Raw genomic sequence first — 110606 nt, 5'->3', positions numbered from 1 at the left:
GGCACGATGATGACCTTGGAGGCGTAGCGCATCATCGCCGCCGCATCCATCGCGCCGACTTCCTTCTGCTCGCCCTCCACCGCTTCGCCACCGCCGGCAGCCGCCATCGGCACGAAGAGGATGTTGCTGATCGGCCGGTTCATGGCCTTGGCCATCAACTGGGTCAGCAGCGTGCCGGCGGCGCCGACCACGATACCGGCGATGATCAGCGCCGGAATGCCCATCACGAAGCCCTCAAAGCCCACGGCCAGGCCGGTGAAAGCGTTGAACAGGGAGATCACTACCGGCATGTCGGCGCCGCCGATCGGCAGCGTGATGACGGTACCCAGCACCAGCGCCAGGATGAAGAACGCGCCGACCAGGGTCGGATCGATCTCCGGAGCGATCACGATGGCCGCGCCGACACCCACCGTCACCAGGGCGAGGAGGATGTTCACCGCATTCTGGGCCGGCAGCCGGAAGGCCTTCTTCATGACGCCCTGCAGCTTGGCCCAGGCGACGACCGAGCCGGAGAAGGACACCGCGCCGATCAGCGCACCGAGGGTTGCCAGCAGGGTCACCACCACACCGTGCATCTCGCCGCGGGCGAACTCCACCGCCGCGATGGCCGCCGCGGCGCCGCCGCCCATGCCGTTGTAGATGGCCACCATCTGCGGCATGTCGGTCATGGCGACCTTCTTGCCCGAGATCCAGGCCAGTGCGCCGCCGACGGCGATGGCGATGATCATCAGCGCGAAGTTGTTCATGCCCGGGGTGAGGAAGGTCACCACGGTGGCGAGCACCATCCCGACACCGGCCCAGACGATGCCTTTACGCGCCGAGACCGGCGAACTCATGCCCTTCAGGCCGAGGATGAAGAGGATCGCGGCGACGAAGTAACTCGCGTCAATCAGCCACTTGATAGCCATCAGTTCTTCTCCTTCGCCTTGAACATGGCGAGCATGCGTTCGGTCACCACGTAACCACCCGCCGCGTTGGCCGCGCCGAGCAGCACGGCAACGAAGCCGATGGCCTGTTCGAGCGGAGTCTCCGCCTGGCCAAGGGCGATCATGCCGCCCACCAGCACCACGCCGTGCACGAAGTTCGAGCCGGACATCAGCGGCGTGTGCAGGATCACCGGCACGCGGGAAATCACCTCGTAGCCGGTGAAGGCGGCGAGCATGAAGATGTAGATTGCAACAAATCCGTCCATGGTCCGTCTCCCGGTCAGAGGCCCAGGGCCTGTTTGACGCCCGCGTGGCGCACTTCGCCCGCGTGGGTCAGACAGGCACCGGCCAGCACTTCGTCGTCCCAATCGAGGGCCAGGGCCCCATCCTTGATGAACGGCGAGATGAAGTTGTAGAGGTTCTTGGCGTACATCTCGGAGGCATGCACCGGCATGCGGCTGGGGATGTGAGTGGGGCCGATGATCAGGGTCTCGCCGACCCACACCTTCTCGCCCGCCACCGTGCCGGCCACATTGCCGCCGGTCTCGGCCGCCATGTCGACGACCACTGAACCGGGCTTCATGCGCGCCACCATGTCGGCACTGATGATCACCGGCGCCTTCTTGCCAGGAATCGCAGCAGTCGTAATCAGCGCATCGCAATCCGCGACGGCCTTGCCGAGCTTGTCGGCCTGCTGGCGCTTTTCGTCGTCGGTGAGCTCGCGGGCATAGCCGCCGGTACCGGCGGCCGAGACACCTGTGTCAACAAACTTTGCACCCAGCGACTCGATCTGCTCCTTGGTTTCCGGTCGCACGTCGTAGCCGGAAACCATCGCGCCCAAGCGCTTGGCGGTGGCGATGGCCTGCAGGCCAGCTACACCGGCGCCGATAACCAGCACCTTGGCCGGGCGGATGGTGCCGGCGGCGTAGGTGAGCATCGGGAAGAACTTCGGCGAATGGTCGGCGGCGATCAGCGCGCACTCGTAGCCCGCCACGGCGGCCTGGCTGGAGAGCACGTCCATGCTCTGTGCACGACTGATACGGGGCAACAGTTCCAAAGCGAAACAGGTGATCTGCTTTTGGCGCAAAAGCTCCACTCGTTCCTTGCTGGACCAGGGTTGTTGCAAACCCACCAGAACCGTGCCGGGTTTCAGCTCGGCCAGCACGTCGAGCCCCAGGGGCTGGACCTGCAGGATGACGTCAGCCTTCTTCAGCACCGACAGTTGATCGCTGGCCAGTTCAGCTTCTCCGTAATCTGCGTCACGGTAGTAAGCCGATGTGCCGGCATCTGCCTGGAGCAGCAAAGCTGCGCCAAGCCCTTGATATTTCTTGGCTACGTCCGGAACCAGCGCAACGCGGCGCTCTCCCGGCGTAAGCTCTTTGGTCACACCGATGACCAGGGGCATGAAAGCTCCTTCGAGGGGTAGTTGGAAATCTGCTATCGTCGTGAGAGGGTTTCACGAACGACCCAAATCTATTGATGAATACCCTAAAAAAAGCCGGTTTTCACCTGAATACTGCATCTAAAAACGGTTATTTGAACCGAATATCGCAAATACGATGCGAAAGTCTAGCAAGAAACGATCCCATCCCACCCGAAAGTTAGGGTTACCCCCAGGTTCACTGGTTCATATCGGCGAAATCAAGACCGAAAAGCCCTCGATTACCCTCATTGAGTTCGATTCCAATGGCTTGATCGAGACACGCTTCGATTCCGTCGATGCATCCCGCCAGTATCAACCCGGCGGCGGCAAACTGTGGCTGAATGTATATGGCCTGCACGACCCGGCCGTGATGGCGGAAATCGGCCGGCGCTTCAAGCTGCATCCACTGGTGCAGGAGGACATCCTCAACACCCACCAGCGTCCCAAGAGCGACGAATACGCAGACTACCTGTACATCGTCGCCCGCTGCTTCGATTTCAATCCGGACAGCCGCAGCCTGAGCTCCGACCAGGTCAGCATCGTGCTCGGCCGTAATTTCGTGCTGACCTTCCAGGAGCGCGCCACCGGCACCTTCGAGGCGGTACGGGAGCGCCTGCGCTCGGAACACGGCGCAATGCGCGCCCACGGCGTCGACTACCTGGCCTACGCGCTGCTGGACACGCTGGTGGACCGCTACTTCGTGATGCTCGACAACCTGACCGACATGGCGGAGGAACTGGAAGATCAGGCCCTGAGCCGTCCGACGCCGGAACTGCTGGCAGAGATCAACCGGGTCAAGCATGAAGCCCTGGTGCTCCGCCGCGCCATCTGGCCCGTGCGCGAAGTGCTCAACACCCTGGGACGGGCCGACAACGGCTTCTTTTCGGGTGATACACGCCTGTATCTAAGGGATATCTATGACCACACGGTGCATGTACTGGAAACGCTGGAATCGGTGCGCGACCTGCTCGCCGACCTGCTGGACATCTACCTGTCCAGCGTCAGCAATCGGCTCAATACCGAGGTGCGCATCCTTACCGTGCTGACCACCCTGTTCATGCCGGCCACGCTGATCGCCGGCATCTTCGGCATGAACTTCCGCGACATGCCCCTGCTCGAGGCGCATGACGGATTCGACATCGCACTGGGGATGATGCTCGGCGTCGCGGCACTGATGGCCGCTTCGTTCTGGCGCAGGAACTGGCTGCGGACGCGCTGACTTCAGCGGGTCCGCTTGTTGTTGTCGACTTCGACGAGTTTGACGATGGCCAGGGAGATGTTGTCGCCACTGCCCCTGGCCCGCTGGCGCGCCAGTTCGATCAGGGCCGAGGCGGCATCACGGGGTGACATGTTGGCCAGGATCAGCCCCGTTTCCTCTTCACCGATGTAAGCCCACAGACCGTCGGAGCACAACAGGAAGGCATCTCCGCCGACAAGCGGCGAGGCATGCCCGAAATCCACCCGCGGCTCCCGCTCCGAGCCCAGGCAGGACAGCAGGACGTTGCGGTTCGGATGCCGCAGCGCCCCTTCGGGATCCAGCCGCCCCTTGCGCACCAGTTCTTCGACCAACGAATGGTCGGTGCTGCGGGTGACCAGCTTGCCGGCCCGGAAGTGATAAAACCGTGAATCCCCGCAATGGGCCCAGTCGGCGCGGTCCGGCTGCATCATGAAGACGACAGCCGTGCTGTGGGGATCCTGCTCGCTGGTAAAGCGGGTGAGCTTGATCACGATGTGCGCTTCATCGACGATGCTGCGCAGCAAATCGGTGGCACTCTCGGAGGCCGGAGCGAAGGCTTCGAAGTTCTGGCGGGCCTTAAGGATGACCTGTTCCGCCGCCATCGCTCCGCCGGAATGTCCTCCCATGCCATCGGCAAGAACCGCCATCAGCGTGCCCTTGCGGGTAGGGTGTGCGAAGACCGCGGCCCGGTCCTGTTGTTCGGTCCGGTCGCCCGTATGCTTGGCCACGCAGGCCTCCGCCTGATAGCGCTTCTTGGCAGACGTGGTTTCGGGCGCCGAAAAGGACGATGGGCTTGGTTTCAACATAAATGGAATAAATCTAGCTGGGAAATCGCCACCGGCTTCTGCGCATTTAGCATTCCGGCAGACCTGCCAGGAATCGGATACGACCTCCAATTCATCAATATTAACCGCTAATTCCAGAAGTGCCGGTTCGCCTTCTTCGCTTTACACAATCTTTCAGACCCCATTCGTGACATTTTCATCACTACCCATCCGATGTTGAACGGGTATTCCACCCCGCGCGCGAAGACGATCAAGACCCGATGAAGGACAGTACAGGCGGCACGTGCCCTGTCCAGATCAGCCCTCAAGAGGAGGAGGCGACACGAAGCCGCCCAGCACGCCCTCCAGCCGGGTTGCCACTGCCAGCAGCGCCTCGTCCTGCCAGCGCCGTCCGACGACCTGGACGCCGACCGGCAGCCCGGCTTCGATACCGAGCGGCAGCGTGACAACCGGACTGCCAGTCAGGGAAAAGGGCGCTGTCCAACCGATGGTGGCTTCCAGATAAGGCAGCTTCCGTCCATCCACCTGGACGGCCGGTGGCTTGGACCAGGCCGGCATCGGCCGCCCGGGATAGGCGACCGTACAGGCGACCGGGCTGAGCAGCGCATCGAAATCCGCCAGAAAACGCTCCAGGCTGGCAATGGCCGCTTCCCGGGCATTCAAGGCACGGTTGTAATCGGCCATATCGAAACGCAGGCCTGCTGCAAATGCACGGCCCAGCGTCTCGGTCCGCGGCAAAAGATGGCGTAAGGCCGGCAACAGCCTACGCTGCCAAGCGGGCATGCCGAGTCCGATCTCGACCCCGCCAATGGCCCCGAAGAGCGTGTGAAGGGCACGCAGATCAAGATCCGGCGGCGCCCTGCGTTCCACGCTATGCCCCGCAGCCTCGAGCTTTCCGACCATGCCCGCCAAGGCAGCCCGGGTTCGCTCGCACAGGGGCAGGCAGCCCTCCTCCCAAAGGACAAGACGCAAAGGATTTTTCGCCAGTGCTGGCAGCTGATCCGGCTGCCACGGCGGCACTTCCATATCGCAACCATCGGGACCGGCGATCAAACCGTAGCCGAGCTGTAGATCGGCAACCGAACGGGCGAGCAGCCCAAAGGACAACATATGCCGCACGCTGCGCTCACCGCGCAGGTGCTCAGGCAGATGAGGAATATGGCCGGTACGCGGGATCCGGTTCTCGGTGGCCTTCAGTCCCGTCACACCGCAGTAAGCTGCGGGAATGCGGATCGAGCCGGCAATGTCACTGCCAAGCTCAAGCAAGGAAAAACCGGCGGCCACGGCCACCGCTGCCCCGCCGGAACTCCCCCCGGGGGTCAGCGTCGGGTCCCAGGGGTTGCGCGTCAGTCCGAACAATGGGCTCCAGCAATGGGGGGCGCCGGCCAGTTCCGGCAGGTTGCTCTTGCCGACGATCACGGCCCCCGCCTCCCGCAGCCTGCCAACCACGCTGGCATCCTTGTCCGGCACATACTCAGCAAGCGGCCGATAGCTGGCGGTAGTGCGCAAACCCTGCGTGGCAAACGAATCCTTGACGGAAATCGGGACGCCCAGCAGCGGCAGACGCTCGCCGGCCGCAATCCGCGCATCCGCCGCCTGTGCGGCCTTGCGCGCACCGGCGGCATCCACGGTGACAAGCGCATTCAGGTGCGGATTGAAACGGGTGACGCGCTCAAGGCACTGCTCCAACAGCTCGGTGGCCGACACGGCACCGGTACGAAGGGCTTCTACCGCAGACGATGCGGTCCAGGGAAAAGCGGGGGCGGGCATGGCGTGCAATCCAGTTGCGAAGACCATAGCCTACCAGCACTGACCCGAACGGCATCAAGCCATCGACATTTTTCGTGCGGCACAACCCAAGGCCGTCAGGCGGCCATCCATCCAAAGGAATCCTCGGTCGGTCCGCTCGGCACGTACTCACAGCCGATCCATCCGCCGTAGCCGAGCCCGCGCAGGTGCTTGAACAGGAAAGGAAAGTTGATCTCGCCGGTACCCGGCTGATGACGCCCCGGATTATCCGCCAGCTGGATGTGGCCGATGCGCGGCAAATGGGTGCCCAGCGTACGGGCCAGATCACCCTCCATGACCTGGGCATGGTAGATGTCGTACTGCAGGAACAGGTTCGGCCGCTCGGCGGCATCCAGCAGGGCCAACGCCGGTGCCGTACGATCGACCAGGAAGCCCTGCGTATCGTGGCTGTTGAGCGGCTCCAGCAGCACTTGGCGCTGCGCCGGGGCCAGCGCATCGGCTGCAAAACGGAGGTTGTCCACCAGCGTGTCACGCAGCACCGCTTCGTCGCTGCCAGGCGGTCTCAGGCCAGCGAGGCAGTTGATGCGCGGGCAGTTCAGCCCCTCCGCGTAGCGCGCCGCTTCGAGCACGCCATCGCGGAACTCGGCAACCCGCGCCGGCAGGCAGGCAATGCCTCGCTCACCGGCCGCCCAATCGCCGGCCGGAAAATTGAACAGCACCACCTCCACGGCGGCCCGCCGGGCGGCATCCGCCACCTCGTCGAGGGGAAAGGCGTAGGGAAAATGGAACTCCACGCCCTTGAAACCACTTTCGGCGGCAGCCGCAAAACGGTCCAGGAAAGGCTTGTCGAGAAACAGGAAAGACAGGTTGGCAGAGAAGCGCAGCATCGGCGTAAGTCTCCAGCAAGTGGAAATTGCGTCCGGACAGGTGCCCCGACGACCGCAAGGACAGCCGCAGAAGCCAAAGCCGGCCGCCTGATGGGTTATCATGCGCGACTTGACCCCAATCATCCAAGCCCCGCCAATGATCCGCAAATTGCTGCGCCGAGTGTTTCGCCGCGCCGCACCTGCCAATGCCCTGCCCGAACCCGCGGTGATCCCCGTCAGTCGTCACGGAGTCCGCCGGGAACAAATCTCTCCTGCTGCCAACAAGGTCTGCGCCGTCCTTCAGGAAAACGGCCACAAGGCCTACGTCGTCGGCGGCGCGGTCCGCGACATCATCGTCGGCCAAACGCCGAAGGATTTCGACGTCGCCACGAGTGCCACGCCCGAGGAAGTCCGCGCGCTTTTCCGCCGCTCACGCATCATCGGCCGCCGCTTCAAGATCGTGCACGTGATGAGCGGCCCGGAAACCATTGAGGTTTCCACCTTCCGTGCGATGCAGGACGCCGAATCTGCCGAAACCGATGAACACGGCCGCGTGCTGCGCGACAATGTGTTCGGCTCGATGGCCGAAGACGCCACCCGCCGCGACTTCACGGTCAATGCGCTGTACTACAACCCCACCGACGAAACGGTGGTGGACTACCACCACGGCGTCGCCGATCTGCAACAGAAGACCCTGCGCATGATCGGCGAACCGCGCGTGCGCTACCGCGAAGATCCGGTGCGCATGCTGCGTGCCGCCCGCCTCGGCGCCAAGCTGGGCCTGACCATCGACCCGGCTGCACGGGCGCCGATCCGCGAGATGGCCAGCCTGCTCGAAAACGTGCCGCCGGCGCGCCTTTTCGACGAGATGCTCAAGCTGCTGATGTCGGGCCACGCGGTCAAGTGCCTGCGCCAGTTGCGCGAGGAGGGCCTGCACCACGGCCTGCTGCCACTGCTCGACGTGATCCTCGAACAACCGATGGGCGAGCGCTTCGTCTGGCTGTCCCTCGAAAACACCGACGAACGGGTCCGCCAGGGCAAGCCCGTGTCGCCCGGTTTCCTGTTCGCCACCCTGCTGTGGCACGAAGTGCTGGCCGAGTGGGAAGCCCACAAGGAAAAGGGTGAGCATTCCCAGCCGGCCCTGTTCGAAGCGATGGATGCGGTCCTCGAACGTCAGTCGGGCAAGCTCGCCATCACCCGGCGCATCGTCGGCGACATCAAGGAAATCTGGGCCCTCCAGCCGCGCTTCGAGAAGCGCGCCGGCAAGACGCCCTATCGCCTCCTCGAACAACCGCGCTATCGGGCCGGTTGGGATTTCCTGCGCCTGCGCGCCCAGTCGGGCGAACTCCCGATGGAGCTGCCAGACTGGTGGGACGCTTTTGCCGACGCCAACCCGGACGCCCGCGAAAACATGCTGGTTCCCGACAAGAGCGGCGCAGCCCGCAAGCGCCGACGTCGCAAGAAGCCGGCGGGCTCCGCACACCCGGCAGAATGAGCGCCGCGGTCGTCACCCGCGCCTACGTGGCGCTCGGCGCCAACCTCGGCGAGCCGGTCAAGCACTTGCGGGCAGCCGTCGACGATCTGGGCACCCTCCCCGGCACCCAGGTTACGGCCCGTTCGTCCCTGTACCGCAGTGCGCCCGTCGGTCTGCTCAATCAGCCAGACTTCATCAACGCCGTAGTAGCGGTGGATACCCCGTTGCCCGCGCTGGAGCTTCTGCGCCAGCTGCTCACCATCGAGGCCCGTCACGGCCGCGTGCGCAGCGTGCCCAACGCACCGCGCACGCTGGACCTGGATCTGCTGCTTTACGGTGAGTTGCAGATGCAGGAAACGGAGCTCACCCTACCCCATCCGCGCATGCACCAGCGTGCCTTCGTGCTGCTGCCTCTGCTGGAAATCGCGCCGGACCTCATCCTGCCGGCGCTCGGCCCCGGCCGTGATTTCCTGCCGGGCGTCGCCGACCAGACCATCTCGCGCAGCGAGCCCCTTTGAATGCCGATCTGGATCCAGACCGCGCTGCTGCTGGCGGCCTCCAACGTCTTCATGACCTTCGCGTGGTACGGCCACCTGAAGAACCTGGCCACCGCGCCGTGGTATGTGGCCGCCTTCATCAGCTGGGGCATAGCCCTCTTCGAGTACCTGCTGCAAGTGCCGGCCAACCGCATCGGCGCACAGGAACTCAACCTCGCCCAATTGAAGATCATGCAGGAGGTGATCACCCTCACGGTGTTCGTTCCCTTTGCCCTGTTCTACATGCAACAGCCCCTCAAGCTTGACTATCTGTGGGCTGCCCTGTGTATCCTAGGGGCCGTTTACTTCATATTCCGGGCCTGAAAGGCGGAGCAAGCCATGCTCGAAAAAGCGCGCTACATCGTTGTCGAAGGCCCCATCGGCGCGGGCAAGACCACCCTCGCCCGGCGGCTTGCCGATCGCCTGAGCGCAGAACTGCTGCTCGAAAACCCGGCCGCCAATCCCTTTCTCGGTCGCTTCTACCAGAACATGGAGCGCTGGGGCCTGCCGACCCAGATCGCCTTCCTGTTCCAGCGCAGTGAACAGCTCACCAGCTTCGATCATGAACACAACCCCCATCGTCGAGTGGTGTCCGACTTCCTGATCGACAAGGATCCGCTGTTTGCCGAGCTGACGCTGGCCGAAGATGAGCTGCACCTGTACCGGCAACTGTACACCCGCCTCAAGCCGACCGTCCGCAAGCCCGATCTGGTGATCTACCTGCAGGCCCAGCCCGAAGTCCTTGTCGAGCGGGTGCGCAAGCGCGGCGTGGAATCCGAGCGCAAGCTCAGCGAACCTTACGTCGAGCGGGTTGCCCAGCGCTACGCCACTTTCTTTCATCACTACGACGCCGCACCGCTGTTCATCGTCAATGCCGAGTCCCTCAATCCGGTGGACAAGGAAGAAGACTTCGAACTGCTGTACTCCCGCCTGCTCGCCATGCGCAGCTACCGGGAATTCTTCGGCTACGCCGGCTGACGTCTACGCCCCAAGCCCGCCTTACGCTTTCTTTGCCGCCGCCTCCCCTCTTGTGCCATGCACAAGATTGGGGTTAACTGCCGCCGCGAGGAGGACCCGCTATGAGCTATCTGCAAGATAACGACAAACCCGTGACCCTTTTCGAGCTCGGCAAGATGCGCGCCGAGGGTCGCAAAATCACCATGCTCACCGGCTACGATGCCAGCTTCGCCGCGCTGCTGGAGCGCAACGGCGTGGACGTCATCCTGATCGGCGACTCCCTCGGCAACGTGCTGCAGGGACAGAAGACCACCCTGCCGGTGACCATGGAGCACATGGTTTATCACACCGAATGCGTGGCCCGCGGCTGCAGCCGCCCACTGATCGTCACCGACCTGCCCTTTGGCAGCTACACCGAAAACCCCGCCCAGGCGATGCGCAACGCGGCCCGCCTGATGGCAGCCGGCGCACAGATGGTCAAGCTCGAAGGTGGCGCCTTCATGGCCGAGACGGTGCGTTTCCTGGTCGAACGGGGTGTCCCGGTGTGTGCGCATATCGGCCTCACCCCTCAGTCCGTCCATCAGCTCGGCGGCTACCGCGTGCAAGGCCGCAGCGAGGAAGCCGCGGCAACCCTCAAGGCCGATGCCCTCGCCCTCGAACAGGCCGGCGCCGCAATGGTCGTGCTCGAAATGGTGCCGGCCGCGCTGGCCGCCGACGTCACCGCCAACCTGAACTCGATGGCCACCATCGGCATCGGCGCCGGCGTGGACTGTCACGGCCAGGTGCTGGTGCTGCACGACCTGCTGGGCGTGTTCCACGGCAAGCGCCCGCGCTTCGCCAAAAATTTCATGGAAGGCGCGGCAAGCATCGACGATGCCGTCAGCCGCTACGTCGCCGACGTCAAGGCGGGCCGCTTTCCCGGCCCTGAACACAGCTACTGAAAGCGTTCAATGCAGACCCATCACACCATTGCCGGCCTGCGCGCGGCCCTTGCCGGGGCCGGGCGCGTCGCCTTCGTTCCTACCATGGGCAACCTCCACGACGGCCACATCGCGTTGATGCGCGAAGCGCGTACGCGGGCTGACGTAGTGGTGGCGAGCATCTTCGTCAATCGCCTGCAGTTCGGGCCCAGCGAGGATTTCGACAAGTATCCGCGCACGTTGGCCGACGACTCGGCACGCCTTGCGGCGGCAGGGGTGAACTTCCTGTTCGCCCCCGACGAAAAGGAAATGTACCCGGCGCCCCAGCATTATCACGTCGAGCCCGACCCGGCCCACGTGAACATCCTGGAAGGCGCGGTACGCCCCGGTCACTTTGGCGGCGTCGCCACGGTGGTCCTGAAACTGTTCAACATCGTCCGGCCCGACGTGGCCTTGTTCGGTAAGAAGGACTACCAGCAGCTGATGGTCCTGCGCAACATGGTGCGCGAACTGGCCCTGCCCATCGAGATCGTCGCTGGCGAAACCATCCGTGCCGACGATGGCCTGGCCCTCTCCTCGCGCAACGGCTACCTGAGCGCCGCCGAGCGGGCCGAGGCCCCGCGTCTGAGCCGCCAGCTGGCGTGGATCCGCGAACGGATTGCCACCGGCGAGCGGGATTTCCTGCGCCTGGAAACCGAGGCCGTCGCCGAGCTCGCCGCCCACGGCTGGCATCCGGACTACATCACGATCCGGCGCCGCAGCGACCTGCAGGCTCCGGGCAAGGGCGATGAAGCGCTGGTAGTGCTCGGCGCCGCAAGACTGGGCGCCACCCGCCTGATCGACAATCTGGAAATCTGACGAAGAAAGGCGGTCTGCAGACCGCCTTTCTTTTTCTACGTTGCCGCGTGGTGGAAACTCGCCGCCACCCGAGCCTCGCCGTGTTCCTCCCGGCACTCGACCTGCCCGAAGGCTTCCGCGAGGGCCAGGCATTGCCGGATGTCCTCGATGAGGAATTCGCGCAGGCTCACCGCCAGACTGAACTCGCTCACTTCAACATGTGCCGTGCAGGCAAGCCGGATCGCCTGCAGAACTGCCGGGTAAACCGGATCCTGCACCAGCAGGCTGGCCAGGCGAGCCTTCAGGTGCGGCACTTGCTGCGCTGGCACCAGCCCTTGGTCGAGCCCCCGGCAGGAGTGCAGGATCTGCTCGCGCACGAGCCGATGCTGCCCCATCGCCTGGGCGGCAAACATCCGCGTCAGCAGGGTTTCCCATTCTTCAGCCAGGCGCTTCTGCTCTGCCTTGCGCTCACGCCAGGTTTGAACGGCAATGACGGTCAGCGCGAATACCCCAAAACCACCAATCAATACGATGAGCATGATGCACCTCAGTCCAACTACACTTACTCCGACGCCTCAAGAGTAAGCAGTGGCCGAAATGGGCAATGCCCAAAAGATCACGGAGCAGCGCGCGCCAGGCTGTTTTTCAGTGCCGCCCGTGAACTGGCTCACGCCCCGGAGAGCCGCTTGCGCTCTTGCGCTCTTCCACCCAAGCTATACACTCTGACTAGCCGGCGGCGCAGGGTCGCAGGCCCCGAGGAGACAACAAAAAGGAGGGAACAAGACAATGGCTGCAACGGTTCAACAGATTCTTCAGACCAAGGGCTCCACCTGCCACTCAGTGACGCCCGACACCACCGTGCTGCAGGCCCTCCACCTGATGGCCGAACACAATGTGAGCGCGGTACTGGTCATGGAAGGCGAGCGGCTGGCGGGCATCTTCACCGAGCGGGACTACGCCCGGAAGGTCGTGCTCAAGGGCCTTGCCTCCAAGGACACCAAGGTCGGCGACCTGATGACGCCCAACGTGCTCACCGTATCCCCCACCCACACGGTGGACGACTGCATGTGCATCATCACCAACAACCACGTGCGCCACCTGCCGGTAGTGGATCACGGCAAGGTGGTCGGCATCGTCAGTATCGGCGACGCGGTGAAGTCGGTGATGGAACAGCAGCAGGTCACCATCAACCATCTTTCCGGCTACATTGCCGGCGATCTGGCCACCTGAAGTCGGACGGCGGGCCGGGAGCGCTCACCGCCTCCTGGCCCGTCCCGCCGCCTGCGGAACGGGTGTCAGGCCCTCTCCGGAAAATGCACCACCACCGCCAGCCCGGCCCCGCCGGCGCGCGGCAGGCCCGCCTCGAGGTCCAGCCGGGCACCGGCAATCTCGACGATGCGCGCCACGATGGACAGACCTAGCCCGCAACCGTCCGCATCGTTGCCGGCCCCCCGTGCGAAGCGGGTCAGCATCTGCCCGCGTAGCGCCAGCGCGATACCCGGCCCGTCGTCGGCGACCCGCAGGGTGGCCGTCTGGGGATCGACTTGCACGAGCACACGGCCGCCTGGCAGGGAATAACGCAGGGCGTTATCCACCAGATTGCGCACCAGCACTTCCAGCCACCAGCGATTGCCCTGGACCACCAGGCCCCCCCCCGGCTCGAGCTCCAGGCTCTGATCCCGACGCAAGGCCTGGGGCGTGAGGATGGAGCACACGGACTCGGCAACCTCCGCCAGGTCCACCGGAACATCCGCCACCCCCTGAGCCTCCGGATCGAGCCGCGCCAGTGTCAACAACTGCTCCACCAGATGAGTCATCCGCTCCACGCCGGACAGAACCTGATCGAGGGCATGGCGGCGACCCGCATCGTCGACCGCGCGGCGCGCCACTTGGGCCTGAATCTTGACGGCCGCGAGAGGCGTGCGCAGCTCATGGGCAGCATCCGCGGTAAAACGACGTTCATGGTCGAGTACTTCCGCCACTCTGGACACCAGTGCATCGAGGGAACTGACCAGCGGCGCGATCTCCTCCGGCAGCGCCCCTTCCACCCGCACCGGCACCAGCCGGCGGGCGTCCAACCCACCCACAGCCGTCGCCACCGCCTGGACCGGCCGCAGGGCCCGGGTCACCACCGCCCAGATCGCGACAGCAATGAGCGGCAGCCCGAACAGGATCGGTAGCAGCAGATGCAAGGCAACCTCGCCAGCCAGGCGATAGCGGGCACTATGGTTCTGACCGACGATCACCCGGTAGGGGCTGTGGCCGTGGTCGACGGTCACAAAGCGCCACAACTCACCATCCAGCTCTCTCTCTTCGAAGCCGGGCTCCCGGGTAACCCGCCATTCCGGCATCTCCGACGAGCGCACCAGCAATTGCCAGTTGCCCTTGTTGTCGTGCATCAAGGCCTGAAAGGCCACCGGCAACTGGTAGGCATGCTGGTGCTCGGCCATTTCCTGGGCTACCTGCGGCGCCTGTCCGGCGGCCACGATGGCCAGCAGGGTTTCCGCCACCTGCATCAGCTGGGCGTCGAAGAGTTCGTCGGCCTCCTCATGGGCAATGCGGAAGGCTACTACCGCCGACAGGCTCCATAAGGCCGCGACGGCGATGATCAGCATGACCACCAGACGGCGGCGCAGGGAATAGACGGGCCGGACTGCCATCACCGGAGAGCCTCGTCCACCATGTAACCCACGCCACGGACGGTGCGGATCAGCTCGCTGCCGAGCTTGCGGCGCAGGTGGTGGATGTGCACCTCCAGCGCGTTGCTTTCCACCGCCTCGCCCCACGCGTAGAGCTGCTCGTCGAGCACCCGGCGGGTCAGCACCCGCCCCGCACCATCGAGCAGCATGCGCAACAGTTCGAATTCCTTGCCGGTCAGCAGTACCGGCTCACCCTTCAGGCTCACTGTACGGGCGGCCGGGTCGAGAACCAGCTCGCCGTGGCGCAGACAGGCGTCGGCGCGCCCCTGGGAGCGCCGGACCAAGGCGCGCAGGCGGGCCGCCAGTTCATCCAGGTCGAAGGGTTTGACCACGTAGTCGTCCGCCCCCTGATCGAGGGCGCGAACCTTGTCCGCCACCTGATCACGGGCCGTCAGCACCAGCACCGGCACGGTATTGCCTGTTGCACGCAGTGTCGTCAGTACGGCAACGCCATCCTTGCGCGGCAGGCCGAGATCGAGCAGAACTGCCGCAAAGCTCTCACTGCCCAATGCCGCCAGGGCCGCCTCCCCGTCGCGGACCCAGTCCACCGCAAAGCCGGCTCCCGTCAGCCCGGCTTTCACGCCATCGCCCAGCAGGCGATCATCTTCAACCAGCAGAACACGCATCGGGGACAGCTCCTTCGCACGACGGCGACATGAGAATGAAAACAGCCGCAGGAAAGGACTCCCCCTTTCCTGCGGCTGGACAGGATCGCACACGGAAGCGCGTCTTTCCGCGATCACATCCCCCTCAGAGGATTCCGTGACCACTCTAATGCGTGCTCCTTAGTAAATCCTTATGGCGTATACCTTTCAGAAACTCAGGCGATAAGAGGCACCGGTCGGGCCCAGCACCCAGTTGCCGGCGCGCACGCCCACATAGGCGCCCACCGCGTCCCAGGCCAGATCCTTCCAGGAGAAACGATTGCAGTCCTGCTGGGAATCGTAGACTTCCTTGGCGACGCCGGGAATCAGCGCCAGGCCGAAGGCCGTCCAGGGATCGGCAGACAATCGCGAGGCACCGACGCCAAGGGCCGCAGATACGCCGAAGTGGGCGGCCTTGTCGCTGCCGCCCCAATCGTCATGGTAGCGGCTGCAGGCCTCGGCAGAGCTGGTCAAGCCAGCAAGGATCATCAAGGTTGCCAGGGTTTTCAAGCTAGACCTCATTGTGCAGTTGAATACCGGCCGCATGATACGGGAGTCCCAACCATCATCAACGGGTTTCAGCTGGCAGCCGAGGGAACCAGGGCCGCGCCCGAACGGACCAACGATTGCCCCCAACCACCACGCAGGGAGATCCTCATGGAATCGCACATCCACAACATCGCCAACCTGTTCGCCCAACTCGGACTGGCCAACGACAGTGCCGCGATCGATGCCTTCATCGCGGCTCATTCGCCACTCCCCCACGACGTGCTACTGACCGAGGCCCCGTTCTGGTCGCCGGCCCAGGCGGCCTTCCTGAAGAGCGAGATTGCCGAAGACGCCGACTGGAGCGCCGTGATCGACACCCTCGACGTCCAGTTGCGCGCAGCAGGCTGACGCTTATTCCTGCAGCAGAAAGCGCCGGGGATCGACGCCCCATTTCTCCGGCGCCTCGGCCGACACGATCCGGTCGGCATTTCCCGGCCGGCGGGACAGATCGAGCATTTCCGGCTTGATATAGCCATTCGAGCGGGTAGAAAAGAAGACCCGCAGCCGGGGCGTCAGCAGGCTGCCCTCGTTCTGCTCGACCACCACCCCGAGCCGCCCGGACTCGAGGCGCACCAGACTGCCCACCGGATAGATGCCGACACAGCGCATGAAAGCCTGCAGCAGTTTCTGGTCAAAGTGGTCGGCGCTCCATTCCCACATCTTGCGCAACGCCTCGGCCGCCGGAAGCCCCTTGTGGTAACAGCGGTCGGCGGTGATCGCATCGTAGACATCGACGATCGCCGCCATCCGCGCCATCGTCGAAATCGCGTCGCCGGACAGCTTGTCCGGATAACCATGGCCATCCAGGCGCTCGTGGTGATGCCGTGTGATATCCAGCGGCACCGGACCGATGCCCGGCGTTTCCAGCAGCACCGCATGGCCATCGCCGGGATGGCGCTTGATCATGTCGAACTCGGCGTCGGTCAGCTGGCCCGGCTTGTTGAGCACGGCGTCCGGCACCCGCATCTTGCCGATATCGTGCAGCAGGCCGCCGATCCCGCCCTGGCGCAGCGCGTCGCCGGACAGTCCGAGGGAGCGGCCGAAGGCGATCATCAGCGTGCACACGCTGACCGAATGCAGGAAGGTGTAATCGTCCTTGTTCTTGATGCCGATCAGGCCGAGCAGCGCCCCACTGTTGCGCAGCACCGAACCCGTTATCGCCTCGACCACCGGCTCCGCATCCTCCAACGACACCGCTCGCCCAAGACGCACATCGCTCATCATCGTGCGCACGACCTTGTGGGCCTGCTCGTGCACCTTGCGCGCCCGCGCCATTTCCTCATGCACCGGCACCCGCAGCACATGATCGTCGGGCATCGCCAGCAAGGCCTGCAACTCCTCCTCGACCGCCGCCTGCACCTCGGTTGCCGCGACGGCGTCCTGGTCGTCCAGGCCGCGATCGGTGTCGATGTAAACGTGCTGGATACCCGCATCGACGATGCGGTGCAGATCCTCACTCTTGAGCATGAACTGGGCACGCCAGAACGGATGGGACATCCAGTCCCCACACAATTCGTGGACGAACATCCCCGGCTTCAGGCGACTAACGGAAATCTTTTTGAGCATTCAAATTAAACAAATTTAACATTTTTACTATTTCAACCACAGATTCTCATAAATGGCTAAAGCCGTCACTTCCCAACTCAGGCATCTCAATGCCGATCGTGATGAATTACATGCTCTCGTGCTGCAAAGCACAAGATATACAAACGCTATAATCCCGACTCCCTAAGCCGCTTACAGTCAATCGTTCATGGACATCATCCTGCTTCTCAAGGCCCTGATCCTCGGCGTGGTCGAAGGCCTCACCGAGTTTCTGCCGATCTCCAGCACTGGTCACCTGATTCTGGCCGGCGATCTGCTCGACTTCAATGACGACCGGGGCAAGCTGTTTGAAATCGTCATCCAGTCCGGTGCGATCCTCGCCGTGGTGTGGGAGTTCCGTGAGCGCATCATCAGCACCTTTGCGGGCCTCGGTCGCCAGCGTGAAGCCAACCGGCTGGTCCTCAACCTGTTCATCGCCTTCCTGCCGTTGGCCATTCTCGGGCTGGCCTTCGGCAAGAAGATCAAGGCCGTGCTGTTCGCCCCGCTGCCGGTAGCCACAGCCTTTATTGTCGGCGCCTTCGTGATCCTGTGGGCCGAGCGCCGCAACCACCGCATCCGCATCGAGACCGTCGATGAAATGCGCCCCCTCGATGCGCTCAAGATGGGAATTGCACAAGCCTTTGCGCTGATTCCCGGCACCTCCCGCTCCGGCTCAACGATCATCGGCGGCATGCTGTTCGGCCTGTCCCGCAAGGCCGCTACCGAATTTTCCTTTTTCCTGGCCATCCCAACCCTCGGCGTCGCCACGGCATACGAACTCTACAAGGAACGGGCCTTGCTCAATGCCGACGACATCGGCATGTGGATCGTCGGCTTCATCGCGGCTTTCGTCTCGGCCTTCTTCTGTGTGCGCTGGCTGCTGCGCTACATATCCAGCCACGACTTCGTACCCTTCGCGTGGTATCGCATCGCCTTCGGCATCATCGTGCTGGCCACCTGGCACTTCGGTCTCGTGGAATGGACGGCCCACTAAAGCATCTCCCCGCGGCAGTTCCTGCCTGGGGGACTACCGGCAGCTTTGCGACGGGCGGGCATTGGCACGAACTCCACGACACCCGCCGCGCCCGTACGCTGCCCCTCAAGCTGTATCTACCCGAGGGAGCCAAGCCCCTCGGACTGATCCTGTTCTCCCACGGACTCGGCGGCTCCCGCGAGGGGGGCGCCGACTGGCTGGAGCATTGGTGCAGCCACGGCTTCGCAGCGCTTGCCGTGCAGCACCCCGGCAGCGACGCGAGCCTGCTGCGCAACAATTCTCCCCTTGGCCTGCGCCATGCCCTGAAGGCGGCGATGAACCCGGAAGAACTCGCCCACCGCGCTGAGGACATCCGTTTCGTCCTCTCCCGCATCGGCCGCGATCCTGCGCTGGCCGCCCTCGCCGACGTCCAGGCCATCGGCCTGTCGGGACACTCCTTCGGCGCCGTCACCGTGCAGTTGCTGGCCGGCGAGCGCCGCCCTCAGCATCTGTCCGTCACCCTCGATCCTCGCGTGCGGGCGGTCCTCGCCTTCAGCCCTTCGGCCCGCTTTTCGGACCAGGGCCCCAGCCTCGACCACCGTTTCGGCGGCATCCACCTGCCCTTCTTCAGCATCACCGGCAGCCGCGACGACGGCATGGGCCTGTCCGACATCACGGCGGCCAACCGCGAACTGCCCTACCGCCACATGCCCCCCGGCGACAAATACCTGCTGGTCTTCGCCGGCGGCAACCACCTGGATTTCGCAGGTCAGGCCAGCGCGGCCGAGGGCGCCGTCTTCCGCCTCCGCCGCGCGCCGGCCCCCTTCCACACCGCACTGCTGGCCGCGTCCACGGCGTTCTGGCAGGCTTTCCTGGCGAGGAACGATGGCGCGCGGCACTGGCTCACGGCCACCCTGCCCAAGCACTTGCGCAGCGAAGACCGCTTCGAATTCAAATGATCATCTATCTTCACGGCTTCTGTTCCGGCCCCCAATCCTGGAAAGCCCGCAGCCTGCGGGACCGCATGACCGAGCATGGCCTCGCTGACGCCTTCTGGTGCGAGCAGCTGCCCGTATCGGCCCGCGACGCCATTGCGCTGGCCGAAGCCCGGATCGCCCGCTGCGCCAGTGCACCAACCTTGGTCGGCAGCTCCCTCGGCGGCTACTACGCGACCCATCTGGCGGAAAAGCACGGCCTGCAGGCGGTGCTGATCAATCCGGCGGTCATCGCCCCGCTGTCCCTATCGGCCTACCTGGGGCCGCAGACGCACATGTATTCCGGGGAGACCTTCGATTTCACCCAAGCCCACATCGACGAACTGCAGGCCATCGAAGTCCCTGTGATCACGCGCCCGGAACGCTACTGGCTGCTGGTGGAAACCGGTGACCAGGTCCTCGACTACCGCCACGCGGTAACCCGCTATGCCGGCAGCCGCCAGACGGTGCTGGAGGGCGGCGATCACAGTTTCACGCGCTGGGACGACTACCTGGACCCGATCCTGCGTTTCGCCGGGCTGCTGGCATGACCGGAAACTTCGACGCCCGCCGTTTCAAGGCCCTCGAACGCAGCGGCTTCAACCGCATCGCAGGCCGCTACGCCAACGGTGCGCCGCTACGGGCAAGCCTGCAGCAGGCGCTGCTCGAGCTGGCCGTGCTGCGCCCCGGCGAACACGTTCTTGATCTGGCCGCCGGGCCGGGCCTGCTGGCCCGTGACGCCGCACGGCTCGTCGCTCCCGACGGCTGGGTGCTGGCCAGCGACATTGCCGAGGGCATGCTCGCCGAAGGCCTGCGCCGCGCCGCCGATGAGGGCCTTTCCGATCTGATCGCCGCCGCCTGCGACGCGGAGCACCTGAGCTTTGCCGACCACAGCTTCGACGTGACGCTGCTTGGCCTCGGCCTGTTCATCTTCCCGGAACCGGCGCGGGCCCTGGCGGAAATCCGGCGGGTGTTGAAACCCGGCGGACGCCTGACCCTGTCCGTGTGGGGGCCGCGCCAGCACGTGCCGCTGATCGGCTGCGCCCAGGACTGCATCGCCCGCCTGCTGCCCGCGCCAAAGGTGGCGCGCCCGTCAGTGTTCCGCTTTGGCGATCCCGACGCGCTGAACGCCCTGCTGGACCAGGCCGGCTTCTGCGACATCCGCATCGAGTCCTGCCCCGTCACCTGCCACTTCAACGACCCGGCTGCTTACTGGCAGGCCTTCCTCGACCTGGCCGGTGGCGCCGCTGAAGCCCTGTCGCGGCTACCCGACGAAACCCAGCGCCAGTTGCAGGAAGCCGTTACCGACGAACTCACGCCCTACCGCAACGCCGACGGCTACACACTGGAAAGCACCGTCCTCATCGCCAGCAGCCACAGCTAAGTTTCGTCCGGACTCCCCTTCACCACGCCGAAACGCGCCAGCGTGCGCTCCCGCGCCTGGGCGTGATCCACGATGGGAGCCGGATAGTCCTTGCCGATCACGCAGCCGGCCAGCTGCTGGTCGATCGGCGGCATCGTCCATGGCGCATGGATGAACTTGGCCGGCACCTTGGCCAGTTCCGGCAGGTAGCGGCGGATGAAGGCCCCGTCGGAATCGAACCTCTCCGACTGAGTCACCGGGTTGAAGATGCGGAACCAGGGTTGCGCATCACAACCAGTGGACGCCGCCCACTGCCAGCCGCCGTTGTTGGCGGCCAGGTCGAAGTCATTGAGATGCTCGGCGAAGAAGGCCTCGCCATGCCGCCAGTCGATGCCCAGGTCTTTGGTCAGGAAGGACGCGACGATCATCCGCAGGCGGTTGTGCATGAAGCCGCTGTGCAGGATCTGCCGTATTGCCGCATCGACGATCGGATAGCCGGTGCGCCCCTCGCGCCAGGCCGCCAGCCACGCCGGCTTGTCGTCCCAGCGTACCTGGTCGTACTCTGGCCGGAAACTGGCCTTCACCACATGCGGGTGATGCCACAGGATCTGAAAGTAGAAATCCCGCCAGATCAGCTCCGACAACCAGGTCTCCGCCCCCTCGCCACCGAGCTCCAACGCCGCCCGCGCCAGCTCGCGGATCGACACCGTACCGAAACGCAAATGCACCGACAGGTAGGACACGCCCTTCTGGGCCGGAAAATCGCGCTTCGCCTTGTAACGGCCAATACGTTTCAGAAAGTCGTCGAACAGGCGCCGCCCGCCGCTCATCCCGGGCGTGATTCCCAGCTCGCTCAGATTGGTCTCCTCGAAACCCAGATCTGCAAGGCCCGGCGTCGCCTCTTCGGCCGACAGCGGCGCAAGTCGCGCCATGTATTTCTCGACCGGATACGACTTGAGGTGGAATGGCGTCAGCGCCTTCAACCACGCCCGCTTGTATGGCGTAAACACCGAGAACGGCGAATTACCCTGGGTCAGCACCTCGCTCTTTTCGAAGATCACCTGGTCCTTGAAATCGGCAAAGCCGATGTCGAGCACGCGCAGGCGCTCCGCCACCTCCGCATCACGCGCCAGCGCAGCCGGCTCGTAATCCCGGTTGGCGTAAACCGCGCTCACACCGAGGGAAGCTGCCAGTGACGGAATCGCCTCTCTAGCCAGCCCATGCCGGACGATCAGGCCACCGCCACAGGCGCGCAACGCGTTATCCAGCTCGACGACGCTGGCGTGGATGAAGTCCACGCGCCGATCGCACCGGCCTGGAAGAGAGTCGAGGATTTCTGTATCGAAGACGAAGGCGCAGAAGACCTGGTCGTGATGCTTCAGCGCGTGATAGAGCGCCGCGTGGTCAAAGTCGCGCAGATCGCGGCGGAACCAGACGAGGGCAGAAGGCATGGACGGAACTCGAAGCAAAGGATGCACGGAGGCCGAAGCATGCCTCAAATTTGCCGCCATAATCTCCCCACATCCCCGACCTCGGCTTAAAATACGCCTGTGACTACGACGACCATCAACCTCACCGACCATTTCCTGATCGCCATGCCCGCCATGGCCGATCCGAACTTCACGCGCACGCTCACCTACATTGCCGAGCACAACGAAAACGGCGCAATGGGGGTGATCGTCAACCGCCCGACCGACATGCGGCTCGCAACCCTGTTCGAACGCATCGACATCCCGTTCGAGCAGCCGGACTTCGCCGACCTGCCGGTCTATTTCGGCGGCCCCGTGCAGTCCGACCGCGGCTTTGTGCTGCATCGCCCGGCCGGCACATGGCATTCGACACTGAAGGTCAGCGACGACATCGGGCTGACCAGCTCCCGCGACGTACTGCAGTCCCTGGCTGCCGACGGCAGACCCGCCGAAGTGCTGGTGGCCCTCGGTTACGCCGGCTGGTCTGCCGGCCAGCTCGAACACGAACTGGCGCAAAACGCCTGGCTCACCGTGCCGGCCGATCTGGGCATCGTCTTCGACCTGCCCCCCGAGGAACGCCTGGCTGCCGCCATGCAGCTGCTCGGCATCGATTTCGCCCAACTGTCCGACACCGCCGGTCACGCGTGAGCACCGTTCTCTGCTTTGATTTCGGCCTCGCGCGCATCGGGGTGGCAGTGGGAGAGACGGAAACCGGCCACGCCCACCCGCTCACTGCGATCGCCGAGGAAGCCAACGCCGCCCGCTTTGCTGCCATCGAAAAACTGCTGGCCGAGTGGAAACCCGCGTCCCTGGTGGTCGGCCTGCCGACCCATCTGGACGGCTCCGAGCACGCCATGACGGCCCGCTGCCGCCGCTTCGCCAACCAGCTCCATGGCCGCTACAGCCTGCCCGTGGCCCTGGTGGACGAACGCCTGTCCTCCGCCGAAGCGGAAGAACTCCTGTCCGAAGCCGGCCACCACGGCTGGCGCAAGCAAAAGCCGCGACTGGATTCCGCAGCCGCCCAGATCATCCTGCTCCAGTACTTCGAAAGTGCCAAACATGCAGCTTCCTGAAGCCGAACAGCTCATCGGCGCGCTGGCCGAATCGATGCGCCCCCACGTCTCCCCCGCCACCTGCCTGGTCGGCATCCACACCGGCGGCGTGTGGCTGGCCGAGCGACTGCACGCGCTGCTGGGCCTGTCCCAACCGCTGGGCAGCATCGACGTGAGCTTCTACCGGGACGACTACGCTGCCAAGGGCCTGCACCCACAGCCCCAGGGCTCCAAGATCCCCTTCGACGTGGAAGGCACCCACATCGTCATCGTCGACGACGTGCTGTATACCGGCCGCACCACCCGCGCGGCCCTCAACGAACTGTTCGACTACGGCCGCCCGTCCCGCGTGGACCTGGCCGTGCTCATCGATCGCGGCGGGCGCGAGCTGCCCATCGCCGCGAGCTTTTGTGCCCTGACCCTGCCGGAGCCCTTGCCGACCGGGCAAAACCTCCAACTTGAGCGCGACGACTCCGGCGCCCTCACCATGAGGCTGATCCATGCGTAATCCCCAACTCAACAAGCACGGCGAGCTGCAGCACCTGCTGACCCTCGATGGCCTGCCCCGCGGCATCATCACCCAGATCCTCGATACCGCCGCCCCGTTCACCGAGGTGGCCGAGCGCGAGGTCAAGAAGCTCCCGCTCTTGCGCGGCAAGAGCGTCTTCAATCTGTTCTTCGAGAACAGCACGCGCACCCGCACCACCTTCGAGATCGCTGCCAAGCGCCTGTCCGCCGACGTCATCAACCTCAACGTGTCCACCTCGTCCACCAAAAAGGGCGAGACCCTGCTCGACACCGTGGACAACCTCTGTGCGATGCAGGCCGACATGTTCGTCGTACGCCACGAATCCAGCGGCGCGCCCTACCTGATCGCCCAGCACCTGGAGAACACCGGCCGCGACCACATCCACGTGGTCAATGCCGGCGACGGCCGCCACGCGCACCCGACCCAGGGCCTGCTGGACATGTACACGATCCGGCACTACAAGAAGGAATTCCACAACCTCACCGTCGCCATCGTCGGCGACGTGCTGCATTCCCGCGTCGCCCGCTCGCAGATTGCCGCGCTGACCACCCTCGGGGTGCCCGAAGTGCGCGTCATCGGCCCCAAGACCCTGCTCCCCACCGAGGTGGAGAAGATGGGCGTGCGCGTCTTCCACAGCATGGAAGAAGGCCTCAAGGGCGTGGACGTGGTGATGATGCTGCGCCTGCAGAACGAACGCATGAACGGCGCCCTGCTGCCCAGCCCGCAGGAATTCTTCAAGGTCTGGGGCCTCACCGCCGAGAAGCTGGCGCTGGCCAAGCCCGACGCCATCGTGATGCACCCGGGCCCGATGAACCGCGGCGTCGAGATCGACTCCGCCGTCGCCGACGGCGGCCAGGCCGTGATCCTGCCCCAGGTCACCTTCGGCATCGCGGTCCGCATGGCCGTGATGAGCATGCTCGGCAGCCACTGAACCGGATTTCCACGATGACCATCCATATCAAGAATGGCCGCCTGATCGATCCGGCCAACAAGATCGACGCCCTTCACGACCTTTTCATCGCCGACGGCAAGATCGCCGGCGTGGGCACCGCGCCTGAAGGTTTCGCTGCCGCCAAGACCATCGACGCCAGCGGCTACGTGGTCGCCCCTGGCCTCATCGACCTGGCCGCCCGTCTGCGTGAGCCTGGCTTCGAATACAAGGCCACGCTGGAATCCGAGATGGACGCCGCGATGGCCGGCGGCATCACCAGCCTGGCCATTCCGCCCGACACCGATCCGGTACTGGACGAACCCGGCCTCGTCGAGATGCTGTGCTACCGGGCCAAGAAGCTCAACCGCGCCCACGTTTACCCTATCGGCGCGCTGACCATCGGCCTCAAGGGCGAACAGCTGTCCGAAATGGCCGAGCTGGTGGAAGCCGGCTGCGTGGCCTTCAGCCAGGCCAACACGCCCATCCTCGACACCCGCGTGCTGGCCCGCGCCATGCAGTACGCCGCCACCTTCGGCTTCCGCGTGTGGCTGCAGCCACTGGACCCCTACCTGTCCAAGGGCGGCGTTGCCCATGACGGCGAGGTCGCGTCCCGCCTGGGCCTGCCGGGCATTCCGGCCAGCGCCGAGATCGTTGCGCTGTACACCTACCTGCGCCTGGCCCGCCAGACCGGCGCCCGCCTGCACATCACCCGCGTATCCTGTGCCGAGAGCCTCGACCTGATCGAAAAAGCCCGCACCGACGGCGTGGATGTGACCTGCGACGTGGCCGCCCACCACCTGCATCTGAGTGACCTGGACATCGGCTACTTCAACCCGCACTGCCACGTGGTGCCGCCGTTCCGCGGCCAGCGCGACCGCCTCGCGCTGTCCAAAGCGCTGGCCGACGGCCGCATCAACGCGATCTGCTCGGACCACACGCCGGTGGACGACGACGCCAAGCAGACGCCGTTCAGCGAATCCGAGCCTGGCACCACCGGCCTCGAACTGCTGCTGCCGCTGACCCTCAAGTGGGCGCAGGAACACCAGCTGCCGCTGATCGATGCAGTCGCCCGCATCACCTCTGAAGCCGCGAAGATTGCCGGTATCGCCAAGGGCGGCCACCTGTCGGTCGGCGCCCGTGCCGACGTGTGCATATTCGACGCCGACGCCCACCAGCTGATCACCCGCAGCATGCTCAAGAGCCAGGGCAAGAACACCCCCTTCCTCGGCCTCGAACTGCCCGGCAAGGTGCGCTACACCTTCGTCGAAGGTACGCTGATGTACGACGCCGGCCAATACAGCCGGAGCTGACACAGCCCAGGCTCCAACGAATAACGGCGCCCGCGGGCGCCGTTATTCGTTTTCAAAGCCGGGATCGCAGCTACTTCAACTCGCCACGCAAGGCCTTCTCGATCGCCCGCACTGCCTCCTGGTCGTCCGCCGGCACCGTAATCCCGTCCTGCTCCGCTGGGGCGTCGTCGAACTGCACCGGCTCGTCGCCCGGCATGCCGTCGGTCGGTACGATGATCTCGATCCGCTCGGTATCGACCTTGTCGTGTTTCTCCAGCCCCATCGTCACCAACTGCGGGAAGAGGATGACCAGCGCCACCATGAGGATCTGGATCACCACGAAGGGCACGGCCCCCCAGTAGATCTGTGCGGTCCTGATCGACGGCGGCGCGACCGACCGCAGGAAGAACAACGCGAAACCGAAAGGCGGATGCATGAACGAGGTCTGCATATTCACCCCCAGCAGCACGCCGAACCAGATCAGGTCGATGCCTAGCTTCTCGGCCACCGGCGCCAGCAGCGGCACGATGATGAAGGACAGCTCGAAGAAGTCGAGGAAGAAGGCCAGCACGAAGATCAGCAGGTTCACCGCGATCAGGAAGCCGACCTGTCCGCCCGGCAGCGCAGTGAGCAGGTGCTCGACCCACAGGTGGCCCTCCACCCCATAAAAGGTCAGGGAGAACACCCGCGCGCCGATCAGGATGAAGACCACGAAGGTGGTCAGCTTGGCGGTGCTCTCCATCGCCTGGCGCAACAACGGCAAGGCTAAACGGCGCCGCAGCACGGCCAGCACCAGCGCACCGAAAGCCCCCATCGCGCCGCCCTCGGTCGGCGTGGCGACGCCCAGGAAGATCGTGCCGAGCACCAGAAAGATCAGCAGCAAGGGCGGCACCAGCGTCGTCAGTACCCGCAGCAGCAGGCGTGTGCCGTGCAGGGTGCGCGCCTCTGCCGGCAGGGCCGGCGCGTAGCTGGGGCGGAAGATCGCCACCAGCGCCACATAGGCCGCATAAAAGGCCGTCAGCAACAGCCCCGGAATCAGCGCCCCCTGGTACATGTCCCCCACCGGGCGGCCGAGCTGGTCGGCCATCACGATCAGCACCAGGGAAGGCGGGATGATCTGCGCCAGCGTGCCCGACGCGGCGATCACGCCGGACGCGAGGCGCTCGTCGTAGCCGTAGCGCATCATGATCGGCAGGGAGATCAGCCCCATCGAGATCACGGAGGCCGCCACCACGCCAGTCGTCGCGGCGAGGATCGCACCGACGAAGATCACCGCGAAAGCCAGCCCACCGCGTACCGGCCCGAACAGCTGGCCGATGGTGTCGAGCAAATCCTCGGCCATGCCCGAGCGCTCGAGAATCAGGCCCATGAAGGTGAAGAACGGGATCGCCAGCAAGGTGTCGTTGGACATCACCCCGAAGATCCGATCCGGCAAAGCCTGGAACAGGGACGGCGTGAGCAGCCCGAGTTCGATCCCCAGCAAGCCGAAGACAATCCCGTTGGCGGCCAACGCAAAGGCTACGGGGTAGCCGAACAGCAGGAACACTATCAGCGCCCCGAACATCAGCGGCGCCATGTTGGCAGCGATGAATGCCATCAGCGCGGCCCCCCACGCTGCGCCTCGATGACCCGCACCAGCTCACTCTCGGGCGTGGCCGCCGGCGACTTGGCGTTCGGATCACCAATCAGCCCTTGCAAAAAGGCCACCCGCTTGATGAGCTCGGAGATGCCTTGCAGCACCAGCAGCGCAAAGCCTGCCGGTACCAGCGCCCGCACTGGCCACACCAGCAGCCCGCCGGCATTCGACGAATGCTCGCCCACCCTGTAGGACTCCACGAAGATCGGCCATGACAGATAGAGCACCGCCACGGCCATCGGCGCCATGAAGAATACGGTCCCGACGATGTCGATCCACGCCTGTGCCCGCGGCGCAAAGCGTCCGGCCACCACGTCGATGCGCACGTGCTCGTTCTTCAGCAAGGTATAGCCCGAGCACAGCAGGAAGATCGCCGAGAACAGATACCACTGAATCTCCAGCAGGCCATTTGAGCTGAAGTTGAACAGGTAGCGCACGAAGGCATTGCCCGCGCTGATGAGGGTAACGACCAGCACCAGCCAGGTCGCCGCCTTGCCGACGCGTTCGGTGAGGGCATCGATCAGGCGTGAAATCTTGAGCAGGGCGTGCACGTCCCGCATCTCCTTTAATGTGTGGAAAGCATGCCCCGCAGAGCGCTGCCCGTGTTCTTTGACCCAGGATTATCGGCCAGATTGGCGCCGCGCTCACGCTCCGGCCGCATGCCACCCACGCCCGACCCGACCAGTGTGCGGCGCAACACCCCGCCATCACGTGAGATACTCGGGTTTCCGTTCACCCTCTCCCGCACTGCAGCAATGTCTACACGTATCTGCCTGGTCCGCCACGGCGAGACGCCCTGGAACACCGAGCGCCGCCTGCAAGGCCACATCGACATCCCCCTCAACGATCACGGCCTGATCCAGGCCAAGGCCACCGCGGCCAGCCTGGCCGGCGAGCGCTTCGACGCCGCCTACAGCTCCGACCTCACCCGGGCCCGCCAGACCGCCGAGGCCGTCACCACCCGCAACGGTCTTCAACTGACCCTCGACAGTGGCCTGCGCGAACGACACTACGGCATCTTCCAGGCTCTGACCTACGACGAAGCCCGCGAGCGCTTTCCCGCCGAATACCACCGTTTCGAAACCCGCGATCCCGACTTCGCCTTCCCCGAAGGCGGCGAGAGCCTGCGGGAGTTCGCCCGTCGTATCCACGACAAACTGGCTGCCATCGCCCATGCCCACCGAGGCGGCACGGTGCTGGTCGTCACCCACGGCGGAGTGCTCGACATCGCCCACCGCCTGGCTGCTGGCAAACCGCTGGAAACCCCGCGGGACTTCACGATCCTCAACGCCGCCCTCAACTGGATCGGCCACGACGGTGACAACTGGTCGCTGATCTCCTGGGGCGAGCAGCGCCACCTGGACAGTGCGCTGGACGAGCTCAACAACGCCTGAGTTAGCACTTCATCATCCGGAAACCCTAAAGTTTCCCGGGGCTCCGCCGATGCCTCGGACGAGCACGCAGCCCGTCCGGGGTGCGAACCGGCAGGAGTCCCGTCATGCTGAAATTCAACCGCCAGTCCCTTGTCCACCAGCTGTCCCTCGCCGCGGCGCTGGTCAGTCTGGTCGTTTTCGGTGCCCTGATCGCCTTCACGACCTATTTCGCCGAGGATGCGGCGCTGGCCAAGACCGAGGACGAACTCACCCACCAGGTGACGGGCATTGTCCGCATGCTCGAACTGAGCCACGGCAACGCGATCGCCCATGCAGGCCGGGGTGCCAGCCGTCTCAAGACGGCCCTCGGCACACTGCGCATCGGCCCGGAAACCACCAAGGCTGGCAGCTACGAGGTGCCGGTGGTGCACACCGGCGAGCGCAGCCTCAACGGCAACATTGCGCTACTGGAATCCCTGCGCCAGCAGATCGACGCCGACCCCGCCCTGCTGCTGCGCTCCGGTGACGACTTCGTGCGCGCCGCCACGCTACTGAAGAACAAGGACGGCAGCAGCGCCGAAGGCAGCACCCTGCCCCGCAACAGCAAGGAAAGCACCGCCCTGCTCGCAGGCAAGAGCTATGCCGGCGTCGTCAAGCGCAACGGCAAGTACTTCATCTCGGCGATCGAACCGCTGACCGACAGCACCGGCAAGGTCGTCGGCGCGCTGTCCACCCGGGTGGATATCAGCGGCGACATGGATCGCCTGTTCAAGGCCCTCGCCGAGATCAAGTCCGGCAGCACGGGCTACGCCTATGTGCTGGCCCCCTCCGACGAAACGGCCAAGAGCGAACTGGTCTATCACCCCATCCTCGGCGGCCGGCAGATCGGCGAGATCAACAACCCGGCCCTGACCCGCATCATCGACGAGCAGATCCGGCGCAAGCAAGGCGCGATGACCTACAAATGGTCGCGCACTCCAGGGGGCCCGGAGACCGACCCCAAGATGGTCGTCTTCGAGACGGCGCCGTCCTGGGGGTGGATCGTCGCCACCGGCAGCTTCATCGACGAGTTCACCGTCGAAGCCCGCCGGCTGCGCAACACCCTGATCGCGCTGTGCATCGGCGGTGCCATCCTGCTGGCGGTGGTGTTGTACTTCATCACCCGCAACCGCCTGGCGCCGATCCACCAAGTACTCGAAGCAACCCGGCGCATCGGCCACGGCGACCTGACCGTGCGCTTTCCCGAGGCGCCGGCCGACAGCCGCAACGAACTGGACCTGATCGCCCGCTCCCTCGATACCACGACACGTCAGATCGGCACCCTGATCGGTGACGTGATGCGCACCGGCAATGCCGTCCGCGATGCCGCCCGCGCCGTACGTCAGGGCTCCAACGAGGTGGTGAGCAGCACCGCAGCCCAGAGCGAGGCCGCGGCAGGCCTCGCCACGGCCATCGAGGAACTGGCGGTCAGCGTCACCCACGTCTCCGACAGCGCCGCCGTCGCCCGCGACATGACCCAGCAGGCCCAGGTCCATGCGGACGAAGGGAGCAGCCGGGTGCGCAGCGTCATCGACGGCATGGGGCGGATCGCCGGCGAGATCGACGAGGCCGCGGTAGCGGTCCGCCAGTTGTCCGAACGCTCGGCACAGATTTCCAACATCGGCAAACTGATCAACGAAATCGCCGAACAGACCAACCTGCTCGCCCTCAACGCCGCCATCGAGGCAGCCCGTGCCGGCGAGAGCGGTCGCGGTTTCGCGGTAGTAGCCGACGAAGTGCGCAAGCTGGCCGAACGCACCGCCAACTCGACCCGTGAGATCTCGGCCACCGTGACCGAAGTGCAGAGCGAAGCCCAGCGGGTCGTCACGATGATCCAGGGCGTCACCAACGGCGTGCGCGACGGCGTCGGCCTCGCCACCGAATCCGGCGCCATGCTCGAGACCATCCGCAGCGAGAGCGTGCGCACCACCGCCGCTGTCAACGACATCGCCGATACCACACGCGCCCAGAGCACCTCCAGCCAGGACGTGGCCCACGGCGTCGAACGCATCGCACAGATGGCCGCACAGAACAACCAGATCACCCGCCGCACCCACGAGCAGACGACGACCCTTGAACAGCTGGTCGCCGACCTCGAAACCAAGGTCGGCCACTTCCGCGTCTGAGGCCCTGCATCGCTTTTACGAGCACGGCAGCTTTCGGCAAGCCCGAGGTGCCGTGTTAAACTCCGTTTTTGACTCAAGTCCACCTGGATCGCCATGTTTTCCAAGCAAAATACCCTCGCCAAGGTCGACCCCGAACTCTGGCAGGCCATTGAGGCCGAAAACCGCCGTCAGGAAGATCACATCGAACTGATCGCCTCCGAGAACTACGTCAGTGCAGCTGTCATGGAAGCCCAGGGCTCCCAGCTCACCAACAAGTACGCGGAAGGTTATCCAGGCAAGCGTTACTACGGTGGCTGTGAGCACGTGGACGTGGCCGAGCAGCTGGCCATCGACCGCCTGAAGGCCCTGTTCGGCGCCGAAGCCGCCAACGTCCAGCCGAACTCCGGCTCCCAGGCCAACCAGGCCGTCCTGATGGCCTTCGCCAAGCCCGGCGACACCATCATGGGCATGAGCCTCGCCGAAGGCGGCCACCTGACCCACGGCATGCCGCTGAACATGTCCGGCAAGTGGTTCAACGTGGTGGCCTATGGCCTCGACGCCAAGGAAGAGATCGATTACGACAAGATGGAAGCGCTGGCCCGCGAGCACAAGCCGCGCATCATCATCGCCGGCGCCTCCGCCTACGCGCTGCGCATCGACTTCGAGCGCTTCGCCAAGATCGCCAAGGAAATCGGCGCCATCTTCTGGGTGGACATGGCCCACTACGCCGGCCTGATCGCCGCCGGCTACTACCCGAACCCGGTTCCCCATGCCGACGTGGTGACCTCCACCACCCACAAGACCCTCCGCGGCCCCCGCGGCGGCATCATCCTGATGAAGGCCGAGCACGAGAAGGCGATCAACTCCGCCATCTTCCCGGGCCTGCAGGGCGGCCCGCTGATGCACGTCATCGCCGCCAAGGCCGTTGCCTTCAAGGAAGCCGCCAGCCCCGAGTTCAAGCAGTACCAGGAACAGGTCATCGCCAACGCCCGCGTGATGGCCCGCGTCCTCGGTGAAGAACGCGGCCTGCGCATCATCTCCGGCCGTACCGAAAGCCACGTGTTCCTGGTGGACCTCCAGTCCAAGAACATCACCGGCAAGGAAGCCGAAGCCGTCCTCGGCAGCGCCCACATCACCGTCAACAAGAACTCGATCCCCAACGATCCGCAGAAGCCCTTCGTCACCTCCGGCATCCGCATCGGCTCGCCGGCGATGACCACCCGCGGCTTCACCGAGATCGAAGCCGAGCGCATCGCCCACCTGATTGCCGACGTGCTCGACAATCCGAAGGACGAAGCCACCATCGAGAACGTGCGCGCCAAGGTTTCCGAGCTGTGCCGCAAGTTCCCGGTGTACGGCGCCTAAGCTGCACCAGCGACAGGGACGCGCATTAGCCCATGCATTGCCCCTTCTGCGGCGCCGACAATACGCAGGTCACCGACACCCGTGAGAACGAGGACGGTGACACCGTACGGCGCCGCCGTCGCTGCCTGTCCTGTGATAAACGCTTCACCACCTACGAACGCATCGACCTCAAGATGCCGCAGGTGGTCAAGAAGAACGGCAGCCGTGCCGACTTCAACCGCGACAAGCTTCTCGGCAGCCTGAAGCTGGCGCTGCGCAAGCGGCCCGTCACCGCCGAGAACGTCGAAGCTGCTGTCGACCGCATCGAGGCCAAGCTCCTGTCCTCCGGCGAACGCGAGATCGCCTCCGAGCGCATTGGCGAACTGGTAATGCGCGAACTCAAGAAGCTCGACAAGGTCGCCTACATCCGCTTTGCATCGGTCTACCGCGCCTTTGCCGACGTGGACGAATTCTCGGAAGTCATCCGCGAAGTCACCTCCCGGCCCCGTGGCCGCCCCCCCAAGGTTTCCTGAAGGTTCCACCGCCATGAGCGCCACCGCCGACGACTACCGGTGGATGGCCCGCGCCCTCAAGCTGGCCGAGCGCGGACTGTTCACGACCACCCCGAATCCCCGCGTCGGCTGCGTCATCGTGCGTGATGGCGCGATCGTTGGCGAAGGCTGGCACCTTCGCGCCGGCGAGCCCCACGCGGAAGTGCACGCCCTCGCGATGGCCGGCGAAAAAGCCCGTGGCGCCACCGCCTACGTAACGCTGGAACCCTGCTCCCACCACGGTCGCACCCCCCCATGCGCCGACGCGCTGGTCAAGGCCGGCGTAGCCCGCGTCGCGGTGGCGATGGAAGATCCGAATCCCCTTGTTGGCGGGCGTGGAATGGCACGCCTGCACGACGCCGGCGTCGCAACCACCACCGGCGTGCAGGAAAACGAAGCCCGCGAACTTAACATCGGTTTCATCTCCCGCATGACCCGCGGCCGCCCGTGGCTGCGCCTGAAAGCCGCTGCCACGCTGGACGGCAAGACCGCCCTGAACAACGGCGTCTCCCAGTGGATTACCGGCGACGACGCGCGCCGCGACGCGCATCGCTGGCGCGCCCGCTCCTGCGCGGTGCTCACCGGCATCGGCACCGTCCGCGACGACGATCCGCAACTCAACGTCCGTGCCATTCCCACCGAGCGCCAGCCCCTGCGCATCGTCGTAGACGCACGCCTGGAAACACCGCTCAACGCCAGGATCCTCGACGGCGGCCGCGTGCTGGTGGCCGGCGCCGTCCAGGATTCCGAACGTATCGCCGCGCTGCAGCGCCGCGGCGCGGATGTGCTGATCCTGCCCAACAACGGCGGCAAGGTGGATCTGCCTGCCCTGATGACCGAACTCGGCCGACGCGGCATCAACGAAGTCCTGGCCGAAAGCGGCTTCAAGCTCAACGGCTCGTTATTGCGCGAAGGCTGTGTGGACGAGCTGATTCTCTACCTCGCGCCGGCCCTCGTCGGCGACGAGGCCCGCGGCCTCTTCAATCTGCCCACGCTGGACAATCTGGCGGACAAGCGACAACTGGCCTTCCGCGACGTCCGTCAGGTCGGCCAAGATCTGCGGATCATCGCTCGCCCCTGCTGAAACGGCCCTCAGACATACCCGGGATCCCGGGAGCCGCCCCTGATCGGGAACGGTCAACGCGCGCCTGCGCCGGGCGTTAAGTTCCTATATCCGCCACACCACCGCCACCATGAAGTCTGCGCACCTGATCGGCTCCGTCGCCCTTGTCTGCTTCGCGGCGTCCGCCGGCGCAGAAACCGCCCTCGTCCTCAACTCCGGGGATGAGAACGTCAGTCTGATCGATACCCGCAACTACAAGGAAACCGGCCGCACGCCGGCCTGCAAGGAACCCCATCACCTGATGGCGACACCGGACGACAGCGCGGTGATCGTCGCCTGTGCGATCTCCAACGAACTGGTCTTCTTCGACCCCCGCACGGGGCAGGAGCAGAAGCGCGTCAAGAACATCTCCGACCCCTACCAGCTCGGCTTCTCGCCGGACAAGAAGTGGTTCGTCGCCAACTCCCTGCGCCTGGACCGGGTCGATCTCTACAAGGCCGCTGACTTCTCCCTGGTCGCGCGGGTTCCGGCAGCCAAGACCCCATCACACATGGCCTTCGACAAGGCCAGCCATTACGTCTTCATCACGCTGCAGGAATCCGACGAGATCCTCGCCATCGATCTCAGGACCCAGCAACCGGCCTGGAAGATCAGTGTCGGCCCGACTCCGGCCGGCATTTACATGACGCCCGACGACAAGTACCTGCTGGTCGCGATCATGGGCGCCGACTACGTGGAGGTCATCGACTGGCAGGCGCGCAAGTCCGTCAAGAAGATCACCACCGACAAGGCGGCGCACAACTTCCTGGCCCGCGGCGACGGGCGCCACGTCTTCGTGTCGAACCGCAGCATGAAGGGCAGCATCTCCCTGGTGGACACGCAAACCCTCAGCGAGATCGAACAATACGACGTGCCCGGCGGCCCCGACGACATGGAGCTCCGCGCCGACGGCAAGGAGTTGTGGGCCACCGCGCGCTTCGCCCGCAAAGTGCAGGTACTGGATCTGCAGCAGAAGACGGTATCGCGCTCCATTCCCGTCGGGCGCTCGCCCCATGGCGTGTTCTTCCTGAAGCACGCTGCGAGACAGTGATGCGTGCACCACGCTCCCTGCTGCTGCCCCTCGCGCTGTGCACGGCACCGCTGGCAAGCTACGCCACCGCCGGAGAGCCGGCCTGCAAGGGAACGGTGTACCTCACGTTGGACACCGGCAACATGCGCCACGCCGAGGCCATTGCCGAAATCCTGCACAAGCACCACGTGAAGGCGACCTTCTTCGTCGCCCAGGAAAAGACCAGCCGCGGCGACATGGCCCTCGACGCGTCCTGGGCCGCATACTGGAAGGCCCGCGTAGCGGAAGGGCACGCCTTCGGCAGCCATACCTGGCGTCATGGCGCCTTCCGGCAGGACCTGGACGACGGTCGGGTGAGCTACCAGTTGATGGACGGAACCCGCGAGAGACTGGACTCCGCGCAGATCTGCGCGGAAGTGAAACAGTCCGACCTGCGCTTCGCCGAACTCACCGGCCGCCACCTCGATCCGATCTGGCGCGCGCCCGGCGGTCACACGACGCCCCTCGCGCTGAAGGCCGCCAGGCAATGCGGCTATCGCCACGTGGGCTGGTCACCGGCGGGCTTCCTCGGCGATGAACTACCGTCGCGCACCTATCCCAATGAGACGCTACTCAAACGGGCACTCGCCAACATCAGGGACGGGGATGTGCTGCTCGCCCACCTCGGCATCTGGTCACGCCAGGATCCCTTCGCGCCAATGCTGGATCCATTGATCGCCGGACTCAAGGTGCGGGGCTTCTGCTTCGCAACGGTGGCTGGTACGCCATGATGGACTGGCTCGGCGAGCTCTTCATCAGTACCCAGGGCTGGCTCTTCGATACCCTGGTACAACCGCTGCTGTTCGCAATCGGCCTGGCGAGCTATGCGGAAATGGGCTTCGACGGCATCGAGTTCGTCCTGCTCGGCGTCGTCGAACTCGGCGCGGCCTTCGTGCTGCTGCGTCCATTGGAAGCCATGTGGCCGGCGGAGAAGTGGGCCGAACGACATGCCGTCCGGGTGGACGTGCTCTACGCGCTCCTCAATCGCCTGGGCGTCATACCGCTGGCAGTCTTCTTGTTGCTTGCCCCGGGCTTCAGCGAGTTGGAAGGCTGGCTGCGCTTCCATGACGTCATTCCGCATCAGCTGGAGGACTGGCTGCCGGCCCTCGACCATCATCCGCTGGCCAGCTTCCTGATCTACCTGGTGATTCTCGATTTCGCCGAATACTGGCGCCACCGCCTGTCGCACACCTGGCGCTGGTGGTGGGCCCTGCACGGCATCCATCACTCCCAGCGGCAGATGTCCTTCTGGACCGACTCGCGCAATCACCTGCTTGACGATCTCATCGCCGGTTTCTGGTTCGCCTGCCTGTCCCTGCTGATCGGCGTTCCACCCGGCCACTTCCTGGGCCTGCTGGTTGCCCTGCGGCTGGTGGAGAACCTTTCCCACACCAACACCCGCCTCACCTTCGGCCGTATCGGAGAAAGACTGATCGTCGGCCCACGCTACCACCGCTGGCATCATGCACTGGACCTGCCTGCCAATCCGCGTTTCCGCTACGGCTGCAACTTCGCGATCCTGCTGCCGGTGTGGGACATCCTGTTCGGCACCCTGTACCTGCGGGACGATATCCCGCCGACCGGCATCCACGAAAAGACTCCGGCGGAATTCGCCGCCCGCAACGCATTCTGGGCACAGCAGAAATTCGGCCTGCAGCAATTTGCCAAAGCCTTGTTCAGGCGGAACGACGCCTCGCGTTCAACGTGAAGCGCACACCGCGCAGGCCGGATCCCGCCCCAGGCGGATCGTCCGCCAGTCCATCGCCAGCGCATCGAGCAGCAACAAACGGCCGGTCAGGGTTTCACCACAGCCGACGAGTAGCTTGAGCGCCTCCGCCGCCTGCACCGCACCGACGATGCCGGTAATCGGCGCGAACACGCCCATCACCGCACAGCGCACCTCCTCCACGTCCTCACCTTCCGGAAACAGGCAGTGGTAACAGGGACTGTCGTCCGCGCGCAGGTCGAACACCGACACCTGGCCATCGAAACGCACCGCCGCGCCTGACACCAGCGGTTTGCGATGCGCCACGCAGGCCCGGTTGATGGCGTGCCGGGTGGCGAAGTTGTCGGAGCAGTCGAGCACCACATCGGCCGCAGCGATCTCCGCCTCGAGCTCGCCATCCTCCAGCCGCCGGCCAATGGGCAGGACGCGGGCTTCCGGGTTCAAGCGCGCCAGCGTGTCGCGGCCAGACTCCACCTTGAGCCGCCCGACCCCTTCCTGGCTGTGCAGGATCTGCCGCTGCAGGTTGGTCAGATCGACCGTGTCGCCATCCGCCAGCACCAGCGTCCCGACCCCTGCCGCGGCCAGGTACATGGCAGCCGGCGAACCCAGCCCGCCGGCGCCAACGATCAGCACACGGGCGGCAACAATGGCATCCTGCCCTTCGATACCGATCTGGGGGAGCAGGATGTGGCGCGAATAGCGCAGGAGCTGTTCGTCGTTCATGGTGGAATCGAAAGATAAAACGGACACTCCAGGCAGCAAGCCCGGAGTCTCGGAGACTATTTGAAATCGCGCAGCTCGGGCGGCGTATCGTCGTGATCGCCGTGCGGATGGGCCGCATAGGCGTGGATGTAAACCTCGTGGGACTGCTTGATGAGCCGTTCCGGAGAGCGCAGGTTATGTACCTGAGTCTCTTCCACGTAATAGACCAATGCCCTATGCAGGCGGACCAGCAAGGGGCGGTCGAGATGAAAGCCCGCGTCGGACAGTGCATTTTCAAGGCGCTCGAGCGTGTAATCGAGCACGTTGTATTGCACGGTCAGCGACAGGGCGTCTCGCCCGGCCGCAACCTTCACCCCCTCCAGGTCGGCAAGCGAACGGCGCGCCTGTTCGACCTGACCGGGCGGAAGAGCCTTGAAACGAATCTCCCGGCTCTTGGCGATCCCCGCCCCCGCGTGATGCGCCGGACTACCATGCTTCCGTCCGGCCAGCTTGTACGCAGTCTCGCGTCGCACGATAGAACCTCCGGCACGATGGTTACTTGCCGTTATTCTGGAGGATCTGCAGCCCCTTGAGCAAATTCACCGCCTGGGCCAGTTGATAGTCGTCCTTGCCGGCGAGCTCGAACGGCGGCTTCAGATCGTCGTCATCCTTCTGCTTGTCCTTGTCACGCCCCTTGGCTGGCGCATCCTTCTTCGGCGCAGCCGGAACCTCCGTCTTGACAACCTCCGGCTCCTTGCCATTGGAGAGGTGGCGCTCAAGATCGGCCTCCCGCAGGTGCTCACGGGACGAACCACCCGGCGTTTCCTCCACGACGATGTCCGGCACGATGCCCTTGGCCTGGATAGAACGACCGCTGGGCGTGAAGTAACGCGCAGTGGTCAGCTTGATCGCCGCATTGCTGTTGAGTGGGAGAATGGTCTGCACCGAACCCTTGCCAAAGCTCTGGGTGCCCATCACCACCGCACGCTTGTGGTCCTGCAACGCACCCGCCACGATCTCGGACGCCGACGCGGAGCCGCCATTGACCAGCACCACCATCGGCACGCTCTTGATCAAAGCCGGCACGCTCTTGATGTAATCCTCGCGGGAACCACGCAGATAATCTTCCGGCACGGCCAGATACTTTCGCTTGGCATCGTCGGCGCGGCCGTCGGTGGACACCACCAGAGCCTGCGGCGGCAGGAAAGCAGCGGACACACCGATGGCACTGTTGAGGAGCCCGCCCGGATCGTTGCGCAGATCGAGCACCAGGCCCTTCAGATTGCCCTGCTTCACCAGCCTGTCGAGATGCTGTGCCAGGGATGCCGCGGTCTGCTCCTGGAACTGCACGACACGCACGTAGCCGTAACCCGGCTCTACCAGCTTGGACTTGACGCTCTGGACCTTGATGACCTCACGCGTCAGCGTCACCACGATGGGCTTGGCCTCGCCCTTGCGCGCAATGGTGAGGACGATATTGGTCTTGGGCTTGCCACGCATGCGCTTGACCGCGTCGTTGAGCGACATGCCCTTCACCGACGTATCGTCGAGCTTGATGATCAGGTCGCCGGCCTTGATCCCGGCACGAAAGGCGGGCGTGTCCTCGATCGGCGAGATCACCTTGACGAAACCATCCTCGGACCCCACCTCGATGCCGAGGCCACCGAACTCGCCCTGGGTCCCGACCTGCAGATCCTTGAAGGCTTCCGCGTCCAGGTAGGACGAATGCGGATCGAGATTGGACAGCATGCCGCTGATCGCATAGGTGATCAGCTTCTTGTCCTCCACCGGTTCCACGTAGCCCTGCTTGATGGCGTTGAAGACATCCGCCAGATTGCGCAACTCCTCGACCGGCAGCGGCGCGAGAGCGGCCTTGTCCGCATTCGCCGAGAAATTGAGGCTGATGAGAATCCCGGCACACAACCCCGTGAATACCAGGCCGGCTTGCTGCAGTTTGCTGCGCATAAAGTCTCCGTCAGGCGCGGGGAATCCCCGTTCAAACGCCATCCATTCCCGCGAACAGGCTGTTCTACGTATCGAGATGAGTATAAACCGGAAAGGTTCCCGGGCAGCGCAAGCCGCCCTGCAGGGTCTCGATTCCCGACCGCCCGCACTGTGATGCGAAAAAGTGCTATTTTATAATATTAGGTGTGTAAAACCTTCGACTTCGTGAAAACCAACGCCATCGACCTCATCGCCAAACAGGAGCACATCGAAACGGCCGCCCGGGCCCTCAAGGCGATCTCCCATCCCTTGCGCCTCAAGATTCTTTGCGTGATCGGCGGCGAAGAGGTTTGCGTACAGGACATCGTGGAAGCCGTCGGCACCTCCCAGAGCAACATTTCCCAGCATCTCGCCATCCTCCGGGACAAGGACGTACTGCTGACCCGCAAGGACGCCAATCGCGTTTACTACCGGGTCGGGGATCCGCGCACCCTGCAGCTGATCGCGATGATGCGCGAAGTCTTCTGCGGCGACGACGCAGAATAAAACCGTTCAATCCATCCCAACCGGAGCCTTTCAGTGGAATTCCTCCAGCACAACTGGTACTGGGCTGCGCTCGCTCTCGTCAGCGGCAGCCTCCTTCTCGCCACATCCCTGCGGGGTGGCCGCGGCGGCATTTCGCCGGCCCAGGCCACCCACCTGATCAACCGCGAAGACGCGATCGTGATCGATGTCCGCGAAGCGGCCGAGTACGCCGGCGGCCACCTGCTCAATGCCCGCCACATTCCCCTCGCCGATCTGCCCAACCGCCTGGCTGACCTCGAGAAATTCAAGGACAAGCCTGTTATCCTCAATTGCCAGACCGGCGGCCGCTCGTCGTCGGCTTGTGACGTTCTGCGCAAGGCCGGCTTCAGCCGGGTGCACAACCTTGAAGGCGGCCTTGCCGCGTGGTCCGAAGCCGGCATGCCGGTCAGCAAGAAGAAGAAATAACGCCATGCAACCGAAGATCCTGATGTATGCCACCGCCGTGTGCCCCTACTGCGTCCGCGCCGAAGGCCTGCTGCGCCGCAAGGGTGTGACCGAAATCGAAAAGGTCCGCATCGACCTCGACCCCGTCCGCCGCGACGAGATGATGGAGCGCACCGGCCGGCGGACCGTGCCTCAAATCTACATCGGCGACTATCACGTGGGCGGCTGTGACGAGCTGTTCGCCCTTGATCACGAGGGCAGGCTCGATCCCCTGCTGCAAGGCGAGCCCGGCTGAACTTTGCAGCAGCCATCCGTACAACCCATTTCACAACCGGAAAAAATCAACATGTCCGACACCTCGCAACAACCCGTCTTCTCCATCGAAAAGCTCTACGTCAAGGATCTGTCGCTGGAAGTGCCGAACGCACCGCAGATCTTCCTCGAGCGCGAGAACCCCCAGATCAACGTCCAGCTGCGCACCGAAAGCAACGCCGTGGATGAGGGCATTTTCGAGGTCGCCCTGACCGTCACCGTGACCGCCCAGCTGCCCGAGGACAAGACCGTGTTTCTGGTTGAAGTGGCCCAGGCCGGCATCTTCCAGATCCGCAACGTGCCGGTGGAAGACCTGGAGCCGATCACCATGATCGGCTGCGCCAACATCCTCTTCCCGTACGCCCGCGAAGCGGTGTCCGACGCCGTTTCCCGCGCTGGCTTCCAGCCCGTGATCCTGGCCCCGGTGAACTTCGAAGCCCTGTTCCAGCAGAACCGCGAGCAGGCTGCCCAGCAATCCGGCACCGACGTTCCCATCCAGTAATGATGCTGCGGCGCCTCATCACCGCGGCGCTGCTCGGCCTGCCCCTCGCCCTCGCGGCGGCGCAGGCCGGCGCCTCGGACTTCCGCTCCCTCGCCGAGCCGGCCATCCTCTACGATGCACCGTCGAAGCAGGGCAAACCCTTGTTCGTCATCCAGCGCTACACCCCGGTCGAAGCTGTCGTCAATATCGATCGCTGGGTCAAGGTGCGCGAACCGGCCGGCAGCATGCTGTGGCTGGAGCGTCGCCAGCTGTCCGACAAGCGTACAGTCATTGTCACCGCAGCCCGCGCAGACATCCGGCAGAAGCCTGATGGCGCAGCCACGCTCGCCTTCGAAGCCGTCAAGGACGTGGTCCTCGAACTTGCCGACAAACCGGCCGACGGCTGGGTCAAGGTCAAGCATCGGGACGGCACCGTCGGTTTCATCCGCGCCAATCAAGTCTGGGGACTCTGAGCGCCATGCGCATAGCCGTATTCGGAGCCGGTGCCTGGGGCACTGCCCTCGCCCTCGCCTTCGCCCGCAACCACGATGTCGTCCTGTGGAGCCGCGAGCCCGCCGAGATCGCCGCCATGCGCAGCGACGGCGAGAACCGCCGCTACCTTCCGGGCATTCCACTCCCCACCAGCCTTCAGTTGTCGGACGATCTACAAGGGGCCGCGCAAGCCGACCTGCATCTGGTGGTCACACCACTCGCCGGCCTCCGTCCGACCGCCCGTGCACTGCAGGTGGCCGCGCCCAACACGCCCTTACTGTGGGCCTGCAAGGGCCTCGAAGCAGGCACCGCCAAGCTGCCGCACCAGATCGTCGCAGAGGAGTTGGGCGCAAATGCCGCCTGCGGCGTTCTTACCGGCCCGAGCTTCGCCGCCGAAGTAGCCCAAGGCCTGCCCGCCGCCGTCACCATCGCGGCCAGCGACATCGAATTCGCCCGTTACTGGGTCCAAGCGCTGCACAACAACCGTCTACGCCTGTACGCCAACGACGACGTCGTTGGTGCCGAAGTGGGTGGCGCAGTCAAGAACGTAATGGCCATCGCCGCCGGGGTGGCCGACGGCATGGGCTTCGGCCTCAACGCACGGGCCGCTTTGATCACCCGCGGTCTGGCTGAGATCACCCGCCTGGGCATCGCCCTCGGCGGCCGTCGCGACACCTTCATGGGCCTCGCCGGGCTTGGCGATCTCGTACTGACCTGTACCGGCGATCTGTCGCGCAACCGCCGCGTCGGCCTGCTACTGGCCGAAGGCAAGAGCCTGCCTGACATCCTGGCGGCACTCGGGCATGTGGCCGAAGGGGTGAGCACGACCCGCGAGGTTGCTGCGCTGTCCGACCGCCTCGGCGTGGACATGCCAATCACCCACGCGGTCGATCAAGTTCTGCGCGGTACGCTGTCGGCACGTGACGCGGTCGAGCAACTGCTCGCCCGCGATCCCAAGCAAGAGTAGATCGCAAAACTGCCGGCGTGCTCAGGCGCCGCCGGCAAACCCCGTCTGGCGCCAGGCCTCATAGACCACCACGGCTGCCGCATTGGAAAGATTCAGGCTACGGTTGCCGGGGCGCATCGGAATCCGCAGACGACGATCGTCGGTGAATTCCGCATGCAACTCCGGCGGCAACCCGCGAGACTCCGAGCCGAAGACGAACACATCTTCCTCCTCGAAGGGTACGTTCGCGTAGTTGCGGCCGCCGTGGGAAGTCAGCGCGAAAAAGCGCCGCCCCGCCAGCGCAGCCTTGCAGGCCAGCCAGTCCTCATGCACCGTCACCACGGCCATGTCCCGATAATCGAGGCCGGCGCGGATCAGCTGCTTTTCTTCGAGCGTGAAGCCGAGGGGTTTGACGAGGTGCAGACGGGCGCCGGAGTTGGCACACATGCGCATGATGTTGCCGGTATTCGGGGGAATCTCCGGCTGATGAAGGACGACATGGAACATGGGCGCGGATTGTGCACGCCCGACGCGGACCGATCAACCCGGCGGCGGGGTGCGTGCCAACACCCGGTTCTCCACGCTGAGGGCGCCGACGCCTTTCAGCGTTCGTGCCAGTTCGGCCAGCGTCGCACCCGTGGTCATCACATCATCCACCACCACCGCGCGCAGCCCTTCGACCCGGGTCGTCACGCGAAACGCACCGCGCACATTGGTAACCCTGTCCTTCCACGGCAAACCGGCCTGGGGCGCGGTGTTCACGTCGCGCTCGATGCCATCGCAGACGAAGGGAATACCCCATCGCCGCGCCAGCACACGCCCGAGTTCAGCCGCCTGATTGAAACCCCGGCTACGCAGGCGGGACGCATGCAGTGGCAGCGGCACGACAAGATCCGCCTCCGGAACCGCGGCAGCAGCCATCCGGTCCACGAACAGTCGCGTGATCGCCAGCCGGTGGCCATACTTCAGCGCGTGCACCAGACGGTCCACGGGGAAACCGTAATCGAGAGCCGCCACGGTCCGTTCGAAGGGAGGCGGCTCGCGCAGGCAACTGCCACAGGTCAGCCCGTCCGGAACCGGCAAGGCGCAACACGGGCAGCGGAGCAGGTCTGCGCCGGGCAACCCGGCTGCGCAAACCGGGCACAGCACCTCGCTTCCGCTCGGCGCGCCACAGGCGAAGCATTGCTGCGGGAAAAGGATGTTCGCCCCGACCTCCAGCCAGGCCCGCCATCCAAGCACTTGATTTGACAAGTCCAGACCCCTTCAGGGAAACTAAAAGGCTTCGTAATTTTGAATTACAGCCAAAAAAAGGGTGCATGACAATGACCGCCACCGTCGCCCACGCAGAGAGCGCTCCTTCCAACGCCACCACCACGCCCGCGCGCAAGCGCTGGAGCGTCGCCGAGGTCGAGGCCCTGTTCGCCCTGCCTTTCAATGATCTGGTCTTCCGCGCCCAACAGGTGCACCGGGAGAACTTCGAGCCCAACGCCGTCCAGCGCTCCACGCTGCTGTCGATCAAGACCGGCGGCTGCTCCGAGGACTGCGGCTACTGCTCCCAGTCGTCCCGCTACGACACCGGCCTCGAGAAGGAGTCCCTGCTGCCGCTGGGCGAAGTGCTCGAGAACGCTCGCGCAGCCAAGGCCAAGGGTGCATCCCGCTTCTGCATGGGTGCCGCCTGGCGCGGCCCGAAGGAAAAGGACCTTGCTCCGGTGCTGGACATGGTCCGCGAGGTCAAGAAGCTGGGCCTCGAAACCTGCGTCACCCTCGGCATGCTGAAGGACGGTCAGGCCGAACAGCTGAAGGACGCCGGCCTCGACTACTACAACCACAACATCGACACTTCGCCGGAGTTCTACGGCCAGATCATCACCACGCACACGCTGCAGGATCGCCTCGACACCCTCGACAAGGTGCGCGACGCCGGTATCAACGTGTGCTGCGGCGGTATCGTCGGCCTTGGCGAAACCAAGAAGAGCCGCGCTGCGCTGATCGCCGAGCTGGCCAACATGAACCCGCCGCCGGACTCCGTGCCCATCAACAACCTGGTACAGGTGGAAGGCACGCCACTCGGCAACAACGAAGCCATCGACCCCTTCGATTTCGTACGCATGATCGCCGCCGCGCGCATCACCATGCCCAAGAGCTACGTGCGCCTGTCAGCCGGCCGCCAGGAACTCGGCGACGCGGTGCAGGCCCTGTGCTTCATGGCCGGCGCCAACTCGATCTTCTACGGCGAGCGTCTGCTGACCACGGAGAATCCGGACGCCGATGCCGACGACAAACTGTTCGCCCGTCTCGGCCTGAAGTCCTTCTAAGCGACCGCCCATCCATGACCATGCCGGACTTCCAGCTCGACCCGCGCCTCGTGCGGCGCCGGGCCGAGCGGGCGGCAACCGGCTACGCCAGCGTCGACGCGCTGGCCCGGGAGATCTCCCGGCGCATGGCCGAGCGCCTCGACTACATCCGCATCGAACCGAAGCGCATCCTCGACCTGGGCTGCGGCCCGGGTGCCGACCTGCCGGGCTTCGTCACGCGCTATCCCGATGTTCCGCGCGTGGCAGTGGATGTCGCCCCGGCGATGCTCGCCCAGGCCCGCGGCGAACGTGGCCTGCTCAAGCGCATCATGCGTCTCGGCAAGCCCGCTGATCCCGACTTCGTCTGCGCCGATGCCACAGCACTGCCGCTGACCCGCGGCTGCGTGTCGCTGGCCTGGTCCAACCTGATGTTGCAATGGCTGCACGACCCGCTGCCGGCACTCAAGGAGATCCACCGGGTGCTGGAGGTCGGCGGCATGCTGATGTTCGCCACCCTCGGCCCGGACACCCTCAAGGAACTGCGCGCCGCCCTGCCGCCGTCGGACGCCGAGCACCTGCACCGCTTCATCGACATGCACGACCTGGGCGACGCCCTCGTTGGCGCCGGCTTCTCCGATCCGGTAATGGACATGGAGATGCTCACCGTCACCTACACCAATCTGGACGACCTGTTCCGCGACCTGCGCGTCAGCGGTTCGAACAACGCCGCGGTCACCCGTCCGCACGGTTTGGTCGGCAAGCGCCACTGGGCAAGCCTGCGCGCCAACTACGAAAAGCTGCGCCGGGACGGCCGCCTGCCGGCCACCGTCGAAGTCGTCTACGGCCACGCATGGAAGGCCGCCCCAAAGGTCGCCGACGACGGCCGCGCGATCATCCGTTTCGAGCGCAAGTCAGCTTGAGCATGCACCCAGTCTGGTTGTTCGACCTCGACAACACGCTGCACAACGCCAGTCCGCACATCTTCCCGCACATCAACCGGAGCATGACGGCCTACCTCATGCGCCAGCTTGATCTGGACGAGGCGGCAGCCAACCGGCTGCGCGTGGATTACTGGCGCCGCTACGGCGCCACCCTCACCGGCCTGATGCGCCACCACGCCACCGACCCACGGCATTTCCTGCACGACACCCACCAGTTTCCCGACCTGCCGCGGATGGTCGTCTTCGACAACGCACTGCGCCACCTGCTGCGCCGCCTGCCGGGCAAGAAGATCGTCTTTTCCAACGGCCCACGACACTACGCCGAGGCCGTGCTCAACATCATGGGCATCCGCCACCTGCTGGCCGACGTGTATGCGGTCGAGCAGATGCGCTATCACCCCAAGCCCAAGCGACGCGGCTTCCTGCATCTGCTCAAGGATCACCGCCTCAACCCGGCCCGCTGCATCCTCGTCGAGGACAGCGCCGAAAACCTGCGCACCGCCAAGCGCCTCGGCATGCGCACGGTATGGATCAGCCGCAGCCTGCGCCAGCCTGATTACGTGGATATCCAGCTGACCAGCGTGCTCGGACTGATGCGCCATACGATGAGATCCGGCGCTTCGGGGTAAAATGCCAGATTCCGCTACTCACACAGCGAGTCCGTCATGTCCTTCTCCCAGACCGAAAACCTGAACATCGCGGCCTTCGACCGCATGCCTTCCCCCGAGGAAATCACCGCCCGCGTGCCGCTCACCGACAAGGCCGCGAAGGTGGTCCTTGAGGGCCGCCAGACCCTGCAGGCCATTCTCGACCGCAAGGATCCGCGGGTTTTCGTCGTCGTCGGCCCCTGCTCCATCCATGATCCGATTGCCGGCCTTGACTACGCCCGCCGCCTCAAGAAGCTCGCCGACGAAGTCTCCGACACTCTGGTGCTGGTGATGCGGGTCTATTTCGAGAAGCCGCGCACCTCCACCGGCTGGAAGGGTTACATCAACGACCCCCACATGGATGACTCCTTCCGCATCGACGAAGGCATGGAAAAGGCCCGCCGCTTCCTTCTCGACGTGAATGAAGCCGGGCTGCCCGCCGGCACCGAAGCGCTGGATCCCATCGCACCCCAGTACTACGGCGATCTGATCGCCTGGACCGCCATCGGCGCCCGCACCTCCGAGTCCCAGACCCACCGTGAAATGGCCTCCGGCCTGTCTACCCCGGTCGGCTTCAAGAACGGCACCGACGGCTCCCTGGACGCCGCGGTCAACGGCATCCTGTCGGCTTCGCATCCGCACAGTTTCCTTGGCATCAACGGCCAGGGCCAGTCCTCGATCATCCGTACCCGCGGCAACCCCTACGGCCACGTGGTGCTGCGTGGCGGCGGTGGGCGCCCGAATTACGACACCGTATCGGTCTCCCTCGCCGAAAAGGCCCTGGTCAAGGCCAAGCTGCCGGCCAATATCGTCATCGACTGCTCCCACGCCAACTCGTGGAAAAACCCCGACTACCAGCCACTGGTGATGCGCGACGTCGCCCACCAGATCCGCGAAGGCAACCGCTCCATCGTCGGTCTGATGATCGAGAGCAACATCGAGGCCGGCAACCAGTCCATCCCCGCCAACCTCAGTGAGCTGCGCTACGGCTGCTCGGTGACGGACGCCTGCGTGGACTGGAGCACCACCGAAGAGATGATCCGCAATACCCGCGACATCCTTCGGGACGCCCTGGCCCAACGGAGCGCCGTCCAATGAATCTCGTCGTACAGGGACCGCAGGTCGAAACCCGCGCCCTGAAGGATCTGGCCGCCCTGACGGCATCCGAAGGCATCGGCCGCATCAGCAATACCGCATTCAGGCTGATCGGCGCCACACCGCACCAAGAAGTGGCCGGTTACTGCGAACAGCATGCGCTGGATTACGCCTTCGTACCCGAGAGCCAGCGTCTGGCCGATTACCGCCTGTTCGTCACCGACATGGACTCGACGCTGATCACCATCGAGTGCATCGACGAAATCGCGGATATGCAGGGCCTCAAGCAGGAAGTCGCCGAGATCACCGAAGCCGCCATGCGCGGAGAACTGGACTTTTGCGAATCCCTGACCCGTCGCGTCGCGCTACTTGCCGGCCTGCCCGAGTCGGCGCTGGAACGCGTGTTCACCGAGCGCCTCAAACTCACCCCCGGCGCAGAAACGCTGATTGCCGGCCTCAAGCAGGCCGGCATCGTCACGGTGCTCGTATCCGGCGGCTTCACCTATTTCACGGACCGCCTGCAGCAGCAACTGGGCTTCGACCATGCGGTGGCCAACGAACTGGAAGTCGTCGATGGACGGCTGACCGGACGGGTCAAAGGTGAGATCGTAGACGGCAATGTCAAGCGGCGGACCCTGCTGCAGATCTGCGAGCAACGAGGATTCACCGCCGACCGCGCCATTGCGGCGGGCGACGGCGCCAACGATCTACCGATGCTCACGGAAGCGGGCGTCGGCATTGCTTATCACGCAAAACCGGTCGTCAGGGCGAAGGCCACCTACGCGCTGAACCACAGCGGCCTAGACGGCATCCTGAACCTGTTTGCCTGATGGCGAATTAGTGCGACTGGCACGAGCGCGTCGTTGCAGAAAGCCGAAGGGCCCTTCAACAGAGGCAGGCCGACCGGTGCAACCAACCTCTCGCGCGGCCTCCTGAACGTTGCTGCTCGCGACCAGTGCGGAACCGATACTAGCGATGGTTTGTCATTAACTCCGTGCAGCAATGCACATGCTGCAGGGCACAACTTAATGTATGTCGAAAATCTTTACACTGACTGAACCATTGGGTATAGTTATTTGATGCCTATCAAAAAGACGATACTCGGCTTTTTTGTAGCGATCGCGTGTTCCGGCGCGGTCCTTGCGTCGGAGCCCTCCAATTCTGCCAACGACGAAGCCCTTCCGGCTTCCATGTTCGAACGCTACACTGACTCGATCCGCAATCTGGTCGACCGTAGCCTGAACTTCCTTGGCGTTCCCTACCGTTTCGGCGGTACCAGCCCCCTCACCGGATTCGACTGCAGCGGCTTTGTCGGCAAGGTATTCGCCGACGCCCTGGGTTTCGGCATGCCGCGCACGGCCGCCGAAATGTCCCAGATGGGCGAGCAGGTCAAGTTTGCGGAGCTGAAGCCGGGCGACCTGGTGTTCTTCAACACCATGCGCCGCGCCTTCTCCCACGTCGGCATCTACCTCGGCAACTACCAGTTCGTGCACGCCCCCTCTACAGGTGGCGTGGTCCGCGTCGAGGACATGCGCCTCGACTACTGGGCAGCCCGCTACGATGGAGCCCGCCGGGTGCTGCCCAACGGCCAGTCGCGCCAGCCGCAATCCAACTGATCGCGCAATCCGGCCGGGTGCATAGTTCCACCGAACGCATTCCCGCCCACCCCTGATATCCTGTCCGGATCCGGTTCGTACCGCACCTGATCCGACATGATTCCCTGGCTCGGCACCAAACCCGTCTTTCCTCCGGCGTCCCGCGCCCTGCACCGCCCCAACGGCCTGCTGGCAGCGGGCGGAGCGCTCACCCCGGAATGGCTGCTGGCCGCCTACCGGCGCGGCATCTTCCCCTGGTTCAACGACGGCGAGCCGATCCTGTGGTGGAGCCCCGATCCGCGCATGGTGGTTTTCCCGAACCGGGTCCGGCTGCCCCGCTCCCTGCGTAAAACACTGCGCAATGCCGCCTACGAGGTTCGTCTCGACCATGACTTCCCGGCGGTCATCCGTGCCTGTGCCGCACCGCGCGAGCCGGGCGGCGGCACCTGGATCACACCTGAAATCCAGGACGCCTACATCCGCATGCACGAACTCGGCTACGCCCACTCGGTCGAAACCTACATGAATGGAGAACTCGCGGGCGGACTGTACGGCATGGCACTCGGACACGCCTTCTACGGCGAATCCATGTTCAGCTGGCGTACCGACGCCTCGAAGATCGCCTTCGCGCACCTGGCCCGCTTCCTTGAGCAACAGGAATTTCGCGTGCTAGATTGTCAGATGACCACCTCCCACCTGGCCTCCCTGGGCGGACAGGAGATCCCGCGGTCGGCCTTCGTCGAGCTGCTCGACGAGGCCACACAGGAAGGCCTGCCCCCCGCGCGCTGGCCGCAGAACGGAGCCCAAGGCCCCTGGACGTAGCCCCATGCTGAAGGACTATCCCTACTCGCTACTGCAGTTTTATGCGACGGCGCCCTACGCGTGCTCCTACCTGCCGGACCGCCAGGCCCGTTCCCAGGTCGCCACCCCCAGCCACCTGATCGACACACCGCTCTACAGCGAGCTGGTGCATACCGGCTTTCGCCGCAGCGGCATCTTCACCTATCGCCCTTACTGCGACGCCTGCCGCTCGTGCGTTCCGGTGCGCATTCCGGTGGCCGGTTTTACGCCCAATCGCAGCCAGCGCCGCGCCTGGGCGGCCCACGCCAGCCTGCTCCCCCGCGAGATGCCGCTGGAATTCATCGAGGAGCACTACGCCCTCTACCAACGCTACCAGGCCACGCGCCACGCGGGCGGCGGCATGGACCAGGACAACCGCGAACAGTACGCCCATTTCCTGCTGCAGAGCCATGTGGACAGCCGTCTGCTCGAATTCCGCGAGAACGGTATCCTGCGCATGGTCAGTGTCATCGACTGCCTGACCGACGGACTATCCAGCGTCTACACCTTCTACGATCCGGACCAGGCCAGCGGCAGCCTCGGCACCTTCGGCATCCTGTGGCAGATCGAGGTGTGCCGCCAGCTCAAGCTCCCCTACCTCTACCTTGGCTACTGGATCAGGGACAGCCGCAAGATGGCCTACAAGGCGCGCTTCCGCCCGATCCAGGGACGTGTCGGCGGACAATGGCAAACCCTCACCGACGCCGATCTCGACAAACTCGACTGAGAACCCCCAATGCACTTCTTGCTGCGTACCGCCATTGCGGTGCCCCTGCTTGCCTGCGGCACCCTTGCCATGGCAATACCTACCCTCGAGGATTTCCAGAACACCCCCCACCGGGATTGGCTGACCGTCTCCGGCGCCTCCCACCACTTCCAGCCCGACCGCCGTGACTGGCGCGAATTCAATCCAGGCGCCGGCTTCGAGCGGGCCTTCACCGGCACCCCGTGGGTCGCCACCGCCGGCTACTTCCGCAACAGCTACGACCGCAACACCTTCTATGCCGGTGCCCGCTGGATGCCCCTGCAGGCCGGCCCGTTCCGCTTCGGTGCCTTCGGCCTGGTGGGCAGCGGCTATCCGTCGCCGGTGCTGGTCATCCCAACCATCTCGGCGGAATTCGGTCGCGTCGGCGCCAACCTGGTCGCCCTGCCCAACTTGCCCGGCTACAGTGGCTACCTCGGCCTGCAATTCCGCCTGGCCCTCGACTGAAACCCGAAACAGGGTTTAGAAACAGCACTTTGCCGCGCTGCGGTAGAATGCGGGATGCTCTACGAACTCGCACGCCCCATTTTCTTCTCCCTCGACGCGGAGACCGCCCACGAAACCGCCCTCGCCGGCCTGAACCTCGCCGGCCGCCTGCTGCCGGCCGGTAAGCCGCTGCCCGCCAGGCCGGTGGAGGTCATGGGCCTGCACTTCCCGAACCGCATCGGCATGGCCGCCGGCCTCGACAAGAACGGCGAGATCATCGACGGCCTGGCCCGCATGGGCTTCGGCTTCATCGAGATCGGCACCATCACTCCGCGCGCGCAGCCCGGCAACCCCAAGCCGCGCATGTTCCGCCTGCCCGAGGTGAGGGGCATCATCAACCGGATGGGTTTCAACAACCACGGTATCGATGCACTGATCGGCAATGTGGAAGCCGCCAAGTTCAAGGGCATCCTCGGCATCAACATCGGCAAGAACGCCGATACGCCGATCGAGCGCGCCGCCGACGACTACCTGATCGGCCTCGACAAGGCCTACCCGCTGGCGAGCTACATCACCGTCAACATCTCCTCGCCCAACACCAAGAACCTGCGCCAGCTGCAGGGCGAATCGGAACTCGACGCACTGCTCGGCCAGCTCAAGGCGCGCCAGGCCCAGCTGGCCGACAAGCACGGCCGCTACGTGCCGATCACCCTCAAGATCGCCCCGGACCTGGACGACAGCCAGATCGTCAACATCGCCGACGCGCTGCGCCGCCACCGCATCGACGCGGTGATCGCCACCAACACCACGCTGGCCCGCGACAAGGTCCAGGGCATCCGCTACGGCGACCAGCAGGGCGGCCTGTCCGGCGCGCCGCTGTTCGAGGCCTCCACAGCCGTCGTCGCGGCCCTCGCCAAGGCGCTGCAGGATGAACTCCCGATCATCGCTGCCGGCGGCGTCTTCGATGGCCGCCAGGCCCGCGCCAAGCTGGAGGCTGGCGCCAAGCTCGTGCAGATCTACAGCGGCCTCATCTACCGCGGCCCTGCCCTGGTACGCGAAGCGGTCGAGGAGACCAAGGACTTCGTCTGAAATCACACGCTGGCCGCAGCGAGCTTGAGTGCGACACGGCCAGCGCGGGATAATCCCAACTTATCGTCACTCCGATACCGACAGCCATGAGCAGCTACCTTTTCGTGATCCTCGGCGCGGTTCTGGTGAATAACGTCGTCCTCGTCCGCATCCTCGGCCTGTGCCCCTTCATGGGCGTGTCGAAGAAGCTGGACGCCGCGATGGGCATGGGGGCCGCCACCACCTTCGTGCTGACCCTCGGCTGCGGCACCAGCTACCTCATCGACCACTACGTGCTGATCCCGGCCGGCGTCGAATACCTGCGCACGCTGGCATTCATCGTCATCATCGCCGCCATCGTGCAGGTCACCGAGCTGGTCATCCAGAAGACCAGCCCGGTCATGTACCAGGTACTGGGCATCTACCTGCCGCTGATCACCACCAACTGCGCGGTGCTCGGCGTGCCGCTGCTCAACGTGTCGCTGCGCCACGACCTGGTCGAGTCCCTGCTGTTCGGCTTCGGCAGCTCGGTCGGCTTCTCCCTGGCGCTGGTGTTGTTCGCCGGCATCCGCGAGCGCCTCGACGGCGCCGACGTCCCCGCGCCCTTCAAGGGCACGGCCATCGCGATGGTCACCGGCGGCCTGATGAGCTTGGCCTTCATGGGCTTCGCCGGCCTCGACAAGTACCGCTAACCCCCAGCCATTCCGCTCCCGGCCCCGCCATGCTCACCGCCCTTCTCGTGATGACCGCCGTCGCCCTGGTGCTCGGGGCGCTGCTCGGCTACGCCTCGCTCAAGTTCAAGGTCGAAGGCGACCCGCTGGTCGAAAAGATCGACGCCATCCTGCCGCAGACCCAGTGCGGCCAGTGCGGCTTTCCCGGCTGCCGGCCCTACGCCACCGCCATCGCCTCCGGCGAGGCGGAGATCAACCAATGTCCGCCGGGCGGCGAGGAAGGCATCCGCAAGCTCGCCGACCTGCTGGGCCGCGAGTTCAAGGCCCTGTCCGAAGAACACGGCGTCGAAAAGCCCAAATCCGTCGCAGTGATCGACGAGAACACCTGCATCGGCTGCACCCTGTGCATCCAGGCCTGCCCGGTGGATGCCATCGTCGGCGCGGCCAAGCAGTTGCACACCGTGGTTGCTGGCGAATGCACCGGCTGCGAGTTGTGCATCGCCCCGTGTCCGGTGGACTGCATCACCATGGCGCCCATCGTCGAAAACATCGATACGTGGAAGTGGCGCTACCCGGTCATCCAGATCAAGCAGGCCGCCTGATGCTGCGCAAACTCTTCAAGTTCCACGGTGGCGTCAAGCCGCAGACCAACAAGGTCCAATCCACGACCCAGCCGATTGCACCGGTGCCGCTACCGGAGCGGCTGGTGATCCCGCTGCACCAGGCGGTCGGCGGCCATCCGCGCCCGCTGGTGGCGCCTGGTGACAAGGTCTTCAAGGGCCAGCGCATCGGCGGTGCCGACGGCAGCCTGTCGTCCGCCGTGCATGCCTCCACGTCCGGCATCGTGCGTGACGTGGCCCCGGCGCTGATGCCTCACACCTCGGGCCTCACCACGCTATCGGTGGTCATCGAACCCGACGGCGAAGACCGCTGGGGCGAGCTGGACAAGGTCAATTACCGCACAACGCCCCCCGACGAACTGCGCGACTTCCTGCGTGACGCCGGCGTCGTCGGCCTCGGCGGCGCAGTCTTCCCAAGCTATGCCAAGCTCAAGCCCGGCAAGGAAGGCCGCCTCAAGACGCTGGTCATCAACGGCGCCGAGTGCGAGCCCTTCATCACCTGCGACGACCTCCTGATGCGCGAGCGCGCCGCCGACATGCTGAAGGGCATCGTCGCCATGCGCCACATGCTGCAGGCCGAAGAAGTGCTGATCGGCATCGAGGACAACAAACCGGAAGCCGTCGCCGCCGTGCAGACCGCCATCGCCGCCAGCGGCCAGACGGGCATCGAAGCCGTCGCCATCCCGACCCGCTACCCGGCCGGCGGCGCCAAGCAGCTGATCCGTGTGCTCACCGGTATCGAGGTGCCCCATGGCCGTCGCTCCACCGATTTTGGCGTTCAGTGCTTCAACGTCGGCACGGCCTACAGCATTTTCGAAGCGCTGGAATTCGGCCGCCCACTGATCTCCCGCGTCGTCACCGTGGCCGGCAACGTGGACCTGCCGCGCAACTACGAAGTCCTCATCGGCACACCGATGGATCACGTGGTGCGCCTGTCCGGCGCCCGTGCCGACACCGACCGCTACATCATGGGCGGCCCGATGATGGGCGTGCGCCTGCCGGCCTTCGACGTGCCGGTGGTCAAGGCCACCAACTGCATCCTGGTCGGCAGCCCGGCCCTGTTCCCGCCGCCGCCGCCCGAGATGCCGTGCATCCGCTGCGGCGAATGCGCCAAGGCCTGCCCGGCGGATCTCGCCCCCTTCGAGATGTACTGGTTCTCGCGCTCGAAGAACTTCGGCAAGGCCCAGGAATACCACCTTTTCGACTGCATCGAATGCGGCTGCTGCAGCTTCGTCTGCCCGTCCCACATTCCGTTGGTGGACTACTTCCGCTTCTCGAAGAGCGAGATCTGGGCGCGCGAGCGCGACAAGTCCTCCTCCGATGCCGCCCGCGACCGCTTCGAGTTCAAGAACTTCCGCCAGGAACGGGAAAAGCAGGAGAAGGCCGAGAAGCTCGCCGCCAAGGCCGCCGCGACGCGCGAGAAGGTCGCCGCCGACAGCCAGGCCGGTACGGCCAACCCTGCCGCGGAAGCGCCCGACACAGCCAAACCAACCGCCCCGTCCGCCGAAGACACCAAGCGCGCGCTGATCGCCGCCGCGATGGAGAAGGCCCGCCAGCAAAAAGCCCAGGTCGCTCCGAAGAACACCGAACAGCTCAGCGCCGAAACCCAGGCCGACATCGACGCCATCGAAGCCCGCCGGGCCGTCTCTGCAGCCACGCCCCCGACTCCGGACGCCTGATCCAGGCCACGCACACCGATGATCAATTCCCCCTTCGTCCGCAAAGCGGCCAGTGTCCAGCAAGTCATGCTGCAGGTGCTGCTGGCCCTCGTGCCCGGCATCGCCGCCTACGTATGGTTCTTCGGCGCCGGCATCCTGGTGCAGCTCGCCCTCGCCTCCGCCGCTGCGCTGGCCGGCGAGGCCGCCATGCTGGCGATCCGCGGCAAGCCCAAGGCCCTGTTCCTCGGCGACCTGTCGGCCATCGTCACGGCCTGGCTGATCGCCCTCACCTTCCCGCCCATCGTGCCCTGGTGGCTCACCGTCACCGCCACGCTGCTGGCCATCGTGGTCGTCAAGCAGCTCTACGGCGGCCTCGGTCAGAACCCCTTCAACCCGGCGATGGCGGCGTTCTGCCTGATGATCGTCGCCTACCCGGCACTGATGTCCCAGTGGCCGGCCGCCGGCCAGCTGGATTTCTCCAGCCAGCTGCAGCTGATCTTCGGCGGTGCCCGCCAGGTGGACGCCATCACCGGCGCGACCCCCCTCGACGCACTGCGCACCGCGCTACGCGCCGCGGCCAATCCCGACTCCCAGCTCCACGGCCTGCGCGCCGCCCAGCTGATGGACGGCCCGGCCTACGGCATGCTCGGCGGCAAGGGCGGCGAATGGGTCACCCTTGGCTTCCTGCTCGGCGGCCTGTGGCTGCTGCAGCGGCGCATCATCACTTGGCACATCCCGGGCGCCTTCTGCCTGGCGCTGGCCGCCTCGGCCGGCCTGCTGTGGGCGGTCCGCCCCGAAGGCTTCGCCTCGCCGGTCTTCCATCTGGCCTCCGGCGGCGCCATGCTGGGCGCCTTCTTCATCCTCACCGACCCGGTGTCCGGCGCCACCACGCCCCGTGGCAAACTGCTGTTCGCCGCCGGCGCCGGCGTGCTGACCTTCGTGATCCGCGCCTTCGGCGCCTACCCGGACGGAGTCGCCTTCGCCACGCTGCTGATGAACCTGTGCGTGCCGCTGATCGACATGAACACCCAGGCCCCGGTCTTCGGCCACAAGAAGGATTGAGCATGAGCCAGCCGACCATCCTGGGCCTGTCTACCCGCACAGCCGGCGTGATGATGGCCTTCACGGCCGCCTTCACGGCGTTGATGGCCTTCACCTACGAAGCCACCCACGAGCAGATCGCCGCCTCCGCCAACGAAGAGAAGATGAGGCTGGTCACCGAAGTGCTGGCGACCGACGCCTACGACAACGCGCTGCTGGACGACTACTTACAGCTCGGCCCGACCCGCGAGCTGGGCCTCGACCACGGCGGCCGCGTCTATCGCGCCCGCAAGGCCGGCGCCCCCGCCGGGCTGCTGCTCGAAGCCACCGCACCGGACGGCTACAGCGGCAACATCGAGCTGATCGTCGCAATCCGCCCGGATGGCACCGTCAACGGCGTACGCGTTGTAGCCCACCGGGAAACCCCCGGCCTCGGCGACTACATCGACCCGAAGAAGGACAAGGACAAGAAGTCCCCGTGGATCGGCCAGTTCGCCGGCCTGAGCCCCGCCGTGCAGCCCCTCGATGCCTGGAAGGTGAAGAAGGACGGCGGCCAGATCAACAGCCATGCCGGCGCCACCATCAGCGCCCGCGCGGTGACCAACGCCGTCGCCCGCGCTGCCCGCTATGCCGCCGCCAACCGGGACCGCCTGTTCGGCGCGGCCACCGGCGCATCCCTCTGACAAGGAGCGACAACCATGGACTTACGTGTCTATCGCGACATCGCCTGGAACGGCTGGTGGAAACAGAACCCCGGCGTCGTGCAGATCCTCGGCATGTGCCCGACGCTGGCCATCACCACCAACATCGTCAACGCCGTCAGCCTGGGCCTCGCCACCGTGCTGGTGATGGCCATGTCCAACCTGGCCTCCTCGCTGCTGCGCAACTTCATCCCCTACGAGATCCGCATCCCGGTGTTCATCCTGATCATCGCCGCGCTGACCACCGTGGTGGACCTGGCGATGAACGCCTACCTGCACGCCCTGTACCTGGTGCTCGGCATCTTCATCCCGCTGATCGTCACCAACTGCATCGTGCTGGCCCGCATCGAGGCCTTCGCCGCCAAGAACGAGCCACTGGCCTCCACGCTGGACGGTGCCGCGATGGGCCTCGGCGCGACGATGGTGCTCACCGTGCTCGGCGCAATGCGAGAGCTGATCGGCAACGGCACCCTGTTCTCGGGCATCGAGATGGTCATCCCCGGCGCCCATGAGATCCAGGTCTTCGGCGGTGACTACCCGGGCTTCCTGACCTTCATCCTGCCGCCCGGCGCCTTCTTCGCACTGGGCTGTCTGATCGCCGGCCGCAACTGGCTGGAAGCCCGCCGCCAAGCCCGCGCACGCAGCAATCCACCGGCCCCGCAGGCACCCGCCACCGCCGAACCCACATCCGCCGAGCCCGCCTGATGCCCGACATGCGCCTGGCCGCTGTGGCCGAAGCCTTCCGCCGCCTGCGCGAAGCCAACCCGAACCCAACCACCGAGCTCGAATATTCGACGCCTTACCAGCTGCTGGTGGCGGTGGTGCTGTCCGCCCAGGCCACCGACAAGGGCGTCAACATCGCCACCCGCAAGCTCTTCGCGCTGGCCCCGACGCCGGAGGCCATGGCCGACCTGGGCGAGGAAGGCATCGCCGAGCAGATCAAGACCATCGGGCTGTTCCGCAACAAGGCCAAGAACACCCTGGCCCTGTCCCGTCAGCTGCTGGAGCGCCACGCCGGCGAGGTGCCCAACGACCGGGAGGCGCTGGAAGCCCTGCCTGGCGTCGGCCGCAAGACCGCCAACGTAGTCCTCAACACCATCTTCGGCGAGCCGACGATGGCCGTGGACACCCACATTTTCCGCCTCTCCAACCGCACCGGCCTGGCCCCCGGCAAGGATGTGCTGGAAGTGGAAAAGCGCCTGCTGCGCCGCATCCCCAAGGAATACATGCGCGATGCCCATCACTGGCTGATCCTCCACGGCCGCTATGTGTGCGTGGCGCGCAAGCCCAAGTGTGGCGAGTGCATCATTCGCGACCTGTGCCTGTACCGGGACAAGACGGACTGAGCGATCAAAGCCCCGCTCCGCCAGTAGTCCTGCCGCGTGGCAACACGTGATACCTGATACATCCAATAAAACCTCACAGCCCCCCAACGACCATGTTCGATCCTTCCCGCGACCAGGCCCGCCAGTTTTTCGTCAGCGCCTGGAGCAAGCACAAGAACCGTGAAGTCCTGACCCAGCTCGAGATCATCGCTGCCGACCTGGTGGCCCATCACCCCGAGTACCACGCACTGCTGGAAGATCCGGACGCGGTGATGAAGGACTTCAGCCCGGAGGACGGGCAGGTCAACCCCTTCCTGCACCTGTCCCTGCACCTGGCGATCGAGGAGCAGCTGTCGATCAACCAGCCGCCGGGCATCCGCGAAGCCTTCGAGCAGTGCCAGGCCCGCCACGGCGACCGCCACGCGGCGCTGCACGACGTGCTCGAATGCCTCGGCGAGACCATCTGGCAGGCCCAGCGCAACAAGGCACCGCTGGATGGCCGCGCCTACGTGGACGCGGTACGCCAGCGCGCGAGCCGCTGACGAGCGGCGGGCGGAGACGGAAAGAAGAAGATCGATAGCAGAAATCTTTCCTTCGGTATCCACGCAAAGAGCTCAATACCCCTGTGGGGGCGAATTCATTCGCCCCCACAGGCCTCACCAGAGACCACGCCGGAAGCCGGGCGCCTTCACTCCGCCCAGCGCAAGCATTGGCGGCGCACGAGTTCGGGCAGCAGTGGATCCGCGCTGTAGTGTTCCCGCAGCCACATCGCATCGTTCGTACGAGTGGCTGCGTCGTTGGCCAGGGCGGCGCAGGCAACCTGGGTACCCAACACGGCGGCGTGGGGGCCGATGCGGTTCACCAGCGCGACGATCGCGTCGCCCAGCACACGACGCTCACCGCTCTCAGGATCCACCCACACGCCTTCGTAGCCGAAGCGGCAGGCCTGAAAGCGATTGAAGGCATACACGAGGTAGTCGTCCTCGGCTGGCACAAAAGGCTTGTCCACCATCAGCCAGCGGGCGATGGTCTGGATCAGCGCAGCAAGGCGCGCCGCCCGCTCGACGCAGAGCGGTGTGTCCAGCACGCGGACCTCTATCGTCCCGTACTCCGGTTTCGGACGGATGTCCCAGTAGAAATCTTTCATGCTCTCGACGACCCCGGTACGTGCCATCTTGGCAAAGTAGCCCTCGAAATCGGACCAGTTCAGCACGAAGGGGGCGCGGCCCGACAAAGGGAAGGCGAAGATCGAGTTGAGCCGGGCCGAGTCGAAGCCGGTATCGTGGCCCTGCACGAAGGGCGATGACGCCGACAGGGCAATCAGGTGCGGAATGAAGCGGGACATGCCGTGCAGCAGCAACAAGGCCTCGTCGGGCCCGGGGCAGCCGATGTGCACATGCTGGCCGAAGACCGTGAATTGCTTGGCCAAGTAGCCGTAGAGATCGCTCAGGTGCTGATAACGCGCACTGTCCGAGATCTGGCGCTCCCCCCATAGCTGGAAGGGATGCGCCCCACCGCCGCAGATGCCGATATCGAGCCGGCGGGCGCCTTCCAGCAAGCCGTCCCGCAGGGCGGTCAGCTGCTCCAGCACATCGGTGTAGCCCGTGCATATTCCGGTGGCGATCTCGATCATGCTCGACGTGATTTCGGGCTTCACGTCACCGACAAAGCCCTGCTGCTCAAGCACCCGCAACAGATCGGGCGCAGCGGCGACCAAGTCGAAATCATGGGTGCCCACCAGCTGGAGCTCCAGCTCGACCCCCAGGGTCAGGGCGCGGGATGTGGAAAAGGGCTCAAGCGGCACGATGGACGTCCTTTCGGATGCTGGTTTCGCCGCAATGGCGCAAGGCCCACTGGGTCGCGATGGGGCCGGCGATCTCCATGACCGTTGCTGCTCCGGCCAGGGCCGCCGCCACATGCCGGCCCAGATCGGGAAATGCCGAATACAGGCTCGCCGTCAACAGGAAGGCCGTGCCCGACATGGGCAGGAGTGCGACGCCCAATGCCATCGACTGGCCCATGGACAGCCCGGCGAGCCGTCCGAACAACACGCTCCCACCAATCTTCGCGGCAGCACGCAACACCACCACCGTCACCCCCACAAGGCCACCGCCGACGATCAGGCGCCAGTCGGCAGCCATCCCGTTCACCACGAAAAGCAGGACCACCAGCGCTCCGCCCGCCGTTCCGAAATGGCGCGGCCACAGGCAGGGCCGCAGATCCCGGCTGCGCAGCACCATGCCGGCCAGCAGCGGCACCAGGATCGGCGACGCGCCGGCGAGGCGGACCAGCACCAGCGTCAGGAACAGGAGGCCGATCAGCAGCAATACGCTGTTCTCGTTAGCCAGATCGAGGCGCCGTCGTGCAATGCCGACAGCGGCTGCCAGCAGCAGCGCCAGCACGAAGGTGCTCACGAAGTAACGCAACGGCGCCTGCAATGCCTGCAGCACCTGCTGCCCATGCGCCTGCCCCATGAGGGCGAGCAGCACCTGCACGGCGAGCACTGCGTAGATCGTGTTGAGGGCCGACAACATCAGCAGACGCTCGGTGACCTGGCCGCGGGCATTCAGCTCGGACGCCACGCGCATCACCACCGCCGGCGAACTCACCATGCACACGGCGGCCACGGCGATCGAGCTGCCCACGCCGAGCCCGAGGTAGTGGCCGATACTGAACACCATCACGAAGGTCAGCCCGGCCTCGGCCAGGCTGGTCGCAATCAGCCACGGGTTGTCACGCAGCCAGTGCAGGTGCACCCGGCTGCCGAGTTCGAACAACAGGACCGCCATCGCCACCTCGAGGCCATGGCGAAAACCCTCCGACAAGGCCAGCCCGCTGGCGTCGAAGTTACTCGCCGACGCAAAAAGGCCAACCAGGGTATAGCCGACGATGCGCGGCCAGCGCAGCAGGCGGAACACCGCCTCGCCTGCCAATGGAGCAATCACCAGCAACATGGCCAGCCAGAAGCTGGTGTCGAGGGGAGCAATCCAACCGGGGAGAAAGGAAAGATCGGGCGCCATGCAATCTCCTTCTGGACGATCACACGGCCGGCATCAGATGCAGGCGCGGACCGTCGAAGAACGGCGAGTCATGAATCCTCGCGCCAGCCTTCAATCCTGCACTGGCGCGGGGGGCGTTCTTCGTAGAGGCAGTGCGACGCGGTAAGTTCCGGTTTCTTTGGCCCGAAATGGGCGGCACGGGTACGTCATCGACGCCGCGCCAGTGCCGCCGGCAAGGCTTGGCCTATTCGTGGCGCAGGGCCTCGATGGGGTCGAGGCGGGCCGCCCGGCGCGCCGGCACATAGCCGAACAGCACACCGATGGCCGCCGAGAAACCGAAGGACAACAGGTTGATGCCCGGATTGAAGAGATAGGGCACGTGCATCAGCGCCGCGCCACCGATCGATGCCAGCGTGGCCAGCACGATGCCGACGATGCCGCCGAGGGAAGCCAGCGCCACCGCCTCGATCAGGAACTGCAGCAGCACCTCCCGCTCCAGCGCGCCGATGGCCAGGCGGATGCCGATCTCGCGGGTCCGCTCGGTGACCGACACCAGCATGATGTTCATGATGCCGATGCCGCCCACCAGCAGGCTCACCGCCGCCACTGCGCCGAGCAGGCCGGTCATCACCTTGGTGGTGCCGGACAGGGTCTCGGCGATCTGGCGGGTGTCCATCACCGCGAAGTCGTCGTTGTCGCCCAGGCCGATGTGGCGGCGCTCGCGCATCAGCCAGGTCACCTGCTCCTTGGCGGTATCCATGGACGCATCGTCGCGCACCGACACCATCAGCGTCGCCACGTCCACCGAGCCGGTGAGGCGGCGCTGCACCGTGCGCAGCGGCATCACCACCAGGTCGTCCTGGTCGTTGCCCATCGTGGACTGGCCCTTGGACGCCAGCAGGCCGATCACCTCGCAGGAGAACTGCTTGACGCGGATCTGCTGGCCGACCGGATCCTGTCCGCCGAACAGTTCGCGACGGATGGTGTCGCCGATCACGCACACCGCTGCACCGGCGCGCTCCTCCGCCTCGTTGAAGATCCGCCCGCCGGCGATCTGCCACTTGCCAGTTGCAAACCAGTCGCGGCTGGTGCCGGTGACGCCGGACGACCAGTTGCGCGACATCGCCACCAGGGTGACGCTCTTGCTGCTCACCGGCACCACCGCCGCCAGCCCGCTGACCTGGTTGCGCAGGGCTTCAACGTCGGCCACCTTGAACTGGGCGGCGCCGGCAGAGTCCCGCCCCGGGCCGAGGTGCTGACCGGGGCGGATGATCAGCAGGTTGCTGCCCAGGCTGGCGATCTGGTCCGACACCGCCTGGGTCGCGCCGTTGCCGAGGGTGACCATGGTGATCACCGCCGACACGCCGATGACGATGCCGAGGATGGTCAGGAAGGAGCGCATCAGGTTGCGGCGGATCTCCCGCAAGGCGAGCAGCAGCGCATTCCAGATCATTGCGCCCCCTCCTCTGCGGGCGACGCCGCTTTGCGCGTGTCGCTGGCGATGCGCCCATCGACGAGCCGCACGATGCGGTGCGCGTACTCGGCCATGTCGGGCTCGTGGGTGACCATCAGAACGGTGATTCCCTGGTCCCGGTTGAGGCCGGCCAGCAGGTCCATGATCTCCCGGCTGCGCTCGGTGTCGAGGTTGCCGGTGGGCTCGTCGGCGAGCAGCAGGGACGGCCCGGTGACCAGCGCGCGGGCGATCGCCACGCGCTGCTGCTGGCCGCCGGACAGCTCGGCCGGCGTGTGGTGCTCCCAGCCCGACAGGCCGACCGAGGCCAGTGCCGCGCGTGCCAGTTCGTGACGCCGGGCCACCGGCTCGCCGCGATAGAGCAGCGGCAACTCCACGTTCTCCTGGGCCGAGGTGCGTGCCAGCAGGTTGAAACCCTGGAAGACAAAGCCCAGCGCGTGGCGACGCAGCATCGCCCGCTGGTCGCGGTTGAGGCTCTCCACCGCCAGGCCGCGGAAGCGGTAGCTACCGCCGGTGGGCGTATCGAGGCAACCGAGGATGTTCATCAGCGATGATTTCCCTGAACCGCTGGGCCCCATGATGGCGACGAAATCGCCCTCCTCGATCTCCAGGTCCACACCACGCAGCGCCTGAAAAGCCGCAGCTCCGCTGCCGAAGCTGCGGGTGACCCCAGTGAGGACGATCAGCGGTTCGCTCATTTTTTCGCCGCCAGGGCTTCGGTGATCACCTCGGCGCCGGGCGGCAGCGCCGCGTCCCCATCCACCGGACGAACCTCGGAAACCTGGCCGTTGCTGCCCAGCACGCTCACCTTCACGGCCAGCGGCTGACCATCCTTCAGCACCCACAGGGTCTGGGTGCCGTCCTTGGCGGCCGCGTCCGACGCGGCTTTGGGTGGCGCCGCCGGCGGGCGGGGGGTCAGGCTGGCCAGCAGGCTGCGCTTCTGGGCTTCCCGCTGGACCGGCGGCGAGAAGCGCAGCGCGGTGTTGGGTACCAGCAGGACGTCTTGCCGGCGCGCGGTGGTGATCTCGGCGGTGGCGGTCATGCCCGGGCGCAGCATCAGCTCGTCGTTCTTCACGGCCAGGATGGTCAGGTAGGACACCACCTGGTCCTTGGTCTGGGAGCCCCAGCCGACCCGCGTTACCGTCGCCGGGAAGTTCTGCCCCGGCCAGGCATCCACGTGGAAGCGCGCGTCCTGCCCCTCCTTCACCTTGCCCACGTCGGCCTCGTCTACATCCACTTGCAGCTCCATGCGGCGCAAGTCCTCGGCCAGCGTGAACAGCACCGGCGCGGTCATCGCCGCCGCTACGGTCTGGCCCGGCTCGACCTTGCGGGTCAGCACGATGCCGTCGATCGGCGAATGGATGGTCGCCTTCGACAGGCTGATCTCGTAGGTACTGAGCAGCGCCTTGGCCGACGCCACCGCGGCTTCGGCGGCCTTCTGGTCGGCCACGGCGCGCAGCGCAGCAGCCTCGCCGCTGTCCAGCTCGGCCTTCGACGGCACCTTGCCGCCGGACAGGCGCGCCACTTCGCGCAGGCGGGCCAGGCTGGCGGCGGTTTCTGCCACCGTCGCCTGGGCCTGGCGCACCTTTGCCTCGGCCGCCGCCAGGTCGGCCTTCGACTGGCGCACCTGGTCCTTGAGCTTGGAGGTGTCGAGGCGGGCAATCACCTGCCCCTTTTTCACGTGGTCGTTCACGTCCACCAGCACCGTTTCGATGATGCCGGACAGCTCGCTGCCGACATCCACCGAGTTGGTCGGCTGCAGATTGCCGGTGGCCGACACGTTGATGACCAGTTCGCCCTTGCGGACCGGCTGGGTGCGGTAATGGGGGCCGTCGTCGCCCCCCGTGCCGAGCAGGGCAAAACCGGCGGCCAACGCCAGTACGGCCATGGCGCCACCGATCAGCAGGCGGCGAAGGCCGCCGAAGCGGCCCTGAGCGCTCTTCAGCACAAGTTCGCGGAGGGCGTCCGCGGACGGGGATTCAGGCTTGTTCATGCGTCGTTTCCGGATTGGGGAGCGGCCTCGGCGCGGTCGGCGGACCAGCCGCCACCGAGGGCCTTGTAGAGCTGGATCAGCGCCGTCACGCGCTCGGCCTCCGCCGAGGCCAGGCTGTCCTCGATGCTGAGCAGGCTGCGCTCGGTCGTCAGCACGGTCTGGAAGTCGATCAGACCGGAGGCGTACTGGTGGCGCGCCAGCAGCGCCGCATTGCGGGCCGCCTCGGCGGCGCTGGCCAGGGCCTCGCGCCGCTGGCGGCTGTTGGCCAGGGCGACAAGGGCGTTCTGGACGTCCTCCAGCGCGGTCAGCACGGTCTTCTCGTAAGCCGCCAGCTGCTGTTCGCGCACCGCGTCCTGTACCTCGACCTGGGCGCGCAGGCGGCCAGCGTCGAACAGTGGTCCACTGACCGCGGCGGCCAGCGAGCGAGCCACCTGCCCGCCGCCGCTGAAAGTGGATAAGCCGAGGGCCTGCAGGCCAATCGAGCCGGACAGGCTGAAGGACGGATACCGCGCCGCCTCCGCCTGCCCGACGCGGGCTGTCTCGGCCGCCAGGCGCCGCTCGGCGGCGCGCACATCGGGGCGCTGGCGCAGCACCTCGGCGGGGATCAGCAGGCCGGTGGCCTCTGGCAGTTTCGGCAGCAGTCCGCTGCGGGCGCCCTCCGCCACGACCAGCCGCTGGTGCAGGCTGCCCGGCGTGCGTCCGGTGAGCAGCGCCAGGCGGTGCTCGGCCTCGGCGCGGCCGGTGTCGAGGGTTGGAATCGCCGCGCGGGTGCTTTCCCGGTTGCTGCGCGCCTGTTCCACGTCCAGGCTGCCAACCAACCCGGCCTGGGCACGCCAGTCGGTGATCTGCAGGGTTTCGGACTGGCTGGCCAGGTTGTCGCGGGCAATCGCCAGGCGCGCCTGGAAGGCCCGCAGCTCGATGTAGTTGAGGGCCACTTCGGCGGTCAGGCTCACCTGGGTGGCGTGCAGGTCGGCCAGGCCCGCCTCGAGATCGGCCTCGGCGGCCTCCAGCGCCCGGCGGGTGCCGCCGAAGACGTCCGGCTCCCAGGCCGCGTCGAAGCCAGCCTCATAGAGTGATCGCGTGGCGCCGAGGGCGGTGCTGCGGCTCCCCCCTGCCGAGGCATTGACGGTGGGAAAGCGCCTGGCCGAGGCCAGGTCGCGGCTGGCCCGGGCAGCACGCAGCGCGGCACGGGCGCTCCTCAAGTCCGGGTTGGACTGCAGCGCCTCGTCCACCAGAGCACTCAGTTGCGGGTCAGCCAACTGGGACCACCAGCGGGCCAGGGCTTGCGGGTCGGCCGGCCGCATACCCTCCACGGGTACGGATTGCCAGGTGGCCGGCACATCGGGCCGGGGGGCCCGGTAGTCCGGGCCGACGCTAGCGCAGGCGGCCAGCAAGCACGCCAGCACCACCGGCAAGCGGCGTAGGGGTTCGATCGACATAAGGAGGAACGGAAGGGCTGCACACGCTGTGCAGCAACCGGCCGATCATTGCCTTTCTGCGGGTAAGCCGCGGTTAGGCCACCGTAAAGCTGCGTTAAGGAAGCCACCCGGCGTGGATTCCACCCCACAAATGTAAAGCGGGCCACACGGGCCCGCTTTGATCGAACGCATATTCCGGGGGCCGCGGCCCCGCAGGATCAAACCACCACGGTCTGGGCCTGGCCTTCGGCGCGGGCTTCGATGGTGCCCAGCTCGTACACCGTCTCGCCGGTGGCACGCAGTTGCTCGGCGGCCGCTGCCGCATCTTCCTTGGCAACGATGACGACCATGCCGATGCCGCAGTTGAAGACGCGGTACATCTCCTGGGCATCCACGTTGCCAGCCTGCTGCAGCCACTGGAACAGCGGCGGCAGGGTCCAGGCATCCTTCTTGAGGACGGCGGTGAGATTGTCGGCCAGCACGCGCGGCACGTTGTCGAGCAGGCCGCCGCCAGTAATGTGGGCCAGGCCCTTGACCAGGCCATCACGCTTTTCCATCAGCGCCAGCAGGGACTTCACGTAGAGCCGGGTCGGCTCCATGATCACGTCCTTCAGCTTGCGGCCGTGGAAATCGGCTTCCAGATCGGGCTTGCTGACCTCGATGATCTTGCGGATCAGGGAGTAGCCGTTGGAGTGGGCGCCGCTGGAAGCCAGGCCCAGCACCACGTCGCCCGGACGGATCGTGGAGCCGTCGATGATCTTGGACTTGTCGACGGCGCCGACCGCGAAGCCGGCCAGGTCGTACTCGCCGTCCGGGTACATGCTCGGCATCTCGGCGGTTTCGCCACCGATCAGCGCACAGCCGGACAGCTCACAGCCGCGGGCGATGCCCTCGACGACGGTGGCGGCGGTGTCCACGTGCAGCTTGCCGCAGGCGAAGTAGTCGAGGAAGAACAGCGGCTCGGCACCCTGCACGAGAATGTCATTGACGCTCATCGCGACCAGATCCTGGCCAACGGTGTCGTGCTTGTTGAGCTGGAAGGCGAGCTTGAGCTTGGTTCCGACGCCGTCGGTGCCGGACACCAGCACCGGCTCCTTGAACTTCTTGGAGATCTCGAACAGGGCGCCGAAACCGCCGATGCCGCCCAGCACTTCCGGGCGCATGGTGCGCTTGGCAAAGGGCTTGATACGGTCGACCAGGGCATCGCCGGCATCGATATCCACACCGGCATCGCGATAAGTAAGGGAGCTCATGGGTTCTGTGATCTTCTTTCAAGAAAATTGCGGGGCCGCCCGCCAGGTACCCGGCACCGCAGGAATACGCTCTTCGGGTTGAGCGCCCCGCCGCGACCGGCTACATTACGGGCCTTGCGGCGCAAAAGACCGGGTCCACCGCCCTGCGCACGCAAATAAACCCGAATTTTAGCCGAAATGTCGCCCGACCGCCCCTTTCAGGTGCGTTCCCGCGAGAGCGCCCCGTGAAGCAACTCACTCTCGATCTGCACTCCGACACCCCTCCGCTACTGGAGAACTACGTCGCCGCGGCCAATGCCGACCTGCTCGCCTCGCTCTACGAGGCGGTTCCCATGTCGGACGTGCCCCAGCACCTGTTCCTGTGGGGCGACCCCGGCAGCGGACGCAGCCACCTGCTGCGCAGTGTCGTCAGCGCCGCAGCCCAGGCCGGCCGACCGGCCTGTTACCTGCGCGCGGGGGACGTCGGCAACTATCTGCCCGAAGCCCCCGGCCTGCTGCTGGCCATCGACGACGTGGAGGCCCTTGGCCCGGAGGCCCAGATCGCCCTGTTCCGCGCCTTCAACGCCTCCCGTGGTCTGCGCATGACGTTGATCACCAGCGGCTGCGCGGCCCCCCTGCACCTGCATCTGCGCGAAGACCTGCGCACCCGCATCGGCCAGTGCCTGGTCTTCGAGGTCAAGGCCCTCACCGACGAGGACCGTCACGCCATTCTGGAGGCGCAGGCGTCCACCCGTGGGCTTCGCCTCGAACCGGAAATCGTGCAATACCTGCTGCGCCACGGCCGCCGCGACCTGGCCAGCCTGCTGCGCACCCTCGACGCCCTCGACGCGGCCTCGCTGGAACGCAAGCGCCCGATCACCCTCCCCCTGCTGCGGGAAATCCTGCAGCGGGACAGCACACTATAAGAATCTTCCTGAACAGAGCCCCCGATGGAACTCGTACTCTTCGACCTGGACAACACCCTGCTCGCCGGCGACTCGGACTTTGAGTGGGCCCAATACCTGATTTCCCGCGGCGTGCTCGACAAGGAAGTCTACGAAGCTCGCAACCAGACGTTCTTCGACCAGTACAAGGCCGGCACGCTGGACATCTTCGAGTTCCTCGACTTCCAGCTGAAGCCGCTGGCCCGCCACAGCCGCGAGCAGCTAGACGCCTGGCATCAGGAGTTCATGGACACCCGCATCCGGCCGATGATGACACCCCAGTCGGTGGCGCTGGTCAACAAGCATCTCGACGCCGGTGCCGTCGTCGCCATCGTGACGGCAACCAACAGCTTCGTAACGGGCCCGATCGCCCGCGCCTTCCGCATCCCGCACCTGGTCGCCACCATCCCGGCCCAGGAGAATGGCGCCTTCACCGGCAAGCCGCGCGGCACGCCGGCCTTCAAGGGGGGCAAGATCGAACGGGTAGAGGCCTGGCTGGAAAGCCTCGGCCTGTGCTGGGGCAGCTTCCAGCGCAGCTGGTTCTACAGCGACTCCCACAATGACCTGCCGTTGCTGGGCAAGGTCTCCGATCCGGTGGCAGTCGATCCGGACGACACGCTGCGCGCCCACGCCACCACCCTCGGCTGGCCGGTAATCAGCCTGCGGGGTTAGTTCGGGCAGTGCCCGCGCCGACGTTCACAGGCCGTTGGCGCGGAACCATTCCAGCATGCGTCCCCAGCCGTTGGACGCATCTACAGCCCTGAAGCTGGGCCGGTAGTCGGCGTGGAAAGCGTGGCCGGCCTCGGGATAAACCACGATCTCGGCCCGTTTGCCGGCCTCCGCCAGCCCCCCGCGCATCGCCTCCACATCCTCTACTGGAATGCTCGGGTCCTTCCCGCCATACAGGCCCAGCACCGGTGCCTGCAGAGCCCGGGCGAGATCCACGGGATGGTGCGGCGTCATCGGGCTGGAGGAACCCTTCAGACGGCCATACCAGGCAACCGCCGCCTTCAGCCGGGGGTTGTACGCCGCATACAGCCAGGCGATCCGCCCTCCCCAGCAGAACCCGGTCAGGCCCAGACGCCCCGGATCTCCACCGTTCGCCGCCGCCCACGCGGCGCAGGCATCCAGATCGCTCAGCACCTGGGCGTCCGCCACCTCCGCAACGATGTCCGACATCAGTTCCTGGACAGTGGGCATGCCCATCGGGTCGCCATGACGCTGGAACAGATTGGGTGCGATCGCCTGATAGCCCTGGCGGGCCAGGCGCCGGCAGGTGTCGCGGATGTACTCGTGGACACCGAAGATCTCCTGCACCACCAGCACCGTAGGAAAAGGCCCCTTCCCGGCAGGCTGGACCCAATAAGCACGTACGGCCACCTTGTCGCTGCCACGGATGTGGATATCGCCGGCCACGAGGCCATCGGACGAGGTCTGAATCACAGACTGTCCGCTGCGCGGGCGGACAGCCAGCGCATAGCCCGCCGCCAGCGCATCGTTCACGAAGACTTGGCGGCTGAGGGGAAGTCCCGGCACCGGGCAGTCGAAATCGGAATCCTCGACCAGCATCCAATTCACCTTACACATGGACAAGGCGGCAAGGATACCCCAAGGACGGGCCGGAACAGAACGCGCCAGCCCCCGTATCAGGCCGGGCTCACCCCCAGGCCACCATCCTGCCCACACGGGTACCGGCAGCGCGTTCGAACCAGTTCCCGGCCTCCCGTCCCGTACGCCGGGAAAAACCCGGACTCTCCCGCCGTAGCGCAGGCCGGCCCAGATGCTGGCGCGCAAAGATCTCCATCAGTGTCACCTGCTTGCCATGGACATGGATCATTCCCGCATCCGACAGCTCCCGGAAGATACGTGACAGGGTTTCCGGGGTGAAACCGAGACGTGCGGCCAGCACATGCTTCGGAATCTCCAGCTCCAGTTCGATCTGGCCGGTGCCACACCCGCCCTCCGCCGCCAGGCGGGCCAGATAGTCCACGACCTTGGCTGTGCCACTCTGGAAACAGTCTGCGGCAATATCCCGCTCGATGGACGACTGACGCTCGGCCATTGCGCTCAGCATGCGGCGGGCCACATCGGGCTCCTGCTCCATGGCCCGGAATACACCGTCCCGCCCGACCGCCAGCAGGACGACCGGCGTCACCGTTTCCACGGTGGACACACAGGCAGCATCGCCAAACAGTTCCGCTACGCCGAAGACCTTGCGCGGAGTCAGGATGTCGATGACCTTCTCGCCTCCCTCCGGCGACGACACCGCCGTCTTCAGATGGCCGGACATCACGTAGAACATGCCACGGGGCCGGTCGCCAGCGGCGTAGATGATTCGTCCCTTGGGCAGACTGAGCACTTGCGATGCCCGCGCCACCTCGCCCACAACGGAAGGAGGCAGCCCACGGAACAAGGAAATCTCACCCAGAACCAGGCTCAGATCGTCAAAACTGGTATGCATCGCTCACCTCGCAGATCTCATGTCGGGGTCGCCGGAAAAATGATCGCGCCCCGTTGATATGGAGTGCAGTCTAGAAGTCAAAACCGGCCCGAAGTTTGATTTAGATCAGAGTTGCCAACCCAGTACAAACGCGTAAATTACCTCCAAAGAGGTAATGGAAAAATAGACAAAAATCACTGGCACGCCATTGTTTTTTATATGATTTGATCACCATATCGGGCAGCCCTGCCGGTTTTCTGGGAAAGCCTGCCGACACCATTTCCTACTACCATTTTCCATGGCCCGCCCGAAGCCGGCAGTCGCGCCGGAGGGCTGTGCGGACGCACAATCGCGGCTGCAGACATGTTCAGGAGTCACCGCTTTGAATCTCGCTCGTTCTGCCGCAGGCCCCGGCCCGGCGAGCGCCCCGTCGGTCGTCCGCCGCCTGGGTATCTGGATCGCCGCCATTGCCTGTCTCGCCGCCGTGTCGATCCTTGCCTCGATCACCGTGGCCGAGTTGTCGTCCGGCGAAGCCCGGGCGATCAATCTGGCGGGGTCGCTACGCATGCAGTCCTACGTCGTCGGCGCTGCCGCCGGTCGCCGCGACGATCCGACGCAGCTTGCCGCCACCCTCGCCGAGTTCGATACCCGCTACCGCAGCACCGGTCTGATCCGGGTGATCCCGTCCCGACCCGACGATCCGGTGCGGCGCGCTTACGTCACGGTGGGTGACACCTGGCAACAGCGCTTCCGCCCGGTGGCTGAGCGGTCCGCCGTCGGCCGCGCCAGCGACCGGGAAGTACAGTCGGCCACCGAGGACATCGTCGGGCAGATCGACCGCCTGGTCGCCCTCGTCGAAGAAGGTCTGGAAGCCAAACTCCAGCTCCTGCGCATCGTGCAGGGCATCTCTCTGATCCTGCTGCTGATCGTCGGGGCCAGCGCGGTGTTCCAGCTGAAACGGCACGTCGTGCAACCGCTGGGACATCTGCTGACCTCGGCCCGCATCGTCCGCCGCGGCGACTTCGGCGTGCGGGTGCCGCAACGGGAGCCCGACGAACTGGGACAGCTCGGCGAGGCCTTCAACTACATGGTGGAGGACCTTTCCCAACTCTACGCACAGCTCGAAAGCCGGGTACAGGAAAAGACCGAGGAACTGGCCCTCAGCAACCAGTCGCTCCGTCTGCTGTACCGCACCACCCGCGCCCTGTCCGAAAAGACCGCCACCCGAGAAACGCTGCTGCAGGTCCTGCAGGAGGTCGATGAAGTCATCGGCATCCGTGCTGTCGCCCTGTGCCTGAAAAAAGCCGAGTACGTGGATATCGTGCCGGCCGACGACACCACGGCGCTGCCGGCGCTGGAGGCTCTGCTCCAGAGCACCGGCAGCGAGGCCGACGGACAGGTCCGTACATTTGAAAACGTCGCGGGGAACCTGCCGCTGATCTCGGTCCCCCTTTTCGACGGCACCGTAAGCCACGGCGCCATGCTGCTGGCCCAGCCCGCAAGCCAGACCCTCGCCGCGTGGCAGATCGAGTTGCTGGAAACAGTCGGCCGTCACGTGGGCGCCGCCCTGGCAACCAGCCAGCGCAACGAGGAGCAGCACCGCCTGGCGCTGCTGGACGAGCGCTCGGTGATCGCCCGGGAGCTGCACGACTCCCTCGCCCAGTCCCTCTCCTACCTGAAGATCCAGGTCACCCGGCTGCAGACCATGCTCGGCCGCGCCCCGACCCCGGAGCCTGTCCATGAGGTGGTGCGCGAACTGCGCGACGGCCTCAGCGAGGCCTATCGGCAACTGCGCGAACTGCTCACCACCTTCCGTCTACGCATCGATGGTCGCGGCCTGCCGGCAGCCATCGACGACGCCGTGCGCGATTTTCACCGACGGACCGGTCTTACGCCGGTGCTCGACAACCGCCTGGGCGGCATCGCCCTGCCCCCGAGCCGGGAGATCCACGTTCTGCAGATCATCCGTGAAGCCCTTTCCAACATCGAACGCCACGCCGGCGCTGCGCACGTCCACGTCTGCCTGGAAAACGCAGCCGGCGGGCTGCTGCGCGTCAGCATCGACGACGACGGGGTCGGCTTCGACCCGCAGGCCATGCCCCTGCACCGCTACGGCCTGGTGATCATGCGCGACCGCGCCCAGAGCCTGGACGGCGAGATTGCCGTCAGCCCCCGGGATGGCGGCGGCACCCATGTCGAACTGCGCTTCCCCGCCACACCTCCGATCAACGAACACCAGGCGCCCACCCAAGGAAAGCTGCCATGACAACACCCGCCCTCAGCTCCGTCATCATCATCGACGACCATCCCCTGTTCCGCAAAGGCGTTTCCCAGCTGATCGCCCTCAACAACGAACTGCACCTCATTGGCGAAGCCTCCAGCGGCGAGGAAGGCCTCGAACTGGCCCGGGCCCTCGAGCCCGACCTGATCCTGCTCGACCTCAACATGAAGGGCATGAACGGGATCGAAACCCTGAAGGCCCTGCGCGATGCCGATCTGGCCGCGCGCATCCTGATCCTGACCGTCTCGGACGCCGCCGACGACTTGGTGGCGGCAATACGCGCCGGCGCCGACGGCTACCTGCTGAAGGACATGGAGCCGGAGGAACTCCTCGCCCAGATCGTCGAGGCCCAGCGCGGCCGCATCGTCATCAGCCCCAGCCTCAACGGACTGCTCGCCCGCTCCCTGCGCGAAGAAGCCCAGGCCGCGGAGCGCAGCGTCGCACCGCTGACCGAGAGGGAAAAGGACATTCTCGGCTGCCTGGCCAGCGGCCTGTCCAACAAACTGATAGCCCGCGATCTCAACATCGCGGAAGGCACCGTCAAGGTGCATATCAAGAATCTGCTGAAGAAGCTCAAATTCCGCTCCCGTCTCGAGGCCGCCGTGTGGGCCATCGACCAGAATCTGCGCTCCTGAAAGTACCTGCAACAGTAAGAAATACGCCCGCTATTCCTGCCCCCGTCCATCAGAATCTGTACGCCCGATACAACACCATAACGGGCTGCGCGGCTTGGAAAGACCAGGGGGCACAAGTCCAACCCGCACGCTCAGCACCACATTCTGTAACCGCTCCACGGGCTGGGCGCAGTGGAATTTCAGCTGGACGCGGGGCAAGGCTGGCAGGCGAACGGACATCCGACACCGGACGTTCAACCCCAACCCCCAACGCCACGGAACAGGGTCAGTCCGCTGTGCGGTAAACCAACACCTTCAATGCGCGCTCATCGGAAATGTCAGCGAACGAGGCAGGGTTGGCCAGCCTCCCCTCGAAATGCAACTGGGGCGCGACCTCCTGCATCCACTCTTGCAGAAAGGCGACGCCGAGTTTCGGCGAATTCAGGCACAGCAGCGCATGCCCGCCTGGAGCCAGCAGCTCCGGCAGACGCCGCATCAGCCGCACGTAGTCCTTCTCAGCGACGAAACTGCCCTTCTGATAGCTGGGCGGGTCCAGGACGATCAAATCGTACGGGCCGCCACGGGTAATCTTGCCCCACGAGCTGAAGATGTCATGGGGAAGGAAGCGCGCACCTTCCGTAAGCCCGTTGAGCAGGTGATTGCGCTTGCCGATCGCCAGGGCGCCATCACTCATGTCCACATTCGTCACGTCCCGTGCCCCAGCCTGCAAAGCCACGACGGAAAAAGCACAGGTGTAGGCGAACAGGTTGAGCACCTTCATCCCTGGACGTGCGGCCACGTGTTCGCGAACCCATCGCCGCCCCTCGGCCATGTCCAGAAAGAAGCCATGGTTGAGCCCCTTCAGCAGATGGACGCGAAAGCGCGCGCCCTTCTCCTCCACGACGTGGGGATCCGGAACACTACCTGCCATCAACCGGGTCTCGGCTCGCGCCTCGAAACGATATTGGTAGACCCAGTTCAGCGGCAGCTCCGGATGCACCTCGGCCCAACGGCGGGACAAGGCCGCGTGGACGGCCTCCAGCTCGGCCTCGGATGCGGGCAGGAAACTGGTCAGCACCCATACCGGCGGATAGACATCCAGCGTCCAGTGCTCACAGCCCGGGAACAGCCCACCCCGCCCGTGGAACACACGCCCGGCGTCCGCCGGCATGGTGATTTCCGCAATGGCATCGAGCAGTGCTTGCATAAGGATCGGACCTGAAATTTGAAGGACGCACACAATTCGCGAGCCCTTCGCCAGGCCTTCACGCAAAGAAACCCGATGCTTGCCCACGAGGCGCCCGCAGAAAAGCAAAAAGCCCTGAAAATCAGGGCTTTTTGCTTGAACCATGGCGGAAAGGGAGGGATTCGAACCCTCGATACGGAGAACCGTATACCGGATTTCGAGTCCGGCGCATTCGACCACTCTGCCACCTTTCCGCTCGAAGGCCGCGATTATATAACACTTCGCGGGAAAAGCCAGCTATTCGGCGATTTTTGTTTGCTCAGCGGTGAATTCCTCATAAGCCCGCACCGCCTCCGCCGCATACATGAGGTTCGGACCGCCCCCCATGTAGGTGCAGATGGCCAGTGTTTCCATCAATTGCTCCCGAGTCACGCCAAGCCGGATCAGCGCCTTGACGTGGAAAGCGATACAGCCATCACAGCGCGCCGCGACGCCGATCGCCAGCGCGATGAGTTCCTTCTGCAGCGCACTCAACGCGCCAGCTCTCATCGACTCCTTGGCCAACGTGTTGAAGGCACTCATGGCTTCCGGAATCTCGGAACGCAACGTTGCGAGCCCCTTGGAGAGATCGCCCGTGATCTGAACAAACGATTTACCGCCCACGATCAGCCTCTAAATTTAGAAAATTAATGTTTTCTAATATACAGCTTGGACGGTAATTTGAAAACCGGGCGGACTCTCGCCCGCCCGGCTCATGAAGTTACAGCGTGGCAGGCAGCACCGTCACGCCCCCCATGTACGGCTGCAACACCGCCGGGATACGCACCGAACCGTCGGCCTGCTGGTAGTTCTCGAGGATCGCCACCAACGTGCGCCCAACAGCCAGACCGGAACCGTTGAGGGTTGCCAGGGTCTCGTTCTTGCCTTGCGCGTTCTTGAAGCGGGCCTGCATGCGACGGGCCTGGAAGCTCTCGAAACACGAGCAGGACGAGATCTCGCGGTAGGTGTTCTGCGCCGGCAGCCACACTTCCAGGTCGTAAGTCTTGGCCGCGCCGAAGCCCATGTCGCCAGTGCACAGCACGATCTTGCGGTACGGCAGCTCGAGCTTCTGCAGGATCGTCTCGGCATGGCCGGTGAGCTCCTCCAGCGCCGCCCAGGCGTTTTCGGGCTTTTCGATGCGGACGAGTTCGACCTTGTCGAACTGGTGCTGGCGGATCATGCCGCGGGTGTCCCGGCCATAGCTGCCGGCTTCGGAACGGAAGCACGGCGTGTGGCAGACGAACTTCAATGGCAGCGCATCGGCCGGCACGATCTCGTCGCGGACTATGTTGGTCACCGGCACTTCGGCGGTCGGGATCAGGTAGAACTTGCTGCCGTCGGCCTTCGGCACCGCGAAAAGGTCTTCCTCGAACTTGGGCAACTGGCCGGTGCCGTACATGCTGTCCGCGTTGACCAGGTAAGGTGCATAGAGCTCGGTGTAGCCATGCTCGCCGGTATGGGTGTCCAGCATGAACTGGGCCAACGCCCGGTGCAGACGGGCCAGGCCGCCCTTCATGAGCGTGAAACGGGCGCCGGAAATCTTCACCGCGGTCTCGAAATCCAGCCCCCCCAGGCGGGCGCCGATGTCCACGTGATCGCGCACTTCGAAATCGAAGCCCGGCACCGTACCCCAGCGGCTCACCTCCACGTTGTCTTCCTCTGAGCGGCCCACCGGCACACTCTCATGGGGCAGGTTGGGCAGCCCCGCGATGAAGGCGTTGAAACGCTCAAGCAACTCGGCAAGGGCAGCCTCATTGGCTTTCAACTCGTCACCGATGCCCGCCACCTCGGCCAGCACGGCAGAGGCGTCCTCGCCCTTGCTCTTCAACTGGCCAACCTGTTTGGACAGGGCATTGCGGCGGGCCTGAAGTTCCTGGGTGCGGGTCTGGCGCTCCTTGCGCTCATCCTCGAGGGCCTGGAAGGCGGCTACGTCGAGCGTCGTTCCACGCGTCGCCAAACGCTCTGCAACAAAGTCCAGGCGGGTACGCAGCAATTGCACATCAAGCATGGGAATCCCTATTCAAATCAGAAGCTAGCAGGTCTGGACGTCAGATTCGGAAATTGCCGAACACGACTTCCGGTTTTCAGTTATATTGCAGCGCACCATCAGCGACGCTGCCCGAGACACCAGAAACAATAGAAATCAAGAAGTTAATAGCTCGCTTCGAGTCAAAGTTTTCTTGATTTAACGAACTCAACGGTCACAATTAAAGAAAAGGCGTCCATAGACGGCGCTGTTTTCCTGCGACCAAATCCATTGAAGGAGACACCAATGTTGTCCATCCGCGACTGCCTGGATTACTGCGACCTGACCGACGAAGACGTTGCCATCATCGCCGAACATCACGACATTCCCGAGGCAGCGGCCGCCCAGATTGCCTGCGGCTTGGTTCAGACCCCCGAAGGGACGTTGATGCTGACCCAGTTCATGCGCGATCTGGTGGACGAAGCCGAGGAAAGCGGCGATCGTACCCGCGCCCAGCGTTTCCGCGCAGCCCGCGATCGCTTCATGGCGAGCCATCCCGTCTCGCACTAAGCCTTACCGTCGCCTGCGCGGGCCGCATAGTCCCGATCCAGTTCGCGCAGGCGGGCCAGTTTTTCGGCAATCTTCGCCTCCATGCCCCGCTCGACCGGCACATACCAGCCCGGCTTCGCCATCCCTTCCGGAAAGTAGCTCTCTCCCGCTGCATAGGCACCCGGCTCGTCGTGGGCGTAGCGGTAGGCCTTGCCGTAACCCAGCTCCTTCATGAGCTTGGTGGGCGCGTTACGCAGGTGGATCGGTACCGGGCGGGACACATCGTCGGCCACGAACTTTCGCGCCGCATTATACGCCTTGTATACCGCGTTCGATTTGGCTGCGCAGGCCAGGAAAACCGCTGCCTGAGCCAGCGCCAGCTCTCCTTCCGGAGAGCCCAGCCGTTCATACGTGGAGCAGGCGTTCAGGCAGATTTCCAGCGCCCGCGGATCCGCCAGGCCGATGTCCTCGATGGCCATGCGCACCAGACGCCGCCCCATGTAGAGCGGCTCGGCACCGCCATCGAGCATCCGGCACAGCCAGTACAGTGCCGCATCGGGATCGGAGCCGCGCACCGACTTGTGCAGCGCCGAGATCTGATCGTAGAAAGCTTCGCCACCCTTGTCGAAACGACGCAGGTTGCGGGACAGGGCTTCGTCGATGAAGGCCGGCGTGACGGGATTGACGTCGGCCGTCGTGGCCGCCGTATGCACCTGTTCGAGCAGATTGAGCATGCGCCGCGCGTCGCCATCAGCAAAACCGGTCAGGCGGTCGCGGGCATCGTCCTCGAAAACCAGCTCTGGGCAGGCGAAGGCACGCGCCCGCGCGAAAAGCTCAGCCAGTTCCCCGGCACTCAAGGGCTGCAGCACATAAACCGCGGCCCGCGACAGCAGCGCCGAATTCACCTCGAAGGACGGATTCTCGGTCGTCGCGCCCACCAGCGTGACCAACCCCTGTTCCACGAAAGGCAGGAAAGCATCCTGCTGGGCCTTGTTGAAACGGTCACTAAAGCACTGGACTTTGTTATGAAATAACGACTTACGACGATTTTTAACAGACTTTTCGGCACAAATTTCTTGAACGCGGCACAAATTTGGCACAAACTTTTTTCTTTGTGCCGATCTGGCTTTCAGCAGTCGGCGGCCGCACACTTTTGCAGCCACATCACACGTAGGGGTTAGCATGTCCGTCTATACCGTTGAGTATTCCCGCAAGAACCCAGAGACCAAGCGGAACATCACAGTAGTCAAATACCGTGCCCAGGTAAAGCACAACGGCAAGGCTCATACCAAGCTGTTTGATACCGAGCGAGAAGCCAAGGATTGGGAAGCTCAGAAGGAAAAAGAGCTATCGGGCATGGCCACGGTAGAGAACCTGATCGCCGAAGCGAACAAGATCACCATGAGAATGCTCTTGGCAGAGCACTTCAAGCAACACCTGTCCAAACAAAGCCCCAACTCCTACAAGACCAATCAAAATCGCAGTCTAAGGGCCATTCCTGAGTTCAAGATTCCCTACGAGCTGATTCACAAGCGGATCAACAAGTACAAGTACAGCAAGACGATTGTTCAGGCAATTATCGAGCAAACCCGAAATGATTCCTTTGACTACATGAAGGACGGAATTCCGTTTGGCGATTTTTTCGTTGAGACAGTAGATATGCAGCTCATCATTGCCTATATCAAGGCAAGAAAGGTGAAGGCAAACACCCTACTTCGTGAGCTTTCTACAATTTCGGGGGCTTTCACCCACGCCTATAAATACTTCACTGAATTTGAAGATGGCCTTGAAAACCCCGTCAAGAAACTTCCCAGAAACGAGAAGCCCAAGCCAGACAACAGTAGAAGAACCATCATCAATGAAGAACAAACATTGAAGATTGCAGAATACCTACAAATGAAGGCCAACCAAGAGCCCTACTATTGCTTCATCCAGTGCATCTACTCAGGCTGCCGCCGTGTTGAGTGTCTTTCAATGGAATGGGAAAACATTGACTGGAAAAATCAGACCGTCTTGATCCCGAAGACAAAAAACGGAAAGCCCCGTGACATCCCCATTGAGCCATCTTTCCTTGAATACCTAAACGACCGAAGGAAAGAAAAAGGCAAAGTCTTCAAGCTTACCTACTTCAACATGCGCGCTTATTGGGTTGAAGCAACAAAACAACTTGGCTACTACGATAATGAAAGAGAACGGCTTTACTTCCATGACACGAGAAGGACCGCCATCACGAACAATCTGCGTCAAGCCGAAGGCAACAACTTCAAGCTTGCCAAGGTCTTCGGGTTGAAGACGACCGAGATTGAAAAACAGAAAGTTGCCATTGACCAAGACCTGTCAGGCATCATCCGCAAGCTACAAAACGGCGAGAAGCTGACACCCAAGGAAATCAGCTTGCTGGCTGGTCACAGCAGCACCAATGTGACCAATGACACCTACAATGCCGACCGCTAAAAATAGCAGCAGACAAGGGACCACGGTTTGGAACCGTGGTCTCAAAGATCACAGCACCCCTGTCCGTTCAAACATTTTCTTCAGGTAAGCCGGCCCACCTTCGTCCATGAAGAGCACATTCCGTTCTTCCAGTTCCTGTTGCTTGCAGGTCACATTCAGCAAGTCACCAAAGGCTGTCCCAGACAGAATGAAGGCGTTGAGTGTCAGCTTGGGATCGCCCAGCTTGTCCTGAAGAACTTTGACTTCCTTATATAGACCCAACTTGGGATCGGTCAGGTTCATCTGCCGAATACCCTTCGGATCAATGAAGTTCAGGCACTGCTGGCCCGTTTCTTCATCTACCAGCCATAGCAGGTAGTCGGGATAGAAATTTCCCGCCAAGGCAAAGCCCAGCCCTTTGGCTTTGGTATCGGCATTGCGCAGCAAATAAAGACTGCGCTTACCAATGATCTGTTGCCCCAAGGGCGACTGGTAAAAAGCTTCCAGGTCCCGCACAAACTGGATTTCGCTGGGTGCATCAAAAGCAAGGGGACGCATTTTTAGCGGAACCGCGCCTTCAATGGCGAACAGGGGGTAATACAGATGGCTGTCAAAACAGATCGCCACCATCTGACCCGCATTCCACTGACTCGCTTCGCCCAGCTTGCCATCCCGCACCAACGCTTGGAGCTGCTTCAGTTTCTTCTCGTAGGCTTCACCGTCTTCGGTGTCTTCAATCTCAAACTGATAAACCTTGAGCAGCGTATCGTCGTCCTCCTTGACGGTCACGATGTCGTAGAACTGCCCTTCATACGCGGACTTCAAAGACTTGTAGAACCTGTCGGTGTAGTCCTGAAGCAGACGGATCAGAATTTCTTCCTGTTTGAGAATATCGGCAAAGCCACGAATGCTCAGTTCAGATTTCGGGATGAACAACGTGTACCAGTCATGATGGTTCAGGCAAAAATCCATCAGGCGAGCCCGGTCTAGTCGCAGGTTGCTCCAGCTTCGCAGTTGCTTGAACTCTTGCACCGCAAGGTAGATGCGATCAAAGTCAAACAGTGCCATGGTTTCACTGGCAATCTTGCCCATGTGCCGAATATTGCCTTCAGGGCCGGCCCCGCCCTTGTCCTGACTGGCCAGTGCTTCCAGCTTGGGATACAAGTCCAAGGTAATGTGGGCTTCCTTGATCTTGCCCGCAAACTCAGCAGGCACTTCGTAGAGCCACGGATAAACGGTGCGCTTGAATCCCTTGATCTGGTTGTCCTTGTAGCCGTCCTTCAGCGACAGGGTTTTGAGCTTGCTCTTCGGCAGATTGGGCCGAGTCTCAAAATCCAGTTCAATGATTTCATCGGTCGGGGTGATCCCTTCTTCTTTCAGGTATTCCTTGAAGGCGGCCATGTAGCCTGCATTCACACCAAAAATATTTAAGGTTTCCAAGCGTTCAAGGTGGGCCCCTTTAGGCCGTTGGGCTGGTGTGCTGCGCTTGAGAGAGTAATCCCGCCCTTTCAGACGAACACCACGACCGAACAACTGGATGATCTGTGAGCCTTCGCCCTTCCCCATGTTCAGCAGGCCCATGGTGGAAACCCGCCAACTGCTCCAGCCTTCAGTGAATTTGCGGGAGCCAATCAGCACATGCAACTCACTGTCCTTGTTGTTCAGTGTGCCGAACACCGACCCGCCGAAGTCATCCGCTTCCGTGTCAAACAACGCCAGGTTTTCTGGCTTTTCGGCTTCCTTGAAAAAGCCAGCATCGTCACCGATGTTGATCAAGCCGAACGGCTCCGACTCACCCACCCGAAGCACCAGTTCGCTCTTGCTGTTTTTGAGATTGACCACCTTCAGCCGTTGCTTGGCATCAGCATTGAACAAGAGCTTCAGGATGCCGTTGTACACATCATCCGCACTAAACGCCATCAACGGGGTGAAACGGTCATGGAAAATATTGCGACCCTTACCGTCCAGCAAGCGTGCCGTGTTAGCCAGCAAATCCTTCAGCCACAGCTTGGTTTTGGCTTCATCGTTCAGGAACCCCGCAAAGAAACGCAACACATTCAGGATGTCCGAATCTTCACCCGACACCGTATTGCCGACGAACACCCACAAGGGCTTTTCAATGTTGAAATCGGTCAGCTTGTCGCGGTTCGCACCCCACAGGTATTGCTGCTGGTAGAAGCTCAACAGGCAGGCCGTGAAGTATTGACGGGCAATGTCTTCTTGGCTGAAGTCTTCATCCTTCAGGTTAAGGATGAGCGATTCCTTGCCATAGCCATCTTCGTAGAAAAACTTGTAGGAATAGTCAAACAGAATGCCCTTGGCGTACACCTCACGAGTTGCCAAGGTGCGAGCCCGCCGTTTTTCTTCCGTGGTCAGGGTCAAAGACTGCTTCTGCGACTCATCCAGCTTCTTCAGGTTCGTGGTTTCAAAGAGAACTTTCGCCTTCTTTTTCATCAACTCGGCTTCGGCCTTCTGAACCGTAAAACCCTTGGCGACAGCCTGACCGAAGGTGGCGGAATACTCAAAGGCAAAACCACCACGAACCAGCGTTTCACGGCGAGACATCCAGGCCCCTGCTGCCGTGCCCGTGCCACGGTGGCCTTCATCCACCAGCACCAGGTTTTTGCCTTCAAAGGCTTCAACGGCAACGGTCTTGTCGCCCATTTCGTCGCCCAGCTTGTTGATGTCAATAATCTCAATCGTGCCCTTGAAGACACCACTGCGATTCTTGTCAAACATGCGGCTGAAGCCAAAACCCGACAAGTTCAGTTCAGCCAAGTGCTGGCGAGACAAGCCTTCATTCGGCGTGAGCAGAATGATTTTGTCTGGGTAGGTATCCTTGCCGTTCTGGAAGTAGTGCAGGTACTGGCGAATATTCACATGCAGCAGCAGGGTCTTGCCGCTGCCCGTGGCATTCCAGAAGGCCAGCTTGTTCAGCTCGTCAGCATTGAACGGCTGAAAGCGGTTATCCGCATCGGCTTGCTTGTTGTAGGCTTTCAGTTGCTCGTTCAGGCCATCCAGCAAGGCTTGGGGCTTGTTGAAATACCAGTCCAGATAAATCTCTGTGAAGAGCAGAGACAGATACTGGAAATACTTCATGTTGAGAACAGTGCCCTCAAGCTTGTTGCGCCGTTCGGTGATGGCGTTCCAGTGCTGGACAATGTTCAGGTCATAGCGACGAAACTCTTGATCACTGAACCGATCCACTTCAAACAGGTTCTGGGTCAGCTCATGAAAGAAGCCGGTTTGCCCGTCATCATCTATGCCTTCATGCCGATCTTCACCCAGACGAATTTTCAGACCGGCAAGACTGCCACCCTTGAAGAAGCCCAACAACCACTGGTTAAGAACAAGCTGTTTGTGAAAGCTGGCCATGGTCAAGCTTCCGTGTTGAACATGCGGGACATGAACTCAGGTTCAATCTGGCGAATCTTCAGGGTTTTGGTGATACCCCCTTCGGCTTCTGTGCTGGTGAAGACTGCCGGAATGTTGTGATCACCATTGATGTAGACGACATCAAATTCACTGTCAGCAGGGTTGATTGCCAGCTTGTCGCACAAGCGGTTCAGCTCGTCATACGAGAGCTTTTCAACATCCCGCCACAGCACCAGAGCTTTTTCACCAGACGGAAGCACACCAGTAACGGCGACAAACCCCCGGTCAATTTGCATATCTACATGCTTGACCCGCAGACCAATCAAGTAGTTGAAGGTTTCCACCAGGTCAATGGTTCGCTCTTCATAGGCCCCCGCAGAATCCACCGTTACCTTCAGCTTGCAGTCAAAGGGCTTCTTGAATTTATCCACTGATAGCAAAGAGCCACGACTTTCAATATCCAGCATGTAACGCAAAAGGTAGTCTTCCTTCGCCTCTGACGGCATGGAGTCAAGAAGACTTTGCTGGGATTTAGAACGAGTCAAATGAAGATTGTTCAGCGTATCTTCATAGCTTTCAAGTTTGATGAATTTGAAAAAATGAGAAATCCCAGAATTTATTGCCGTAGCCTTCCCATCCTTCCAGTCAGAAGAATAAACAATCTTTTGAATACGAGGTTTTGTTACAGTGTCAAAATATTCGCCTTGCTCAACAACAATATATTTTCTATGGCCACCATCTTCGCGATTGAGACTAAGGACGGCATGAGCCGTCGTCGCAGAACCGCCGAAATAATCCAGAACCACTTCTGAATTTTGTATATTCAAGACCCGCAAATTATCTACTACAAGATTAATGCTTTTTGGAAAATCAAAGTCTTTAGCTTTGAACAAATCTTTCAAAACTTTAGTTCCACTTTCACTGGCTGAATACTCTGAACCATCCCACCATGTTCCCGGCAGAGCACCATCTTGATTAGGTCTGTATTTCTTTTGAAGCTCAATGCTTCCATCGTTGTCACGTATAACCTTCAAATCATGAAGTTCCCCACGAAGTCTTTTTGCAGAACACGTCCAGACTTTCTCGTTTCCATCTTGATCGATAGGCCAAACTGCAACTTCACCAAGAACGGGTTGTTACAAAACATCCCATCCTTCAGTCTCTAGGTTAAGAGACATTTCAGGAACACGAACTTCATCTCCTTTTACAAAAACCGGATAAAAAGACTTCTTCCTGTCTTCTCTATTTGAGTCTGTTCCAGATTTTCGAAAATTTGACCAGGAATAAATACCCTTTTCATCTGAGTACGGATAACGATCAGCCTTTGACCCCTTTCTTGAAAGTCGACCAAGCACGGGCTTTTCTGCACGCGACCAAAAGACAGCATACTCATGATTAGCAGAGAATCCAGAGAGTGTCGGACGCCCTTGAGGCTTACTTCTAACAACAGCAGTGCCACTATGATTGAAACCTAAGTTTCCACTCATTATTGAAAACTGATGGTGATATTCAAAGTCATCAATGGCGACACAAACAAGACTACCATCCTCAAGAAGTGGCATCGCCATAGACATTCGATCACCAAAAAGACTAGCCCAAGATGAATGTTGGTAACCATTCTTATAAACAATTGGCGAAGCATCGGTATTGTATGGCGGATCTATATACACACCTTTAATGCCATTACGATATTTATCTTGCAGAACATTTAATGCCTGAAAGTTATCACTATGCATCAAAAGTCCATCTAGCTCACAATCCAAATCTTGTATTTCGCTTAACAAAGACTTTTTGAATTCACCATCAAATACCGACGTATCCACCATCAGGAATTGATGCGATTTAAGGTAATCAACAGAACCAACACTGGAATCACTCAGAAGATCTTTCTTTTCAGAATCAAGCATTCCCAATAGCGACCACTGCTCCCACTGCTTCTTGTTAGCCACAACATCTGGATAAAGACTCTCTGGAATGCGATCAAGAGTAATGCAGTAATTCGTGCTAACCACAAACTTCTTCTTCAACCAAAGTTTCTTCTGGAAGTCTTCCAGTTGTGCAAGAAAGGTGATCAGGTCTAACGCAATGGCACGAAGGGTCTGGATCAGGCGAAGTGATTTCTCAATGTCAGAAAACTTCTCTGCCGACTGCACATCATCAAGATGCATGACTTCATTCTTGATGTAGAAGTCCAGTTCGCGACGAAGGAAGCCACCCAAGTCTTTATGAATGAAGTAGTCGGCTGAATTCTTCGTGGTGTAGCTGGTCAGACACTTTTCCAACAATGTCCGTTGCGGGTTTTTCTCTGTCGGTTCCCTTCGGCTGAGATCCAGCCAACGCGCTTGAACGGCAGGATCGGCAAGAATGGCATCCACAGCCTTGGACACCAGAACATCCTGCTTACTGCCCTTGGGCATGGCCTTGTAATCAAAGCGAATCACCAGCTCGTTGCCGACTTCTTCAATCGGCAAATACTCTTGCTCATACTCATCGCCGTTCTCATCCAGAAGGGTTCTGGTGTGCCGGTCAATCAGGACAAAAAGGCGTTCCTTGTCATTGTCCTTGCGGTTGTCTTTGGCGGTATCTGCCGCCACCAAGCGGAACTTGACGGTACGACCATCATCCAGCTTGAAGCCATAGTTGGAGAAGTTCTCACCGCTCTTGGTGTAATACTGATCTTTGTTCGCCCAGTGCAACACCACTTCTTCCCCGGCATAGGGAATGGCATAGGTATCGCCCTTGTAGCGCCGCTGGCTGATGAAGTCGCCCTTGTCGTAGTAGCGGGAAAAGAAGGTCAGCAAATGGGTGAAAACGGCATTCTCATGTTCTGCCCCACCTGAACCAAGGTCAGCAATCTTCTGCCGCAATTCCTTCACCTTCGGCACATTGTCAGGGTCCATGCCGTCAGCCCGATACTGGGCTTCCTTGTCCTTCAGCTCTTTTTGCAAGGCTTCTAGGTTGCCAGCACCAGAGGCAGCAAGGCTTTCAACGACTTTTGCTTTCAGTCCGTTCTCAAGGTAGTCATTGATCTCACCCACACGGGCATTGAGAATCCGATAGACACCAAAGTCCAGCTCAGGACGGTCAATTTGAAAAATCTCTTTTAGCTTGCGAACCAGGTCGTCGTATTTGCTCATGTTCTCACTCGTTCAATCATTTTTAGACCACTGCCCACTCTAGGGAGAACAGGGTCTTGGATTCGGTTTTTTGGGTCAGACGTTTTTCCAGCGACTCAATCAGGGCATCCCGCTTTTCAATGATGTCGTCTTCCACCTGAAAGATTTCCTGTCGCTGTCGGCGCTGCTGCTTTTCCAGCTTTTGGATACGTTGCTGTATCTCGTGCTGTTCGTCCAGGTTTGTAGCCAGCCTAGCCTGCCGCTGTGCAATCTTGATCTGCTCTTTGGTGTCTCGCAGGGCTTTTTCAGCCGCCAGAACCAAGTCATCAGCCCATTTTTCCAGCTTCTCACGGGCTTCATTGAAGTGCTTGTTGTTCGCTTCCAGCGACTGACTGACGGTGGCTTTGGCATGGCGCTGTGACTCTGCCGCGAGTCTCGTCACCACCGAGTCAGGGATTGTCGTCGGAACGGCGCTGTCAGCCATGCAGTTGAACAACTTTTCGCAGGTTTCTTGCTCAAGGGGTGAGCCATCGGCATCCAAGGCGGAGAACAACAAATATTCTTCCCGCTCGTAGCTGTCTATCGCCAAGGCTGTCAGGGTCAGGTAGCCCCGCTTGCCCCGCAGAGACTCCACCAGGTGCAGGCGGGTTGGGTGCTGGCTGACATTGAAAACCACCTTGGCAACGGGGGTGTCCAATGCTTTGGCCTGATCAATCACATACTCGCCCAGCGGATGCGACAGTCGGTACAGGTAAGTGCCGTAGTCGGGATCATCCTTCTCTATGGACTTGGGCCCTGACTTGGAAATCAGGTGATAGCGACCCGCAGGGATGCTTTGCGCAGGTGGCTTTGCAATATCAAAAGCAAGGTTTTCGTCATCAAACCGTGCTTGGTCACGGAGCATGAACTGAGTGACTGACCAAAAGCGTTTGCTGAATTTATCTAGCTGGGCCTTGGTGTCGGACAACTGAACCCGCAACCGCTCATGGACATCTTCGTCAAAATTCTCAAGCAGCATCTTTCGGGTATCGCTCATCCTTGCTTGGATGCGCTCGTCCATTTCAGCTTGCAGGGTTTTGAAGGCAGTCTCGATTTCTTCTGGGGTTCGGCATTCCTGGTAGATGGTCAGGATGCGCTTCTCAAAATCCACCCCTGATTCAATGCTACCCAGCACTTCATCGGAAGCCCCGAACACCCCGTTGAACAGGTTGAATTTTTCGGTCAGCAGTTCCAGCACACGGCGATCTGCCTGGTTGCGCTCGTTCAGAAAGTTGATAACGACCACATCATGCTTTTGGCCATAGCGGTGGCATCGGCCAATCCGCTGTTCAACCCGCTGGGGATTCCAAGGCAAGTCATAGTTGATGACCAAGGAACAGAACTGGATATTCACCCCTTCCGCCGCCGCTTCGGTGGCGATCAAGATGGTGCCCTTGTCCCTGAAATGCTCAATCAGGGCCGTCCGAATATCAATGTCACGAGAGCCAGCAATCCGCCCCGTGCCTTGGTTGGCCATCAGCCACTTCTCATAGATGGCGGTAGCTTCAGGACTGTTGTTCGTGCCACTGAACAAAACCACTTGCCCGGCATAGCCGTTCGCTTCAAGGTAGTCCTTCAGGTAAAACTGTGTCCTGCGGGATTCGGTGAAGATCAGTGCCTTCTTCTGTGCCCCCGTCACCGCCATCTGCTGAAAACCAATATCCAAGGCCGACAACAGGCTTCGGGTTTTGGTGTCGGTGCCGATACTGCGTGCCAGCGCAGCCAACTCACCTAGCAGGCGAATTTCTTCATTGAGCTGCTTGCGATCTATGTCTTGTGGCTGGGTGTCACCGTCTTCTTCAAGGTCATCCAGTTCCAGGATCTCGTCCAGCAGATCGCCTTCAATGTCTTCGTCGGTAATCAGTGACTCGGCGAAATCGGGGTCATCCTGCACTTTTTCATCCCGCAACGCTTCCAGCCGGACCTTCATGGTTTCCAAGGTGCCTGCAACTGCCAATGACGAAGAAGCCAGCAGTTTGCGAAGAATCAGTTCGGTCAGGTGCCGTTGCCGATGCGGGATGGCGTAGCTGTTGGGACGGGTCAGAAACTCACCGACTGCTTCATACAGCCGGTGCTCATCGTCCGTAGGGCTGAAGGGCCGAGTGATTGCCTTTCGCTCTGTGTAGCGGATGTATTCAGTGACCTGATTGCGAAGGGTGCGCCGGCAAAACCCCGACAGCCGTTCCCGCAAACCGTCCAAGTCGCCCCCTGCCGATACATACTGACTGCGGAAGGCATTCACATCACCAAAGATGTGGTCATCTATGAGCGTGGCCAGTCCGTACAGCTCAAGCAGGGAGTTTTGCAATGGTGTTGCCGTTAGCAGCAGCTTGCGACAATCTTCCGTAGCCCACCGAAGACCTTGACCAATCTTGTTGCTCTCACGGTAGGCATTGCGTAATTTGTGGGCTTCATCAATGACCGCCAGATCCCACTGGATCGCCTTGAGCTCATCCCGAATCTTGTGAGCATAGTTGTAGGACAAGACGACAATGGCCTTCTGATTCAGCGGTGACTTGCCTTGTTTCAGAAAATCACGGGAAGTCTTGGCATCCAGCACCACGGCGGGCAAGTTGAATTTTTCTTCCAGCTCAAGCGCCCATTGCTTGCGCAACGAAGCTGGACAAATGACCAGCAGACGGCGACGCCGCTCAGACCAATACTGGCAAAGGACGATCCCTGCTTCAATGGTTTTACCCAAACCGACTTCATCAGCCAGTAGCACTCCCTTGGAGAGTGGCGACTTCAAGGCGAACAAAGCTGCTTCAATCTGATGGGGGTTCAAGTCGACACTGGCGTCAAACAAGGACTGAGACAGACGACCAACATCATTGGGAGCATGCCGTCTGGTCAGCTCGTGAGCAAAATACTTGGCATGGAAGGATGTGATCATGGCCCTGAACTATCTAGTTATATGTTCAACAAGGGGACACTGCCCCCCAGGAACCGGGCTCGTCAGCATCCGATGCAACGGCACCCTAGCATTCTAAGCCACTACCCCTTGTCATAGACAGTCTTGACAAGGCTATCTTCATCAAAACAAAGGGCAAAGAACACAAGAACAACATGACGTAACTACATATGTGAAAGATGAAAGCAGTCTTCTTACAAAGACTTTGAGCAATGTCTAGCGAGCATTGACGCAGCCACACTTGATGCTATGATCCATACAGATCAACGAAACACCTGATGAGCTTCGTTGAATCAAATGCTTCAACAACTTTGAAAGGTAAAGAGATGACTTTCCCAAAACAGGCTGAACTAGCGGAACTAGGAAAAAGAGTTTCCGATGGCTTGAGCAAAGAAGAATTAGAAAAGCTTGTTTCACTAACCGCAGAAAAATCCGAATGGGAAGCCAATCAGATCAAGAAGGTTAAAGATATTGTCACATTGATCCAAACGGAAAAGGTTTCATTGGTCTCATTGATTGAAAATCAAGCTTACACAAAAAATGACCTAAAATTAGCAGCAACCCGTTTTGGTATCATAAAACCTGACCAAACCGGTGATGTCGACACAACCCAAAGTGACGACAGCGGGAAAACCAGAAAGCAGAAAACAGGCTCTGTCGTTTTCACCTTTGAATCGGTTAGTGGTTTGCGTTCTGCCCTGATTCGCCAAGATAGCAATCTCCCCCAGACTCCCAATGAGAGCCACCTAGCTTTCTTTATGAAACCGGGCAGTACCAAAGAGAAGCTGATGAAGCTCCAAGAAAAAAATGCCCAAAATGCAGAGTTTTTGGATTCAGATAAAGGCAAAAAACTTATCAATGATTGGGTGAATTGGTTCGACACAAAAGTGAAGAAATACGTGGAAAATCATCCAGAAAAAGTTCCCGCCAAAGCTTGATCTAAATTGATTTCACCCCAGCCCACTTCGGTGGGCTTTTTTACGCGAGTAACCCATATGCACGGACGACCGAGCAAACTGGATCAATCAGGCATTTATGCCAGCCCGAACACTGCCCTTGGACAAGAGATCGCCCGTGCTTTGGTTGAGCAAGGCGAATTCTATTTTTCCAACAGCCAACAAATTCTGGATGCCTTTGGGCAAGCCTTTGAACGAGCAGACACGCAGCAAGCCATAGACAACATCCTGAGCTTCACCAAACAACTCAAGGAACTGGGTTGCCACATGCGGGAGTTTGGCTATCGGGTGATTGACGACAGCCAAGGTAAATACGCCCTGACCTACACGGTTGAGAGCTACCAATACGAGAACGATCCGCTATGGGTCAATGAAGTTTTCACCTTGGACATGCCGTTGATCATGCTCATCAACGTGTTCGCCAGTCACTGGAATGCTTGCTATGAGAAGGTGCCTATGCAGGACATCATCACTGTAGCGAAGGGCAATTAGCAGACAGGCAACAATCAGTTGCTCTCAGGTCCATGTACGGATTTCCAACGTGCTTCAAATGGACTGAAAGCCACTTTTCTTTTTCTCAAGGCATCATCTATCTCTGATGCTCGTCGTTTCAACATGTTCAGCACATACGCCTGAATGCCTTCATTGAAGACATCAGCGATGGTGCCGTAGCACAGCCCCACCAGCAGCCATTCAAGACGCAGCACCAGACTTGAACCGCTTGCCATACAGATATGCCATAGGGCCAGTGCAGCCAGAATCTGGTCGTCTATAGACTGAACTTCCAGCACCGTATCCGGTTCATCCTGTTCATTGAGATCACGATAATGCTCATTGATACGCGTCAGCCAGACTGGATGCAAGGACATCTGAACTTTGCCTAAATCAGGAATTTCGCCCACCTTCAAACGATAAGCTGGGGCGATCAGTGCATCCATGACTGCCTGAACCTGCGTCTCAATCCCTTCGTCAAGGCCGCTGCCAAGGGGAACGGTTATTGCCAGGTAGTCCCGGCAGGTATTCAAGTCTCCATCAAGAATTTTCCAGACCGGCTCACCGTTCAAGCCCAGGTCATACACGGCTTGCGAGCCTGGCAGTAACTTGTCGAACACGCCCAGGGTGATCTCCCTTGGACTGCTTTCACCCTTTTCATAGTGTCTGGCAGCCATCTGACTCGCTGAGTCTTTTTCTAGATCGCAGAGCGAATCCCCTTGCTCATCTAGCCAAGCCTGGAGCGAACGGGCAAGCGGCACCTGATCCAAAACATTCCCCAGCACCGCTTTTTGCCACTCGACCCACTGGAAATGCTCAAGTTGGCTACCAATGGCACGTTCAACCACATGGAAAAACCAAGTCTGGACTCGCAGGCGCTCCAGATCGGAATTTTTAGAAAACCGAGCAGATGAGCGGCTTTGACTGGTAGGTGAAGCACGACGGGCCTTCTTGAAAGTCTGTGGCTTGTCGTCGCTTCTATTTTCCTTACTCAGGGTTGAAGGCTGCAACTGAACAAGCGTAGCACCTAACACACTATGGTCACTCATGTCAAATTCCGAACTGGTTTTTGCACAAAGAGATCATTTTATCCCTTTGGTTTGTAATAGACATACTTTAACAACAAACGAAAGGAAACAAAATGAAAACAATAATAGATGCAATCAAAAACAAGCAAATGCTTGTTGTTGTTTACAAAGGATTACCACGAATCATTGAACCACACATTGTCGGCACCGCAGCAAATGGCAACGAGTATGTTCGTGGATTTCAAACAGGAGGAACAAGCTGCACTGATGGTTATGGCTGGAAGATCATGAACACTGAAAAGATTCAGATGGTTTCATTGCTTCCCAACCAGTTCTTCCCCGATGCACGAAAAGACTTTACCAGGAATGATCCACTTATTACCACTGTGTATGCAACCGTATAAACCAAAAAACAAATTACCAAAAAAAGGAGAAACGATGAAAAACAAGAATCAACTCGGCAAGGCACTCAACAAAGGTATGAGCAATTTAAGCAACAACCAAATCAAGGGCTCAATCCTTACCAGCTTTATGGTCTATCAGGAGTGCATTTTACATGAGCGTGAAACCCCAGAAAGCCCTTGGTTTCACTTCCTTGACCTAGTGGCGCTTATGTGGGGCTACTACGGTGATCTTGACTTGCACATTGACAAGATGGAAGAGCGATTGACAGCCGTTGTAGAGAGCTTCAAGTCTCGCTCAGATATTGAAACCTTTGTGCAGTCTGTGGGGGACTACAAAGAACAATACGACGAGCATGTACGTCAAATTCGTGAAAACTACAATTGCATTAACAACTAAACAAGTGGGAAAGGAAACAACAATGGAAAACGCCAAATTATTTTACAGCACCAAACCACGTGAATTCGTTGCCGACGCTTATGCATCACAGATCAAGTCAGATGTATGGGAAAAGCTATCTAAAGGGTTTGAATGCAAAACCATAGCCGAGTTCTACAAGGAATGTTCTCCCGAAGAACTAGAAGAAGTCACGCAATGGAATCATACCGTCTTTGGTAAGGCGCTTTGTGATGAAGTTGATCAAGCGATTGACATTGCTCTAAGTATCGAAGAGACCGAAATAAGCAATGTAAATTGGTTCGCAATAATCGAATCATCCTGGTCTGGGCAGTTGATGGCAGTTTTATTTTTAGACGACCCAGACCACAAGAAAACTAAGCATCGCCGTGAGATGCTTAAAAACAGAATCTATTACTAATTAAGAAAGGAAACACAATGACCCAATCCAAGAAGCTTCACATTCTAACCACAACCATCTTACGTACTGCGAAAGCCATCCAGAATGAAACCGATGAAGTGGCATTGAAATTTCTGCACAGTGTTCAAGATGTCGCACTCGCAGATTTCTTAAATACTGTACAGCACATGAACGAACAGAAATAACTACCCCAGGCACTTGGGGAAATACTGGGGAAATTACCCCAGGCGATTTGGAAACTTGGGCAAAACAGGAGAAATATGCGATGAAAAATTTACACCTGAAGACCAAAACTGTGATTTTTACCCCAGGCTCCCCAGGGCTTCCCCAGGCGCTTGGGGAGGGCAAAAGCCAGTATTCATGGGGCTTTGCAAGGTTTTCCCCAGATACCCCATCCTTTTTCAAGTTAACAAGAAAAAGTGGATATATATAGCTTTTATACCCTGCTGTATCGACTTTGAAAAAGCCTGGGGTGTCTGGGGAATCCGGGAAAATCCGACGATTTCATTGACAACATTCTCAATCTTGACAATCAGAAATAAATTGTTATGTACAGATAAACCACAGGAGACATCAAATGATCAAAGAATCCAAAAAACACAACTTCTTCAATGTCGTCATTGACGACAAGCTAATGAAGGATATTCGTGAGCTACGACAAGCTGGCGTTAACTGGCAAGCACTGACTCGCAACTTTCTTCAAGGCAAAGCAGAAGAATTTAGAAACAACGAAACATTCACCATGAAGTAAAAAGAAAAAAATGCGACTCGCCAAAGTCGCATCCATAAAAAAAACAAACAACAAGAAAGGTTCCTTATGACTCTAATCAAAAGAAAGGTAAATGTCAATTACCAAAGCATTCTAAACAATGACGAAACTTACAATGCTTGTTCATCTATCAAAGACAAGCAACTTATGCTTCAATACTGCAACGAATTTTCTAATTACTTCTTCATTGAAGATATGGGTGGAAAGTCTGTGATCATCTCGCCCATCCTTCAAAGGCGTTCAATTACCAACAACGACCGTAGTGAAACCTTTGTCAATGACTTTACTTACTCCTATTTTTCACAAAATGAGTTCCGCAAGTCAAAGATCAAGTCACACTTCAAGATCGACAAGCAGTATCAAAAAACCACTTACTCAGAGAAGGTCTGGTTTGCGGACTACTGGCTTGAAACCCGTAGTGACATCTGTACCAGCTACAAGCGCACGGTATTTGACCCTAACCCAAAGTTTGACGATCCGAACGTGTTCAATTTCTGGACGGGGTTTGTGGAGCCCATCAAGGGGGATGTAACCCCTTTTCTGAACCACATTGACAATCTGATTGAAGGCACAGCAGAGCAGAAAGCCCATATCATCAAGTTGATCGGTTTCACTGTGAAGTATCCCCATATCCGAACCGATACAACGATCATCCTTCAGGGTAAGCAGGGTTCAGGCAAGACCACTCTTTCCGAGACCCTACGTGCGATGTGCCCCAGCCATACGGCAGTTGTGGATAATCTGGACGAGCTTTTGACTGGCTTCAACCACGAGTATCACCACACCAAGTATTTTCTGCACGAAGAATCCATTTTCTCCGGCGACAAGAAGACCAACGAGCTGATCAAGCCTTTGATCACCGGTATCACACGCAAGAGCCGAATCAAGAACGTCACATCCGTGGAAATCCAGAATTATTCATTCCACATTTTCACCAGCAATAACGACAACCCAGTCCGTATCGAAGACAGTGACCGTCGCCACAATGCCTTCACCTGCAGCAACAAGTTGATCGGCTACAAGTCATACTTCAAAACCTACTATGACTGGCTCAACAACGGCGGCGCCAACGCTTTGGTGCATTTCTTCCAGAACGAAGTGGATTACACCCATTTCGAGCCCACGATTTCCATTGAAACGGACGCCAAGAACTTGATCAAGGCGCAGAACCTTGACCCTGTGGAAAGCTTCATCTTCAACATTCTGGCCGGGGCGATTGATCCGATCCCCGAAGACAAACGCTATCAAGCCGAGAAGATGGAAGACCAGGAGCTCAACATTCCCCGCCGCGAACTCTTTGAACACTTCCAGTCCTTCCACAATACGGCAGGCCGAAATATCAAGGGCTTCAACCAGCAGAGTTTCAACGCCAAGGTGCAGCAGATTTTTCAGTTCCCAGACAGCTATGCCGAATGGAAGAACAAGGCGATTGGACGCTACTTCAAGTTTCCGAAGCTTGCCGAAGCCCGTAAGCGCTTTGCCCAGCATATCAAGGTCAGTGATTTCTTCAGTCTGACCCGACCAGGCGCGAACGAAACAGACCAGACCACTCCCCCAGAGTCCGATTTGCTTACCTTGGTAACACAACCATCCATGCCATTACCAGAAAAGGACAAAAAGGTATTGGAAGCGCTCAATATCAAACCGATTTCATTCACCATGCCCGTGAAGGTGGAAGAGCCTGTCGTTCAGCCCCCAGCCGATCAAGCAGAGCCCAACACTCCGAGCATCAGCAAGGCATACAACGAGTGCGATCCCTTCGCCGACGAGTTCTACGACGATCCATTAGTCTGGAAGGTTCCAAGCCAGGAATCCGAACACTGCTGGACAGACGATATTTTGGACAAAGACTGTGCCGCACCACCATTGAAGAAGAAGTTGGCCTTCTGGAAAGAAAGCACAACCCACTAAGCTCAAGAGACTCTTCGGAGTCTCTTTTGCATGGTGTTCATCGGCGATCTACCAATTCCCGTAGTTCCTTACCTGCCTTGAAGTGCGGAACGAACTTCCCTGCTACGGCAACCTTTTCGCCCGTTTTGGGGTTTCTCGCCGTGCGAGCAGGCCGATAGTTCAAGGAAAACGAGCCGAAGCCACGGATTTCAACGCGATTTCCCGCCTTCAGACTATCGGCAATCGCAGTGAGAATTTCACTAACACAGCTATCGGCATCTTTCAGGACAAGTTGTGGAAAGCGCTCAGCCAAACGAGCAATGAGTTCGGATCTGGTCATGGAGAAATTTTACTGAACAACAAGATTTCAACAAAGCATCTTCCAACGTTTGATTTACTGAAAACAAAGACGATGACAACTTCCTTAAATTCAAAGAAATAAAATCAATTTAAGCATAAAAATTGACTTGATTTACTATTGATTTTTTCTTTGTTTTTTTGTAAATCAAATAGACAAACAAAAAAGAAAGAAAAGACATGAAGAAAAAAGTTGTGATTGTGGCATCCGATGCAGGCAACATTGGCAAGACGCTCGTAGCATCCGTGATTCTTGAAACATTGAGAATGACCGAGAAGGTCGATGGTTATGTCTGTGACCGTAACTTTCAAGGCTTGTATGAACGATATGGGCAGAAGAACAGTAACGGTGCATTGAAGCCATTGCATTTGCAAGACCCATCCCAAGGAGTTGCCTTTCTGGACATTGCTAACCCTGATGAAAAATCTAAAGTAGCTAGTAGTCTTGGGACTGACTCCAACTACCTTGTTTTCGATTTGCCAGCCAATGCCACGCACCAACTGGCAACTTGCATGGGTAGCCCACAGGATTTCATCGACTTTTTGGACTTCGCCGACGCCGAAGTGATCTTCGTTTGCCCTATCAAGGATCAGAAAAGCATTACTTCCTACAAGAGCTTGAGAGAAACCTTCCCCAACGGGGCAAAGTTCATCCTTGCTATCAACGTGGGGTTCATAAAAGCCACCGAGAACAATGCCCAATCTCTCATTGATGGCTTACTTAAACAGTTCGGACATGAACCCCATTTCATCCTTGAGCAGACTTTGAGCCCAAGAATCTTTGACTTGCTCAAAAACAATACCCTACGAGAGGTTTTCACCCCTAGATCGGAACGCAAACAGACAGACGGCTCTTACTTCCCTGGCGATGGTGACTATCTGGCGCAAGACAGGGGCGACCAGTTCATCATGAACAGGTTCATTCCCAGTGTCAGCCAAGCTGTGGAAGGACTTTTCTTGAACGGGTGAATTTGGCATCCTAGAAAGCCACCCCCAGAAAACCAAAAGGTAATCTTAATGATCAGTTTGCGGCAGCAGTTGGTAGAAACCGTTCTGGCTTGGGAACGAGCCTACGGGAATGCACCATCGATTACTTCTGCCTTGTCAGAATATGATGCCGCTCATTTAGTTGGGTGCCCCACGGAAGAATACTCTTCTGTGATGCAGGGAATGACTGCTGTCCAGAAGGGACATGACTTCATATTTCAGGGTAAGAAGTATCAGGTTAAGGGGAATCGACCCAGTGGCAAGCCAGGAAGCTTCGTGACCTTGGTTCCCAAAGCCAAAAACTACGACTGGGATTTTTTGATCTGGATACTCTACAACACAGAATACGAAATCCAAGAAGCATGGCTTTGGGAAGTCACCGACTACAAGGCAGCCTTTGATACAGTCAAACGGCTGTCACCTGCACACTATCGACAGGGTAAGCGGATAGCATAATCGACTGGTTCATAATCGGATACCGGCAATTTCACCTTCTTCATCCTGCGCCCCTTCATAGCCAGTTTCGTAGAACCCCCCCTTCAACCACACATAGAGTGGTGCCCAAAAGGACTTTTCATAGATGAGATTCAGTGCATCACGAACAGTCACGGGGAGTTCATGACCGACATAACGAAACAACACATGGTTCCAGTGCAACTCATTTCGATAGTCTTCTACTTCTTCTTCGGTCGCCGGCTCACCTTCATCTTCGCAAGCTTTCCGAAAGGAAGCCAACAAATCCTTTTCGCAAAATGCTAGTGCCTGCTGATCTTCGATGAAGATGTTCGCGGGGTCAAAACTCCCCGCATCCTTCATGTCGAAGGCGACGATGAGACCTGATAGGTAAGCCTTTTCTGTTTGTGCAGTTATTTCTGCTGACTCAGCCACTTTGTGCCAGTTAGGTAGCCCAATGCCTTTGGCAACCTGTTCCAGTGCTTCGTGGTGCGGAATTCCCGCTGATTTTTTCAAATCACGAGCCTTTTGCTTGAGTTGGCTCAGTGTCTTGGAAGTGACGATATAGCTGTTTGCCATTTGAGATCTCCAACATGGAACACGGTGCCCACTGCCGACCCCATGAAATGGAATCTCAAAATATGCGGAGTGCTGATCGTCCTATTCGGGTTTGCCAAGGTGGGCAGCAGGCTTCGATCCAGCCAGTAGAAATTCTACCCCAGCAAGCAAATTTCATAAATACTTCTGCGACTGCATCGATGAAGTGGCGACTGGATTTTTCAACCACCTTGGCAACCTACTCCCTTGGGGTCAAGTGGCACCCCTGCCAAGTTCATTAACCGACGCACCTTGCTCAAGTCCAGCCAGAGATCGCCGATACTGGCACTGATTTTCTTGAAGCCAGCATACACCGTGCGATCAAACGAGTTCAGACCGTGGGTATCAGCCAAGCAATAGAGCCAACGCCACACATTTTCCCAGTGAGTATCCCAGTCTTCTGCGACTTTGGGACGACGAGCACCAGGCATCACCAGCTCAGTCCAGTTCGGTTCATCCCCTAACCAGGAAGGATCGAGCCAATCGTGATCATCGCTTCCTGATGCGCCCTCCGTCACCGATTGGGTGGGGGGGACTGCTGGATTTTTTACTGTTGCCTTCGCTGACTGAGTGACCGTCACAGGATTTCTGTTTTTCTTTCGCTCGTCCCTGACCAGTTTCATGTAGCGGCTGACCATCGCTGGATTGACCGTGCTGAATCCGACTTGGTTGAGTAGCAAGGCAAGTTCTTGATGACACACCTTGCCGACCTTCTTCCATGCCGGAAATAGACGAGCGTTCCAGTCATCGTAGTTTTCCCTGAACACATCAATCAAACGTGTCTTGTTGGTTGTCGCAACAGCTTCCTGTTCTGCTTGCACGACAGCATTGTTCAAAATAGCTTGAATCTCCATGACCTTATCCTTTGCTCTTGTCTAGTCATGAAGTAATAAATTTTTGTCACAAAATCAAGTGATATTGTCTGTTTGTTGTCAGAGCATTGTCTTTTCTTTGTTTTTTGCTTGTTAGCCTTTGTTCCAAGCTTGTCTTGTCAATGATTGTTCGTTGTCGTGCATTGTCTTCGCTTGTCTACCTTTGTCTTTTTCTTTGTCGCTCTCTCTGTTTTTTACCGTTTTGCAGTTCATAAGCACCTATCACATTAAAATGTATCTTGATGCGTTAAGTGCCTTCGAGACAGTCAAAACGACCTTATAGAACATTTTCGTTCCACTTGTCAGATTAAACCTTGACTTTGCAACTTCGTTTGTTACCTTGAATCAAAAATGGAGAACAAATGAAAGAACACTCACGTATGGATGGCATCAAGGTTTTTGAAGATGATGCGAAGCTTCTTGACCTTGTGATGAAAGATCACCAGACAAAAAACAAAAGCGAAGCTTGGCGAATCGCCCTTCGTGAATACGAAAAGAACAGGGATCAGTCAGACGCCTTCGATGACTTGAAGGATGAGTTGATTGCGGTAAAAAACGAAATTGCCAAGCTCAGTTCAGGGATTGAAGACTTGTACTTTATCGTTCAGAGCATGAACATGGAGTAGCCGTCATGATGTTGCGTAACTATGCTTCCATGACCAATCTGGAGTATCACGAGAAGCAACTGAACTACAACAGCACGTCGTTATTGGCTTCGATTGCCGAGCAGTTTCCCGACGAGCAATCTCATGACTTGAATGATCCCCGATTTGCCGAGTTTCTGGCCGGCAATCCCTACAACCCAAAGCTATTGGGCGATCTGGCGCAAAGCTTGGGACTGGACGGTAAATTTCTCAGCCCTGAGCTATGGAAGGACTTGTCCAACGGCTGGTGTCCCGTGTCCGAATCATCGGCGTTGTTCAGCCAGGCACAGGACACCCCAAGGGGAAAAATGGTGCAGTTCAGGAAGACGGCCACCCCGATCAATCCTGACGGGAGCTATCGTTACCCAGCCAAGGGCGAGCAAAAGAACCGACTGGGAACGGAGTTCATCTTTTGCTTTGGCGAACGACTTTCAACGGCGATGGCGTTACTGGCCACCGAAGACCCCAGCATTGAAAAACGCTTCAGCCAGCTTTGCAACGATGTTTTCAGGCAGGCTGTTGTCCCTGAAATGCTCAATCTGGCCCGTATCCGCAAAGGTCAGGATGGCACCGACTACCAGTGTGCTGCCGAAATCTTGGGTATCCCCTTCTTTCATATTGACTCACGCTCAGAGAGTCCCTTTCTGCACTTCCACTTTGATCTGCTGAATGTTGCCCGTGGTTACGACGGCAAGCTCTACAGCCTATGCACGGATGAGATCGGAGCGAATGCTTCAGCACTGGACGCCATTTTCATGCGCCACATGAAGGAAGGTCTGGAACGAGAATTCGGCTTTGTCTTCGATCCCGTCAAGCACGATGAAGACGTAGCCAACGAGTTTCTTCAGGAGCAGGAACGAAAAACGGTTTCCTTTGACTTGCCCGAATCCTTGATCCCTGCCCAGGTCTGTGACTGGCGATCCACTCGCGAACAAGAGATACAGAAGGTGTTGAAAGCTTCGGGGAAATCTGGCTACCAGGCTGAAGAGCTCGCCCGTCTGACGTCCCGTGACGAGAAAACCAACAAGTCACCGGTTCAACTGAAAGCCGTCTGGCATCAGGAATTTCAGCGCATGGGCTGGACACCGACCCAGTTCAAGCAGGAATTATCCCGTGTCAAAGCAACCCACAAACCCCAGCCGCCGCTGACGGCCGAAGTCATGGAAGAGACCTTTCTTCGCCATCACAAAGATGTGGCGATGACAGAGAGCCAATATCTGGCCCACATCCAGAAACAACTGTTGCCCAGCATGAGCGGCGAGCAAGCCGAACGAGAAGCCACCCGAATTTTTGAACAGGATTGCGTGCTGTCCATGAGCAAGGCGCAGATGGACTACTTCAAGCCCTTATTGGACGGCACGATCACCGATCCCAACCACCGTCAGTCCATGCAACTGCGATTCATGCGCGAAGCCCGTTTTCTGCACCGATCCACGATTGCCAAGGACACCTATATCTCATCCAGCCTGAAGGCACGTGAGCAGGAACAGGGGTTCAGGTTTGACCGTGATCAGGTGGCCCGTTTCATTCTGGACTATGAGCGTCAGCAGTCCGGCCCCGACCGAAAATTCAAATTTGCACTCGGCCAGCGTGAAGCCGTGCAGATGATCCTGACCGAACCAGGGGCTGTTTGTAATGTGGCTGGCAGAGCCGGTGCCGGTAAATCCACCTTGTTGAAGGCGGCCCGTGAGTTCTATGTGGCCCATGGCTTCAAGGTCTTCGGGACTTCGACCAGTTCAACAGCAAGCAAGGGTCTGGCCGAATCCACAGGCATGGGGTCAAACGATTTCCACAACACCACCAAACTGATACGTCTGCTGGACGAAGGGAAGTTGAAGCTGGATCGTCAGTCCGTTCTCTTCTGGGACGAAGCAGGGATGGCCGACACCAACACCTTCTACCGTGTGATCCAGCATATTAATAATGCAGGGGCGAAGCTGGTTCTAGTTGGTGAACGTGAGCAGCTCCAAAGCGTGGGATTTGGCTCAAATTTTTCCCAGCTTAATAAGGATTTCGTCACGACCCCGGTTCGAGAAATCAACCGACAGGTGGATCAGTGGCAACGCGAGATGGTGGAAGACTTCGCCAGTGGCCGAGCCCATCAGGCAATTCGTACCCTTTACGAAAACGGCAAGGTCATCATCACCCCGTCTGACGAGCAACGTCTTGCCCAGATCGTCAATGACTACCTATCGGCGAGTAGCCCGGCCAAGGACAAAATCATCTTGGCCACCACCAACGACGACATTGAACGCATCAATCTGGCAGTGCGATCCCAGCTCAAGCAATCGGGACAATTGCCAGAGCAAGAAGTCGTGGTTCAGTGCAAGGATAAGCAGGAACGAGCATTTGCCATGGGTGATCGTGTGGTTTTCACCAAAAACCAGAAGTCCGACGATGCCGACACCCAGCAACTCAACAACAGCGATACGGGGGAAGTCAGTGAGATTTTCTTGAGCAAACTCACCGGCCAGCCGAAAGCGATCAAGCTCAAGATGGATGACGGCAGGGAAACCGTGCTGGATCTCGGAAAATCCCATGCCCTACGCCATGCCTACGCAGTCACAGTGCATAAAAGTCAGGGGCAGACCAAAAACCAGTCGTTCTACTTCGTATCCAGCAACACCAACAGCCTGCACCATGCCTATGTCGCCTGTTCTCGCCACCGTCACGAATTGAAGCTGTATCTCAGCGAAGACATGGTCAGCCGCATGGAAAGCAAGCTGGACGGCAAAGCCCCCACGGCATCCATGAAACAAGTTGCCCAGTGGATTGCCCGTGAAAAAAATCTGGACCTATCCAGTGAAACCTTGGAGTCCTTCACCGAGACCCGAAGCTTTCTGGACCAGCACTGGAAAGCGACGACCGGACATGCCCCCCATCCCTTGGATCGCCTGACCAGTATTGTGGAAGCGATGGCGAAGACCAATTTCAAGAAGACCAGCCATGACTACGAAATCTTGGATGGCAAAGCCCGAAACACCTACGAAGCCTTGAAGATGGCACGAGTTGAGCAAATTCGTCACGCCAAAACCCAGCCCCCTACGATTCCCGAAGCTGTGAAAGCCCAATTAGTGCAGCACAACCTTCAGGCCCAACAATCAGCCCGGTTGAAGCAACTTGCTATGCACCAGGCACAACAGCAGACACGATCCACGATGCACAGATAATAAAAAGGAGAACCGCATGATCATCAGCCCCACACTCAAAGCACTCGCCAAATCCGAAGAAGCACACGAACTCAGTAGCGACATCATCTGCCGAACTTGCGCCAACGCCATCTGGCGAGAAGGACGTATCCGTCGTGTCGGGCAACCGAGCAGTGACATTCTGCAATGTTATTGCCCCATCTTCTTCAGCGTGACCTGGGCGACACAGGAACCCCTTGAACTCACCCAGTGCGATGGATTCAAGGGGAATCTCGAATGAGTTTGGCCATCAAATCGCCTTGCACCTGACCACCAAATATTGTTGTTATGACCGGCATCGTTCAGGCAGGGAACGGCCAGAAGCAGACATTCGTTTTGCTATTTATATTCTATTGAGCCTAAATCCGGAGAATGGAGAATCAAATCTGCAAGGCTTGCCACCGGACCGCTTAACGAAGTTTCTGAGCGATGTACGAGATAAAGATCTTTGTAAACATCTTCTTCAATCGGAATTGCATGTAACCATCCGCTTGCCTGTTCATGCTTGACCGCGCTTTCCATCACAAGCGAGATTCCTAGCCCTGCGTGGACCGCGTGTTTGACCGCCTCGGTGCTACCTAACTGCATACCCACTGTGAACTCTGCCGAGTCGGCACCGGCATATTGTTGTAGTAGGCGCCCAGTTCCGGTAGCCGCTTCGCCTCCAAGCAAGTTCTGGGATTTTAACCACTTAAGTGGAATGGTCGACTCGGCAGCCCAAGGATGGCCGGGGCGAACAATGACAACCATCCTCTCGCGCCGCCATACTGTTGAGACGAACCCAGGACGTGAGTCCCACCACTCCATTACCGCTACATCCACTTCAAGCGTTTCCAGCAAAGCGGCAATCTCGATATTTTTGCCGATCCTCACATCGATCTTGTTTGCTAATTTATCTTGGAGCGCCTTGATATAGGGTTGTAAAAGATAAATGCCGATATTGGAGCTTGCACCAACGACCAGGCTTTTATTGTGGAGGGCTGCCGTAGCCTTATGGCTAGTACGGAGCAATTGTTCCGCATAGGGGAAAAAAATCTTTCCCTCCAATGTCAGGCTTTGCGGCATTGTTGCGCGGTCAATCAGCCGGGCCTGCAAAGACTGCTCCAGCCGCTTGATATGCTGCGTTACTGTTGGCTGGGACAATCCAGTTTGCTTCGCCGCTTCGCGAAAGCCCCCGCATTTGACGACGGCAATGAACGTCGCCACACGCTCCAGATCTATCACGCCGCCTTTACTCCCGGATACGGCTGATTAATCGCGCCCATCGGTTCTTCACCAGCGAGTGCCTGGATGATGTTCATCGCTGCCTGCCGCTCGATTTCAAGCCGAACTTCCTTGACCGCCGATCCCAAATGCGGCGTAAAAAACGTTTGTGCCGTATTGTCGAGCAGCGCCTTGGGGATAGCCTGCGGGCGATCAGCGCGTATCCATTCTTCCATCTCGAAGACATCGGCTGCATATCCAGCTAGTTTTCCAGACGCCAGTGCTGCTATCACCGCATTCTCATCCACGACCGAGCCGCGACATGCATTGATCAGGTAGCTACCGGTTTTCATCTTGGCCAACGCGGTGGCATCGATCAGATGCAGTGTCTCTGCGGCCATCGGAACCATCGGCACGACATAATCACATTTTTCGAGCAGTTCATCGAGCGTGACGCGCTGTACGTGCCAAGCCTTTTCTTGTTCGGCATTGAGCGGAATCGGATCGCAATACAAGAGATTCATTTCAAAGCCAGCCAAGCGCTGGGCGATTGCACGGCCGACCGCCCCCATACCAATGATGCCAAGCGTTTTTCCTGTCAAACCAGAGCCATATAGTGTCGGCCGCCAGCCTTGGAAGTGTCCGCTACGGATTTGCCTATCGCCTTCCAGCATATGCCTTGTCAAACCGAGAAGAAGGCCGATAGTCAGTTCAGCGGTCGGGATCGTAAGCAAATCCGGCACAATCGTAAGCCATACACCGTGGCGTGTGCAGGCGTTGACATCGAAGTTATCATAGCCTTTAAGCGCGGCGCCGATGACACGCAGCTTTGGACATTCCTCGAGAAACGCGCTGTCGATGCTGTCCGGCATGAAAGCCATGAGTGCATCCGCATCTTTGGCTCGCGCAATTACCTCAGAACGCGGCAAGGTTTCCCGTGTGGTGTTGGGGATAACATCGGCGCTAGCGGACAACAATTCGATGATTTCCGGGTGCACCCAGTGGGTGAGGACGACTTTGGGCTTCATAAAAACCTTTGTAAGCTTTGGGAGTTATTTGAACTTGCGACGCAGGAAGGAGCTGAAGGCGTCGACGAGGGTAACCATGCCTAAAATAACCAGCAAAATAGCCGAGACATCCTGGTATTGCATGATGCGCAGAGAGCCCATCAGCTCGAACCCGATTCCACCGGCGCCGACCATGCCCATCACGGTCGAAGCACGGAAGTTGTATTCCCATCGATAGATCGCGGTATCGGCCATTTGCGGAAGCACTTGGGGAAAGATCCCATGAAAAATCACCTGCAATGGCGTGCAGCCCGCTGCATGCGCGGCTTCTACCGGTGCCGGATCGGCATGTTCGATCGATTCCGAAAAAAATTTGGCGATCATGCCAACCGAATGTAAGCCTAGGGCTAAAACACCCGGCAATGCGCCGAAGCCAACGGCTGCCACGAACAGGATGCCCATGATCAGTTCGGGTATCGATCGCAAAGCGTTTAACATGCCGCGTGTGGCTTGATACACGAGTGGATGAGGGCTAGTATTCCGCGCGGCGAGCACTCCTAAGGGAATGGATAGCAATACCGCGATTGCCGTGCCGGCGATACTCATGGCCAAGGTATCCAGTACCGGTTTGACCCAGGTGCCAGCCTGCGAGAAGTTCGGTGGGAACATCTCGCCGGCAATTTTTACCAGGCTTGGCATGCCATCCTTCAATCGCTCGGCATCAAATAGGCCGACGTAATACCAGCAACCGATCACAATCGCCAGCACAACGGCAAACTGCAGTATCGTGCGGTTCCATACGCGCTGGCGCTCGGCCAGAATCAAACCAAAATCAGCTTGCATGCTGTCGCTCACTTAGAACTTCGACAGATCGAGCTTGAGCAGTGTGCCAAGGCTGCGCACCACGTCATAGTCTTTGTCGCTGATCGGGCCGAAACCATCGGCTTTGAAAGGTTTCAGGACTTCCGGATCTTTGAGATTCAAGAAGGCTGCACGGATCTTTTCCTTCAGTTCCGGCTTCAGATTGCTGCGCATGGTCCACGGGTATTGCGGATATGGCTTCGATTCGGCAAGAACTTTTACTTTGTTGGGATCGACCAGTCCGCGCTGAACCAGGGATTCAAAAATCGGCTTACTCAAGCCGCCAGCCTGCGCGTGACCGTTTTGCACGGCCATGGCCACCGCGTCATGCGCACCGGCAAAGTGTTCGCGATAGTTTTCGCCGGCTTTCAAACCGTTTTCCGCCAATATCGACTTCGGAATCAAATGGCTGGAGGTGGATGCCTTATCACCGTAAGCGACATTCTTGTTGACGATATCACTGATTTTGGCGATGCCGGCGCCAGTATTGGCGATCAATACGGACTGGTAGGTAGTGCTACCCTTTTGCTTCATCGCTGCGAATGGCTCGATGTCGCTCTTTTGCTTAGCCAGCACATACGACAAGGGGCCAAAATATGCCATGTCGATACGGCCGTGACGCATGGCTTCGATCATTGACGAGTAATCAGTGGTAACCACCAGCTCAATTTTCTTTCCCAGCTCTTTTTCCAGATAGATTTCGAGCGGCTTGTTGTTTTTAATTACGGTCGATGCGTTTTCGTCCGGCAGTAGCGCAACTTTGAGCGTTTCTGGATCGGGATTGGATGATGCATGGCCAATGCTGCAGACGGCGGCAAGCAAGACAGACATTAATGCGGATGCGAGTTTTTTCATAATCAATCCTTTACGGTAGCAAGTTGCATGGGAAATGAAGTATCGATAAGCCGTTCCTCTCGAGCGTCTTGTGGAACGCTCAAAGAAGAACGGGGTACTTGTTCATACAGCGTGTCGTAACTGGCTTGATCCAAAGTCTGCGGTGCGGCATCAAAAATGACTCGGCCATGGGACAGGCCAATAATACGGTCGGCATAACGTTGAGCGAGGTCTACCTGATGCAGGCTGACGACCGCCGAAATCCCGTCCTCTTTACAAATGCGGTGCAGCAGACTTAGCACTCGCTCTGCAGTAGCAGGATCGAGGCTGGCTACCGGTTCATCAGCCAACACCAGTTTAGGTTGCTGAGCCAGAGCCCGGGCAATACCGATGCGTTGCTGCTGGCCGCCGCTCAATGCGTCGACACGGCTTAAGGCTTTGTGCAATAAGCCGACTCGGTCCAGACTTTGCAGGCATATGGATTGATCCTTCGCCGGGAGGGGGAATAGACTGCGTAATGCCGTGTGGTAGCCCATTCGGCCCATCGAAACGTTTTGCAAAGCCGTCAGTCGGCCAATCAATTGATGCTGTTGAAACACCATGCCAGTCTGTCGGCGATGCATGCGCAATGCACGCGAGTTCGCCAAATTTCCTAAGCCGGCGACAATGGTGGTGCCGCGCTGCGACGCATGCAGCGAATTAATACAGCGAAGTAGCGTGGATTTTCCAGCGCCGGAAGATCCGAGCAATACGGTGAACTGTCCCTGATGGAGTTTGAGAGTGGTGGGATACAGTGCAATCGCATCACCATAACTGACTGAGACATTCTGTAGTTCGATCATGACACCTCCGGCAGATTTGAATTCGTAATCAAAAATGATGACCTGATTACGAATCTGAATTGCAGCGATGGTAATGTCGTGATATGACACCCTGATGACTCGTTGATGTCATTTTTGTGACATGGTCGCGGGTGCCTGTGAGGGAAATAAGTTGTGCTATCTATGCCAAATATAGACGTCTGCTATGGGTCGGTTAGAGTCGCTCAGGTTGAAGCGATTAGGTGGTCATCAGAGAGCGATTTCGCAGATTCAAGGGAATGAACGACTTGACCGAGGACTCACAATCTCGATCACCCCCTGGGGAAGTCCTGGGGAAAATTCAGCTTTAGCCGGGGATATTTCCCCATGGCCTGGGGTAATTTTTGACCAGCACGGGGAAGATCATGTGTCCCCAGCGGAAAAACTGAAGCATTTTCCCAACATTTACCCCAGCTTCCCCAGAGCTTCCCCAAGCGCCTGGGGAAGCTCAAAGCCCCTGTTTATGCTGGTTCCGAAGGATTTCCCCAGATACCCCATTCTTTTCTTAATCAAGAAAAAAATGGGTATATAGATGGATTCCATACACCGTTGTGTCGACTTTGAAAAAGCCTGGGGTATCTGGGGAAGTTGGGAAAGTTGAAGTAACAATTTTTCTTTAAACTTTTGATTGTTAGCTTGCTTTCTCTGATTATTTTTGTAGCTTGTACAAAAAGAAGAAGAGAAGATCATGGAGCACAAACAAGAAGATTTGACAGAAGAAGATTCAGTCTTCATCCCCACCGAGATCATGGGGGATTACAAGTACAGAAATCAATCGTACATCAACCCCCCAAATCCATGGTGGGCAGAACATAGTTACAAGCTGAAATTCATCATTCCAGTCTTGTTGTATATCTTGTTTTATGCAGCGTTTCTCTTTCTTGAATTCATGGCTTGAGAGTTCAGAATGACTATCAAAAGAGAGAACAAAGCAAAGTGGATGTTACCTGGCGATCAGCAGCCCTTGGACACCACCATCCAGACGGTTCATGTCGGTTCAGCCATGTTCATGGGGCTTTTCGTCACCGTGATTGTTACCAGCCTTGTGCTGTTGTTGTCATGGGCCAACTATCCCTTCTTTCCTGCACCACCCAGCGAGCGACCACCGATTTTTCATGTGCAGGCGTTCTGGCAAGTCCTTGCTGGACTCGTCTCCAAGCTCTTTCAGGGGGAAGTTTTTCACTACTACCATGCTTATCTACACCGTCTGAACCAGATCGGTTTGGGCGATTACCTTGTCTATCGTTGGCTGATGGCAATGGTTGTCGGTGTGGCTTGTGGTGGCTGGATCTTCTGGAAATCGCTCAACCCCGTGGGGGGTGTTCGCCATATCAGGGGCAAGGAACTGCTGGAAGGAAAAATCGCCTACCGTACCTTGAAACGCGAATTCGGCTTTCTTTGCCGCAACGGGAAAGGTTCAGGCTTGGTGATCGGCGCCGACCAGGAATTTAATCCCACCAACCCGAAGCATTACAGCCCCCAGCATCTGAAGCCAGGCCGATTCATTGAGAAGCCAGAAACCCTTCGTCGTTCGCACGCGCTCTATATTGGTGGAACGGGGCGCGGCAAGACCCAGCTCATCTACTTTCTGGAAGTAGCTCAGGTCTATCAACGTATTCGCAACGGCGAAGCCCTCAAATTATTGATCGCCGACACCCCAAAATCGGACTACTGCAAGTATTTCCACAGTAGCCACATCATCAAAATTGCGCCGCATGAAGAAGGTGGGGTTTGCTGGAACATCGCGGAAGACTTACGCAACCCGTTGGTGGCCAATGCTTTCTGGAAGGGAAAAATCCCCGTTGAAGAGAGCAACGAGATTTGGTCACTGGCTGCCGTAGCCGTCTGTACAGGGGCAACCAAGGTGTTACAGATTTTGGCACCGAAGGCATGGAACTATGGCATGTTGGCCCATCTGCTCACCAGGAACGGCGAAGCCTTGTCCCTGATCATTGGCGAGCACTATCCTGAAGCCCGACAGGTCTTGAATTCAGCCAAGGACACCTTGGCCAGTGTCATGTTCAATCTGGGCACCTACACGGCTGACATCATTCAGTTGGGACGAATTCACGACTGTTACGACAGCAAGACCCCGGTCTATCAAGCGACAGCCAGAGCCTTACGTTCTTCGGCTTATCTGAGCTTTGTCACCCAGGATATGGTCAATGATCAATTGAGCGATGAGAACGAAACCATCCGTTTGAAGAAGACCTGCTACTTCAAGGGGGTTTGCCTACATCTCAAGCGAAAACAGCCAAACTGGCAATGGAAGGACTTTGCCGAGTTCATCAAACAACCGATTGACGAGCAGAACCAGCGCATTTTTCCGTATCTGAGCGGCAATGAGAAAGCGGCGCTAATGAAACCGGCGTTCATGGATGGCTGGAAAAGCTTGTGTGCCACTATCGTTCAGTATGCTGACGAATGGGACAAGGCAGAAAGCATCAAAAAGCTGTCAATACGTGCTTGGATCATGAGCGAGAAGCCGAAGCGAAAAGTGCTCATTTTGAAGCCGTCCGAGAGTTTTCCCACGCTGACCGAAGGACTGATCAAGGGCATTCTCTACTTCGCTAACACCGTCATTCTGGGTGACTTGACCGACAGCCGTAGCCGCCGCTTCCACATACTGATCGATGAATTCCAGTCTTACGGCAACATTGAAGCCTTCACCGCACCTGCTTTATCGTTGTATCGCTCAAGGCATCCCCTTACACACAATTCACCCCTGATCCATTTTCCTTGCCTGGCGCATGCCTTCGACAAAGACGGCCAGCTGCTGGAGACCGAGCCAGATTGTCTTGGCGCCGGGCTCACCATCATGTCGGCGGGCCAGGAAGCCTCCACGCTGGGCGATCAGGCGCAAGACGGTGTTCAGCGCGGGCACGGCTGTCGGGATGGGCTTCTTGTTCAGGATAAAGGCGGCCCGCCACTCATCGGCTTCGAACGCCATGTCGGCGGGTAAATCGGGCAGGCTCCGACCCAGGCGCATCAGGCGGTTGATCCGCCAGGCGATCACCATGTAAAGCGCCAGCGCACTTTGCAGGCGACGCGTGTCGGCCAGTTGCAGGCGCTCGACCCGGCAGCCTTCCTTGAGCACCAGGAAGAACAGTTCGATCTCCCAGCGGGCGCGATACCAGTCGA

Annotated in this window: 115 protein-coding genes, 1 tRNA gene and 2 pseudogenes; 71 read left to right on the top strand and 47 right to left on the bottom strand. The window is 60.6% G+C overall.

Annotated features, from left to right (window positions below; all coding sequences use genetic code 11):
- The 3 genes from B4920_RS17410 to B4920_RS17400 form a co-directional block, all read right to left on the bottom strand.
- A partial coding sequence (locus B4920_RS17410) for an NAD(P)(+) transhydrogenase (Re/Si-specific) subunit beta (protein WP_079435887.1) occupies positions 1-908 on the bottom strand: 908 nt, incomplete at its 3' end.
- Complete coding sequence (locus B4920_RS17405; RefSeq protein ID WP_079435886.1) at positions 908-1192, bottom strand: NAD(P) transhydrogenase subunit alpha; 285 nt, start codon at positions 1190-1192, stop codon at positions 908-910. The genes B4920_RS17405 and B4920_RS17410, both read right to left, overlap by 1 nt.
- A gap of 14 nt (positions 1193-1206) precedes the next feature.
- Positions 1207-2331, bottom strand: coding sequence for an NAD(P) transhydrogenase subunit alpha (locus B4920_RS17400; RefSeq protein ID WP_079435885.1), 1125 nt, complete (start codon positions 2329-2331; stop codon positions 1207-1209).
- A gap of 154 nt (positions 2332-2485) precedes the next feature.
- Between B4920_RS17400 and corA the strand changes: the two genes are divergently transcribed.
- On the top strand, positions 2486-3568 hold the full coding sequence (gene corA / locus B4920_RS17395) for a magnesium/cobalt transporter CorA (protein WP_079435884.1): 1083 nt from the start codon (positions 2486-2488) through the stop codon (positions 3566-3568).
- A 2-nt stretch (positions 3569-3570) separates the two neighbouring features.
- Here corA and B4920_RS17390 read toward each other — a convergent pair whose 3' ends face one another.
- The 3 genes from B4920_RS17390 to otnI form a co-directional block, all read right to left on the bottom strand.
- Positions 3571-4392, bottom strand: coding sequence for a PP2C family serine/threonine-protein phosphatase (locus tag B4920_RS17390; protein ID WP_079435883.1), 822 nt, complete (start codon positions 4390-4392; stop codon positions 3571-3573).
- 276 nt (positions 4393-4668) lie between these two features.
- Entirely contained in the window at positions 4669-6141 is a 1473-nt protein-coding gene (locus B4920_RS17385) for an amidase (protein ID WP_079435882.1), read from the bottom strand.
- Between the two features lie 95 nt (positions 6142-6236).
- Positions 6237-7007: a 2-oxo-tetronate isomerase gene (otnI, locus tag B4920_RS17380; protein WP_079435881.1), complete on the bottom strand. Its 771-nt coding sequence runs from the start codon at positions 7005-7007 to the stop codon at positions 6237-6239.
- Between the two features lie 136 nt (positions 7008-7143).
- On the opposite strand from otnI, the gene pcnB reads away from it, so the two are divergent.
- The 6 genes from pcnB (at position 7144) to panC (ending at position 11731) form a co-directional block, all read left to right on the top strand.
- Positions 7144-8481, top strand: coding sequence for a polynucleotide adenylyltransferase PcnB (gene pcnB, locus B4920_RS17375; RefSeq protein WP_079435894.1), 1338 nt, complete (start codon positions 7144-7146; stop codon positions 8479-8481).
- A complete protein-coding gene (gene folK / locus B4920_RS17370; protein WP_079435880.1) occupies positions 8478-8978 on the top strand; it encodes a 2-amino-4-hydroxy-6-hydroxymethyldihydropteridine diphosphokinase in 501 nt (166 codons plus the stop codon). The genes pcnB and folK overlap by 4 nt, the downstream gene beginning before the upstream one ends.
- Positions 8979-9320 (top strand): DMT family protein, encoded by a 342-nt coding sequence (locus B4920_RS17365; protein WP_079435879.1) that lies wholly within the window; start codon positions 8979-8981, stop codon positions 9318-9320. It begins immediately after the preceding gene.
- A gap of 15 nt (positions 9321-9335) precedes the next feature.
- Positions 9336-9974, top strand: coding sequence for a deoxynucleoside kinase (locus B4920_RS17360; RefSeq protein ID WP_079435878.1), 639 nt, complete (start codon positions 9336-9338; stop codon positions 9972-9974).
- 101 nt (positions 9975-10075) lie between these two features.
- Positions 10076-10894 carry a 3-methyl-2-oxobutanoate hydroxymethyltransferase gene (gene panB / locus B4920_RS17355; protein ID WP_079435877.1) on the top strand — a complete coding sequence of 273 codons (819 nt, stop codon included), beginning with the start codon at positions 10076-10078 and terminating at the stop codon, positions 10892-10894.
- 9 nt (positions 10895-10903) lie between these two features.
- Complete coding sequence (gene panC, locus B4920_RS17350) at positions 10904-11731, top strand: pantoate--beta-alanine ligase (protein ID WP_079435876.1); 828 nt, start codon at positions 10904-10906, stop codon at positions 11729-11731.
- 35 nt (positions 11732-11766) lie between these two features.
- Here panC and B4920_RS17345 read toward each other — a convergent pair whose 3' ends face one another.
- The gene (locus B4920_RS17345) at positions 11767-12249 is read right to left on the bottom strand and encodes a hypothetical protein (RefSeq protein ID WP_079435875.1); all 483 of its coding nucleotides are present in this window, start codon (positions 12247-12249) and stop codon (positions 11767-11769) included.
- Between the two features lie 247 nt (positions 12250-12496).
- Here B4920_RS17345 and B4920_RS17340 point away from each other — a divergent pair, with 247 nt between their 5' ends.
- A complete protein-coding gene (locus tag B4920_RS17340) occupies positions 12497-12940 on the top strand; it encodes a CBS domain-containing protein (protein WP_079435874.1) in 444 nt (147 codons plus the stop codon).
- A 65-nt stretch (positions 12941-13005) separates the two neighbouring features.
- Here B4920_RS17340 and B4920_RS30855 read toward each other — a convergent pair whose 3' ends face one another.
- From B4920_RS30855 to B4920_RS17325, 3 genes are all read right to left on the bottom strand, one after another.
- Positions 13006-14370 (bottom strand): ATP-binding protein, encoded by a 1365-nt coding sequence (locus tag B4920_RS30855; RefSeq protein WP_079435873.1) that lies wholly within the window; start codon positions 14368-14370, stop codon positions 13006-13008.
- Positions 14370-15035: a response regulator gene (locus tag B4920_RS17330; RefSeq protein WP_079435872.1), complete on the bottom strand. Its 666-nt coding sequence runs from the start codon at positions 15033-15035 to the stop codon at positions 14370-14372. The genes B4920_RS30855 and B4920_RS17330 overlap by 1 nt, the downstream gene beginning before the upstream one ends.
- A 186-nt stretch (positions 15036-15221) precedes the next feature.
- Complete coding sequence (locus B4920_RS17325; protein ID WP_139379543.1) at positions 15222-15563, bottom strand: hypothetical protein; 342 nt, start codon at positions 15561-15563, stop codon at positions 15222-15224.
- Positions 15564-15710: 147 nt separating this feature from the next.
- Between B4920_RS17325 and B4920_RS17320 the strand changes: the two genes are divergently transcribed.
- Positions 15711-15950 (top strand): DUF2789 domain-containing protein, encoded by a 240-nt coding sequence (locus tag B4920_RS17320; RefSeq protein WP_079435870.1) that lies wholly within the window; start codon positions 15711-15713, stop codon positions 15948-15950.
- A 3-nt stretch (positions 15951-15953) separates the two neighbouring features.
- On the opposite strand, the gene B4920_RS17315 is transcribed toward B4920_RS17320, so the two are convergent.
- Positions 15954-17168 (bottom strand): HD-GYP domain-containing protein, encoded by a 1215-nt coding sequence (locus B4920_RS17315; RefSeq protein WP_079435869.1) that lies wholly within the window; start codon positions 17166-17168, stop codon positions 15954-15956.
- Between the two features lie 187 nt (positions 17169-17355).
- Between B4920_RS17315 and B4920_RS17310 the strand changes: the two genes are divergently transcribed.
- The 4 genes from B4920_RS17310 to B4920_RS17295 are packed head-to-tail and all read left to right on the top strand — an operon-like array spanning position 17356 to position 20517.
- A complete protein-coding gene (locus B4920_RS17310) occupies positions 17356-18180 on the top strand; it encodes an undecaprenyl-diphosphate phosphatase (RefSeq protein ID WP_079435868.1) in 825 nt (274 codons plus the stop codon).
- Positions 18165-19118, top strand: coding sequence for a hypothetical protein (locus tag B4920_RS17305; RefSeq protein ID WP_079435867.1), 954 nt, complete (start codon positions 18165-18167; stop codon positions 19116-19118). Before B4920_RS17310 ends, B4920_RS17305 begins: the two co-directional genes overlap by 16 nt.
- On the top strand, positions 19115-19684 hold the full coding sequence (locus B4920_RS17300; RefSeq protein ID WP_079435866.1) for a YqiA/YcfP family alpha/beta fold hydrolase: 570 nt from the start codon (positions 19115-19117) through the stop codon (positions 19682-19684). Before B4920_RS17305 ends, B4920_RS17300 begins: the two co-directional genes overlap by 4 nt.
- The gene (locus tag B4920_RS17295; RefSeq protein WP_079435865.1) at positions 19681-20517 is read left to right on the top strand and encodes a class I SAM-dependent methyltransferase; all 837 of its coding nucleotides are present in this window, start codon (positions 19681-19683) and stop codon (positions 20515-20517) included. The genes B4920_RS17300 and B4920_RS17295 overlap by 4 nt, the downstream gene beginning before the upstream one ends.
- Here the strand turns inward: B4920_RS17295 and B4920_RS17290 are convergent.
- On the bottom strand, positions 20514-21947 hold the full coding sequence (locus tag B4920_RS17290) for a deoxyribodipyrimidine photo-lyase (RefSeq protein ID WP_079435864.1): 1434 nt from the start codon (positions 21945-21947) through the stop codon (positions 20514-20516). The two genes, B4920_RS17295 and B4920_RS17290, sit on opposite strands and share 4 nt — an antisense overlap.
- A 99-nt stretch (positions 21948-22046) precedes the next feature.
- On the opposite strand from B4920_RS17290, the gene B4920_RS29975 reads away from it, so the two are divergent.
- From B4920_RS29975 to B4920_RS17270, 5 genes are read left to right on the top strand one after another with little or no spacing between them, the layout of a single operon-like run.
- Positions 22047-22613 (top strand): YqgE/AlgH family protein, encoded by a 567-nt coding sequence (locus B4920_RS29975; RefSeq protein WP_216819925.1) that lies wholly within the window; start codon positions 22047-22049, stop codon positions 22611-22613.
- The gene (gene ruvX / locus B4920_RS29970; RefSeq protein WP_216819923.1) at positions 22610-23038 is read left to right on the top strand and encodes a Holliday junction resolvase RuvX; all 429 of its coding nucleotides are present in this window, start codon (positions 22610-22612) and stop codon (positions 23036-23038) included. The genes B4920_RS29975 and ruvX overlap by 4 nt, the downstream gene beginning before the upstream one ends.
- On the top strand, positions 23025-23525 hold the full coding sequence (gene pyrR / locus B4920_RS17280; protein WP_079435863.1) for a bifunctional pyr operon transcriptional regulator/uracil phosphoribosyltransferase PyrR: 501 nt from the start codon (positions 23025-23027) through the stop codon (positions 23523-23525). The genes ruvX and pyrR overlap by 14 nt, the downstream gene beginning before the upstream one ends.
- The gene (locus B4920_RS17275) at positions 23518-24477 is read left to right on the top strand and encodes an aspartate carbamoyltransferase catalytic subunit (protein WP_079435862.1); all 960 of its coding nucleotides are present in this window, start codon (positions 23518-23520) and stop codon (positions 24475-24477) included. Before pyrR ends, B4920_RS17275 begins: the two co-directional genes overlap by 8 nt.
- 14 nt (positions 24478-24491) lie before the next feature.
- Complete coding sequence (locus tag B4920_RS17270) at positions 24492-25787, top strand: dihydroorotase (protein ID WP_079435861.1); 1296 nt, start codon at positions 24492-24494, stop codon at positions 25785-25787.
- A gap of 70 nt (positions 25788-25857) precedes the next feature.
- On the opposite strand, the gene B4920_RS17265 is transcribed toward B4920_RS17270, so the two are convergent.
- Both B4920_RS17265 and B4920_RS17260 read right to left on the bottom strand, forming a co-directional pair.
- On the bottom strand, positions 25858-27366 hold the full coding sequence (locus B4920_RS17265) for a TRAP transporter large permease subunit (RefSeq protein WP_173862677.1): 1509 nt from the start codon (positions 27364-27366) through the stop codon (positions 25858-25860).
- Entirely contained in the window at positions 27363-27953 is a 591-nt protein-coding gene (locus B4920_RS17260; RefSeq protein WP_079435859.1) for a TRAP transporter small permease subunit, read from the bottom strand. The genes B4920_RS17265 and B4920_RS17260 overlap by 4 nt, the downstream gene beginning before the upstream one ends.
- 204 nt (positions 27954-28157) lie before the next feature.
- On the opposite strand from B4920_RS17260, the gene B4920_RS17255 reads away from it, so the two are divergent.
- The 8 genes from B4920_RS17255 to B4920_RS17220 all read left to right on the top strand — a co-directional run bounded on the left by B4920_RS17255 (position 28158) and on the right by B4920_RS17220 (position 36693).
- Positions 28158-28796 carry a histidine phosphatase family protein gene (locus B4920_RS17255; RefSeq protein WP_079435858.1) on the top strand — a complete coding sequence of 213 codons (639 nt, stop codon included), beginning with the start codon at positions 28158-28160 and terminating at the stop codon, positions 28794-28796.
- A 104-nt stretch (positions 28797-28900) separates the two neighbouring features.
- On the top strand, positions 28901-30940 hold the full coding sequence (locus B4920_RS17250; protein ID WP_079435857.1) for a Cache 3/Cache 2 fusion domain-containing protein: 2040 nt from the start codon (positions 28901-28903) through the stop codon (positions 30938-30940).
- A gap of 93 nt (positions 30941-31033) precedes the next feature.
- A complete protein-coding gene (gene glyA, locus B4920_RS17245) occupies positions 31034-32284 on the top strand; it encodes a serine hydroxymethyltransferase (protein WP_079435856.1) in 1251 nt (416 codons plus the stop codon).
- A gap of 32 nt (positions 32285-32316) precedes the next feature.
- Positions 32317-32796: a transcriptional regulator NrdR gene (nrdR, locus tag B4920_RS17240; protein WP_079435855.1), complete on the top strand. Its 480-nt coding sequence runs from the start codon at positions 32317-32319 to the stop codon at positions 32794-32796.
- Between the two features lie 13 nt (positions 32797-32809).
- Complete coding sequence (gene ribD / locus B4920_RS17235) at positions 32810-33898, top strand: bifunctional diaminohydroxyphosphoribosylaminopyrimidine deaminase/5-amino-6-(5-phosphoribosylamino)uracil reductase RibD (RefSeq protein WP_079435854.1); 1089 nt, start codon at positions 32810-32812, stop codon at positions 33896-33898.
- A gap of 109 nt (positions 33899-34007) precedes the next feature.
- Positions 34008-34967: a cytochrome D1 domain-containing protein gene (locus B4920_RS17230; RefSeq protein ID WP_079435853.1), complete on the top strand. Its 960-nt coding sequence runs from the start codon at positions 34008-34010 to the stop codon at positions 34965-34967.
- Positions 34967-35716 (top strand): polysaccharide deacetylase family protein, encoded by a 750-nt coding sequence (locus B4920_RS17225; RefSeq protein WP_079435852.1) that lies wholly within the window; start codon positions 34967-34969, stop codon positions 35714-35716. Before B4920_RS17230 ends, B4920_RS17225 begins: the two co-directional genes overlap by 1 nt.
- Positions 35713-36693 carry a sterol desaturase family protein gene (locus tag B4920_RS17220; protein ID WP_079435851.1) on the top strand — a complete coding sequence of 327 codons (981 nt, stop codon included), beginning with the start codon at positions 35713-35715 and terminating at the stop codon, positions 36691-36693. The genes B4920_RS17225 and B4920_RS17220 overlap by 4 nt, the downstream gene beginning before the upstream one ends.
- Here B4920_RS17220 and B4920_RS17215 read toward each other — a convergent pair.
- The 3 genes from B4920_RS17215 to B4920_RS17205 are packed head-to-tail and all read right to left on the bottom strand — an operon-like array spanning position 36685 to position 39378.
- Entirely contained in the window at positions 36685-37434 is a 750-nt protein-coding gene (locus tag B4920_RS17215) for a molybdopterin-synthase adenylyltransferase MoeB (RefSeq protein ID WP_079435850.1), read from the bottom strand. The two genes, B4920_RS17220 and B4920_RS17215, sit on opposite strands and share 9 nt — an antisense overlap.
- A 56-nt stretch (positions 37435-37490) precedes the next feature.
- A complete protein-coding gene (locus B4920_RS17210) occupies positions 37491-37946 on the bottom strand; it encodes a hypothetical protein (RefSeq protein WP_079435849.1) in 456 nt (151 codons plus the stop codon).
- 22 nt (positions 37947-37968) lie between these two features.
- Positions 37969-39378 carry a S41 family peptidase gene (locus tag B4920_RS17205; protein ID WP_079435848.1) on the bottom strand — a complete coding sequence of 470 codons (1410 nt, stop codon included), beginning with the start codon at positions 39376-39378 and terminating at the stop codon, positions 37969-37971.
- 183 nt (positions 39379-39561) lie between these two features.
- On the opposite strand from B4920_RS17205, the gene B4920_RS17200 reads away from it, so the two are divergent.
- Genes B4920_RS17200 through B4920_RS17175 form a run of 6 tightly spaced genes read left to right on the top strand, consistent with a single transcriptional unit; the run spans position 39562 to position 42578 of the window.
- Entirely contained in the window at positions 39562-39903 is a 342-nt protein-coding gene (locus B4920_RS17200; protein ID WP_254050972.1) for a metalloregulator ArsR/SmtB family transcription factor, read from the top strand.
- Positions 39904-39936: 33 nt separating this feature from the next.
- Positions 39937-40347 carry a rhodanese-like domain-containing protein gene (locus B4920_RS17195; RefSeq protein ID WP_079435847.1) on the top strand — a complete coding sequence of 137 codons (411 nt, stop codon included), beginning with the start codon at positions 39937-39939 and terminating at the stop codon, positions 40345-40347.
- Positions 40348-40351: 4 nt separating this feature from the next.
- On the top strand, positions 40352-40621 hold the full coding sequence (grxC, locus tag B4920_RS17190; protein ID WP_173862675.1) for a glutaredoxin 3: 270 nt from the start codon (positions 40352-40354) through the stop codon (positions 40619-40621).
- Between the two features lie 51 nt (positions 40622-40672).
- Positions 40673-41140 (top strand): protein-export chaperone SecB, encoded by a 468-nt coding sequence (secB, locus tag B4920_RS17185; protein ID WP_079435846.1) that lies wholly within the window; start codon positions 40673-40675, stop codon positions 41138-41140.
- The gene (locus B4920_RS17180) at positions 41140-41592 is read left to right on the top strand and encodes an SH3 domain-containing protein (protein ID WP_216819921.1); all 453 of its coding nucleotides are present in this window, start codon (positions 41140-41142) and stop codon (positions 41590-41592) included. The genes secB and B4920_RS17180 overlap by 1 nt, the downstream gene beginning before the upstream one ends.
- A gap of 5 nt (positions 41593-41597) precedes the next feature.
- The gene (locus B4920_RS17175) at positions 41598-42578 is read left to right on the top strand and encodes an NAD(P)H-dependent glycerol-3-phosphate dehydrogenase (protein ID WP_079435845.1); all 981 of its coding nucleotides are present in this window, start codon (positions 41598-41600) and stop codon (positions 42576-42578) included.
- A gap of 21 nt (positions 42579-42599) precedes the next feature.
- Here B4920_RS17175 and B4920_RS17170 read toward each other — a convergent pair whose 3' ends face one another.
- Entirely contained in the window at positions 42600-43064 is a 465-nt protein-coding gene (locus B4920_RS17170; RefSeq protein ID WP_079435844.1) for a tRNA (cytidine(34)-2'-O)-methyltransferase, read from the bottom strand.
- Positions 43065-43097: 33 nt separating this feature from the next.
- Entirely contained in the window at positions 43098-43808 is a 711-nt protein-coding gene (locus B4920_RS17165) for a ComF family protein (protein WP_079435843.1), read from the bottom strand.
- A 71-nt stretch (positions 43809-43879) separates the two neighbouring features.
- On the opposite strand from B4920_RS17165, the gene bioB reads away from it, so the two are divergent.
- The 18 genes from bioB to B4920_RS17075 all read left to right on the top strand — a co-directional run bounded on the left by bioB (position 43880) and on the right by B4920_RS17075 (position 58784).
- Positions 43880-44872 carry a biotin synthase BioB gene (gene bioB, locus B4920_RS17160; protein WP_088179495.1) on the top strand — a complete coding sequence of 331 codons (993 nt, stop codon included), beginning with the start codon at positions 43880-43882 and terminating at the stop codon, positions 44870-44872.
- Positions 44873-44886: 14 nt separating this feature from the next.
- Complete coding sequence (locus B4920_RS17155; RefSeq protein WP_079435841.1) at positions 44887-45771, top strand: methyltransferase domain-containing protein; 885 nt, start codon at positions 44887-44889, stop codon at positions 45769-45771.
- Between the two features lie 2 nt (positions 45772-45773).
- Positions 45774-46421, top strand: coding sequence for a pyrimidine 5'-nucleotidase (locus tag B4920_RS17150; RefSeq protein ID WP_079435840.1), 648 nt, complete (start codon positions 45774-45776; stop codon positions 46419-46421).
- 36 nt (positions 46422-46457) lie between these two features.
- Complete coding sequence (locus tag B4920_RS17145) at positions 46458-47537, top strand: 3-deoxy-7-phosphoheptulonate synthase (RefSeq protein WP_079435839.1); 1080 nt, start codon at positions 46458-46460, stop codon at positions 47535-47537.
- Positions 47534-48364 carry a phosphoserine phosphatase SerB gene (serB, locus tag B4920_RS17140; protein WP_079435838.1) on the top strand — a complete coding sequence of 277 codons (831 nt, stop codon included), beginning with the start codon at positions 47534-47536 and terminating at the stop codon, positions 48362-48364. Before B4920_RS17145 ends, serB begins: the two co-directional genes overlap by 4 nt.
- A gap of 360 nt (positions 48365-48724) precedes the next feature.
- A complete protein-coding gene (locus B4920_RS17135; RefSeq protein ID WP_254050971.1) occupies positions 48725-49150 on the top strand; it encodes a C40 family peptidase in 426 nt (141 codons plus the stop codon).
- Positions 49151-49246: 96 nt separating this feature from the next.
- Positions 49247-49951, top strand: coding sequence for a leucyl/phenylalanyl-tRNA--protein transferase (gene aat, locus B4920_RS17130; RefSeq protein ID WP_079435836.1), 705 nt, complete (start codon positions 49247-49249; stop codon positions 49949-49951).
- A gap of 4 nt (positions 49952-49955) precedes the next feature.
- A complete protein-coding gene (locus B4920_RS17125) occupies positions 49956-50696 on the top strand; it encodes an arginyltransferase (protein WP_079435835.1) in 741 nt (246 codons plus the stop codon).
- Positions 50697-50705: 9 nt separating this feature from the next.
- On the top strand, positions 50706-51179 hold the full coding sequence (locus B4920_RS17120) for a hypothetical protein (protein ID WP_079435834.1): 474 nt from the start codon (positions 50706-50708) through the stop codon (positions 51177-51179).
- Positions 51180-51233: 54 nt separating this feature from the next.
- The gene (locus B4920_RS17115) at positions 51234-52247 is read left to right on the top strand and encodes a quinone-dependent dihydroorotate dehydrogenase (protein WP_079435833.1); all 1014 of its coding nucleotides are present in this window, start codon (positions 51234-51236) and stop codon (positions 52245-52247) included.
- A gap of 86 nt (positions 52248-52333) precedes the next feature.
- Positions 52334-52918 carry an electron transport complex subunit RsxA gene (gene rsxA / locus B4920_RS17110; protein WP_079435832.1) on the top strand — a complete coding sequence of 195 codons (585 nt, stop codon included), beginning with the start codon at positions 52334-52336 and terminating at the stop codon, positions 52916-52918.
- Positions 52919-52947: 29 nt separating this feature from the next.
- Entirely contained in the window at positions 52948-53499 is a 552-nt protein-coding gene (gene rsxB, locus B4920_RS17105) for an electron transport complex subunit RsxB (protein WP_079435831.1), read from the top strand.
- Positions 53499-55196 (top strand): electron transport complex subunit RsxC, encoded by a 1698-nt coding sequence (gene rsxC, locus B4920_RS17100; RefSeq protein ID WP_079435830.1) that lies wholly within the window; start codon positions 53499-53501, stop codon positions 55194-55196. Before rsxB ends, rsxC begins: the two co-directional genes overlap by 1 nt.
- Positions 55197-55214: 18 nt before the next feature.
- Positions 55215-56237: an RnfABCDGE type electron transport complex subunit D gene (locus B4920_RS17095; protein WP_079435829.1), complete on the top strand. Its 1023-nt coding sequence runs from the start codon at positions 55215-55217 to the stop codon at positions 56235-56237.
- A 2-nt stretch (positions 56238-56239) separates the two neighbouring features.
- On the top strand, positions 56240-56899 hold the full coding sequence (gene rsxG / locus B4920_RS17090; protein ID WP_079435828.1) for an electron transport complex subunit RsxG: 660 nt from the start codon (positions 56240-56242) through the stop codon (positions 56897-56899).
- A gap of 15 nt (positions 56900-56914) precedes the next feature.
- Positions 56915-57622 (top strand): electron transport complex subunit RsxE, encoded by a 708-nt coding sequence (gene rsxE, locus B4920_RS17085; protein ID WP_079435827.1) that lies wholly within the window; start codon positions 56915-56917, stop codon positions 57620-57622.
- An 8-nt stretch (positions 57623-57630) separates the two neighbouring features.
- Positions 57631-58263, top strand: a complete 633-nt coding sequence (nth, locus tag B4920_RS17080) for an endonuclease III (RefSeq protein ID WP_079435889.1) — start codon at positions 57631-57633, stop codon at positions 58261-58263.
- Between the two features lie 92 nt (positions 58264-58355).
- Positions 58356-58784 carry a DUF1841 family protein gene (locus tag B4920_RS17075; RefSeq protein ID WP_079435826.1) on the top strand — a complete coding sequence of 143 codons (429 nt, stop codon included), beginning with the start codon at positions 58356-58358 and terminating at the stop codon, positions 58782-58784.
- Positions 58785-58930: 146 nt separating this feature from the next.
- Here B4920_RS17075 and B4920_RS17070 read toward each other — a convergent pair whose 3' ends face one another.
- The 7 genes from B4920_RS17070 to purM all read right to left on the bottom strand — a co-directional run bounded on the left by B4920_RS17070 (position 58931) and on the right by purM (position 67376).
- The gene (locus B4920_RS17070) at positions 58931-60046 is read right to left on the bottom strand and encodes a YbdK family carboxylate-amine ligase (RefSeq protein ID WP_079435825.1); all 1116 of its coding nucleotides are present in this window, start codon (positions 60044-60046) and stop codon (positions 58931-58933) included.
- Positions 60036-61262, bottom strand: coding sequence for a cation:proton antiporter (locus tag B4920_RS29965; protein ID WP_079435824.1), 1227 nt, complete (start codon positions 61260-61262; stop codon positions 60036-60038). The genes B4920_RS17070 and B4920_RS29965 overlap by 11 nt, the downstream gene beginning before the upstream one ends.
- Before the next feature lie 223 nt (positions 61263-61485).
- Entirely contained in the window at positions 61486-62694 is a 1209-nt protein-coding gene (locus B4920_RS17060; protein ID WP_079435823.1) for an ABC transporter permease, read from the bottom strand.
- Positions 62691-63410: an ABC transporter ATP-binding protein gene (locus tag B4920_RS17055; RefSeq protein ID WP_079435822.1), complete on the bottom strand. Its 720-nt coding sequence runs from the start codon at positions 63408-63410 to the stop codon at positions 62691-62693. The genes B4920_RS17060 and B4920_RS17055 overlap by 4 nt, the downstream gene beginning before the upstream one ends.
- The gene (locus B4920_RS17050) at positions 63407-64705 is read right to left on the bottom strand and encodes an efflux RND transporter periplasmic adaptor subunit (RefSeq protein ID WP_173862674.1); all 1299 of its coding nucleotides are present in this window, start codon (positions 64703-64705) and stop codon (positions 63407-63409) included. The genes B4920_RS17055 and B4920_RS17050 overlap by 4 nt, the downstream gene beginning before the upstream one ends.
- Positions 64702-66144 (bottom strand): efflux transporter outer membrane subunit, encoded by a 1443-nt coding sequence (locus B4920_RS17045; RefSeq protein ID WP_079435820.1) that lies wholly within the window; start codon positions 66142-66144, stop codon positions 64702-64704. The genes B4920_RS17050 and B4920_RS17045 overlap by 4 nt, the downstream gene beginning before the upstream one ends.
- Positions 66145-66341: 197 nt before the next feature.
- Positions 66342-67376, bottom strand: coding sequence for a phosphoribosylformylglycinamidine cyclo-ligase (purM, locus tag B4920_RS17040; RefSeq protein ID WP_088179492.1), 1035 nt, complete (start codon positions 67374-67376; stop codon positions 66342-66344).
- A 224-nt stretch (positions 67377-67600) separates the two neighbouring features.
- On the opposite strand from purM, the gene hda reads away from it, so the two are divergent.
- Together hda and B4920_RS17030 are read left to right on the top strand one after the other, a co-directional pair.
- A complete protein-coding gene (gene hda, locus B4920_RS17035) occupies positions 67601-68281 on the top strand; it encodes a DnaA regulatory inactivator Hda (protein WP_079435818.1) in 681 nt (226 codons plus the stop codon).
- Positions 68282-68305: 24 nt separating this feature from the next.
- The gene (locus B4920_RS17030) at positions 68306-68971 is read left to right on the top strand and encodes an HAD family phosphatase (protein ID WP_079435817.1); all 666 of its coding nucleotides are present in this window, start codon (positions 68306-68308) and stop codon (positions 68969-68971) included.
- A gap of 24 nt (positions 68972-68995) precedes the next feature.
- On the opposite strand, the gene B4920_RS17025 is transcribed toward B4920_RS17030, so the two are convergent.
- Both B4920_RS17025 and B4920_RS17020 read right to left on the bottom strand, forming a co-directional pair.
- Positions 68996-69868, bottom strand: coding sequence for a dienelactone hydrolase family protein (locus B4920_RS17025; protein WP_088179491.1), 873 nt, complete (start codon positions 69866-69868; stop codon positions 68996-68998).
- A gap of 88 nt (positions 69869-69956) precedes the next feature.
- Entirely contained in the window at positions 69957-70760 is an 804-nt protein-coding gene (locus B4920_RS17020; protein WP_079435815.1) for a Crp/Fnr family transcriptional regulator, read from the bottom strand.
- A 361-nt stretch (positions 70761-71121) separates the two neighbouring features.
- On the opposite strand from B4920_RS17020, the gene B4920_RS17015 reads away from it, so the two are divergent.
- On the top strand, positions 71122-73005 hold the full coding sequence (locus tag B4920_RS17015) for a histidine kinase (RefSeq protein ID WP_161493323.1): 1884 nt from the start codon (positions 71122-71124) through the stop codon (positions 73003-73005).
- Complete coding sequence (gene narL / locus B4920_RS17010) at positions 73002-73655, top strand: two-component system response regulator NarL (protein ID WP_079435813.1); 654 nt, start codon at positions 73002-73004, stop codon at positions 73653-73655. Before B4920_RS17015 ends, narL begins: the two co-directional genes overlap by 4 nt.
- Before the next feature lie 265 nt (positions 73656-73920).
- Here narL and B4920_RS17005 read toward each other — a convergent pair whose 3' ends face one another.
- From B4920_RS17005 to serS, 4 genes are all read right to left on the bottom strand, one after another.
- The gene (locus B4920_RS17005) at positions 73921-74985 is read right to left on the bottom strand and encodes a class I SAM-dependent methyltransferase (protein ID WP_216819919.1); all 1065 of its coding nucleotides are present in this window, start codon (positions 74983-74985) and stop codon (positions 73921-73923) included.
- Positions 74985-75074 (bottom strand) — tRNA-Ser (locus B4920_RS17000). The genes B4920_RS17005 and B4920_RS17000 overlap by 1 nt, the downstream gene beginning before the upstream one ends.
- A 43-nt stretch (positions 75075-75117) precedes the next feature.
- A complete protein-coding gene (locus tag B4920_RS16995; protein WP_088179490.1) occupies positions 75118-75483 on the bottom strand; it encodes a carboxymuconolactone decarboxylase family protein in 366 nt (121 codons plus the stop codon).
- Positions 75484-75580: 97 nt separating this feature from the next.
- On the bottom strand, positions 75581-76867 hold the full coding sequence (serS, locus tag B4920_RS16990; protein WP_079435811.1) for a serine--tRNA ligase: 1287 nt from the start codon (positions 76865-76867) through the stop codon (positions 75581-75583).
- Between the two features lie 264 nt (positions 76868-77131).
- Here serS and B4920_RS16985 point away from each other — a divergent pair, with 264 nt between their 5' ends.
- The gene (locus B4920_RS16985) at positions 77132-77395 is read left to right on the top strand and encodes a hypothetical protein (RefSeq protein WP_079435810.1); all 264 of its coding nucleotides are present in this window, start codon (positions 77132-77134) and stop codon (positions 77393-77395) included.
- Here B4920_RS16985 and B4920_RS16980 read toward each other — a convergent pair.
- Positions 77392-78375: pseudogene (locus B4920_RS16980) on the bottom strand (replication-associated recombination protein A); the annotation flags it as partial. The gene B4920_RS16985 and the pseudogene B4920_RS16980 overlap by 4 nt on opposite strands.
- A gap of 181 nt (positions 78376-78556) precedes the next feature.
- On the opposite strand from B4920_RS16980, the gene B4920_RS16975 reads away from it, so the two are divergent.
- Positions 78557-79828: a site-specific integrase gene (locus B4920_RS16975; protein ID WP_024569565.1), complete on the top strand. Its 1272-nt coding sequence runs from the start codon at positions 78557-78559 to the stop codon at positions 79826-79828.
- A 48-nt stretch (positions 79829-79876) separates the two neighbouring features.
- Here B4920_RS16975 and B4920_RS16970 read toward each other — a convergent pair whose 3' ends face one another.
- The 4 genes from B4920_RS16970 to B4920_RS16960 all read right to left on the bottom strand — a co-directional run bounded on the left by B4920_RS16970 (position 79877) and on the right by B4920_RS16960 (position 89230).
- The gene (locus B4920_RS16970) at positions 79877-83182 is read right to left on the bottom strand and encodes a DEAD/DEAH box helicase family protein (protein ID WP_079435808.1); all 3306 of its coding nucleotides are present in this window, start codon (positions 83180-83182) and stop codon (positions 79877-79879) included.
- A 2-nt stretch (positions 83183-83184) separates the two neighbouring features.
- On the bottom strand, positions 83185-84216 hold the full coding sequence (locus B4920_RS29960; protein WP_216819917.1) for a DNA methyltransferase: 1032 nt from the start codon (positions 84214-84216) through the stop codon (positions 83185-83187).
- A gap of 102 nt (positions 84217-84318) precedes the next feature.
- Positions 84319-86319 carry a DNA methyltransferase gene (locus tag B4920_RS29955; RefSeq protein WP_216819915.1) on the bottom strand — a complete coding sequence of 667 codons (2001 nt, stop codon included), beginning with the start codon at positions 86317-86319 and terminating at the stop codon, positions 84319-84321.
- A 22-nt stretch (positions 86320-86341) separates the two neighbouring features.
- Positions 86342-89230 carry an SNF2-related protein gene (locus B4920_RS16960; protein WP_024569568.1) on the bottom strand — a complete coding sequence of 963 codons (2889 nt, stop codon included), beginning with the start codon at positions 89228-89230 and terminating at the stop codon, positions 86342-86344.
- A 296-nt stretch (positions 89231-89526) separates the two neighbouring features.
- On the opposite strand from B4920_RS16960, the gene B4920_RS28895 reads away from it, so the two are divergent.
- Together B4920_RS28895 and B4920_RS16955 are read left to right on the top strand one after the other, a co-directional pair.
- The gene (locus B4920_RS28895; protein WP_139379542.1) at positions 89527-90186 is read left to right on the top strand and encodes a hypothetical protein; all 660 of its coding nucleotides are present in this window, start codon (positions 89527-89529) and stop codon (positions 90184-90186) included.
- 57 nt (positions 90187-90243) lie between these two features.
- Positions 90244-90696, top strand: a complete 453-nt coding sequence (locus B4920_RS16955) for a hypothetical protein (protein WP_017514382.1) — start codon at positions 90244-90246, stop codon at positions 90694-90696.
- Between the two features lie 14 nt (positions 90697-90710).
- Here B4920_RS16955 and B4920_RS16950 read toward each other — a convergent pair whose 3' ends face one another.
- Positions 90711-91745 (bottom strand): hypothetical protein, encoded by a 1035-nt coding sequence (locus B4920_RS16950; protein ID WP_128646644.1) that lies wholly within the window; start codon positions 91743-91745, stop codon positions 90711-90713.
- A gap of 92 nt (positions 91746-91837) precedes the next feature.
- Here B4920_RS16950 and B4920_RS28890 point away from each other — a divergent pair, with 92 nt between their 5' ends.
- The 6 genes from B4920_RS28890 to B4920_RS16935 all read left to right on the top strand — a co-directional run bounded on the left by B4920_RS28890 (position 91838) and on the right by B4920_RS16935 (position 95623).
- Positions 91838-92128 carry a hypothetical protein gene (locus B4920_RS28890; RefSeq protein ID WP_128646646.1) on the top strand — a complete coding sequence of 97 codons (291 nt, stop codon included), beginning with the start codon at positions 91838-91840 and terminating at the stop codon, positions 92126-92128.
- Between the two features lie 34 nt (positions 92129-92162).
- Positions 92163-92525 (top strand): hypothetical protein, encoded by a 363-nt coding sequence (locus B4920_RS16945; RefSeq protein ID WP_017514384.1) that lies wholly within the window; start codon positions 92163-92165, stop codon positions 92523-92525.
- Positions 92526-92547: 22 nt separating this feature from the next.
- Positions 92548-92943 (top strand): hypothetical protein, encoded by a 396-nt coding sequence (locus tag B4920_RS16940; protein ID WP_079435806.1) that lies wholly within the window; start codon positions 92548-92550, stop codon positions 92941-92943.
- 17 nt (positions 92944-92960) lie between these two features.
- Positions 92961-93128 (top strand): hypothetical protein, encoded by a 168-nt coding sequence (locus B4920_RS29525; RefSeq protein WP_017514386.1) that lies wholly within the window; start codon positions 92961-92963, stop codon positions 93126-93128.
- Between the two features lie 392 nt (positions 93129-93520).
- A complete protein-coding gene (locus B4920_RS29520; protein ID WP_156149791.1) occupies positions 93521-93694 on the top strand; it encodes a hypothetical protein in 174 nt (57 codons plus the stop codon).
- A 66-nt stretch (positions 93695-93760) separates the two neighbouring features.
- A complete protein-coding gene (locus B4920_RS16935) occupies positions 93761-95623 on the top strand; it encodes a primase-helicase family protein (RefSeq protein WP_139379541.1) in 1863 nt (620 codons plus the stop codon).
- 37 nt (positions 95624-95660) lie between these two features.
- Here the strand turns inward: B4920_RS16935 and B4920_RS16930 are convergent, their stop codons facing one another.
- Positions 95661-95942, bottom strand: a complete 282-nt coding sequence (locus B4920_RS16930; protein ID WP_017515951.1) for an integration host factor subunit beta — start codon at positions 95940-95942, stop codon at positions 95661-95663.
- A gap of 197 nt (positions 95943-96139) precedes the next feature.
- Between B4920_RS16930 and B4920_RS28885 the strand changes: the two genes are divergently transcribed.
- Together B4920_RS28885 and B4920_RS16920 are read left to right on the top strand one after the other, a co-directional pair.
- A complete protein-coding gene (locus tag B4920_RS28885) occupies positions 96140-96928 on the top strand; it encodes a hypothetical protein (RefSeq protein WP_139379540.1) in 789 nt (262 codons plus the stop codon).
- Positions 96929-96976: 48 nt separating this feature from the next.
- Positions 96977-97402 carry a hypothetical protein gene (locus B4920_RS16920; protein ID WP_024569572.1) on the top strand — a complete coding sequence of 142 codons (426 nt, stop codon included), beginning with the start codon at positions 96977-96979 and terminating at the stop codon, positions 97400-97402.
- A 9-nt stretch (positions 97403-97411) separates the two neighbouring features.
- Here B4920_RS16920 and B4920_RS16915 read toward each other — a convergent pair whose 3' ends face one another.
- Positions 97412-97978 (bottom strand): hypothetical protein, encoded by a 567-nt coding sequence (locus B4920_RS16915; protein WP_024569573.1) that lies wholly within the window; start codon positions 97976-97978, stop codon positions 97412-97414.
- A gap of 200 nt (positions 97979-98178) precedes the next feature.
- The gene (locus B4920_RS28880) at positions 98179-98850 is read right to left on the bottom strand and encodes a hypothetical protein (RefSeq protein ID WP_039016799.1); all 672 of its coding nucleotides are present in this window, start codon (positions 98848-98850) and stop codon (positions 98179-98181) included.
- 380 nt (positions 98851-99230) lie between these two features.
- Here B4920_RS28880 and B4920_RS16910 point away from each other — a divergent pair, with 380 nt between their 5' ends.
- From B4920_RS16910 to B4920_RS16900, 3 genes are read left to right on the top strand one after another with little or no spacing between them, the layout of a single operon-like run.
- On the top strand, positions 99231-99494 hold the full coding sequence (locus B4920_RS16910; protein WP_024569574.1) for a hypothetical protein: 264 nt from the start codon (positions 99231-99233) through the stop codon (positions 99492-99494).
- Between the two features lie 5 nt (positions 99495-99499).
- Complete coding sequence (locus B4920_RS16905) at positions 99500-102682, top strand: AAA family ATPase (protein ID WP_024569575.1); 3183 nt, start codon at positions 99500-99502, stop codon at positions 102680-102682.
- Between the two features lie 16 nt (positions 102683-102698).
- Positions 102699-102941 carry a hypothetical protein gene (locus B4920_RS16900; protein ID WP_017514955.1) on the top strand — a complete coding sequence of 81 codons (243 nt, stop codon included), beginning with the start codon at positions 102699-102701 and terminating at the stop codon, positions 102939-102941.
- A gap of 98 nt (positions 102942-103039) precedes the next feature.
- Here B4920_RS16900 and B4920_RS16895 read toward each other — a convergent pair whose 3' ends face one another.
- From B4920_RS16895 to phnC, 5 genes are read right to left on the bottom strand one after another with little or no spacing between them, the layout of a single operon-like run.
- Positions 103040-103924 (bottom strand): LysR family transcriptional regulator, encoded by an 885-nt coding sequence (locus B4920_RS16895; RefSeq protein ID WP_004629222.1) that lies wholly within the window; start codon positions 103922-103924, stop codon positions 103040-103042.
- The gene (locus B4920_RS16890) at positions 103921-104931 is read right to left on the bottom strand and encodes a phosphonate dehydrogenase (protein ID WP_024569576.1); all 1011 of its coding nucleotides are present in this window, start codon (positions 104929-104931) and stop codon (positions 103921-103923) included. The genes B4920_RS16895 and B4920_RS16890 overlap by 4 nt, the downstream gene beginning before the upstream one ends.
- A gap of 24 nt (positions 104932-104955) precedes the next feature.
- A complete protein-coding gene (gene phnE, locus B4920_RS16885) occupies positions 104956-105753 on the bottom strand; it encodes a phosphonate ABC transporter, permease protein PhnE (protein WP_024569577.1) in 798 nt (265 codons plus the stop codon).
- Positions 105754-105765: 12 nt separating this feature from the next.
- Positions 105766-106626 carry a phosphate/phosphite/phosphonate ABC transporter substrate-binding protein gene (phnD, locus tag B4920_RS16880; RefSeq protein ID WP_004629229.1) on the bottom strand — a complete coding sequence of 287 codons (861 nt, stop codon included), beginning with the start codon at positions 106624-106626 and terminating at the stop codon, positions 105766-105768.
- Between the two features lie 2 nt (positions 106627-106628).
- Positions 106629-107447 carry a phosphonate ABC transporter ATP-binding protein gene (gene phnC, locus B4920_RS16875; protein WP_020200553.1) on the bottom strand — a complete coding sequence of 273 codons (819 nt, stop codon included), beginning with the start codon at positions 107445-107447 and terminating at the stop codon, positions 106629-106631.
- A 706-nt stretch (positions 107448-108153) separates the two neighbouring features.
- Here phnC and B4920_RS16870 point away from each other — a divergent pair.
- Positions 108154-108363, top strand: coding sequence for a hypothetical protein (locus tag B4920_RS16870; protein ID WP_024569578.1), 210 nt, complete (start codon positions 108154-108156; stop codon positions 108361-108363).
- Between the two features lie 9 nt (positions 108364-108372).
- A pseudogene (locus tag B4920_RS16865) lies at positions 108373-110121 on the top strand (type IV secretion system DNA-binding domain-containing protein); the annotation flags it as partial.
- A gap of 63 nt (positions 110122-110184) precedes the next feature.
- Here the strand turns inward: B4920_RS16865 and B4920_RS30510 are convergent.
- Positions 110185-110606, bottom strand: a 422-nt coding sequence (locus B4920_RS30510; protein ID WP_305847118.1) for an IS4 family transposase, incomplete at its 5' end; no start/stop codon positions are given.

The sequence above is a fragment of the Zoogloea sp. LCSB751 genome, from assembly GCF_002028455.1.
Lineage (GTDB): Bacteria > Pseudomonadota > Gammaproteobacteria > Burkholderiales > Rhodocyclaceae > Zoogloea.
The sequence above is the reverse complement of the archived record's forward strand: the minus strand, read 5'-3'. Positions and strand labels throughout refer to the sequence as shown.

Coding starts and splice junctions, on each gene's coding strand:
- B4920_RS17405 (WP_079435886.1), bottom strand. CDS start 1,192: ATGGACGGATTTGTTGCAATCTACATCTTCATGCTCGCCGCCTTCACC.
- B4920_RS17400 (WP_079435885.1), bottom strand. CDS start 2,331: ATGCCCCTGGTCATCGGTGTGACCAAAGAGCTTACGCCGGGAGAGCGC.
- corA (WP_079435884.1), top strand. CDS start 2,486: ATGCGAAAGTCTAGCAAGAAACGATCCCATCCCACCCGAAAGTTAGGG.
- B4920_RS17390 (WP_079435883.1), bottom strand. CDS start 4,392: ATGTTGAAACCAAGCCCATCGTCCTTTTCGGCGCCCGAAACCACGTCT.
- B4920_RS17385 (WP_079435882.1), bottom strand. CDS start 6,141: ATGCCCGCCCCCGCTTTTCCCTGGACCGCATCGTCTGCGGTAGAAGCC.
- otnI (WP_079435881.1), bottom strand. CDS start 7,007: ATGCTGCGCTTCTCTGCCAACCTGTCTTTCCTGTTTCTCGACAAGCCT.
- pcnB (WP_079435894.1), top strand. CDS start 7,144: ATGATCCGCAAATTGCTGCGCCGAGTGTTTCGCCGCGCCGCACCTGCC.
- folK (WP_079435880.1), top strand. CDS start 8,478: ATGAGCGCCGCGGTCGTCACCCGCGCCTACGTGGCGCTCGGCGCCAAC.
- B4920_RS17365 (WP_079435879.1), top strand. CDS start 8,979: ATGCCGATCTGGATCCAGACCGCGCTGCTGCTGGCGGCCTCCAACGTC.
- B4920_RS17360 (WP_079435878.1), top strand. CDS start 9,336: ATGCTCGAAAAAGCGCGCTACATCGTTGTCGAAGGCCCCATCGGCGCG.
- panB (WP_079435877.1), top strand. CDS start 10,076: ATGAGCTATCTGCAAGATAACGACAAACCCGTGACCCTTTTCGAGCTC.
- panC (WP_079435876.1), top strand. CDS start 10,904: ATGCAGACCCATCACACCATTGCCGGCCTGCGCGCGGCCCTTGCCGGG.
- B4920_RS17345 (WP_079435875.1), bottom strand. CDS start 12,249: ATGCTCATCGTATTGATTGGTGGTTTTGGGGTATTCGCGCTGACCGTC.
- B4920_RS17340 (WP_079435874.1), top strand. CDS start 12,497: ATGGCTGCAACGGTTCAACAGATTCTTCAGACCAAGGGCTCCACCTGC.
- B4920_RS30855 (WP_079435873.1), bottom strand. CDS start 14,370: ATGGCAGTCCGGCCCGTCTATTCCCTGCGCCGCCGTCTGGTGGTCATG.
- B4920_RS17330 (WP_079435872.1), bottom strand. CDS start 15,035: ATGCGTGTTCTGCTGGTTGAAGATGATCGCCTGCTGGGCGATGGCGTG.
- B4920_RS17320 (WP_079435870.1), top strand. CDS start 15,711: ATGGAATCGCACATCCACAACATCGCCAACCTGTTCGCCCAACTCGGA.
- B4920_RS17315 (WP_079435869.1), bottom strand. CDS start 17,168: ATGCTCAAAAAGATTTCCGTTAGTCGCCTGAAGCCGGGGATGTTCGTC.
- B4920_RS17310 (WP_079435868.1), top strand. CDS start 17,356: ATGGACATCATCCTGCTTCTCAAGGCCCTGATCCTCGGCGTGGTCGAA.
- B4920_RS17305 (WP_079435867.1), top strand. CDS start 18,165: ATGGACGGCCCACTAAAGCATCTCCCCGCGGCAGTTCCTGCCTGGGGG.
- B4920_RS17300 (WP_079435866.1), top strand. CDS start 19,115: ATGATCATCTATCTTCACGGCTTCTGTTCCGGCCCCCAATCCTGGAAA.
- B4920_RS17295 (WP_079435865.1), top strand. CDS start 19,681: ATGACCGGAAACTTCGACGCCCGCCGTTTCAAGGCCCTCGAACGCAGC.
- B4920_RS17290 (WP_079435864.1), bottom strand. CDS start 21,947: ATGCCTTCTGCCCTCGTCTGGTTCCGCCGCGATCTGCGCGACTTTGAC.
- pyrR (WP_079435863.1), top strand. CDS start 23,025: ATGCAGCTTCCTGAAGCCGAACAGCTCATCGGCGCGCTGGCCGAATCG.
- B4920_RS17275 (WP_079435862.1), top strand. CDS start 23,518: ATGCGTAATCCCCAACTCAACAAGCACGGCGAGCTGCAGCACCTGCTG.
- B4920_RS17270 (WP_079435861.1), top strand. CDS start 24,492: ATGACCATCCATATCAAGAATGGCCGCCTGATCGATCCGGCCAACAAG.
- B4920_RS17255 (WP_079435858.1), top strand. CDS start 28,158: ATGTCTACACGTATCTGCCTGGTCCGCCACGGCGAGACGCCCTGGAAC.
- B4920_RS17250 (WP_079435857.1), top strand. CDS start 28,901: ATGCTGAAATTCAACCGCCAGTCCCTTGTCCACCAGCTGTCCCTCGCC.
- glyA (WP_079435856.1), top strand. CDS start 31,034: ATGTTTTCCAAGCAAAATACCCTCGCCAAGGTCGACCCCGAACTCTGG.
- nrdR (WP_079435855.1), top strand. CDS start 32,317: ATGCATTGCCCCTTCTGCGGCGCCGACAATACGCAGGTCACCGACACC.
- ribD (WP_079435854.1), top strand. CDS start 32,810: ATGAGCGCCACCGCCGACGACTACCGGTGGATGGCCCGCGCCCTCAAG.
- B4920_RS17230 (WP_079435853.1), top strand. CDS start 34,008: ATGAAGTCTGCGCACCTGATCGGCTCCGTCGCCCTTGTCTGCTTCGCG.
- B4920_RS17225 (WP_079435852.1), top strand. CDS start 34,967: ATGCGTGCACCACGCTCCCTGCTGCTGCCCCTCGCGCTGTGCACGGCA.
- B4920_RS17220 (WP_079435851.1), top strand. CDS start 35,713: ATGATGGACTGGCTCGGCGAGCTCTTCATCAGTACCCAGGGCTGGCTC.
- B4920_RS17215 (WP_079435850.1), bottom strand. CDS start 37,434: ATGAACGACGAACAGCTCCTGCGCTATTCGCGCCACATCCTGCTCCCC.
- B4920_RS17205 (WP_079435848.1), bottom strand. CDS start 39,378: ATGCGCAGCAAACTGCAGCAAGCCGGCCTGGTATTCACGGGGTTGTGT.
- grxC (WP_173862675.1), top strand. CDS start 40,352: ATGCAACCGAAGATCCTGATGTATGCCACCGCCGTGTGCCCCTACTGC.
- secB (WP_079435846.1), top strand. CDS start 40,673: ATGTCCGACACCTCGCAACAACCCGTCTTCTCCATCGAAAAGCTCTAC.
- B4920_RS17180 (WP_216819921.1), top strand. CDS start 41,140: ATGATGCTGCGGCGCCTCATCACCGCGGCGCTGCTCGGCCTGCCCCTC.
- B4920_RS17175 (WP_079435845.1), top strand. CDS start 41,598: ATGCGCATAGCCGTATTCGGAGCCGGTGCCTGGGGCACTGCCCTCGCC.
- B4920_RS17170 (WP_079435844.1), bottom strand. CDS start 43,064: ATGTTCCATGTCGTCCTTCATCAGCCGGAGATTCCCCCGAATACCGGC.
- bioB (WP_088179495.1), top strand. CDS start 43,880: ATGACCGCCACCGTCGCCCACGCAGAGAGCGCTCCTTCCAACGCCACC.
- B4920_RS17155 (WP_079435841.1), top strand. CDS start 44,887: ATGACCATGCCGGACTTCCAGCTCGACCCGCGCCTCGTGCGGCGCCGG.
- B4920_RS17150 (WP_079435840.1), top strand. CDS start 45,774: ATGCACCCAGTCTGGTTGTTCGACCTCGACAACACGCTGCACAACGCC.
- B4920_RS17145 (WP_079435839.1), top strand. CDS start 46,458: ATGTCCTTCTCCCAGACCGAAAACCTGAACATCGCGGCCTTCGACCGC.
- serB (WP_079435838.1), top strand. CDS start 47,534: ATGAATCTCGTCGTACAGGGACCGCAGGTCGAAACCCGCGCCCTGAAG.
- B4920_RS17135 (WP_254050971.1), top strand. CDS start 48,725: ATGTTCGAACGCTACACTGACTCGATCCGCAATCTGGTCGACCGTAGC.
- aat (WP_079435836.1), top strand. CDS start 49,247: ATGATTCCCTGGCTCGGCACCAAACCCGTCTTTCCTCCGGCGTCCCGC.
- B4920_RS17125 (WP_079435835.1), top strand. CDS start 49,956: ATGCTGAAGGACTATCCCTACTCGCTACTGCAGTTTTATGCGACGGCG.
- B4920_RS17120 (WP_079435834.1), top strand. CDS start 50,706: ATGCACTTCTTGCTGCGTACCGCCATTGCGGTGCCCCTGCTTGCCTGC.
- B4920_RS17115 (WP_079435833.1), top strand. CDS start 51,234: ATGCTCTACGAACTCGCACGCCCCATTTTCTTCTCCCTCGACGCGGAG.
- rsxA (WP_079435832.1), top strand. CDS start 52,334: ATGAGCAGCTACCTTTTCGTGATCCTCGGCGCGGTTCTGGTGAATAAC.
- rsxB (WP_079435831.1), top strand. CDS start 52,948: ATGCTCACCGCCCTTCTCGTGATGACCGCCGTCGCCCTGGTGCTCGGG.
- rsxC (WP_079435830.1), top strand. CDS start 53,499: ATGCTGCGCAAACTCTTCAAGTTCCACGGTGGCGTCAAGCCGCAGACC.
- B4920_RS17095 (WP_079435829.1), top strand. CDS start 55,215: ATGATCAATTCCCCCTTCGTCCGCAAAGCGGCCAGTGTCCAGCAAGTC.
- rsxG (WP_079435828.1), top strand. CDS start 56,240: ATGAGCCAGCCGACCATCCTGGGCCTGTCTACCCGCACAGCCGGCGTG.
- rsxE (WP_079435827.1), top strand. CDS start 56,915: ATGGACTTACGTGTCTATCGCGACATCGCCTGGAACGGCTGGTGGAAA.
- nth (WP_079435889.1), top strand. CDS start 57,631: ATGCGCCTGGCCGCTGTGGCCGAAGCCTTCCGCCGCCTGCGCGAAGCC.
- B4920_RS17075 (WP_079435826.1), top strand. CDS start 58,356: ATGTTCGATCCTTCCCGCGACCAGGCCCGCCAGTTTTTCGTCAGCGCC.
- B4920_RS29965 (WP_079435824.1), bottom strand. CDS start 61,262: ATGGCGCCCGATCTTTCCTTTCTCCCCGGTTGGATTGCTCCCCTCGAC.
- B4920_RS17060 (WP_079435823.1), bottom strand. CDS start 62,694: ATGATCTGGAATGCGCTGCTGCTCGCCTTGCGGGAGATCCGCCGCAAC.
- B4920_RS17055 (WP_079435822.1), bottom strand. CDS start 63,410: ATGAGCGAACCGCTGATCGTCCTCACTGGGGTCACCCGCAGCTTCGGC.
- B4920_RS17050 (WP_173862674.1), bottom strand. CDS start 64,705: ATGAACAAGCCTGAATCCCCGTCCGCGGACGCCCTCCGCGAACTTGTG.
- B4920_RS17045 (WP_079435820.1), bottom strand. CDS start 66,144: ATGTCGATCGAACCCCTACGCCGCTTGCCGGTGGTGCTGGCGTGCTTG.
- purM (WP_088179492.1), bottom strand. CDS start 67,376: ATGAGCTCCCTTACTTATCGCGATGCCGGTGTGGATATCGATGCCGGC.
- B4920_RS17030 (WP_079435817.1), top strand. CDS start 68,306: ATGGAACTCGTACTCTTCGACCTGGACAACACCCTGCTCGCCGGCGAC.
- B4920_RS17025 (WP_088179491.1), bottom strand. CDS start 69,868: ATGCTGGTCGAGGATTCCGATTTCGACTGCCCGGTGCCGGGACTTCCC.
- B4920_RS17020 (WP_079435815.1), bottom strand. CDS start 70,760: ATGCATACCAGTTTTGACGATCTGAGCCTGGTTCTGGGTGAGATTTCC.
- narL (WP_079435813.1), top strand. CDS start 73,002: ATGACAACACCCGCCCTCAGCTCCGTCATCATCATCGACGACCATCCC.
- B4920_RS17005 (WP_216819919.1), bottom strand. CDS start 74,985: ATGGTTCAAGCAAAAAGCCCTGATTTTCAGGGCTTTTTGCTTTTCTGC.
- serS (WP_079435811.1), bottom strand. CDS start 76,867: ATGCTTGATGTGCAATTGCTGCGTACCCGCCTGGACTTTGTTGCAGAG.
- B4920_RS16985 (WP_079435810.1), top strand. CDS start 77,132: ATGTTGTCCATCCGCGACTGCCTGGATTACTGCGACCTGACCGACGAA.
- B4920_RS16975 (WP_024569565.1), top strand. CDS start 78,557: ATGTCCGTCTATACCGTTGAGTATTCCCGCAAGAACCCAGAGACCAAG.
- B4920_RS16970 (WP_079435808.1), bottom strand. CDS start 83,182: ATGGCCAGCTTTCACAAACAGCTTGTTCTTAACCAGTGGTTGTTGGGC.
- B4920_RS29955 (WP_216819915.1), bottom strand. CDS start 86,319: ATGAGCAAATACGACGACCTGGTTCGCAAGCTAAAAGAGATTTTTCAA.
- B4920_RS16960 (WP_024569568.1), bottom strand. CDS start 89,230: ATGATCACATCCTTCCATGCCAAGTATTTTGCTCACGAGCTGACCAGA.
- B4920_RS28895 (WP_139379542.1), top strand. CDS start 89,527: ATGAGCTTCGTTGAATCAAATGCTTCAACAACTTTGAAAGGTAAAGAG.
- B4920_RS16955 (WP_017514382.1), top strand. CDS start 90,244: ATGCACGGACGACCGAGCAAACTGGATCAATCAGGCATTTATGCCAGC.
- B4920_RS16950 (WP_128646644.1), bottom strand. CDS start 91,745: ATGAGTGACCATAGTGTGTTAGGTGCTACGCTTGTTCAGTTGCAGCCT.
- B4920_RS28890 (WP_128646646.1), top strand. CDS start 91,838: ATGAAAACAATAATAGATGCAATCAAAAACAAGCAAATGCTTGTTGTT.
- B4920_RS16945 (WP_017514384.1), top strand. CDS start 92,163: ATGAAAAACAAGAATCAACTCGGCAAGGCACTCAACAAAGGTATGAGC.
- B4920_RS16940 (WP_079435806.1), top strand. CDS start 92,548: ATGGAAAACGCCAAATTATTTTACAGCACCAAACCACGTGAATTCGTT.
- B4920_RS29525 (WP_017514386.1), top strand. CDS start 92,961: ATGACCCAATCCAAGAAGCTTCACATTCTAACCACAACCATCTTACGT.
- B4920_RS29520 (WP_156149791.1), top strand. CDS start 93,521: ATGATCAAAGAATCCAAAAAACACAACTTCTTCAATGTCGTCATTGAC.
- B4920_RS16935 (WP_139379541.1), top strand. CDS start 93,761: ATGACTCTAATCAAAAGAAAGGTAAATGTCAATTACCAAAGCATTCTA.
- B4920_RS16930 (WP_017515951.1), bottom strand. CDS start 95,942: ATGACCAGATCCGAACTCATTGCTCGTTTGGCTGAGCGCTTTCCACAA.
- B4920_RS28885 (WP_139379540.1), top strand. CDS start 96,140: ATGAAGAAAAAAGTTGTGATTGTGGCATCCGATGCAGGCAACATTGGC.
- B4920_RS16920 (WP_024569572.1), top strand. CDS start 96,977: ATGATCAGTTTGCGGCAGCAGTTGGTAGAAACCGTTCTGGCTTGGGAA.
- B4920_RS16915 (WP_024569573.1), bottom strand. CDS start 97,978: ATGGCAAACAGCTATATCGTCACTTCCAAGACACTGAGCCAACTCAAG.
- B4920_RS28880 (WP_039016799.1), bottom strand. CDS start 98,850: ATGGAGATTCAAGCTATTTTGAACAATGCTGTCGTGCAAGCAGAACAG.
- B4920_RS16910 (WP_024569574.1), top strand. CDS start 99,231: ATGAAAGAACACTCACGTATGGATGGCATCAAGGTTTTTGAAGATGAT.
- B4920_RS16905 (WP_024569575.1), top strand. CDS start 99,500: ATGATGTTGCGTAACTATGCTTCCATGACCAATCTGGAGTATCACGAG.
- B4920_RS16900 (WP_017514955.1), top strand. CDS start 102,699: ATGATCATCAGCCCCACACTCAAAGCACTCGCCAAATCCGAAGAAGCA.
- B4920_RS16890 (WP_024569576.1), bottom strand. CDS start 104,931: ATGAAGCCCAAAGTCGTCCTCACCCACTGGGTGCACCCGGAAATCATC.
- phnE (WP_024569577.1), bottom strand. CDS start 105,753: ATGCAAGCTGATTTTGGTTTGATTCTGGCCGAGCGCCAGCGCGTATGG.
- phnD (WP_004629229.1), bottom strand. CDS start 106,626: ATGAAAAAACTCGCATCCGCATTAATGTCTGTCTTGCTTGCCGCCGTC.
- phnC (WP_020200553.1), bottom strand. CDS start 107,447: ATGATCGAACTACAGAATGTCTCAGTCAGTTATGGTGATGCGATTGCA.
- B4920_RS16870 (WP_024569578.1), top strand. CDS start 108,154: ATGGAGCACAAACAAGAAGATTTGACAGAAGAAGATTCAGTCTTCATC.